The organism is Streptomyces sp. NPDC088762 (genome assembly GCF_044750905.1).
Lineage (GTDB): Bacteria > Actinomycetota > Actinomycetes > Streptomycetales > Streptomycetaceae > Streptomyces.
This window is the reverse complement of the sequence record NZ_JBIVKT010000006.1, coordinates 112025-223941: the sequence shown is the minus strand read 5'-3', so window position 1 is coordinate 223941 and position 111917 is coordinate 112025. Positions and strand designations below refer to the sequence as shown.

Below are 111917 nucleotides of genomic sequence, written 5' to 3'. Positions count from 1 at the left end.
CGGCGACGAGAAGGATGCCGCCGAACTCGGCATCCCCCTCGCCCAGCCGCACGCCGATCGGCACCGGGACGTCACCCTCGTCCACCGCGACCTCGACAAGCCTGTCATCGAACGCTGACCTACGCGCCCGCCCGCCAACCGGCGAAAGGACCACCACCTTCTCTGCACCAACGCCCGTACCGGGAACGCCGATCGGTGTGCTGTGGCATTCGCCTTCCCTTTCGGTGGCGACGATGGCCGCTCACCGATCGTCGGGGCTCGGACGGCCCTCAGAACAGCCGGTGGCCCTGGACCAGGGCGGTCCTGGTGCCGTTGTTCCGAACGAGCCGGAGCTTTTTGACGCCGTTGTGGTTCGCGGCGACGAGGAACGATGGGCCGGCGATCACGGCCAGGGCGACCAGTCCGAACAGGATGCCCACGAGGTCGGACGATTGCGTGTCGCCCTCCTCGACGGTCTGGCCGCCGAGGTGGAAGAGTATGGGGACGGTGACGAGGAGCGAGAGGAGCAGCAGCCAGCCCACTGCTCGATTGATCAGCTGTTTGCGCCGCGCCTTGGCCACGCTCTCCACCTGGACAGAGAACTTCCGCGAGCAGCGGGGGCAGGTTATCCCCACGCTCTGTTCACGACTGGTCGGCCGGTCCGCGCCGCCGGTGGGCAGGTGCGAGATGCTCCACTTGACGGTCGTAACAGCCACCCCCTCGATGCTCACCCTGCAGCCGAGGCCCACGACGTACCGTTCACCGATCAAGGATTGCGCCATCCCTGCCACCCCCAGGTGCCGACCCTCGCGCGCATCGCGGGGCGGGCAGATCTTAGCCGGGCTGCCGCGGCGCGAACACCGGCTCGCGGTCCGCAGGGGGCGCGAGCGGGGAGGCCGGAAGCGGCCCATGCCTGGGTGGCCCGCGAAGCATCCGTCTCCGCCAGCCTCGCTTTGGGTGACGCCGTACTTCGGGGCTCCACAGCGTGGTGCAGTAGCGCACCCACGAACCACGGCAACGACGGCGACGTACCCAGCCACACCCCAGCCGGGGATAGCGTGCGGCGGTGCCGCAGGTCCTGCCGCTCGGTGTCGCGGTGTCCGCGCTGCCGGTCGCGGTGGAGGACGGACCGGCCATCCGCCTGAGCGGTTGTCTGCCGGGGCCGAAGGCGCGCGGTGGCGCGGCTCCGGGCGCCGTGGGGGTGGTGTTCAGCGGGTGATGGTCCACTGCTGGCCCTGGGAACCGTCGCAGGTCCACACACCGAGCTTCTTGTAGTCCTCGTGATAGGTCAGGCAGTCCTGGTCACTGATCCTGATCTGGTAGGTGTCGCCCTTCATGGGGATCACCTCCCACTTCTGGGCGGCGCCGCCCTTCCAGGTGGTGATGGACGCGAAGTAGGTGCTCGTGTTCTCGGTGAGGACCGGACCGAGGCTGTTGGCGATCTCGTAGCGGCCGCCGCCCGCCTCCTTGAACGTCCACGTGGAGTTGGTGTCACCCAGCTTCCCCGCGACCACCGTCGAGCCGGAGGCGGCGTTCGTTGCGGCAGCCCCGAGGTTGTTGACGGTCTTCAGGCGCACCGGGACTCCGACGGGCGGGTGGCCTGATCCGGACGGCGTCGTCGCCGCGCTGTCGGCGCGGAAGCCGGGACGGGGGCCGGGCTGGGCGGGTACGCCCGGCGTGATGGGGGTGTCGCCGGGACCGGGCGTCTCGCCCTTGGGGACGCCGGGGGTTGTGGCCGGCACCATCGTGGGACGGAAGTCGACGGTGGAGCCGTTGCGGTCCCACAGGCCGTAGAAGCCCCAGTTGATCCATCCGCCGTCGCCGTGGTTGGTGAAGCTGCCGCCGCCGGAGAAGATCCAGATTCGGTAGGTCTGGTCCTCGCGCGAGGTCGCGTCGTTGTACTCGACGTCGCCCTGGTACGCAACGTCCTTGAGGTTCGCGGTGTAGGGGTGGACGAACCAGGGGTCCCCGAAGGCATTCTTGCCCTTGACGTCGAAAATCATGATGTTGTAATTGCCGCCGGTGTGGTTCGTCAGCATCTCGAGCAGGCCCTTGACGAACCCCTCGCGGGCCAGCTTCTTGGCCTCACCGCTCTGCTTGGACGCCAGGATGCACCACGACAGCGCGCCGGTGCCGAAAGACCCCGGCGACACGGCGGCCGCGGCGTTGCAGTTCTCGACGGGCCCGTTGACCGAGCCGTCCGCGAGTGCGGGCTGTGCCAGACCCCCGACCGCCAGGGCACTCACACAGACAGCGGCCAGAACCGACAGTTTCCTTTTCGAACGCACGGCTTCTCCTCAAGGGGTGGCGAGCACAGCTACGTGCGCCAAGAGCCGTGAAAGGGGCGTCTAGGTACACCCGGTTCCGGACAAGCGTCATCCGGCCACAGCGAGGGGGGGCAGGCGCCCTTGCCGGACGGGGTCGCCGGGGCGCAGATCGGTGCCGCGGACGAGGGTACGTGCTCGCGGAGCACATCAACCGCATCACGGACGACCGCGCGCATACGCCACCCGCGTGATCACCAACGCCCTGTCCAGCGCGGGCCGGTCCTGGCTCGCACATCCCTGCGGGAGCCGACGGGCGGCTGGGCCGCGCCCGGCCACCGTAACGGTCCCGGCCGCGGCGCGCGGGACCGTACGGGGGTGGGTCAGGGCTTCGGGAGGGCGGTGGGGAGCTTGCCCGGCTCGCTCTTCTGGTAGGTCTCGGTGCCGAGTTCCTGCCAGGTGACCTTCAGTTCTGCCGCGCCCGCGGAGACGACCTGGCCCTTCGCATGCAGCGCACCCGCCGGGCACTTGAGGTCGAAGGACTTGCCGTCGGTGGTGCCCTGGCAGGTCAGGCCGGAGTCAGCCTCGATGACCAGGGCGGTCTTGCCCTTGACGGTGAGGACGACGGGCTTCGACGGGTTCGCCATCGAGGTCCAACCACCCTCCACGCTGCCGCCCTTGGCGCCGGCGTCGGCACCAGCGCTGGACGCGGCCGACGGACTGCTCGGCGTCGCCGCTGGCTTCGGGTCCTTCGAGGCGGTGGCCTTGTCGTTGCCGGAGTTGCTGCCGCAGGCCGTCAGGGCCAGGGCGGCAGCGATGCCGGCGGTGGTCATGAGGCCGTGGCGGCGCAGGTTCTGGTGCACGAGAGGTCTCCAGTGAAGCGTGAGTTGATCGAAAGAACGTGCCAAATTACCAGGACGGGGGATAGGGACGGCGGCGCCGGGGCCAACGGTCCGTCAGAGGCGCTGGGCGCAGCCGATCGAGGCAGTTGGTGGACGTCCTTTTCAAGGCCGAGGTCCGCGCCGGGGGTTTCATCCCCGGGGAGGAGACCGGACCGGGCCGTGAGTACCGGGCGGGGGTGGGCCGGGACCGGGGTCCTCGGGCCCACGGGCGATGTGCCGTACGGGGGCCGCTTCCTAGCCTCGTGGCATGCGATCGGATGAGACCGCTGCTGCGGCCACCGGCGGCCGCTCACCGCCTCCAGCCGGTGCGTGACGACGAGTCCGACCGTAGCCACCAGCCCGAGGAGACCCCTTGACCACCCTCAGCCCCGCCGCGTGCCGCGCCACCGCCGTCGGCCTCGCCCTCGCCGCCTGTCTCACCACCTCACCAGCCCTGGCCACCGCCGAGGCTCCCGCCAAGGACGTCGCCGGGGCCGGGGTCGGGGCCGGGCTTGACCGGTACTACCGTCAGCCCCTCGACTGGGGCAGCTGCGACAAGGGCCCCAACGACACGATGGGCCGTGACCTGGACAAGGCCGGCGTGCGGTGCGCGGACGTCACCGTGCCGCTGGACTACGCCGACCCCCAAGGGCGCACGATCACCGTGGCGATATCCCGGCTCAAGGCCACCGACACCCGCCACCGCATCGGCTCGATCCTGCTGAACAACGGCGGCCCGGGCGGAGGCGCGGTCGGATCACCCCCGGAGAGGCGCAAGGCGATGAAGGGCGTAGGCGCCCGCTACGACATCGTCGGCTTCGACCCGCGTTTCGTCGGCCGCAGCACCCCGCTGAACTGCGGCTGGCCCGTCGGAATGACCTGGTTGTCGGCCGGCGCCGGCCGGGCGGGCTTCGAACGCCAGGTCGCCCTGCAAAAGAGCCTGGCCGACAAGTGCCGGGCCACCGACGCCTCGGTGCTCCCGCACATCAGCACCCGCAACACGGCCCGCGACATGGACGTCATCCGGGGCGCGCTGGGCGAGCGGAAGATCTCCTACCTGGGCTACTCGTACGGCACCTACCTCGGAACGGTCTACACGCAGATGTTCCCCGGCCGCTACGACCGGGTGGTGCTCGACGGGGCGCTCGCCCCGGCCGACTACCGCGCCCGGCTGTTGAAGGGCACCGAGCCCGAGAACGAGAAGGCGCTCTCCGACTGGGCCGGCTGGGCGGCGGAGCGCCACGCGACCTACGGCCTCGGCCGCACCCGCGCCGAGGTGCTCGCCACCGTCGACCGTGTCGTCGCCGCGTCCGCACGCGGTCCGCTGACCATCGGCGCCGGCGCCGATGCCTTCCGGATCGACGACAGTCAGGTGCCGCTCCTCCTCTTCTCGGGCATCGCGGACGACACCGACCCGGCGCGGGCCTCCTTCGGCGAGCAGGTGTCCGTACTGGCCAAGGCCGCGGAAGGCACGCCGACCACGCTGCCGCCGGAGTTCGCCGCGGCGCTGCGGTACGCGCTGCGCGGCGAGGGCGAGCCCACTGGCGTGCAGTCCGCGATCATCTGCGGGGACGTGGCCGCCCCGCGCGATCCCGAGCTCTATTGGCGGGACATCGAGCGCGACCGCGCCGCGCACCCGCTGTTCGGCCCGCTGACCGGCAACATCGGCCCGTGCGCCTTCTGGGACCGGCCGCGCGAGGAGCCCACCGGTGTGCGGCGCGACGCCAAGGCGTTGATCGTGGCCGCCACCGGCGACCCGCGCACCACGTACAAGAGCAGCGTCGAGCTGCGCCGCCTGCTGCCGAGCTCCAGGCTGCTCACCCTGGAGGGCGCCAACCGGCACGCCCTCTTCGGGGAGTACGGCAACACGTGCGTGGACGAGCAGGTCAACGCGTACCTGGCGACGGGCAGGCTGCCGGCGAGCGACCGGACCTGCGTCAAGCAGACCGGCTAGGCACGTCCCCCCGACCACCGGCCCGCTCCGGCGCGGCTGTGACGGGGCCGTTCGCTTCGTCGCGGACGGCCAACGCTGGACCGTGGACTTCCGCCGGCTGACGTACTTCCTCGCCATCGTGGACAACGGCGGCTCCAACCGCGCGCGGCCGCGGCACTCCACGTGTCGCAGCCGTCCCTGTCGCAGGCCATCCAGGCCTTGTTCCACCGGATGGGCCGGAGGGCGGTCCCGACCGAGGCCGGTACCGCACTGGTGCCACGGGCACGGGAAGCCCTTCACGCGCTGGGCGCCTGGCGATCGCCGAGATGGCCTCACCCACGAGCGAACCCCTCAGCACCATGGTCCAGCACTTCGCCGAGCGCTATCCGGCGGTGTCGCTCAGCCTGCGCGTGGCCCTCACCCGTGAGGACGTGGTCGAGACGGTGCGTACGGGAGGCGGCGAACTGGCCCTGCTGACCACCTCGTCGGCTGCCGAGCCGGGACGTCGTCCCGCACCACGTCGGAGAGGACAGGCTCGTCAGACCACCCCGATGGGCGGCCCCTTGGGCGCGCGGTGCGAGCGGAGCAGCTCGAAGGACATCGGCTGATCGTCGGGCAGCGGGGGACCAACCAACGACATCTGCACACGAGGCCGTTCGATGCGCCGGCCGCCAAGTCCGTCCTCCGCTCCGCTCGTTTCGACTTCGTCGTCGCGTCCGACCTCTTCGGGGAATCCTCAGCGACCTGGCGGCCGCGGTGGCCGGCGGCATCGGCATCGGCATCGCTCGGTCCGCCAACCTCAACCCGCCGGGCGAGTACCCCTCCATGTTCGAACCGGTCCCCGGATCGGCCCCCGACATCGCCGGACAGGGCATCGCCAATCCGATCGGGGCGATCCGGTCCGCCGCCATGATGCCCGACCACCTCGGCCACCCCGGGGCCGCGGCCGAGACATCACCGACGCCATCGCCCGCGTCCTCGCCACCACCCCGGTGCGCACGCGCGACCTCGGCGGTTTCGCCTCCACCGCCGGATTCACCTCCAGGATCCTTCAGCACCCCGGAGCGGTCGGGCCCTCGGTCCCGTCGACGTGGCTGAAACACCCTCGTCCAGGCCCACTTGGCGAGCGCGGTTGTTTGGCCAACTCCCAACTGAGTAGGCGTGCATCTGTGTGCCCGCCGCGTTCTGTCGTGGTCTAGTGACCCTTGGTTCGTGCGTGGTCACACCGCGTACGCACTGTCCGCCGACGACGCCGTCGCGCCACGCGGCGTCCCCCTCGATCTCAGGAGCACCATGACTCCGATCCTCTTCGTCTATGCCAAGGGCGGCCCTCCTCTGGAGTACGCGGTCCCGCACATGGCCGCCCACGCCCAGGTGCACGTCCTGGCGCTCGCGCCGTTGCCCCGGACCACCGAGTCGGTGTGGTTGCCCGGGTGCGCGTCGGTCACCACGGCCCCGCCGGGCGAGGGCGTGGAACTGGTCGATCTGATCTGTTCCCACGCTCGCCGCGTCGGCGCCGAGGCGGTGCTGACGCTGTCGGAGTACGCGGTGGTGGCCGTCGCCCACGCGAGCCTGCGGCTCGGTCTGCGCGGCGCCGGCGAGCGGGTCGCAGGGGCGCGGGACAAGCGTCTGATGCGCCGGATCTGGCGGGACGCCGGGGTACCCGTACCGGAGTTCGCGGAGGTCCACGCTTCGCAGGACATCACGGCCGCCTTCGAAACGCTCAGGCCGCCGCTCCTCCTGAAGGCAGCCTGGAGCGCGGGTTCCACCGCCCACCTCACCGTGTGGAACGAGCAGCAGGCCGAGGCGGCCTGGAAGACCGGACGTTCCGTCATGGAGGCGTCCTCGGCCCAGGGTTACGCGGAACTGCACGCCGCGGACGAGGGCGTCAGCGATTTCCTGCTGGAGGAGATCGTGACCGGAGAGGCCTGCGACTGGTTCGACGGGGACGGGTGGGGTGACTACGTCAGCGTGGAGGGGATCGTCGCCGACGGCCACTACCACCCGCTGTGCATCACCGGGCGGCTGCCGACCGTCGCGCCCTTCACCGAGCGGGCGAGCCTGGCTCCGGCCGCCCTCCCGAACGCGTTGCAGCGCCGGATCGAGGAGGTGTCGCGGGCCGCCGTCGACGCGCTCGGACTCGACACCTGCGCCACCCACACCGAGATCAAGCTCGGCGCGGACGGTGCCATGTGGCTGATCGAGGCCGCGGCCCGCTTCGGTGGGGTGATGACCACCCGGCAGGTGGAGACCGTCTTCGGGCTCGACATGATCGGCATGCTGGTACGCCAGTTGCTCGGCCGGGAGGTCGCCTACCCGGAGCGGATGCTGACCGAGGGCGAGGGCGCCGCCGGATCCCTGGTCGTCCTCGCCGTCGACCCCGAGGGCCGGCCCTGGACAACGCTCCCGGCCTGGGACTTCGACGCGGTCGACTGGCCCGCCCTGGTCGCGCCGGGATCCCGGGTGGAGCTGGTGCGCGAGAGCAGTATCGCGCCGGGCAGCCCGGTCCCGCCGTACGAGGAGGCGGGAGGGGCCAATTCCATGGCCGCGCTGTGCTTCCTCACCGCCGAGTCCGCTCCGGAGCTGCTGGCCGACTGCGGCCGCATCCTCGCGGCGCTGCCCAGCGCCCTCACCGCCCCGTCCGTCGCCCCGGCGGCCGCATCCGCGGCCGCCCCCACCGCTTCACCCGCCGCCGCCCGCACCGAACCCTCCGCCCTGTCCGCCGACCGCTCGACGCCCGGGAGCACCGCATGACGAACGTCGGAACCACCACGACCGCGCCGTCCCCCCGGGGCGCCGCCGTGGACACCCTGCTCACGCTCCCCCTGTTCGAGCAGCTGGCCGGGGTGCTGGGCGGGCACCCGTACGTGAAGGTCGTCGTCGACCGGGACCGAGGCCTCTGGCACGTCCTCGACAGCGCTGTGCACTCCTTCCACGTCAACTACATAGCCACCGAGATCCAGGGGCTGACCCTCGAGCAGCTCGACGCCGAACTCGACCGCTTCAACCACGACGTCTACCAGGACCCCGCGCGGCGCTTCCTGCTCGGCGTCCTGTCGCTGCACTCCCGGGGCGGTCCGGAGCGGGACGAGCCGTTCATGGTCCTGGAGACCACCGAGGCCGACACCATGGGCGCGGACCTGTTGATCGAGTTCCACGCCTTCGTGCGGGCCCACCTCGATCCCGCGTTGGAGCTACTGGTGAAGCCGGCGAACCACGGGCAGGAGAACGCCCTCGCCGCGGTGCCGGAGACCGTGGTGCCCCGTGCGCGGGGTCACGCGCTCCTGGCCACCGCGCCCTTCGTGCCGTTGACGCCGGCCTCGGCCACCGGCCGGCTCCGCGCCTTCGCCTCGGGCGAGGAGTACCAGGCCGCCCGCGCGGACCTGACGTGGTACGACATCGTCGCCATGCCGGTGGTCCCCGACGACATCCCGCGGCTGGCGGGGCTGGTCAACGCCCTGCCCACCACTCCGCTGTCGCACACCAACATGCTGGCGGCCGGCTGGGGCATCCCCAACGCCATCGTCCGCGGGGTCCTCGACACGATCGCCGACGAGAAGCTGGACGGTGCCTGGGTCCGCTACGAGGTCACCGCCGACGCGTTCGTCCTCGAGCGCGTCGAGGAGCCCTCGGACCTGGCCGAACCGACGTGGCACACGCAGCGGGTCCGCCTCGACGCACCGCACGTGACCGACGTACCGCTCGTGCCGCTGTCCGCGTTACGCGCCCGCGACCGCAACCGCTACGGCACCAAGGCGGCCAACCTCGGGGAACTGCACCACGTGCTGCGCCACGGATCGGTCCGACTGACCGGCTACTACTCCGTGCCTCGCCCGCCCCGTTCCGACCTGCTCGGTCACCTGGCCGCCCGGCTGGGGATGCCCGAGGACGGAGATCTCGCCCAGCGCGCGAGCGAGTTCCTGACCCGGCACGTCCAGGCGCCGGAGGGCATCGCCGTCCCCTTCTCCGTCCAACAGCGCTTCCTGGACTCCTCGCCGGCCGTGCAGCAGAGCATAGGCAAGCTGAAGATGGCCCTGGAGCTGAACTCCATGGACGCCGTGGACACGGTCTGCCTCCAACTGCAGCACTTGGTGCGCACCCTCCCGGTGCCCGAGGACCTGGTGCGCGCCCTGGACACGCAACTGGTCGAGCACCTCGCGGGCACCGGCCGCTTCGCCGTGCGGTCCTCCTCGAACGCCGAGGACCTGCCGGGCTTCTCCGCGGCCGGGATCTACGAGTCCCACACCAAGGTCACCGATCTGCCGGGGCTGCTGGACGCCATCCGCCAGGTGTGGGCCTCGTTGCTCTCCCCGCGCAGCGTGCGGCTGCGCCATCAGGCCGGCATCTCCCTGGACGACACCTACATGGGGGTGATCGTCCAGCGCTACGAGCCGTCCCCGCTCGGAGGCGTCATGGTCACCTGCAATCCGACCAACCGGGCCGACTTCCGCAATGTGTACCTCAACTGCGCGCACGGGTCCCCGGCCGATGTCGTCGACGGCCGGACGTTGCCCCTGCAGTACCTTTACAACACCGTCGAGGGCGGTGGGCGCACCATCTCGCTGGGCGCGGCCACCGAGGACCTGCCCCAGGAGACGCGGGCCCACCTGGGCTGGCTGGCGCTGGCGGGCCGCCTGCTCCAGTCCCATTTCGCCACGGACTACACCTTCGCGGGGCCGCTCGACATCGAATGGCTGCTCGGGCCGGGAGGTGCGCTCCACATCCTCCAGCTGCGCCCGTACAGCGCCTGATGTCGATGTCCCCGCGTACGCGCGTGAAACGCCGCGTCCGTCCGCCCGCCGCGGTGCTCCGGGTGATCCGACTGAACAACGCGTTCCAGCTGTTGTTCAACCTGCTGTGGTGGATGCCGGTCTTCTACCAGTACCAGAAGCAGGCGGGCCTGTCGGACGGTCAGATCTTCGGCATTCAGAGCGTCTACTACGTCGCCTTCTGCCTGCTGGAGATACCCACCGGCTTCATCGCCGACCGGATCGGCCAGCGCCGCTGCATGCAGCTCGGTGCGGCCGCGATGACCGCGGCGAACCTCCTCCCGGTCGCGTCGCCGTCCTTCGCGGGCTTCATGGCGCACTTCCTGGCCATCGCCGCCGCCCGCTCGCTGGTGTCCGGAGCGTCCAGCGCCTATCTGTACGAGTACCTGCGCGCGCACGGTGCGGACGCACATTACGTACAGGCCGAGGGCACCGCACGAGCACTCGGTCTCTGGGCGAAGATCGCCTGCTGGCCCCTGGTCGGCGTCCTGATGCACGTCCGACACGAAGCCCCTTACGTGCTGACCGCGCTCTCCGCGCTCGGTTCGCTGGCCTGCGTCGCGGCCCTCCCGGCGATCGCGGCGCCCCGCGGGGGCGCCCACCCGCCCGCGGAGCGCGTCGGTCTCCTCGACTCGGCCCGCCAGGCCGCGAAGGTGCTCGGAACGTCACGGTCCCTCGGGCCTTTGATGGTGCAGGGCGTGGCCGTGTTCACGCTCGCCCGCATCTGCCAGGTCAACCTCTTCCAACCGCTGCTCCTCGAAAAGGACCTCCCCGTCGCCGACCACGGCGCGGTGCTGTCGGCGATGACGGTGGCGGAGGCCGTCGGTTCCGCCAGAACCGGCTGGTTGCGCAGCAGACTGTCCGACACCACCGTGGTGACCGTTCTCAGCGTGGTCATGGCACTCACGCTCGCGGCCACCACGCTGTCGGGGGCTCCGGGCACGATCCTGTGGCTGTGCCTGTTCGCCGGCGCGGCGGGCCTCGCGTACCCGGTGCAACGCAACCTGATCAACGCGGCCATCCCGCCGACCCCCTACCGGGCGACCCTGCTGTCGGTGGAGTCCATCGTGGACCGCGGCGTGTGCGCCCTGGTGGCACTGGCCGTCGGCGCCTACCTGGCGGCGGACCGCCTCGACGCGCTCCTCGTGCACGCGGCGGCGGCCACCGGTCTGCTCCTGCTCGTCGTGGGCGTCGTCCTCGCGCGGCTGCGGCACCCCCCAGCTTGGTAACAACTGTTACCATTCACCCATGGCCAAAACGCAGCTGGGTGCACGAGTCGATCAGGATGTCGCGGAACTCGCGAAGAAGCGTGCCGCCGACCTCGGTCTGAGCATCGGGGACTACCTCGCCCGCCTCGTCCAGGACGACGCGAGCGGTCTGCGGGCCCGTGCCGTGGACGCGGCCGCCCGGTTCCTTTCAGAGCACCAGAACGTCTTCGACGAGGCCGAGGACGCACGGGAAACAGGCCGGGCAGAGCGCGCCGCCTGATGGAACTGCACATCGACGTCCCCTGGATCCTGCAGGTCGCCCAAGCTGCCGGCGCCAACGATCCCGCCCCCGACGACTACGGCGTCCCCGTCTCGGCAGTCGCCCGCCACCGGGCCGAGCTCTTCGAGCAGCCGGTCTACAACGGCCCGTACGCCAAGGCGGCTGCCCTCGTACACGCCCTGGGACGATGCCGATGGCTGGAGCGCTCCAACCTGGCCGTCGCCGCCGCGACCGGCGTCATGTACCTCGAAGCCGCCGGAATCACGGTCAAGCCCACCCGCGACGACGCCATCGCCCTGAGGGATCTCCTCGTGGACGCCACCTGCACCGCCGCGAAGATCGCCACACTTCTGCGCTCCTGGCCCACTGCAGGCTGATGGGTGGGGTGCGCGTCTAGTTGACTACGGGGGCGGGGTCGGGTCGGTGTCGGTGTATTGGTACCAGGGGTCCATGCCGGGGCCGGTGTCCCCGCCACCGCTGCTTACGCCGTAGCACGCGGGGCTACCGAAACAGCCGTCACCACCGTCCCCGCCGACGTCAGTGTTCGTGCCGATCATCCCGGTAATGCCTGTTTTCTCCCATGCTTCCGATCTTGCTGAAGACGTCCATGGGTTTGCCGCCGGGGTGACCGGCGTCGGTGACGGGGCTGCGGCGGTCCGAGCGAGGCGTCCGGTCGGCAGTACGGGCCCCCGCTCCCCGCTGAGGGCCGGAGCGCTTCCCTATGGTCAATACGGGTGGGGAGGCTGGGCCGGGAACCGTACAGCTCAGGCACATCCCGCCAGGCGACCGCGATCCGGAGTCCGCCCCCGCATGGGCTCGGCCCTGGACGAGCGCATCCCGAACGGGTTCACATCCGCCACCCGCTGCCCAATACTCGTGCTCAAAGCCAGACGGTGTCACGGCATTGCGCAGGCTGTGAACACCAAGCTTCCCGACACCTTCCGCCATCAGCTGCTGACCCTGACCGGTTTCACCGACAACCCGCCGTTCGCCGTCATGCAGGAGACCGTGTACGTCGGCCAGGGCGACGCGGGGCCGACCGGCTGGGCCGCGGCCCGCGCCCTGGCGCGCTTCCCCGAGTTCGCCGAGGACGCCGATCCCCTGCTGCTCACCGGAGAGATGATCCACCCCTGGATGTTCCGGGAGATCGCGTCCCTGCGCCCCTTCGCGGAGGCCGCCCACCTCCTCGCCCACCGCACCGGCCGGCCCTCGCTCTACGATCCCCGCCGCCTCGCCGCCAACCGCGTCCCCTCGCGGCAGCCGTCTACCGCGATGACATGTACGTGGACGCAGGCCTCTCCCTCCGCACGGCGCGCGAGATCGGCGCGACGCGCGTGTGGGTCACCAACGAGTGGGAGCACGACGGCGTCACCGCCTCCGGCGGCCGTGTCCTCTCCCGTCCGATGGATCTGGCCGCGGGCCGCGATAGCCCCTCATCCCCCCTGACGACGGGAGTTCCCATGCCCATCCCGCCCCACCGCCCGCGCCTCGCCGTCGACGCGGCGGCCGCCGCTGTCCTCTCCTGCATGGTGGCCCCGACCACGGCGACCGCGGCCGACGGCCTTGCCCCGGCCTCCGACTGCGCGCTCCCCGGCAGGACCGGCTGGACCGACGAGGGCCACGACACCGACCGCGCCCTGTTCCAGCCGGCCACCGGCACCCGCCGCGTGCTGACGCTCTTCGTGGACTTCCCCGACACCCCGGCCACCGAGTCCACACAACCGTACGCCGACCATCTCGCCCCTGTGGCCGACTGGTTCGGCACGGCCGGCTACGGCCGGATCCGCCTCGACGTGACCCCGCTGCACCGCTGGATGCGCCTGCCGGCGCCCTCCGACTCGTACGGATTCGCCCGCGGCCTGACCTTCGAGGCCCACGAGAAGTACCTACAGGACGCGATCACGGCCGCCGACCCGTACGCCGACCTCTCCCGCTACGACATGGTCTACGTCGTCCCCACCAAGGCCGCGACGGTCATCTCCTTCTCCCCGGCCTACATCCACGACCCCGCCACACCGGGCGTGACCGCCGACGGCACCCGCCTGAAGTGGGCCGTGACCTTCGGCCAGGACATGTGGCACTGGGGCTTCAAGGTCGCCGTCCACGAGACCGGTCACACCTTCGGCCTGCCGGACCTGTACGCCTTCAGCGGTGCGACCCACCGCTACGTCGGAGGCTGGGACGTCATGGGCGACATCGCCGGACACGCCCCGCAGTTCCTCGGCTGGCACTCCTGGAAGCTCGGCTGGACCCGCGACCGGCAGGTCGCCTGCCTCGCGGGAACAGGACGCCGCACGGTCGCGCTGACCCCGGTCGAACGCCCCGGCGGAACGAAGATCGCCGTGGTGCGGACCGGTGAGACGACTGGGTACGTCGCCGAGGCCCGCCAGGGCCAGGGCATCCTCGTCTACCGGGTCGACTCGGCGGTACAGACCGGTGAAGGGCCGGTCCGCGTCATGAACGACCAGAGGGCGTACGCACCCGGCGAAGCCTTCACCGACCCGGACGCGGGGGTCCGCATTGATGTCCTGCCGGGGAGCGCGGTGCGCGTCACACGTACGCGGTGAACCCGGACCGAAGTACAGCCCCGGCTCCACCGTGAGCACCATGCCCGGCTCCAGCACGCCGTCGACGTACTCCTCGTGGCGGGCCTGGGCGCCGTCGTGGACGTCCAGGCCGAGCATGTCGCCGGTGCCGGCCATGGTGAAGCGGCGCTGCAAACCGAGTTCGTTGGTCGATGCGGGGCTGGCGAGCTCCGTCGGGGAGGGCGCGGACGTGGTGGCGCCGGTGCCGCCCGCTGCGGGCCTGGAGATCCTCGCCCGGCACCGGGCGGGGGAGCTGGAGGAGTCGCGTATCACCGTGGGCGGTGCGTTCGAGTCGTTCCGACGCCAGCGGCCCGCGGCGTGCAACGACAACATCGTCGAGGTGGTGACGGGTGACGCCATCGGCCCGCGGTGCGCCACGCGTGGGCCCGTGCCCGCGAGGAGATGGACGATCTGGTGCTGCTTCCGCACTGCGATCCATACCGAAGTGCCTCCGGCGGGGACTGTACGTGCGCGTTCATGACGCCGTACCGGGCTACCGGCAACAGCGCCTACGCCCGGTTCAGCGGCAGACGACAACGCCGCGGACCTCATCGGCGACATCAATGGGCACGGTTACGTGGACGACCTGGGGGAGCACCCGGGGCTGCCCGCACACGCCTTCCGCTGCCCTGGCTCTTCGATCGACCGGTTCCGGTCGGGGCCGGGCCCCCTGCGCAGCGGTGCCGTCTCATGAGCAGCAGGCGGGATGCTCCAGTCAGGCGGGGTGGCCCTTGATGTTGATCCATGCCCCGACCGGGCCTGACACCTGCGCCTGTCAGCCGTGTAAGGGAGGGCGAGCAACTTTCCCGAGCGCTCCACCGCCTGGTCGCGGCGCCTCGATCCAGAGGCCTTTCGGTCAGGGGCAGGACGTCGGGCCGCCGATGACGGCGAATGGCTGAACCGCGCGCTGGCCCGCCCCGATAGCGGCTCCTACGATTCCCCTGTCCGGCCCCGCGGACAGCACACCCACACGCACATCATGGGCATCCCATATCCACCGTTCATCGCCGTCATGGAGACCTCCATGACGGCCCGCCACAGCTTCCGCCGGCTGTTACGCCCCACACCGCGTGACCCAGACCGCGGCTCAGTGCCGCCCGGTTTCCGAAGCAGTGGATTGGAGAATCATGGCCGGAGGTTTTCTGGTGAGCGGCGCGATCGGCCTGCTGCTCACAACGGCCCTGCCCACCCAGCACAGCCCCTCGGCGATCACGGACCCGCCGCCGGACCGGATCGTCATCGACGTCGCGACGGTCAACGGGTCCGGATGCCCGAAGGACACGGCAGCCGTCGCCGTCTCCCAGGACAACACCGCCTTCACGGTGACCTACAGCCAGTACGTCGCCCAGGTCGGCGGCGGCGCACCGGCCACCGCCGCGCGCAGGAACTGCCAGATCAACCTCATCGTGTACGTGCCGCATGGCTTCACCTACGCGATCGCCAGCGCGGACTACCGCGGTTATGCCTCTCTCGCGCCCGGCGCGAGCAGCACGACCAAGGCCTCGTACTACTTCCAGGGCTCACCGCAGACCGCTGCCCGGGAACACGCGTTCAACGGTCCATACGACGACAACTGGCAGGCCACCGACGCGACCGACTGGGCGCAGATGGTGTGGGCACCGTGCGGCGTGCAGCGAAACTTCAATATCAACACCGAACTCCGCGTGCGCAAGGGCACATCGGCACCTGCATCCAGCAGCTACATGACCATGGACTCCACCGACGGTGACATCAGCACCGTTTACCACCTGGCCTGGCGGGAGTGCCCCACGACCTGACCTCCATCGGGCGGGGGCGTGCCGAGCCCCCGCTCGTGGCGTGGCGAGAGGCTGAGGGACGAAGCGTTCACTCGGCTACTGCCCGGCCTCAGTTCGTGGCCGGCCGTCGCGGAGGCTCTGGACACAGGTAGCCGGGAGCGTTCCTCCACCGCATCCCTGTCCTCCCGAGTCCCGGGTCCCGGACCGCGGGCCCTGCTTCCGTTCGATCTGCGTGTGCTGCTGTGAGCGCGTCGTGCCGGCGGGAGGTTTCGGCCGCCAGCGCGGCCAGCCGTCCTCGATCAAGCAGCGGGCCGGCCGCAGACGTCCGGTCTCGGTCAAGGGTGCATTACGGCCACCCGCGAGTGCAAGGAACAGCGGACCAACCGCCGCTGCCGCAGCTGCGCGGACGGCCGAACCACCGGCTTCGACAAGGCGATTGACAAGCACGGCAATGAAGTCGAGCGAACACTGGCCTCCGAGCGTTACCCAATACGGGGCACACCGTGCGCGCGAGGACGTCCTCCGGGCTTCGCATCAGTAGCTTGTGCGTACATGCCCTGATGGGCCGCGTCGGATCCGGAGGAGCGCGCCATGCGCAGGTATTCCATTGTCGCGGGAGCAATTGCAGGAGCCATCGGCCTGGCCCTGGGAAGTACCGCCGTGGCGGCACAGCCGGCGCCACGGCTGGCCGAGCGCTATCTGAATCTCCACCAGTGCGTCTATGTCGGCAGTGGCGGGCATTACACGAACGTGCTGCCCAACACGGCGAACACCGCGTTCAACACGGGTACGAACGTCTCCAACACGCCGGACACGGCGCTCTTGTGCGGCCCAGGAGGCGGCGGCTGGAGGCCTGCTCTCGCGAACTCGGCGGTCAAAGCCTTCGACCTGACCGCGGGCCGGTACCTGAACCTGCACCAGTGCGTGTACTTCTCAGCCGGGCAGCACTACACAGCCGTGCTCCCGAACACGCCGAACGTCAACTTCAACACGGGCACCAACGTTTCGAACACAGCGGATACCACGCTGGCCTGTGGCCCTGGAGGGGGCGGCTGGAAGCTACTGCCGGCCAACTCCGCTCTTGAATCCTTCGATCTGTCAGACAAGCGCTACCTGAACCTGCACCAGTGCGTGTGGACGTCGTCCGGGCAGTACTACATGGGCCTGCTGCCCAATACCCCCAACGCCAACTTCAACGCCGGCACCAATGCGTCCCGCTCGGCCGATACGGCGCTGAAGTGCCGTCCTGGCGGTGGAGGCTGGTCTCTCGATCAGCTCGACTCGGCATACCGGTCCCTGGGCGGTTGAGCCCGGACTGACGCAATGGATGCTCCCGGTGCCGTCATGGCACGGGGAGCATCCGGCTTGAGGCGCATCCGATACGCCTACGGGCAGGCGTGGAGGAGCACATCCTCGACAACCGCCTCCAGGCGCTCACCGTCGACGCATCACCGTCGCGGTGTGGGCGAACACCCCCGAGGACGTGTCGGCCCGGGCCGAGGGCTGGCTCTTGCCCTGGTGGTTGGTGTCGGAGAAGATGACGGCTTCGCTCATCACAGCTCCCGGTTGCTAAACCTGTGCGCTGCGGCACACACCGAACGGCAAGAGGAGCGGACATGATTCCTCTGCCGTCGGGTGACCACTCGGTCCGGCCCTCCGCAGTGGTCGCCCCGCCGGCCGACGCGGTCGAACGCAACGTGCGCCGTTGCCGACAGCCGGAGGGTTGGCCGACCACGACATCGGCCGAGCCGGTGTCGCGCCGGCCTCGGTAGGTACGAGCGGACGCGCCGCCTGGGCGCTACCGACGACGCCGGCGACGCTCAGCTGTACGCCCATCGAGACGGCCACACGACCCGACGGGCTCGTGTTCTGCGCAAGGCCACAGCACTCCTTGCTTTCACCGGGTCCGGCTGGGAGAGGCCGACGCCGATGGGGGCGCAGCCGGCCGGCCCAGGGCCGAACTCGGGGTGCCGCAAGGGGCGCCGGCGATGAGGTCCGAGATCGTGCGGGACCCAGCGGCCGGCTCCGGGCCATCGGCGGGGTGCTCGCCACCGGTCCGGCACCATGGCGGCGTCCGGTCCTTGAACTCCTGTTTGCCGTCAGCCGCCACGGGCGCACCCACGGGGCGGCCCGCCGCGTCCAACGCCTGCACCTGCACCTGCTGGCGGATGCTTCCCGGGACGAGCACGGCGAAGAAACGCGTGTCCGTCGCGGTCGGGGTCGCGACGGTCTCCGCCTCCGGCCCTGAACCGCTGGAGAGCACGACCTTGACCCGTGCCGCATTCGCCGGGGCGACCCCGACGACCGTGAACGGCTCGTCGGTCGTCCGCGCCGTACCCGGCGATGCGGCGGCCCAGTGGACCTTGGCGACCCCCGTGGGGAAGCACGCTCCGACCCCGCCCACCAGTACGTTCCTCGAGACCAGGCACGCCTGCCCCTCCCGGCCGTCGGCCGACCCCACCTGCCACTCGACTCCGGCATGCGTTCCGCGCGCGACCCGGTAGACCGCGCCCGGCACCATCTCGTAGTCCGACAGCACCGCACTCGTTGACTCGGCGGACGAAGCCGCGGCCGGTCCCGCCGACCCCTGCCCCCCGTCACCGGGCAGCACGACCGCGACGCCCACGGACGCCGCGACCACGGCGGCGACGGACGCACCCACCATCGTCCGGTTCCTGCGCCGACGATGCCGCACGGCCGCCGCGACGCGGACGGCCGGATCACCTGTCGGCCGGTACTCGCCGACCACCTCGTCGATGGATTCCTTCAACACCCGCTCCGCACCGCTCATACCGCGGCCTCCCCTCGGTTCACACGGACACCGGACGCGGCCTCCGGGACAGCCCGGAACGCGGCTGTCCCGCGAAGCATGGCGAGCCCCCGCGACGCATGGGACTTGACGCTGCCGACCGAACATCCGAGCAGCTCCGCGACCTGGCGTTCCGACAGGTCCTCGACGTAGCGCAGCACCACGACCATGCGCTGGCGCGCGGGCAACCGCGCCAGGGCACGACGCAGCTCGTCGCGCTGCGCGCTACCGTGGCCGGGATCGGTCTCGGAATGACTCACAACCTCCGGGATCCGCCCGAGGACCCGCTCGCTCCACCACCGCCGCCGCCCGGCCGTCACAGCCAGGTTCACGAGCGTGCGGCGGACGTACGCCTCCGGCTGCTCGATCGCCACCCGCCCGCGCATGCGCCAAAAACGCACCAGCGCCTCCTGCACGAGGTCCTCTGCACGGCCGACGTCCAACGTCAGGCCGTACGCGAAGCGCACAAGGGGCCCCCAGCGGGCCCGCGTAAACTCGGCGAACTCCCCGTCGCCGACAGCATCTGGCATGTCCCCTCCTTGATGATCACTCTCTTGACGACCCGAGCCGGCGAGGAGGTTGAGTGATCTGGAGCACATCGACGGGCGCCGGTCGGAACGGGGAGACGGCGCCACCCTGGTACTCGCATAGTGGATCACGCGGGGTCTCGTTCTCCGAGCGCGGCCGGCACGGGCTGGAAGCGGTCGGTTTCTTCTCGACCTTGGCTGCTCCCGTGTCGCCGCAGTACCGGCAGCGCCACACCTGGTGGCTACGGCCGGAGTACGGCTCCAGTGGCTTCAGGCCGGGCGGTGCGCATGAGGGTCCGGGCCTCGTCGGCCGGCCGGCGACGACGTCCGCCCGGTGCCGGTGGACAGCACAGGGCCTGCCGCAGGCCGATGTGCAGATTGCTCGCAGACCACCGCGGGTGGTCCGGGTCCTGGTCCGCACGGCCGCCGCGACGCGGACGGCGGAGCCCCCGGCCGGGGCGGGCCGGTGGTGCGGGGTTGCCGTATGCCGGGGGATCGCGGCGGTTCCCGGGGTTGCAGACAACCCCTGAGAGACCCCCACACCGCCCACGGCTAACCATCACGCCGACCACCAAGCGGTGCACGGTTCTCATCCGGGCGGTCCGCCTGCGCATGTCGCTGCTTGAGAAGCGGGGGAACCCCGGGGGCGCCTGACATCGCCCCATTGGCCGCCCCCCCGCGAGGCCCCCCACCAACCCCCAGCGCCGACCAGACAGCTGCAGCGTCAGCGGAATCTACCGCTGCGGAAGGCAGCTGCACCTGCCCACGCGCGTCGAACCAGGACGGCGGGTCGTGCGCAACCAGCTTCGGCGCCGTGCTGCTGCTCGGCTTGGCGTCATCGGCTGCCGGACCGCACCCGGCGACCAGACCAGCGGTCAACGAAGGGTGCCACGGCCGCGATCACTGCGTGGCCGTGGCCTCCTTCTTGCTGACCTCGTCGCCCCGCTCCGCTGATGCCAGCCGGGCAGGGTAATCGCACCCTATCTATCGTCAAACCCTGTCAGCGGCGCCGTCGTTAGGCACCCCCACCCCACCCGACACCGCCCCCCGGGCGGGCCGCTCGTCCGTCAGACGGGCTGGGTGGCGAAGACGAAGAGGCCGCCGGCGCTGCGGACAGCGGCGTACCCGTTCGTCGTGAACTGCGGCATCTCCTCGATCCCCGAGGTCAGCAGCTTCTTGTCGCGCGCGTCGAGCGCGGCTCCGGTGCCGTCCAGGTACGCGTAGAGGACACCGTTGCCGGGGAGAGCGCGCGGCGTGATGTTCACCTCGTCCGCGGCCTGGCGCCACAGTTCCTTGCCGGTCTCCGTGTTCCAGGCGACTGCGCCCTTGCCGTACTGCACCACCGCGGTCTTGCCGTCCGGGGAGATGGCGAGGCCGTCGTCATCGACGGTGCCGTTGGTGTCGATGCCCGGTCCCTCGGTGAGCCGGCGGCCGCTCTTGACATCGATCAGCGTCATGACCGCTTCGGAATCGCCGTACGACGACCACTCGAGGAGGGCCTTGTCGCCCTGATACGGCATCAGCCGCGCACTGGTCGCCTTGTCCGAGGTGACCAGCTTGGCGATGGCGGCCGGCGGCGCGAGGTCCTTGGTGTTCCACGCCTTCTTGCCCGTGCGGATGTCCGTTGCGGTCAGCCACTGGGCGGAGGGCTGGAAGGAGATGTCCTTCTGCGAGAAGTAGCCGAGACCGGAGCCGACCGCCCCCTTGAAATCCATGTGCGAGGCGTCGATGGTCAGGGTCTCCCCGTCACCGATCGGGATGAACTTGGTGCCGCTGGAGAGGCTGGTGTCCACGAGGTAGCCGTTCCTGACCGGGGTGGACATGTGGGTGTCCCCGTCGAAGGAGGAGCTCCCCAGTTTCTCGCCGGACGGCGCGTACATGGTCAGCACGGTCTGGGTCGAGGCCTTCTTCAGGCCGTCCGCCGGGGTATCGACGCGGTTGCGGATCAGCAGGGCCGGTGAACCGTCCCGCCACTCGCCCACCTGCACGAGGGCCACCGCCGGGGTGGACCCTCCGCTCTTCTCGGGGAGGGTGAAGTCGAACTTCTTGCGCAGCTTGCCTGTCTTGGCGTCGAGGAGCTGGGCACTGAAGGTGCTCGTGCCCGATTGCCCGTCGCGGTAGCCGGTGACGATGACGGCGTCCCCGACCGTGCACACGTCGCGCTGAGACGAGTCCTTCTCGGACGCCTTGCTCGCGCAGTTCCCCGCCTCATCACCCGTCAGACTCCAGGCCGGCTGCGCTGCCAGCCCGGGCACCGGCTTGCCCTGATAGACCGGGCCCTTCGGCGCCGCGGGCGCGGACTCTGCTGCCTTTCCGGCTTCTCCGCCGCCGGCCTTGGCACCGGCGTCCGCCCCTCCGGAGCACCCGGTTACGAGACCCGCGGACAGCACCAGACCGAGCGCCACCGACGTACGTATACGATTCAACTTCTTTGTCCGTCTTTCCTCTTGAATGATCGCGCCCGACGACCACCCTACTTCGATCATGATCCGCACCTGTCCGGTATGCCTGCGCACCCGATGCCGACCACTACGACCAGCTCGGAAGGTCCACATCTCGCCGTACCCGACCCCCCCCCGGTGCCGACGTGCTGGTGCTCTTCCTGCTAACGATGCCCCCTCCGGCACGCACACCGCAGGCGCGATGCCCGGGGCGGCCGGTCGGGGGGCCGATGCCCGTTGACTGAACCAGGACCCGTATTTCCGCAGGTCAGGATGGGGTCTGCTAGGTTCCCGGCATGCTCAAAGCGGGTGGTGCCGAGGCCCGACGGCACCGCGTGTCCGGGGCGCGCCAGCGGCTCGCACGAATGCTGAAGCACCTGCCCCGGGACGGGGCCCCGGATGGCCGAGTCGGGGCCGGGTTGCCGTGGGGCACATGGCGGGATTCGCGTCGCGTTCGGCGTGAGTCGGGCGCGGCGCGGTGCGCGGGGCCGCGGGCGGGTTGTAGGGATGGCGGTGTCCACCACCATGCCGATCCTCGGGTCGTGGCCGTTTGCCGACCTCGCTCCGCTCGGATCCCCGTAGCAGGGAGTCGCCATGCCGATGCTGCTGATCAAGGGCAAGTACCAGATCCTGGGGGGCCGGTCGGACGGGGACACCGTGCACTTCACCCCCGACACGCCCTCCGAGTGGAACCTCGTGCCGGGACCGCACAAGGTCAAACGCAACGGCGCCGGCCGGGCCAAGCTCCGGCTGGACGCCATCGACGCGCTGGAGACGCACTTCCAGCGCGGCGGCCCCGAGGTCAGCCAGCCGCTGAAGTTCGCGCACGCGGCCCGGGACGAGCTGCTGAAGTGGATCGGGTTCACCAGCGTCGAGCGGGACGACGACGAGAAGGTCATCGCCGCCACGCCGGAGAGCGTGCCCGGCTGGATCCTCACCGGCGGCGCGACCGCGGACAAACGCTGCATCGCACTGGCGGGCAAGGGCACCCCGCCGGGCGCCAGCGGAACCATGATCCGCGTGGACGTGCCACTGCTGCGGACGACTGTCAACCACCACATGATCGCCGCCGGTCTGGTCTACCCCACCTTCTACCGCAACCTGTTTGCCGACCTGCGGGACGAGTTGACCACCGCCTCCCAAGCGGCGCAAGCACCCGTGAAGAAGGGCCTGTGGGCCGAGGACGTCACCACCTCGGGTGCGACCGTTACCGGCATGGACTCCCTCACCCACCCCGAACACGGCGCCGTGATCCTGCCCAAGCTGTTCCGCCGGCTCGTGGAGTACCTCAACCTCGGCACTCCGGACCTGGCCGGCTTCCCTGCCTTCCTCGACGCGGCCGCGGACAAGTACTGGATCTTGTCCACCGGCCAGTCCCCGACTGGCCTCGACACGGTGGTCGACGTCAACGGCACCAAGGTGAAGATGACCCACCCGCCCGAGGACCTCGTCTTCGAAGAGGCGTGAGCAGGAGGAACCCCGACCATGACCGATGCCGACGACTTCCGCGCGCTGTCGGAACTCCTCACCGGCGAACAGGGCCTGGAGCCGACACTGGCCGAGGCCTACCGGACACGGCTTGCGGCCGCGTTCCCCGCCGACCTGCCGCACCTGCTCGACGCCTACCGGGCCGCCGCGACGGCGGCCGTCCCCGCCACCGCGCTGCACGCCACCCTCGACGGCGACCCGGCACTCGCCCGGGCCGCCCGGGAGACCATGGCGATCTGGTTCACGGCCCAGTTCACCCGCCCGAACGGCAGCCAGGACCCGCCCGACACCCCCGCGCACTACCGGGCCGGCCTGGTGTGGCAGGTCATCCGGGCCCACCCCCTCTCGGCCGCTCCCGTCCCGGGCGGCTACGGCTATTGGTCCCAGCACCCCTGACCGAGGCGAGGACACCGCAGATGGACCCCATGGACACGTCGTACGACGTGGTGATCGTCGGTGCCGGTGTGGCCGGGGCGCTGTGCGCCTGCCGGATCAAGTCGGCGAAACCGCAGGCCCGGATCCTGCTGATGGACGTGGGCGACAACGGTCTGGACGAGGGGGTGCGCGCCGCGTTCGTCGACGCCTACCAGGTCTCGGCAGGAAAGAACGTGCCCGCCCCCTACGCCTCACTGGACAACAACCGGCTCGGCTACGGCGCCTCCTCCGACGGCACGGGCGACCCCGTCGCCATGAACCGCTACTACGTGGAGAGTGGCCCCGACCTGTACAAGAGCGGCTACCAGCGCATGGTCGGCGGGAGCACCTGGGCCTGGCGCGGCAACGCCCCCCGCTTCCTGCCCAGCGACTTCCACCTCAAGACGCAGTACGGCGTCGCGGTGGACTGGCCCCTGACCTACGACCAGCTGGAGAACCACTACGCCGCGGCCGAGGTGGAGCTGGGCGTGTCCGGCAACGGCGACGATTGGGCGGGCCTGACCCCACGCTCCACGGAGTTCCCGATGCCCGGGATCGTCGCGAGCTACGGTGACGAGCTCGTACGGGCCGCCCTGACTGACATCGCGCCCATCGACGGCATCCCGGTGACGGTCCTGACCACTCCCCAAGCCCGCAACTCCCAGGATTACCAGGGCCGCAGTGCCTGCCAGGGCAACTCCAGCTGCATCCCCATCTGCCCCTCCGGAGCGAAGTACGACGCCTCCGTGCACGTCCTGCGCGCCCGCGACGAGCTCGGCATCGAGCTGCGCACCGGATGCACCGTCACCCGGCTCGCGCCAGGAGCCGACGGGGCGGCGCCCACGGTGGTCTTCCGTGACTGGACCACCGCGGACAAGGCCGAACAGCAGGTCAAGGGCGGCCACGTGGTGCTGGCGCTGAACGCGGTCGAGACCCCGAAGCTGTGGCTGATGTCGAACCTGGACAACCGCAGCGACCAGGTGGGCCGCAACCTCATGGACCACCTGGCCGAGGAGGTCGTCGGTCTCTTCGGCCGGCCCGTGTTCCCCTTCCGCGGCCCCCAGTCCATCCTCAGCGTCGAGACCTTCCGCGACGGCCCGTTCCGGAGCACCACCGGCGCGTTCCGCCTGACCATCGGCAACGACGGATGGGGCCGTACCGAGACCCCGGGCGCCGCGCTCGACAAGCTGATGTGGGACCCGCAGACCAAGCGGATCAAACTCATCGGCCAGGAGCTCCAGGAGGCGCTCGCCGAGCGGGTGACCCGCATGATGCGGATCGGCTACTCCACCGAACAGCTGCCCGACTCCGCCAACCGCGTCACGCTGTCGGACGAGCGGGATGCCCTGGACGTACCGCGCCCCAAGATCTCCTACCGGATCGACGACTACTCCAAGCGCGCCCTGGCCTACGGACACTCCGTCGCGCGCCGCATCTGGCAACACCTCGAGGACACCGCCGGCGCCCGAGAGGTGGACCCACTGCAGCCGCTGCTGAAGTTCAACGGCGCCGGCCACCCCATGGGCACCATGCGCATGGGGACCGATCGCAGCACCTCGGTGGTCGACGCCAACGGCCTCTCCCACGCCCACCCCAACCTGTGGGTCGTCGGCAGCGCGGTCTTCCCCACGGGCAGCACCGCCAACCCGACGCTCACCTGTGCGGCACTGAGCCTGCGCACCGCCGACGCGCTCGCCGCCGCGCTCTGAGAGCACCGGTGACCGTCACCTCCGCGCTGGTGATCGCCCGGCACGGCGAGGCCCGGTGCAACGTCGAAGGCCGCGTCGGCGGCCCGAAGACCTGCACCGGGCTCACCGACCTCGGGCGCCGCCAAGTCGCTCAGCTCGCCGCCCGACTGGCCGCCGAGCACCGCGCGACGCCGTTCGCCGCCGTGTACGCGGGCCCGCGCCTGCGACTGCGCGAGAGCGGCCAGATCCTGGCGGCGGCCCTCGACCTGCCGCTGGTCGAGGACCCCGGCCTGGACGGGCCCCGGCACGGCGAGGCCGACGGAATGGCCTGGCGGGAGGTGGAGGAGGCCTTCGGCGGCGCCCCGCACACGCACCCCGATCGGCCCTACGCCCCCGGCGCGGACAGCTGGAACGGATATCTCACCCGCGCCACCCGGTACCTCGCCGGCCTCCTCGAGCACGCCGAGGGCAAGCGCGTCCTGCTGGCCGCCCACGGCGAGACCATCCACGCCGCCTGCCACCACCTCCTCGGCATCCCCCTCGCGCAGGCGCCCTACATCGGCTTCGGTACCGACCACGCCTCCCTCACCCGCTTCCAACGCCAGCGGGACGCCTACGGCAACGCACGCTGGGTCCTGGCGGCGCTCAACGACACCACACACCTGCCCCCCTTGGGCCCGGCACCGGGTAGACCACATCGCTGATCGCCGCTGCAGCAGTTCCGAGAAGGTCACTTCTCTGAACTGACTCAACAGCCTGCACGCGACAGCCGCCCGGCACCCCCCTAAGGTGCGGTGCCGGCGGCCGGCGCTGGCTACGGGTGTCGGAGCAACCAGCTGCTGCAGGGGCGTTGGGGTCATCGCTGGTCGTCTTCGCCTGGGGCCGCGCCGCTTGAGGTGCCGCAGGGAACGCCACCGCAGGCCCGCCCCCGCTGCCCGCCCTTCGACGGCGGCCTGGGGCAGAACGCTGTTGTCCTCGGCGTGGCTCAGCCGTCCCCGGCCCCGGCCCCGGCGAGAGCGTGGGCGAGTTCGTCGTGGTTCCTTGGTGAGCGACCAAGCGGCTTCGAGCGCGAGGAATGTAGGAAGGGTGGACGGTGCGGTCCAGGCCGGCTCCCAGAAGCCTCTCGCGCCGGCTCAGGCTCCGGCCGGTCCCGTGTCGTTTCGCCGTGCGACCCCCGTCACGGAGGAGATCAGGCTGGACAGGGCGAAGGTCGCCACGAGGCTCGCCACCATGACCATGACCACGCCGATCAAGAAGAGGCCGCTGGCGTCGTCCGACCAGTCGTAGGCGACGGCGGCGGTCAGACCGGCCGTGGTGCCAAGCACGGCGTGCGCGACGTGGCCCCGGGACGCCGCCCAGTACACCGGCGCCAGCAGGGTCAGTACCAGCCCGATCACCTGCCATGCCTCGTAGGGGCCGCTCACTGAGCCGTCGGGGGCGACGTCGCGATGCTGGTCCCAGCCCAGCCAGGCGGTCCATGCCGCGGCGGCTATGAGAAACAGCAGGTAGGGAGCGAGTTTCAGTGATCTCTGGCGCATGGCCCCACTATCGCGACCGGCCCTGGTGCTGCGGCAGAGCGCACGTACTCACCTTCCTGTGAGTAGCCCGACGTCGGTCGCGGAGCCCGTGTCGGCGTACAACCTCGTCTGTTGCGTACGGAGGAGCGTCCCCGTCTACCGTTAAGAAGTGGCAGAGCGTCGGAGGACAATTCCTCTCTTCGAGCCGCCGTTTGACGACTTCTTCCCGGCACCGCACTCCGAGCTGGTCACGTCTGTACTGGCCCTGCGCGCACAATCTCCAGCTAGCTGGTGGGACGACGCGGCCTTCGCACGAGACTTTCTGGCTCGCTACGACCTTCTGCCCGATGTTCCCACCCGGCCGGCGGTCGGTCCCTTCCTGATTGGGCTGGTTCGACTCTTCGAAGCACCCGGCGGTTTCTTGTCGGCCGATGACGCGCTGGAGTGCCTGTCCAGCTGCTATGAGGCAATCCTGATATCCCAGTTGACCGGCCGAGCCACCCTTGAGGACGAAAAGCAAACCGGAAGTGCCAGCAGGCTATCGCGCTCGACTTCCGTGGGCTGAGTGCCCCACACGCCTCCCGGGCGCCACGGCGAGGGCTACCGGGCAGACTCGTAAACCACGGTTGTCGTCTGGCAGTCCTCGGCCTCGTCTACGGCCAGGTCCCAGCGGAGCTACGTGCCAACCCAGGTCGCGGCGTAGGTGCAGTGGTAGGAGCCGTCCGAGGGCAGCCACTCGGCCGGGTCCTTGTCGGCCTTGGAGTGGTTGGAGGCTGCGGAGACCGCGATCAGGCTGTCCGGGGACGCCTGGTCGTTTGCGTACGCCTCCCGTGCTGTCGATGATGGTCCGCAACCTCCTCGACGACGCTCTGCGCTACAACCCATCGTGGCGGAAACATCACCATCACACTCACCGGCCGGACATCGACGGTCACCAACACCGCCCCCCAAATTGGCGATGCCACCGCACCGTTGCTGTTCGAGCCTTTCCGCCGGGTTGGCCACCGTACCCACGCCCCCGGTGAAGGAGCCGGACTCGGCCCCGCCCTCGTGACCGCCGTCATGCAGGCCCACCACGCGACGGCTACGGCTCATGCCAAACCCGGCGGGGCCTGATTTGTCACCGTCCGCTTCACTGACCCGCCTCGGCGCGACACCTCCGGGTGGCCCATGGCGTGACCGACGCCGTGTCGGCTTCAGTGGTCTCGCAAGAGTGCCCCGGCCCCCTGGACGCGGTCGTTGAATCCGTGTTCGCGGAGGGCGTGCCAAAGGGTGGCCGCATTGATCGCGACGACCGGTTTGCCCAGCTCTGCTTCCAGCGTCTCGGCCTGGGAGACGAAGGAAAGGTTCGTGCCCACCTGGACGATGGCCTCGACGTCAGGACCGTCCAGCGCGGTTACCGTCTCGCGGATCCGAGCGGATCCCACTCGGGCGATGTCCGTGGCGGACGGACAGCGCAGGCCCACGACGGCGGTGACCTCAAAGCCGGCCTCGGTGAAGAAGCGGCCCACCTCGGGCGTCGTTTGATTCGCTGCCCGGGCAGGAGGCGCGGGGGAGGATTCCCCCCGCATGCAGCCAGTAGGGCTTGCCGCTGTGTTCAGTGAGTCGGGTGTGAGGGCTCAGATGGAGATTCGTATCCAGGTGTCGCCGCCGCGGAGCCAGAGGGCCCCGTCGCGGCCCTGGGTGCAGCGCATGCCCATCGGACCGGGCAGGCTCAGTCGCTCTTGTGCGGTGACGACCCAGGCGTCGTCGATGAGTTCGGCGTGGTTCAGTTCGACGCCGGGCCGGTTGCGGAAGCGGTGGGTGAGGATCATTCGGTTGCCCCGGACAGTGATGCCGTCGGTGTCCCTGACGGGGTTGATCCAGTTGCTCTCCTCTCCGGTAGCGGGGTCGACCCGGGTGAGGAAGGCCCCTTCGGGGCTGTACCACGCGTGCCAGGCCAGCGTTCCTTCTGTGGCTGCGGCGTTGCCGCCGAGAGGCAGCACGGGCAGGCGCTGCGGAGTCCACGTGTGGTCGCCGTCGGTGTTCCAGCGGGCGAGGCCGGCGCGGGATGCAGGGTGGTGGCCGTAGATGCCTTGGTCGCCGTGAGCGGTCCAAATGCCGCCGTTGCGGTCGGCGATGACGTAGTCGATGTCTTCGCCGAGACAGATGTGGTTCATCGGGTAGCCGCCAGGGGAGTACAGGACGGCGTTGGCGTCCCAGGATCCGTTCTTGCCCTGGCGGCTACGGCCCGACGTCAGCAGGAACCGGGACCATGTGAGGAAAACCAGATGACTGGTCGATTGGTTTATGCCAGTCACGGTTGTGCGGTGTTCTACCCCGTCTGTGACCACAACCAGCAGGCCGTCACACGGGGCCGATACGCGCCAGCCGATCCAGCCCTTGATGTACGGGGAACGGTGCAGGTTCCGTTCTTGGACCAGGATCACTGCGAGTTCGTTGTCCGGTCCGACACTCCACCACAGTGCTCGCCATCCAGCTAGGGCGTCCTCGTGGGAGAGGCTCCATACGGTGGGCAGTTCGCCGATGGTCATCGGTATTCACCTCAGGGACTCCGGCCCCGACGGCACCCGAAGAGCGCTACGTTACCGGGCGAGTCAGCAGTGCCTGACCGCGGGAGCCCGGCAAGGGAGGAACCGGCCCCAGCCACAGCCCGCCTTCGTCGCGATGTCGCCGCAGCAATGGCCGCAGATCCTGCCCCGTGGCCTTCCTCCGTCGCACAGTTCCCTCGGTTCAGTGGTGCAGCAGGTGTAGATCCGGGCGCATTGCCCAATCCGCCCGGACTCTCATCGCCGACCCGGTACCCCGGTACCGCTGCCACTCCTGCGCCCCGGCCGGTGATGAGCCACGCACCCACCCAAGAACCCGCACACATGCCCCAGCTCCTCGAGGCCTGCACACCGTAGACTGCTGCGGATCCCCCCGCTGGCGGGGCAGGCCGCCCGCCGAAAGCCCACTCCTCCCACAAGCGATCACTGGCCGCCCGCTACCTCGGCTATGTCGGCTACTTTGTCGACCGGGCCAGGCCTCATCAGCGGCGCCGTAGTCCACCACCACCCCCTCGACCCCGACCGCTGCACCCGCATCGCCGCCTACGGCGCACTCGTCCTCCTCGCCGCGACGGCCCTCAACGAGTTCCTCCTCACCCACGAGCGCCCGGGCCTTCCGCTGGCTCCTCGCTGCTGCTCTCGTTCGGCATCGGCATCTCTACACGCTCAATGTGCCGGATCTAACGGCGTTGGCAACCGACCTGCCGGCGGCCGTACTGCGCTGAGCCTGCTCCGGTCAGCTCGAAGGTTCACCGGCTGCGCCACCATTTCCCCGGAGCGCGTCCATGGCATCGGTGTCGCCGGCGTCGGCGGCACGCTGCCACCAGATGCGGGCTCCCTCGGCATCTCCCTGCTGATACAGCCGGACACCGAGGTTGTACATGGCGTCGGTGTCGCCGGTCGCGGCGGCACGCTGCCACCAGGCGTACGCCTCCTCGGTCTCCCCCTGCTCGTCCAGCAGGACGCCGAGGTTGGTCATGGCGTCGATCATGCCCGCGTCGGCGGCACGCTCATGCCACGTACGCGCTCCCTCCAAATCCTCCTGCTCATGCAACAGACGCCCGAGGTTGTACATGCCCCCGGGATCACCGGCGTCGGCGGCCTGCTGCAACCAAGTGCGGGCACCCTCTGCGTCGCCCTGCTCCTTCAGCAGGGCGCCAAGGTTGGACATGGCGCCGACATGGCCGGCTTCGGCGGCACGCTGCAACCACGCGCGGGCTCCCTCAAGATCCCCCTGCACCTTCAGCACGACGCCGAGGTTGGACATGGCGCCGACGTGGCCGGCTTCGGCCGCACGCGCGTACCACGTACGGGCTTCCCCGGTCTCCTGCTCCTCGAGCAGGAGAAAAGCGAGGCTGTCCATGGCGTCGGGGTCGCCGGCTTCGGCCGCACGGGCGTACCACGTACGGGCCTGCCCGGCGTCCCCCTGCTCCCGCAGCAGGACCCCGAGGTAGGACATGGCGACGGTGTGGCCGGCGTCGGCGGCCCGCTGCAGCCAGGTGCGGGCCCCCTCCACATCCTCCTGCTCCCGCAGCAGGACACCGAGGTTGTACATGCCCCCGGGATCACCGGCGTCGGCGGCACGCTGCAGCCAGGTGCGGGCCCCTCGCAGGTCGCCCTGCTCCGACAGCAGTAACCCGAGGCTGTTCATGGCGTCGGTGTCACCGGCTATGGCAAGACGCTCGTACAACGAACGGGCCTGCGCGTCCTGGAGCTGTTCCCGGTCCCTCTTCCGGCGCGCCCTTGGCCATCGCATGCCCTCGATCGTGTCGTGGGCCCGGTCCGATGGCGACAGCTCGGGCGGTGCACTGCTCCATGCGGGTGATACCGACGCCCCCCGTGCGGCCGGTTGCCCAAGGGCCGTGGCAGCGCGTGCCACAGGACTTTGAGCACGCGCACGGCCCGACCGGTCGCGATGTTGACGATGAAGAACTTGCCTTCGGGGATCCCAGACAAGGACCGAGTGTGGTCACTGTAAGCGTTCACGTGAACACGCATCGTACGTTTCACGTGCCATGCCCGCACCACGCTGACCTTCCACCGGGCCCAGTCCACCTCGAGGGCTGCGAGGGCGGCGAGCTGCTCCTGGGTGAGCTTGTCGCGCCGGCTCTTGGTGTCGGAGATCCATACCGCCCAGCTTCGCGACCACCGGCCCCGCCTCGCCCTCTCCTCGGCATGGCGCGGGGTGCCGGCCGGTGGGGCTTTCTCGCTCCGCCCATTGTGAGAGGGCGGTCAGGCCGCGCCAGAACGCTTGCTGGGACTTGCTCGGAACCTTTCTCGTAGGGCTGGCCGGCGGGGTGGGAGGCGGTATCTGGGCGGGCTGTACGCCCAGCCTTGACCGGCCCTGCCCAGCCCAGCCCAGCCCACAGGGCGAGCTGGGCCGGGTTGGGGGTGGTGCGAAACCCCGAGCTCGTCGAGCACCGGGTCGTTCTCCAGCGAACACGCCGCGACCATCAGGGCGCGGTGGCCTACCAGCCGCCACGCCTGGGCGGTCTGCGCGAGCAGGGCCAGGGTCGGGACGGTGACGAGGATCCGGCCGCCCGTGAAGCACTCTGTGAGTTGGTGGTGTGGTTGCGGGGCTTGGGCGTCATCTCGGCGTGACACGAGGAGCCATGCTCGACCACCGCCAGACGACCTTGGTCATCACTCAGCGTGCATACACCCCACACCCTGAGCTAGAGAGCCACCGGCGGACTCGGCTTGATCAACGGCGCCGGGCGCATGGACGTGACCAGCGAGGACGTGACGAGGTTCGGGCCGGGCCAGCCGCGGTTGCCGGGTGATCGGCAGCGCGGGGCCGCCATCCGGGGAGGTGATCGTCGGAGCGAGAGGCTGGCTGCAGGGTGTGATCTCGCCTCGTGGCCTCTCGGCTTCTTCAGGCAACTTCCGCGCCTGTCAAGTCCCGAGCTGTCGTGGCATGACCGGCGCGGCGTGCAGAGGGTTTCCTGGTGATTCAAGTTGTCCCGCTGAAAGGAAGAATTCCCATGACTCGCACCTCTCGGAAGCAGCGTCTTTCTCTGCTTGCCCTGTCGGGCGTCCTGGTCGGGGGCGGCGTACTGCTGCCCACCAGTGCCTTCGCCGCTCCCACGATGCCTCACGCCAAGCAGGCCCCTTCAACATCGGTCAATTATGCCGATCAAGCCAAGGGGAATCATGGCGGTGATCATGACAAGAAGAAGGGCAAGAAGGGGCGTAAGGGGCCTCGGGACGTGGAGAACATGCCGGGCTGCAAGTTCTTCAAGGGGAAGGTCTACTGCGAACACAAGCCGCCAGCCCCGAACCCGAACCCGAACCCGAACCCGAACCCGGCTCCGGTCCCGCCGCCCGGCGGCCCGGCTCCCGTCCCGCCGCCGCCTGGGATCCCCCCGGGTCCGATCAAGCCGCCGCCGGGCTGTGTCCCTCCCGGCCCCTGCCTCCCGGTCTGACGAAGGCACAGGCACTGACAAACAGCAGCGGGCCCGGCCACCCATGGGTGGCCGGGCCCGCTGAGGGAGAGCCTGGTTACCGGTTGTAAATGCCATCCAGAGCCGGTGCCCGCCAGGGGAGACCGTCGGTGTCAGGAGCTGGTCAGAGGACGCGGCGACTGCCGCAGGCCAGGAAGAATGGTGTATGGAGCGCACAGTACGGGATGGGAGCGCTGACACCGCTGCTGGGTGTCTGGAGTGTCAGTGGCTGCTGAGAACATCGAGTCATGACTGACCGCACTGCTTCGATAGCTGCCTACTGGGATGACGCCGCAGCGGCCTTCGACGACGAGCCCGACCACGGGCTGAAGGCTGACGACACACGCGCTGCGTGGGCCCGGCTCCTGCAGTCCTTGATGCCAACCGATCCAGTCGACGTTCTCGACATCGGCTGTGGCACCGGGTCGGTGTCCTTGCTGTTGGCCGAGGCCGGGCACCGGCCGACGGGGGTCGACCTGGCGCCGCGCATGGTTGAGCAGGCGCGCACGAAGTTCGAGACCGCCGGCCTTGCCGGCCGTTTTCTGGTCGGTGACGCCATGATGCCCCCGACCGGGGAACAGCAGTTCGATGTCGTGTTGTCGCGGCATCTGGTGTGGACGCTGCCTGATCCGGAGGCCGCTTTGCGCGAGTGGGTGACACGCTTGCGGCCGGGCGGCCGGCTGGTACTGGTCGAGGGGCGTTGGCGTGAGGCAGGCCAGAGGGGCGTCCCGTATGTGGCTGGCGCTGAATCGCTGCCGTGGAACGGCGGAATCAGCGCCGAAGACCTTGCCGCGGCCGTGCGCCCTCTTGTTGCCGCTGTGCGCATTGAGCCGCTCAGCAGCGACCCTGATTTGTGGGGTGGTCCGGTGGACGATGAACGGTATGCCCTGATCGCCGAGGTGTGATGGGCTGAGGAGGTCAGCCCTCGGCGGCTTCATGTTCGTCGGCGCGGGGCGCGGGGCGCGGGACGCGGGTGGTGGCGAGGCGATAGGAGTTGGTGCCGGTCTCGATGACGTTGCTGCAGCCAGAGAACGACTCGTTCGAGGCAATCGCCATGCTGTTCATTTCCTCCCGCTCGGTCAAAACCTGGAAGAGGAGTTCGGCGCCGCGACGGTCGAGTTCCGTGGAGCCGAGCTCGTTGATGCACAAAAGATCAACGCGCCCGCAGCGCCTGGGCAGGCGGCGGCCCGTCGAGCCGGCCGAGCCCGCGCACCGGCAGCAGGCGGCTGCCGTCCGCGGTCCGTTCCGGACCCGGTAGGTGACGTACGGGCGGAGCCGGACGAACTCGGCCCGGGCCCGCGGCCGGACCGCGCCGACGCCGTACTGGTGGGCGGCCCGCTGGGCGGCCTGCTGCCTGTGTCACGGTGGGTCAGCGTCTTCCAGCCCGGACGGGGCCGACGGGGGCCTGCTCCGGCAGGGCCGTCGGCACGGTCCGACGGCCGTGGTACGGCTCGTCACGCGCCGCCGGGAGCCAGGGAAGCGTTCCAGAAAGCGGCGTAGCGGCCGCCGAGGTGCAGCAGTTCGTCGTGGCTGCCTTCCTCCACGATCTGGCCGCCGTCCAGGAAGACGACGCGATCGGCCCGCTGGACGGTCCGCATCCGGTGCGCGACCATCACCACCGTCCGGCCGGCCATCAGGCGTTCGATGCCCTCGTGGACGGCTGCCTCGTTCACCGGGTCCAGCGCCGAGGTCACCTCGTCCAGCAGCACGACGGGCGCGTCCTTCAGCAGTGCTCGCGCGATCGAGACGCGCTGGCGCTCACCGCCCGAGAGCAGCGCGCCGCCCTCGCCGACATGCGTGGACCATCCACCGGGCAGTCGCTCGATCACCTCGTCCAACCGCGCCGCGGCCGCTGCCGCCCGTACCTCGGCGTCGTTCGCGTCCGGGCGGCCCAGACGCACGTTCTCCTCGATCGTGCCGTCGAAGAGATAAACGTCCTGGAAGACGATGGCGAACTGCGCCATCAACGCCTGTGGGTCGACCGCACGTACGTCCACACCCCCCAAACGCACGGCCCCCGCGTCCACGTCGTAGAACCTCGCGAGCAGTTGCAGGAACGTGCTCTTGCCGGAACCCGAGGGTCCGACCACGGCCAGCCGTTGTCCCTGCGGCAACGACAACGACAGGTCCTCGATCACCGTCCGGTCGCCGCGCCGGAAGGAGACGGACTCGAACTCCACGTCGTGGCGGACCGGCTGGACCGGTTCCGCAGCTTCCGGCAGTGGTTCGGTACGCAACACCGCGTCGAGCCTCGCGAGCTCGTAACGCGCGCCGCGCATCTGGCCGCCGAGGTCCGCCAGGGACAGCAACGGATCCGCGCAGCGGGCGGCCAGCACCAGGATCGACAGGACCTCCGCCGCACCGATGTCCCCGCCGAGCGCGAGGTAGGCGCCCAGGGCCAGCACGACGGTGAACGCCATCTGTACCGTGAGCGTCAACCCCACCACGCCGGGCAGCGCCGACAGCGCGGAGCGCCGGGACGCGCGCTCGACGTCCCGCAGCGAGTCGTCGAGCAGCTTGAAGCGTTCGACGGTCCGGCCTCCGGCGCGCAGTACGGGCTGGGCTTGGAGGTACTCGATGACCCGCCCGGTGGCCTCGTGGTCGCGTGCGTGCCGCTCAGCGTCGGCGGCGGCCATCGAGCGGCCGGTCCGGATCTGGATCACCGCCACGATCGGTACGGCGGCCGCCGCGGCCAGACCGATCTGCCAGTTGAAGGCCAGCATCACCACGACGATCGTCAGGGGAGTCACGCAGGCGGAGATGAACGGGCCCAGCAGGTGCGCGATCGCGCTCATCGCCTGGAGGACGCCGCGGCTGGCCAGGACGGACACCTCTCCGAGGCGGCCCGCGTCGTACCAGCCGAGGGGCAGTCGTGCCAGATGATCGCCGAGACGGTGGTACGTGCCGCGCAACAGCGTGGTCCCGGCATGGAAACCGGACCGGTCGCTGACGTAACGCAGTACCGCGTAGCCCGCGACCGCGGTCCCGAACGCGATCAGCCAGAGCCGGGCGTCTTCGGGCGTGCTTCCGAAAAGGGCCCGCAGCACGGGAACCAGCAGGGCGTAGGACAGGCCCTCGACCACCGCGGTCGCCGTCATCAGGGCCACGGTGCGACGCACCGGCGGGGCGTATTCGCGGCCCAGCACGCGCAGCAGCATTCGGATCATCGGGGCCCGCCTCCTTGAGGTACGTCATCCGGCGTCGCGACCTGGTCGGCCGGCGTCGTCCGCCGCGATTGCCAGAACGCGGCGAACTTTCCGGGGCGCGCCAGCAGTTCGGCCGGTCTGCCTTGTTCGACGATCAGTCCTTCGTCCAGCATCACGACGGTGTCGGCGTCGGCGATCGTCTCCAGGCGATGGGCGATGACCAGGACCGTCCGGTCACCCCCCAGCGTCGCCAGTGCCCGGCGTACCGCCTGTTCGGTCTGCGGGTCCGCGAAGGCGGTCGCCTCGTCGAGCACGAGGACGGGCGCGTCGGCGAGCAGTGCGCGTGCGAGCGCGATCCGCTGTGCCTCGCCACCCGACAGACCGGCGTCCTCACCGACCACCGACCGGTATCCGTGGGGGAGTTCGAGGATCCGGTCGTGGATGTTCGCCAGCCGGGCGGCGCGCACCACGTCGTCGAGGTCGGCGTGCGGTACCGCCAGGGCGATGTTGTCCGCGACCGATGCACGCAGCAGGCGGACGTCCTGGAAGACGAAGGAGACCGTCCGGTAGAGCTCCCGGCTGCCGAGCTCGCGCAGATCCACACCGCCCAGGGTCACCGAGCCGTGGGTCGGGTCGAAGAACCGCGGCAACAGCTGCACCAGCGTGGACTTCCCGCTTCCCGACGGCCCCACGATCGCGGTTCTCGTCCCCGGTTCGAGCACCAGGTCGACGCCGCGCAGGACCTCGCGATCGGCGTCGTAGCCGAACCGGACGCCACGCAGTTCCACCCGGTGACCCCGCGGTGCCACCGGGTGCGCGGGCTCGGGCAGCGGCCGCACCGCGAGCACCTCCCGGATCCGGCCGACGGCGCGGCGGGCGGCCTGCATGTCGTCGAACCCGTGGCCGAGGGCCGCCACCGGAGCGGTCAGTCCCAGTCCGAGGAGCAGGAAGGGCAGCAGGTCGGCCGGAGCCATGCCACCGGTGGTGATCAGAGCCGTACCGCCGATCAGGACGACCGACAGTACGAACGGCGGCGACAGCGCCACCTGCATGCCGGCGGCGACGCCGGCGAGCCCGCGCACCATCCCGAGGAAGCTGCCGACGAAATCGTCCACGGCCGTGCGGAACCGACGGTGGGCGCGCCCCGACGCGCCGAACGCTTTGACCACCGCGATGCCCTGGACGAACTCGACGACGGAACTCGAGATCCGTCCCATGGCCGCGTCGAACTCCTCCTGCTCGCGCAGCCGGGCCGGGGTCATCATCAGGGGGACCAGCGCCACCGCCAGCACGACCGGTATCAGCGTGATCAGTGTGAGCCGCCAGTCGATGGTGAACAGGTAGACCAGCGACGCCAGAGGAACCACGAAGGCGGAAACCAGCTCCCCGGGGGCGTGGGCGATGAACGGGTGCACGGCGCTCACGTCGTCCCCCACCACCTTGGCCAGCTCACCGGTCCGGCGCCGGGAGAACCAGCCGATCGGTACCCGCCCGAGCCGCGCGGCCAGTCGCCGGCGGAGCGTCAGCTGCACCCGGCCGTCCACGACGTGTCCAAGTCCTGACGAGGCGGCCGTGAACAGAAGCCGGAGGAGCAGGCCCCCGGCACCCTCGATCACGACGATCCGGACATGGCCGTCGTCTACCGGGCCGGGTGCCAAGAGGGTGCGCCCCAGCTCGACGACGGCCAGCAGCGGCATCAGACCGGCGAGGGCACCTATGACCTGCAGCGTCACCACGGCGGCGAAACTCGCGTAATGGGGGCGCAGCAGCCCCGTCGTGCTCTCTTCCGCCGCGGGATCGGCAGCGGGCGGTGGTGCGGCCCGCTCCCTGGCCTCGGTGAGGTCGGTGGTGGTCATGCTGCTCCTGTCTTCGTCGATTCCGCCGCGACCGGGCCCGGAACCGGGCCGGCGGTCATGGGGATGCGGGATGCGTGGGGGAGTGGCGGTGGCCACATGCGTGATCAAGGACGCCCGGACGGGCGTCAGGATCGGGTGCCAGTCCGCGTCGCGTCGCTGTCCGACCTGTCTGATTTCGGCCGGCTGGGCCGGAACGGTTCGGCGAGCTGGGCGAGGTAGGAGGCCGGGTAGTCGGGCTTGGCGGCCATGCCTAGGTCTTCGGAGGTGAACCGCCGGTCCGGGTCGTAGGTGTAGGTGCGCATGGCGTGGTCCCAAACGAGGGTGAACAGGCCGAAGTTGACGTCTCCGATGCCGGCCCATTTCAGGTGGTGGAACCGGTGGCCCTGGTTGAGGGCGAGGAGCTTGTTGAGCGGGCCGGTGCGGTAATCGGCGTTGGAGTGCTGGAGCAGTAGCTGGACGGCGACGGCGAAGGCGAGGACGGAGGCGACGTCGAGGGGCATGCCGAGCAGCAGCAGCGGGGTGACGCCCCCGAGGGTCTCGAGGCTCTGATGGAGGGGGTGCTTCATCAGACCGTTGAAGCCGTAGAAGCGCGTGACGCTGTGGTGGACGGCATGCAGCCGCCACAGCCAGCCGACGTGGTGGCTGGCGCGGTGTACGAGGGTGATGCCGAGGTCGGCGACGGCGACGGCGAGCAGCACCTGGCACCACAGCGGCCAGCTGTCCGGCCACACCCCCCGGGCCGGTGCGAGCGCGGCGGCCGCGGGTACGACGGCGAGTCCGGCAAGGGTGAACAGCTCGTTGACGAACGCGTGGACGGTGTCACGGCGGCCGTCCCCGCGCGGGGTGTTCCACGCGGGCAGGTACGGGAGCACGCGTTCGGCGGCGAACGAGCAGCCCACCGCGAACGCCAGGAGCACGAGCAGCCACGGCTTCGGGGCTCCGGCGCCGACCAGCCAGATGGCGGCACCGTTGACGCCGAGCAGCATGAAGGGCACGTACGCGTACCGGACCAGGAATTCAGCGGGGGCGACAGGGGGCGCCGCGGCGGTCTTTGTAGGCATACCGGCAGCCTCGCGGCCGCGGTGCCCGGCGGGCTTGAACGGATCCGCTACCGGCCCCGCCGCGTTTCAGGGCCGCCGGCCGTCGGCGTCCAGTGGGCGGCGGCCAGGGCCTGGGAGGGGGTGATGCCGAACATGGCCTTGCACACGCGGGTCAGGTGGGCGCTGTCCGAGAACCCGGCGGCGTGCGCGGCCTCGGTGGCGTTCGCCCCACCGCGCACCGAGACGATCGCGGCCTGCAGCCGCGCCCACCGCACCGCTGCCGGGAACGACCAGCCCAACTGCTCGGCGAACAGGTGCCCCAACCGGCTCGCCGACACCCCGGCCCGAGCGGCGACCTCGCCCACCCGCACCGGTCCGTCCGCCACCGCGCCCGGCAGCGCCGCCAGCGCCGCTGCGAGGGCCGGGTGCCGGGGCTGCCCGGGGTCAGCGGCGCCGAGCCTGTCCAGCGCCCGCAGCACGCCTGCCGCCGACACGGCGACGGACGGGGACTCGGCCTCGGCGAACACGGACGCCGCGGCGGCCCAGCCGGCCACCCCACCACGGGCCGCGGTGTCGTGCAGGGCGCGTCCGGCTGTGGTGTCCGCGTCGAGGTAGACCATCACCCCCATCGGCGGCGGCCCCGGTGCCGGACGGACGCGATGCGTGTGCCCGGCGGGGATGACGGCGGCTCGTACGGGCAGTTCGTCCCGCCCGTCGCTCAGCAGCACTCTGCCGGACCCGCACGCCAGTACTTGTACGGCGGCGTGCGCGTGCTCCCGGGCCTTGCCGATCACCCCGGCCACGACCAGACGGCCCGGCGCCGCATCGACCTCGACCCGCCACGCGTCGGCACCGCCCCCGGACGACGCCGCGGACCTCAGGATGCCCGCGCTCAAGGCTGCCGCGCCGACGTGCACACCGGCGGCGCCACCCGGCCGGCCGTGACGGGCTTCGGCGCGGTCGCCGGAACCCCGACCGACCGCAGAACCCGGGCGGGTACCCGTGCGCCACCACCTGCGGCGGCGCGCGCACGGCGGGCCGCGGGCTCACGGAGCGCACGCGGGACGCCGTCGCCCCCGCCGATCCGCGGGCGCCGAACGGGGCCCGACGCCCCCGCCGCCCTGACGGACCGATGCGGACCGCCCAGCTCCTCTGCCAAGCCCACGCGCGTGATCCTCTCCACCCGTCCTCGTCCGCCCGCGACCGGCCACCTGCCGAGCCCTGCCGAACAGCGCCGACCGGCTCGCGAGAGCCGACGACGATCACGTACGGACCGGCCCCCGCCGGAACACCGGGAGTATACGGAGGGAAAGAGCGCCTGGCGGCGGGGGTGCTGCCTCCGGGACGCTTACCAGCGAACTCCGCGACGGGAACTCCGACGGGAGCTCATTCTCCGGCGTAGCCATGACCAAGCCGGAGCTCCCGGCGTCGATCCCAATGAGCCGGTTCCTGGTGTCGGCGGTCAGTGGACCTGAACAATCGTCACCGGCCTGACCCTGGGGGGGTGCAGGTTGGCTGAGCGGGTTGGCGGCTGTGCTGGCTCACTGAATCAGTGCAGAGGGGGGCGCGCGCCCCCGGTCTGACCTGCGGAGCATCTCGCTCGGCATGGCGGTCTCCTTAGTCCAGCGCCCCCGCTGGCGGGTTTGAAGTCGTGGTGGGCTGGGTTCTTCGAGGGCGTGCGGGTCCCGTGCCCTCCGCGGCGTCCGCTGCGGTGGAGGACCGTGTGGCGCATGGCCCGGCTGGGAGGCCCCGGTGATCTGACCTCATCCGGTGCCATGACAGCAGCCGGAGGGCTGACGCCCGGCGGCCGGGGGTCCCTGCCCTCGCTGCTGGTTAGTCTGGCCAATAACCCGCGGGCCTCGGTGTCCCTTCACACAGAGGGGCTGTCCAGTCTCAACGAACCCCGGGCCCGCTGCCCGGAGGGTGTCGATCTCTCGGGGTAGGACCAGACACCTGACCGATATCCTGGAGCCGTGAGCGACATTGAGATTGCCAACGGGATCGTGGGGGCCGTCTTCGGCATCATCTTCGCCACGCTGTTCCAACAGCCTTTGCAGGACGGCTGGTACAAGCTCCGTCGTAGATCAGCGACCGCGGTACGGAGTCTTACCTACCGTGAGGACGGCACGGTCTCGATGTGGTCGACTTTCTCCCTGGGTCCCCTGCATACGTCCGCGCTGATCGTGGAAGGAGATGGCGTCCACGCCATTGCTCCGGACGCCGTACGTCTCCAAGTCGGGAACGGGGAGGTGGCTCTGCCGGAGGACATGGCCCCCTGGCGGGCAGAGATCGAAGCCGAGCAGGAGAGCCCGCAGGCGCCAGGGAACCGGGTGCGGATCTGGAACGGCCCCCGCTACGCCGTGGAAGGACTTGAAGTCTCCCGTACCCCCCTCGAGGAACACCCGGACATCCTGCTGCGCCTACGGCCCACCGACTACTTCACCTTCCTCGCCGCGCAGCAACTCGACCGCAGATTCCCCGACGGCACCACTCCGCGCAGCCGCTATCTCGACCCCGGCGACCCGATGCACGCGCCGGCGTTCCTGCAGTGCAGCCTCGGAGTGAACGTCGCCGTCGTCACAGCCGACCACCTGCTGGTCGTGAGTCGGCGGGCCGACCAGGTGCGGTCCGGGCCCGGTCTGTGGGGAGCATCCGTCAACGAAGGTCTCTCCCGCCACATCGACTCGGCCGGACGACACGCGCCGGACCTGCACGAAGTTGCCCGCCGCGGCATGCGCGAGGAGCTGTCTCTCGAACCCCACGAGTACACCATCTCCATGCTTGCTCTCGTCCTGGACGTCGAGCGCCGACAATGGAGCGCCCACTTCGCCGCCCAGCTGACAGAGCTGACCGCCGACGCGCTGAGATCCCGTCTCACACGCGGCGTGATCGACCGTTGGGAGCACCAAAGCCAGGACTACATCGCCTTCCGACCCTCGGATGTGGTCGCCCACCTTCTGCACGCTGACCGTATCCACCATTGGGCACCCGTAGCCCCGGCCCTGTTCCACCTCGCTCTCGTCCACACCCACGGACGCGCAGCCGTCGAACGCGCCGAAGCTCGCGCCGTACGCCGCCTGAACACGCGCTAAGAAGAAGCCCGAACGACTCGTTCGCTGAGAAACGACTCGGTTGAGTGAGAAGGGACAGGCGTAGAGGCCCGGTTCGATGTGCGGCTGATACTGCCAAGTCACAGGGCCTACAGGAGGATTCCTTCCGGGTGGCGCGATCGGCGAGGTCCAGAAGTTGTCGTGTGACCGATCCGGACCGCCCGCGCGCCTTCCTCGCCTCGGATCGCCAAGGGCGAGTCGCTGGTCCTGCTCGCCGACGCCCCGGGCGTCGGGACGGTTGGATTTGCCCAGGTGCACCGGGCGTTCTCCTTGCTCAGCCTGGACACCGCCTGGGTGCTCAACGACCTGTAGGTGGCCCCGGAAGGCCGACGTACCGGCGCTGGCCGGGCGCTGCTGCGCGAGGTGCTGTGCCGGGCGCGGGAGTTCCGGGGCGACCGGGGGTTCAGCTGGAGGCCGCCTACGGCAACAAGTTCGCTCAGGGGCTGTACGAGGCGGAGGACCTCGTACGCGAGGAGTTCCACGTCTGCTTCCACGAACTAGGGTGAAACATTTCCGGACCGTCGTCGCGTCGATGGGGTGAGACGACGCGAGGGGGAGTAGATGCGGCAGGGTCGCAGAGACGGGTTCCGTGAGTTCGCGGAGGGCAGATCGGGGCACCTGTACCGGTCGGCCTGCCTGCTGGCCAGCGGGGACACCCATCTCGCGGAGGATCTGGTGCAGGAGACCCTGGGACGGATGTACCTGCTCTGGGGACGGATCTCCCGCATCGACAATCCGGCGGCGTACGCGCAGACGGTGCTGGTCCGGGCCTTCCTGACCCACCAGCGCCGGCGGTCGGCGGGCGAGCGCCCGGTCGGGGAGTTCCCCGATTCAGGTGCGGTGGCCAACGGTTCCGGCGATCCGGCGCTGCGGCTGACGCTGCTGGATGCGCTGGGGCGGCTCGCGCCCAAGGACCGGGCGGTGCTCGTGCTGCGGTACTGGGAGGACTGCAGCATCGAGGAGACCGCCAATGCGATGAACACCAGCTCGGCGGCGGTCCGCACCCGGACCTCGAGAGCGCTCGGCCGCCTCAGGGAGCAACTGGGCGGCAGCATCGACGAGTTCGCGGGCCTCTGAAAACGGAGATGGTCCGGCAGCCCGCCCGAGGTGGGCGGCGTCGTGCCGGTTCGGTCCTCTGCACACTCCTGAGAACGGAAGGTTTGGTTCCCCATGTCCTTTGAAGACGAGCTCGGTGAAGCCCTCCGGCGTGCGGGGGACGGTTTCACGGCCGACCGGCACGCCCTCGTGGAAGCCGGTGAGCGGCGCGGACGGCGGCTCGTCGCCCGCCGCCGGGCCGCCCTGATCGGCGGATCGGTGCTGTCCCTGGCCCTGATCGGCGCGGCCGGCGCCTACGCGGGGGGCCTGCTGGGCGCAACGGACCGGGTCGAGATCGCGACGCCGCCGACACCGTCGGGTGGGGGCGAGGACGGCACCCCGGAGCCGCCGCCGCAGCCGCCCCGCGGTACCGGCGCGGTCTCCTCCTCACAGATGGTCGAGGTACTCAAGGGGCTGCTGCCGGAAGGGACTCTGTCCGTAGAGCATGCGAACGGTACCGGCGGCAGCGGCGGAGCGGGGGTCAGCGGCGTGTACGACGATGGCAAGGGCGGAGCGGCGATCAGGCTCGTAGTGAGCCGGGTGGACCCGAACGGCAGCATGGCCAACACCACCACCATGTGTACGAAGAAGGCGACGCGGCCGGACGACGACTGCGCGACGGAGCAGCTGGCCGACGGCTCCAGGCTGCTGATCCAGCAGGGCTACGCGGCCCAGAACCCCGACATAGACGTCAAGGAATGGCGGGCCGCTCTCGTGACCCCGCAGGGGTTTCTTGTCGAGTTGTCCGAAATGAATGCTCTGCCGACGGAGACCATGAAGGCCTCTCGCGCCAACCCGCCACTGAGCCCCGACCAGTTGAGGGCCGTGGTCATCTCGGACAAGTGGCACCCGGCGCTGAACGACCTGCCCGCGGCCGCGCAGCAGCCGCGGGGCTGGCAGCCCGCGAATCCGAACGCGCTGCGGGATCTCAAGGCCGTGGAGCAACTCGAGAAAAGAGTGACCCAGATGAAGGCCCAGGTCATCTCCAAGGGCGGGGAATCAGGGTCCGGCTACGTCGTGGTCGACGACGGCAAGGGCAAGTCCCTGGTCCGGCTCGACGTCGTCAAGGAGACCGGCGCTCCGGACTTCGAGGGCAACGTCCCTTCACCGAACGACGGCATCCGCACCAAGGTCACACAGGCGCCTGCGGAGAAGGACAGCAGGGTGGTCCGGTGGACCGTGGACACCCGGTACAGGAACGGGCTGCGGGTGACGGTGACCGCCTACAACGCCGCTGACCAGAGCGGCCCGGCCACCCGTGAGACGCCCGCGCTGACGCTGGAGCTCCTGCAGGACATCGCCACCGACCCCATGTGGCATGAGCTGGACTACTTCACGTCGGCGTAGCACTCCACGACGGCAGTGGAGAAGGGGAACGGACCGGGGGTGTCGCCGAAGGTGATTCGCCCGGCCCGGTCCCCTGCGGCACGGATCGCCTCGGCGACGGCCTCGGCCTCGTCGGCCACCTCGGCCGGACAGTGCACGATCACCTCGTCGTGCTCGAAGAACACCATCTCGGCCCGCATGCCGGCGAGTGACGCCGGAGGGCGGCGAGGAGCAGCAGGGGCCCAGTCCGCGGCGCTGCCCTGCACGACGAAGTTACGGGCGAAACGGCCGCGGGCCCGGAGGTTGGCCGAGGCGCAGTTCGGTCTCCGGCCCCCGTGCTGGCCCTACGGGATGCCCGCCTCCCCGTCCTCGGGGCCGCGGCCAAGGACAGCCTCCGCAATGAGTCACGTTTTCCGGACCTCACGGCCGACTTGTCGGCCGCCCAGCATCGGGGCCAGTGGGTCAGGCTCCTCAGGAGACCGTGGACCGGATCCGGTACAGGCGCCTCATGGTGGTCTCCTTCCCATACACAGCCACGCAGCGGGCGACGGCCGAGACGGCGAATCCGGTGCTCCACTGCGCATTGTCCGGGGCGAAGCGGGGGGCTGCGCCGTCACCGGCGAGAGCCCACACGGCGTCTTGGACGGCCTCCTCCATGGAGGCCTCCAGCCATCCGATCCCGGCCGGTTCCATCACGGCGCGGCGGTGGGGCGAGAGGCCGGGGTCGGCGAGGACCGGTTCGTGCAGCAGCCCCGAGACCTGCCGGCGCATGTAGTCAGCAGTGGCCGGGCATGTGGTCCCGACTGCGGTGGCGGCCGCGATGGCGTTCGGATCGGCGGCGAGGTAGCCACGCATCAGGTCCAGGGCTGCCCTTTCACCGTCGATCTGCTCCGTGCTGGTCGTCATGCCCTGCCAACGACGACGCGGTGTCGTTGGGAGCGGCGGAGGGAGCGGCGGCTCGCTGTGAGGCCGACGGCACCATCGAAGCCGCACTGGCCATCGTGCGTGACGTTGCTCTGTTCCTTACCAGGGAGCGCGGCAAGCGGGACTGGACACTGACCGACGTGCACGATCTCGAAGCCTTCCGGGCCGGCTCGCCCAAGGCCCGAAAGCGTCGGCTGGTGGTGCTCGGACAGTTCTCCCGCTTCGCGCGATCCCGGAAGATCGTCCTCGTCGATCCCGCCCGCGGTCTGACCGCCCGAGGACCGAGCGGCTTCACCGGCACGACGCTGACTTGACCAGCAACGTCTGCTGTTCCGCCGCTGGACAACGGGTCAAACTCCTCCAAGCCGTTGACCTCGACTTTCGTGCCCGTACCGCTCGGCTCGGCGCCCGTCCGCATCCGGCTCCTTTGGATCCGCCGTCCTGGGCGGCCGTGGAACGCTGCCTGGCCGACCGCGAAGACCAGAAGACGGGACAACCCGCATGTGACGGTCACCCGCCAGACGAAGTCCGGCCGGGGGCCGTCGTCCACCGCCTATGTCAGTCACGTCCTCGACGCCTGCGGCTTCCCACCCCGCGTGATCCGCTGCACTCGACTGATCAACCTGGTCAACACCATGAATCCCAAACTCGTCGCCACAGCCTTCGGCGTGGACCCCGAGGCCACCATGATCTATCTGTCCGACCGCATTGATGAGACCCGCTTGGTGGAGTGGGCGGCGGCCAACGACTGACGCTTGGTCAAAGTTCGTACGGGTAGAGAGCGATCTTCTTGCGCTCTATGAAGAGCTCGACCCACGTGCCGGCAACACCCTCGGGCAGCGGCTCAGCAAGGTCCAGCAGAACCTGCGAGCCGCCGAAGTCCAGCACGGCGGCGCCGTCCATGGTGAGGTCCAGCCGTCCGCGCAGGACAACGCAGTGCCCGCCAGGTCGGACTCCCGGTCCGACGCCGACAGCCGGTTTCGCGTTCCGACCCCAGGCGATGTCCTCATCGACCGTCCACTCAACGTGGTACTTGCCCGGCTTCGCGGCCTGGTCACCGCACCAGCGGACCGCTGTCCCGCCGAACGGCGTCTGGACCTGGGCCAGCCAGGGGCTCCGAGGAAACTTCGCGACCTTCACCAGTTCGACCAGCATCGTTCGATCATGCAACATCCGCGTTCCTGCTGGAACCCGTGAAGTTTCGCCGCGTACGACTGGGCGCTGGACTGGACGCCGATCTGGAAGCGGCCCCGGAAGCCGAAGTCCATCAAGGCGAGGAAGGCGAAGATGGCCAAGCGGCGCAAGCGGCTCAAGGCCGCCGGGGTACGCCGCTTCTACGGCGCCCAGGCGCGCCGCCGCCGGTCTCGGCAAAACCGCATCGGCAGTGCCGTCGCGCGCCGCGACGCCCGCGCCCTGTCCCGGATGCGGCACTGGCTCTGGCGACATTTGTGTGGACCCACTGCAGTGGTCTGCGGCCTCCTGAATAAGCATTCGTCGGCGGAGAACGGTGTCTCTACCCTTGGGCGCAGCGGGAGTGCGCGCATTCCCGCAGGTTGCGGTGCCGTGGCAGAGCGGCCCATTGCGATCGACGTGGGCGAGGCCCCTCCCACGGCGACTGACGGAGACGGGGCGGTCCTGCTCCCATCTGTCCGCGGGTTCGAATCCCGTCGGCACCGCAGCCGACCCTGCACAGGGTCCGGCGGCCGGACCTGCCGCATCGCTCCCGGTCCACAGAAGTTGTGCCAGAGCCCGAGAACTGACAGCGCCGGGCCTTCCCTTCCCGCATGGCCGTCAGTGAAGCGTGACGGGCTCCCTGATCTTGATCTTCGCGCGGCGCCCCGTCCATGATCGGCCTATGAGGCAGCACTCAGTAACCTTGGACAAGATCGTTTTCGAGGACTGGCCGGCCGTTCACTCGTGGGCGTGCCTCCCGGAGGCATGCCGCTATCAGCCCTGGGGACCGAACACAGAAGGTCAGACGCAGGACTTCGTGGGCTCCGCGGTCAAAGCCTGGTCGGACACCCCTCAGCGCCGGTTCCCGTACGTCGCCCGCGTTGGGAGGGATGTGGTGGGCATGGGTGAGCTGCATGTCCGCAGCGACAAGCAGCGCCAGGGCGAGATCTCATACATCGTGCATCCCCGGGTGTGGGGGCAGGGTATCGGCACGGCAATAGGTCGGCAGCTGCTTGCGCACGGGTTCGGCGAGCTGGGGCTCCATCGGATCCATGCCACCTGTGACCCGCGGAATCTTGGCTCCTCCCGGGTGCTGTCGAAGATCGGTATGACGTATGAAGGACGCCTGCGCGACACCGCGCTGCTCCACGACGGCTGGCGAGACTCCATGATCTTCAGCAGCCTCGAAGGGGAATGGCACTCCGCTGCGTAGCCGCGCCAGCGGGGTGCTGACGTATCTCGGTGGTCGACAGCGCGGCGTCGTGGAAGAGACGACCCGGGTGCATAGCTCTTACCTGCGGTTTCCTGCGGACGTACCGAGTGGCGGACGTCTGGTGGTTCTGACTGCGAGTACGGCGGTTCTACTGTCCAGAGTCGTCCTGTGCTCGGCGGACGTTCGCTGAGCAACTGCCGGAACTGGCCCGGCAGCGCAGCCGGTGGACGGAGCGGTTGCGGTCGACTCTCGCCGCGGTGGGTCTCGCCCTCGCCGGCCGGGCCGGCGCCCGGATGGCACGGGCCTTCGGGGTGCCCATCAGCCGCACCGCGGTGTTGTGGCTGCTCGATGCGTTGCCCGAACCCGAAAGTCCCGGCCCCGCGCGAGGTTAGTGTTGATGAGTACGCCAGACGCAAAGGACGGGTCTACGGCACGGTGCTCGTCGACGTCGAGACGCGTCGGCCGGTGGATCTGCTGCCTGACCGGGAGGCGTCCAGCCTGGCTGCATGGCTGGCGAAGCGACCCGGGCTCGCGATTGCCCCCGATGACAGCCCCAGGGAACCGCCGCCCGAACTGCCGGCCTCGCGACGTAGGCGTCCTGATCCTGCTGGCCCCCGCTGCCGGACGGGATCCGCAAGGCCGACGTCCCCGCGCCACCACGCACATCACCGCCGCGCCGTTGCCCTCCATGCGGAGGCCGGACAGTTGGACCTGCGCCCGGAAACCGGTGGGTGTCACTAGCCGGCTGCGGCAGCATGGCCCTGTCCGAACGCCGGAATGCCTTCACTCCAACGTCCAGGCACAATCGATGAAACCTGAAGATGTCGCTCTGCCACTGCGCTCCGCGCCGCTGCCGGCCCCCTGCCTCCGCACCTGCCGGTCCCTCGGCTGTAGTAGCGACATGACAGCGAATCCCGGCCGGATGCACCACGTGTGGCCTGCCCCTGAGGACCAGGCCACACGATTGAGTCACCTACCGATCACCGGTGCCAGCGCTGGTAGTTGCCCGAGTTGCAGGCGAGCGTGTAGATGGCCGGGGACGAGTTCATGTCCAGACACTTGTTCCACTTCCGGCTGCGGATCTGGTAGCCGTAGGTGTTCTGAGAGAGCGAGAACTCCTGGTAGGTGCCGTCGTTGCACGGGTTCATGCGCACCTTGCCGTCGACGTTCGCGTCAAGGCACTTCAGAGTGGCACTCTGCTTGAGCCGGTAGTAGCCGTTGGCCTTCTTCTCGAACGCCCACTGCTGGTAGTTGCCGGTGTTGCACCTGCTCGGGTAGATGCTGGTGCCGTTGCCGTCCAGACAATAGCCCGTGGATGTGTTGATGAGCTTGCCGTACGTCAACGCCGACGCCGGCGCTGCGCCCAGCCCCAGAAGTGCCGTGGTCATCGACACGCCTCCGAGGGCCAGTGCGACCTTCCTCTTCATGCTCGACACGCTTTCCCCCTCATACGAGTTGTGCAGGGGCGTGCCCCCCACACCTCGACAGACGCTAATCACTCGAACAACAGCGCGCATAGCGAATAAGCGATCACGCCATGTGGGCTGATTCACCACGGTGCGTATCGAGTCATGATCACGGGTTGGTCCAGGGCGTCGTCGTTCCGCCCCGGCGCTGGAGCTGTGATTGAACCGACGACAGCCTCGGACTCCCATTGCCCGAGATTGCGGACCGATCGGTGCCCGTCCGGCTCGGGAACCTTCCCGGCGACCGGTGCGGCATGGTCTTCGGCGATGCCGCAGGGCTGGACGCGTGGACGGGAATGCACGACGAGCCGGCCGACGTTACCTACTGGGGTCGATAAGAGGACGACCCCTACGCGAAGTTCGGCGGTGAGCGATCGCGCAGTACGGCGGCGACGGCCCGCAGCTCCGTATGTGGCGGCCCCGACGCCTGGGCAACTGCCTGGGCATGATGAGTACGAAGACCTGCCGACCCTGAGTACGCCCGCTCGGGCGAACCGGCGCCGGAGCCGATTGGCTGTACCCATGCACGAGACAACCCCCTCCTTGGCCACCGACCGCGGCGCCGAAACTCCCGCGACGGACGTGGTGTTGCGGTGGATCACGACCTTGGCGGTGGCCCTGATTCCGGTGGCATTTGTCTTCGGGGCCTTGGCCGGGATGGCCGTAGAGGTTCATCCTCAGACCGTGGCGGTCGTCACGGTCTGCTGGTTTGGGTCCTGGACGGCCACTCCACTGCTCGTGGTGGCCTTCTGGCTGTGCCGGCGCCACCCTGCTCTGGCCAGGGTGGGCCGCTGGGCAGGGTGGATCGCGACGGTCCCGCCGACGGTTACGATCCTGCTGGCCCTTGGCCTGTAGACGGCGGCCTTGCAGCCGGCGCGGATTGCCACCCGGGATTCGTCAGCGAAGACCGGCCGTCCTATGGGCGTTGCCCCTTGCTCACATCCGCCAAGTGAGGCGCCGGCGCGCCGGTCGACCTCGCCGCCCTCGCCCGATCCAGCGGGCTTCCCGTCCGCCAAGCCTCAGAAGTCCTGACCTGGCTCCGCGAGCGCCACCTCGCCGTCTCCTGCGCCGAGGACGGGGGCGACAGGCCCGGGCCAGTCCTGGACGCCATCGCCGAAGGCCGTGAACGCTGAAACTCGAAGATGTCTCCTCACCTACGGCCGCGCGCCATTTTTCATCCCGTTCGCCATGGCCACAGCTGTACCTCTGGCGCTGGCCTGGGAGAAATGTCTTCGAGTCGAAGTCAAAATCGACCGGGACCCTCGACACGAACTATCGCCTCCTGCGGTGCGGCGGAACCGCCACCCATCATTAGCAGGTACGTACGCGCGCCGCTGGCATCCTCACCTTCCTCACCGCCGCCGCGCTGCTCGTCGTGGCCGCGTTTTGGAGCGCGTGCCTCAACGGCAACGGGGCACGGTGACCCGCGCAACCACGCCCCGCCGTTCGGTGGTCGGTGGCCGCTGTTCAAAACTGGGCACCTTCATGCCCTGGCCACCCCCGGTGACGCGGTTCTTACCTGCAACCGAGGTCAAAGGCCACCCCCGTTGCTTTTCGGCGAGTACTACTGGGCCCCCATAGGGACGAGGGGCTTGGCGCTGCGGATGCGGTGCTCTGTGGGCAGGTCCACGATGGGATGAGCCGTGACCTCGTCAGGGGATGAGGAGGATTCGGGTGGGCTTTGACCGGCTGCCGCCCAGGTGGCTTTTCTCGAGTACTCGCGATGCCTTTCTGTCCGCGGTGGCGGGGGCCTCGTCCGCTGATGTGCTGGAGCAGGCTCGCGAGTACGGGGTGCTCCGCAACATCCTGGACGGCACCTCTGCAGCGGTGGCCGTCCTGGACAAACGGTTGCGCTACCTGTATGTCAATGCCGCCATGGGCCAGATGGGCGGAGTGCCGGCCGCAGCGTTCCTGGGCCGGACCATGACGGAGGTACTGCCGGACGTCCACCGCTCCGACGAGATCCTGCGCATGGTCCTCGCTGACGGACAGCCCCGGGCGCTGGCGGTCACGGGCCGCACGCGCGCGTCTTCGCCGTTCAGGCGCAGACAGTGGAGCGCGGTCTATCACCGGCTGGAGGACAAAGGTCGGGTGCTCGGCCTGTGTGGCATCGGAGTGGAGGTCAGCGGGCTGCGCCAGTACATAGACGATCTGGAGAAGGCCCACCAGCGGCTGGCGCTGCTGGACACCGCGGCCATGCGGGTCGGCACCACGCTGGGAGTGAACACGACCTGTGCCGAGCTGGCCGACTTCGTCACACCGAGCCTGGCGGACGCGGCTTGCGTCGATGTCATCGAAGACGAACCGTACGGGGCGCCGCCTCCGGCCCCGGGCATTCTGCGCATCCGCATCGCCGCCGTCGCCGGGGACCCGGAGATCCTTCGGCAGATGGAGCGGATCGGAAGAATCGGGGACCACGTCGATGTCCCGCGAGGCTCGCCGCTGCGCCACTGTCTCGATACAGGCCGGCCTTGGATGGGCAACCTCGCCACCGACGAAGTGTTCCGCAAGATGACTGCCCGGCGCGAAGACGTAGCGGTCGTGCGCGCCGCTGGGATCCACTCCGCCCTCGTCATTCCGCTGCCGACGAGGGAGCACCCGGTCGGTGCCCTGTTCCTGGCCAGGGCCGGGGATTCCGGACCGTTCACGGATGACGATGTCGTGGTGGCGCAGGACCTGGCCGCCCGGGCCGCTGTCGCCATCGACAACGCCCGCCAGTACACCCTTGAGCACACCATGGCACTGGAGCTGCAACGTGCCCTGCTGTCCGAGCCCGGCAGCCCCCACCCGGACATCGAGGTGGCCTCCCGGTACCTGCCCGCCGGCCGCAGCGCAGTCGTCGGCGGCGACTGGTTCGACTCGATCCCCCTGCCCGCCTGCCGCACCCTTCAGGTCATGGGCGACGTGATGGGCCACGGCTTCACCGCGGCCGTCGCCATGAGCCACTACCGCTCCCTGCTGCGCAGCCTGGCCCTCTCCACCCCCTCAGTCGAAGGACTCCTCGCCGATGCCGACCACCGTGGCGCCGGCATCGGCCTCGACCGGTTCGCCACCTGCCTGCTGGCCCTCATCGACCCCCAGAAGGGCACAGCCACGCTCTCCAGCGCGGGCCACCTGCCCCCGGCGCTGCTGCTCAGGGAAGGCCGCACCGAGCTGCTGGAGGTGGCGGCCGGTCCGCCGCTGGGCGCCGAACTGGGCGGCTACGAGGCGCTGACCGTGCCCCTCCCTCCCGGAGCGGTCCTGCTGCTGTACACCGACGGCCTGGTCGAGCAGCGCACCTTGGACATCGACGCCTCGCTCCAGCGGCTGACGGACCTGCGCTTGACCGTGGACGGGCCCCTTGAGGACATCCTCGACGCCATCCTCATGCACTTGGTGTCCGGCCCTGCAGAAGACGACGTCGCGCTGCTCGCCACCCGCCTGCACACGCCTGGCTGACGGGTTCCGGAAGTCCTGGACCGGGCCGGACGGGGATCTGGTGGAGCACATAACGGCGGCCCCGTATTGCTGCCGGCCCGGCGGCCGGTCCGCGGGGCAAGTCCTGGGGTGTCTCGTTGGGCCGTGGCCGGCTCCTGGGGGAGAGGAGCCGGCCACGGGCACCCAGCCGGGGCAGTGGCCCGTCTCCGAAGGTCGACTGCCGTCCCGGCGCTTGTGTCCCCTTGGGCCGAGACCAAACCCGCGATGGGGAGCCTTGGAGTCACCCCGTGAAAAAGCGTCCTTGCGGGTTCCCCTGTGTCCAGGGCTCCCCCCCACGCCACGCGCTCGTCCTCGCCGCCGCGGGCGCAAGGATGAGCCTGACCCTGGAGTTCCGTTCGCTGTAGCACGTGGGGCTACCGCCCGACGGGGACGTCACCATCACCGCCGAGCTGCGCAAGGTACCTCCTGCCCGCCTCAGGTCTCACCACGGTCCTCGTTGGCCACCTTCGTGCCGGCCACCGCTTCGATGCTCTCGCGCAGCTTGTCGTCGCGATCCATCGGCGCAGCGCGCGTGGCCCGCAGCTCACCACGGGTCCTGCCGCGCGAATTACAGGAACCGCCGGATGGGGGCGACGGCCGCCTCACGCAGCCGTTGCGTGGTGGAGCGGCGTCTCCAGCGGCCCTTCTCGATACGTTCGCTGACGAGGAGGTCTTCGTCGAAGTGGTGGTCCAGGGTGGCGGTGAAGTTTTCGTCGAGGACGGCGAGCATGACCTCTTCGTCGTGGTCGAGGGAGCGGCGGTTGAAGTTGGTGGAGCCGACGAGGGCGGCGACGTGGTCGACGGTGATGACCTTGGCGTGCATCATCGTCGGCTGGTACTGGTAGATCTTCACTCCGCAGTCGAGCAGGTCCTCGTAGTGGTGCTGGCCGGCCAGCTGGCAGACCCGCTTGTCGGTGTGGGGGCCGGGAAGCAGGATTTCCACCTCGACGCCACGCCGGGCGGTCGCGCACAGCAGTTCGATGAAGTAGGCGTCGGGTGCGAAGTAGGCGGTGGCCAGGCGGAAGCGGCGCTGTGCGGATTCGAGCATGACCCGGATGAGGGTCTGCATGTCCTGCCAGCCGAAGCTGGCCGAACCGCGCACGACCTGCACGACCGCGTCGCCGTGGGGTGTGTGGCCGGTGAAGCGGTCCCGGTCGTCGAAGAGGGTGTCATGACACTCGGCCCAGTTCTGGGCGAAGGCGGCGGCGATCCCGTCCACTGCGGGCCCGCGTACCTGGACATGGGTGTCGCGCCACTCGTTCTCGTTGCGGGCATTGCCGCACCACTCCTCGGCGATGCCCACCCCACCGGTGAATGCCGTCAGCTCATCGACGACCAGCACCTTGCGGTGGCAGCGGTGATTCTGCTTGAGCGGCGAGAGGTGCAAAGGCTTGCGGAACCAGGACACTTCGGCCCCGGCACCCTCCATCAGGTCCAGCAGATCCTGTTCGATGAGCCGGCTGCCGAAGCCATCCAGCAGCAGCCGTACCCGTACCCCGTTACGGGCCCGATCGGCCAGCGCGTGGGCGAACTGCCGGGCTATCTCCCCGCGCCAATACACGAACGTCATCATGTCCACGGTGTGCTCGGCGCCGCGGATGCTGTCCAGCATCGCGGTGAAGATCTCATCCCCGTTGCGCAGCGGCACCAGGGCGTTTCCCTCCGTGGCGGCGATGCCGATCAGCCGCTCCAGACGGCGCCGCATCCGCTGCTTGCGCTCGGACACCGTCAGAGCCGAGAGCCCTGTCGGCTCTTGGGACAGTTCCGGCCCGCTGCTCGTGCTTGTCATGGCGTGTCACCTGCCGGTCGCGAGAAGGGGCTGCCCCGTGCGTCCGGCTGCCGTCGGGGCGAGCCGACTGTACACATCCCCCTCCGGCCCCTGACACCGGGTGCCACGCAAGACACAGCAGATCGACAATCCCTTGTCCTTCAGCCTTGGTCCGCTCGGCTGGGCAGCGCCAAAATCCGGCGGCCTCCGGCGTGGTGCAGCCAGGGGCCGTTCGATTCTCCGTGCTTGTCAGTCCCATGCGTTGAAGAGGACTCCGCCCAATGTGGTGATGCCGTAGTGGCGGATCTGACGCCACTCGCCTGGCCGGAGCACTGAGGTGTCCACGTCGTATAGGGGTGTGGCGAGCTGCTCGCTGCTCAGGACCGCGAAGTCCGAGTCGGTAAAGGCATGAGCCCAGGTCGGCGGCGCAGTGAACTCGTCTCGGTACCACTCTCGATGTGCCTGCGCGAAGGCGACCCAGGGGTGGTGAGCGTGGCACAGGACGATGCTCTCGCCTGCGCGTCCGATGACCGTTGCGGTGTGGAAGGTCCGGGGGTACGTCTGTTCCTCCACCTCACCCACTTGGCCTTCGGCGACGCGGGCAGCAGCATACAGAGCGGCGCGGAATGCCCGTAGGTCAGTCTTTGGGAGTGGGCCCTCCTTCGGCGAGAAGAAGCCTGTCGCCCCCCGCGGCAGCACGAAACTCATGGGCCCGTCGTTAACCATGCCGCTCATTTTGCCTGGTGGGAGGCGCATCGGTTGTAGCTGCAGTGACCTGCGGGTTCACGCTGTGCAGCGGGGCTTGGTGCCCACCCCTTCATGACGGGTGGTGGGGTGGCGGTTCTTCGAGCCCGGTGGCTGGCCTGGACCGGGGCGGCATGGCTTCGGCGCACGGGTTGGTGAAAGCAGACCACCTCGATCCCCGGCCGTTTCGCGAGCCAGGCGGCCAGGCTGGATGCCTCCCGGTCGGGCAGCAGGTCCACCGGCCGCCGGCTTTCGACGTCGACCAGGATGGTCCCGTAGTTGCGACCCTTGCGGGTCGCATACTCATCGACCCCGACCACCCGTGGGGCCGGAAACTGCGGGTCGCGCAATGCCTCGACCAGCCGTGGCACCGTGCTGCGGCTGACGGGCACTCCGAAGACTCTGGCCAACCGGGCACCGGCCCGGCCGACGAGCGCGAGGCCAACCGCGGCCAACGTCGACCGCAGCCGCTCGGTCCGCCTGCCGTAACGACGGGTCAGCCCTGACAGCTGCTTCGCCAGCTCGCGGTCGATCAACGCGCGGCCCGCAGTAGAGGCGTAAGCGAGGAACACCCCGAGCTGACAGTTGTCGATCTTCCCGCTGGTGCCGGTGTACCGGCGTTGCACCCCGGCGGACCGGACGCCCTTCTTGACGAACCCGGTCTCGTCCACGATCAACACGCCGTCGTCCGCCGCGAGATGCTCCAGGACAAACGAGCGGACCTCGTCGCGGACCGCGTCCGCGTCCCAGTCGGCCTGGTTCAACAGCCGCTGCATGCCGTGCGGGCACCGCTCGCCAGCCTGCTGACTGATCACTGTGTTTCGGCTCATGACAGGCTGTCCCCCCGAGCACTGAGGGGGAGCCACGGCAGAGGTCGGGGGATGGATCTGGGAACGCAACCTGCGGTCGTTCCTGGAGTTGCTGTCGCACTACGTGGGATACGGCTTCGATGTCACCGACTGGGAGACGGTGGCACGGGCGATCGAAGCGACCGACGACGAGCGGACCGACGGCTGGTACTCGTATCCCTTGGTCGGTAAGCATCGGCAGGTCGAGGTTCGGCTTGCCCGCGCGGTCGGCGGCGATGAGCTCATGGTGGCCGTGAAGGGATCTCTGACGCCCGAGCTGGAGGTTCGGGCGGACACCCTGCTGGCGGCCTTCGCAGCTGGATGACCAAGGTCAACTTGACGGCTTGACTGCATGAGGTGTCTTCCTCCGCGATAAACCGGCCGGCACGGAGTCCGCATGGGCCTACACGCACGTTCCGCAGACGATCCGCGGCGACGCGGCCGGGGACGGCGCAGACGCCATCGCGGGGCGCTGTGACGAACGTGACAAGGAAGCGATGGCCGCTCGCATGGAGGCGCAGATCGAGTGCTACGCGCCCGGTTTCCGTGCGTCGATCCGCTCGCGCAGGGTCCTCGCGCCGCCCGATCTGGAACGGCTGAACCCCGCCCTGGTGGGGGAGCGGTGAACCAGGGCACGACCAACCTCCACCAGCAGCTCTCCTTCCGGCCGTCCCCGGCACCGGCCGGCCCGGCACCCGAGCCGGGCCTCTATCTCGCCTCGGCGACCGCCCACCCGGGCGGCGGCGTGCACGGCGCCCCGGGCGCGAACGGGCGTCGCGCCTCGTTGGCGGCGGTGCTCCCGCCTGGTCTGCTGGGGATCCCCGTCCGACGGTCGGATCCGCATACGGGCGGTGGGCAGGGGCAGGCGGTGACCGATCTGTGAACAGCACGACGAGGCGATGGGCGGCTGCATGCGAAGCGTGGGCGTGGAGGAAGAACTGCTGCTGGTGGACGCGGAGACCGGGGAGCCGCGAGCCGTGGCGGGAGCCGTGCTCGCCGAGGCCGACCGGGCCGGAGCGGACCCTGACCCGGACCAGGCCGCGGAGGACGGAAAGGAGCCGAGCCACACCTTCGAGGCGGAGCTCCAGGAGCAGCAGGTGGAGTTCGCCACGAAGCCGGTGACGGAGATGGGCGAGCTCCACGAGGAGATCGTCCGGTGGCGCGCGGAGGCCGCCAAGCACGCGGCGACGGCCGGCGCGGTCGTGGCGGCGCTCGGCACCTCCCCGCTGGCCGTCCGGCCGTCCATCTCCCCGGGCCACCGCTACGACTGGGTGGCGCGGCAGTTCGGTATGACCGCGCAGGAGCAGCTGACCTGCGGGTGCCACGTCCACGTGTCGGTGGAGTCGGACGAGGAGGGCGTAGCCGTACTGGACCGCATCCGCCCCTGGCTCGCCCTGCTGACCGCGATGAGCGCGAACTCCCCCTTCTGGCAGGGAGAGGACACCCGGTACGGAAGCTACCGCAGCCGGGTGTGGAACAGGCTGCCCGCCGCCGGCCCCGTCGACGTCTTCGGTTCCGCAGACCGCTACCACGCCGAGGTGCAGGCCATGGTGGACTCGGGCGTTCTGCGCGACAAGGGCATGATCTGGTTCGACGCACGGCTCTCCGCCTCCTACCCCACGGTGGAGGTCAGGGTGGCGGACGTTTGCCTCGACGCGTCGACGCCGGTCCTGCTGGCCGCTCTCGTACGGGGCCTGGTGGAGACCGCGGCGAGGTCCTGGAAGGCCGGCGAGCCCGCGCCGCGGGTGAGTACGGGACTGCTCCGGCTCGCGTCCTGGCAGGCCGGCCGCTCGGGTCTCGACGGCCCGCTGCTGCACCCCGAGACGATGCGGGAGACCGCGCCCGTGGCCGCCGTCGAGGCGCTTTACCGGCACGTCGGCGACGCGCTGGCCGACACCGGTGACGAGGCGTTCGTACGGGCCGGCATTGCGGGCCTCCTGGAGCGCGGCAACGGAGCGCGCGTCCAGCGAGCCCTGCTCGGCTCTGAGGGAGACCTGGCCTCGGTCGTCCGGCACTGTGCACGGCGGACCACGCAGGAGTCCCGGTTCCCGGCCCCGGGCCCCACCGGACGACGCGGGTAGGTCGTCTCTTTCGGGTCTTGCCGCGTGACCCGGTTCAGGAAAGATCCGAAAGCGACGACTTGGCCCTGGGTCTGCCCGGTGCCGTGACCGGCAAGGTTCACCGGGTCGTGACGCCCGGCCCGGCACCTCGCCGCGTTGTCGGACCGCCCACGCACGTCCAGTACGAGCTGCGGCCCTCCGCCTTGCGATGCCCCGCACCGGACGCCGCGACCCGGCAAACCCTTCCGGCCACAGCACCAGGCACGCCGGTCGGGAGCCGCGATGTGTTCAGAGGCTGATGTGCAGGATGCACATGTCGTCGCGGCGGGCGTCCGGGTCGACGAGAAGGTCGAGGATGTCGTGCAGAGGACTGGGGGAGTCACCGCACGCTGCTGCGGAGCGGGCCAGGCGGGCGAGGCCGTCGCCGAGGTCTTCGCCCGGCTTCTCGACCAGTCCGTCCGTGTAGAGCAGCAGCTGGTCGCCGGCCTGGAGGTGGATGGTGGATGCCGCATAGCGCTGATCAGGCACCGCCCCCAGCAGGACGCCTTCCGGTTTGGAAAGGTATTGGGCTTGCCCTTGGCGCAGGAGCAACGGGGGCAGGTGGCCGGCCTGCACCCACGTGAGCAGTGAGGTGGCGGGCTCGTAGCGAGCCATGATCATGGTGGCTGTGCTGGAACGCTCGGTGCTGTGCAACAGGAGAGTATTGAGCCGGTCCAAGATCATGGCCAAGGGCATGCCGGTGATCGCCATGCCCTTGGCGGTGAAGCGCAGCTGGGCCATGGTGGCCACGGCGTTGAGACCGTGACCGGCCACGTCACCGACGACGAGCAGCACGCTGCCGTCGGGCAGCTCGATCGCGCTGTACCAGTCACCCCCGACGCTGAGCCCGTCCTGCAGAGGCTGGTAGGCGAGGTCCACGGTCAGACCGCCCAGCCGCAGGGACTGCTCCGTCAAAGGCAGCAGAGCGTGCTGGAGCCGGGCAGCGACGGCACGCTCTGCCTCCAGCAGGCTCCGCTGCGCCTGGACGGCCCGCTCGTGCTCCAGCAACTGCTGTTCGGCTCGCTTCTCAGCGGTCAGGTCCTGCAGGAAGCCGTGTACCTCCACCGGGGTGCCCTGCACGTCCACCTCGGCTTCCGCGACGATCCGCACGTGCCGTACCTCCCCGGCAGGGCTGCTGATGCGGAAGGTGTGGTCGATCGGATCACCATTGCCGAGGACGCGCTGAACGATCCTGCTCACAGCAGGGACGTCCTCCGTGACGGCAGAAGCGGGCAGCTCCTCCAGAGTCATCGGACCGAGAGACCGATCCCTGCCGAAGACGGCGTACGCCTCCTCCGACCACGTGGTCTTCTGCCGGACAAGATCCCAGTCGGCCCACCCCATGCCACCCAGGCGCTGCATCACCGCAAGACGTCGCTTCTCCCGCTCGCTGCTGTCCAGGCGTACCCAGGAAACGATCAGCCCGCCCTGGCAGGCTGAAGCCTGGACGGCAAAGCGGGACAGGCGTGGAATGCCGGCGACGACTTCCTCGTACTCGAAGGGCTCACCGCGGTAGCAGGCGCCGGTATCCAGAGCCTGGAGGTATCCCTGCCACAATTCTGTGCCGGCCACCGTCGGATAGGTGTCCCGGACACTCAGCCCTATCAGCTCCTTGCCCCTGCGGGCGCCGATGTCCACTGCATCGGGAGCCGCTGCCGCGATCCGGAAATCCGCCACCTCGCCATCCGCTCCACGCAGTGGCATGAGGAAAATCACCGATCCCGGAAGGCCGTCAAGCACCTCCTGGACGGCGGGCACCGGAAAAGTCGGCTGCTGCAGATCTCCGGCCCTCCCCGGTTGGCCGGGCATGTGAGGGCCGGAGGAAAATGCAAAGTCATCGGCCGCACCGCCGAAGCCGCCCTCAGCCGACTTGGTCAATGCCGACTCAACGCGGTCAGTCATACGACGAGCATCGCACGCCGCGCGCCCCGCCCGGGCACGAGGGGACTCGACGGCGTCCAGGCACGCGGGCATCACCGGGGTGGCCGGCTCATTGGGTTTCTCGGGAGACTCCGGTGTGAGTAGCGTCCACACATCCGCTGCGCTTCGTCCGGCTGCGCTTGGACGCCACTGTGCCCGGACGTGCCGCGATCGGGAGGAACGTACGGCCGGCGGCTGACAGGAAGTCGGGCCGAGCAGCAAATGGCTGCGGCTCGCGGTCGGGGGAGAGGGCTCCCTGACCGAGCAGCGGCTGGCGGTGCTGCGCATGATGGCGGAGGGCAGGACCGACGAGTCCATCGCCCACAGCCTATGAGTCTCCACACCGTGCGCTGGACAGCCACCGGCCCCTCCGACGTGAACGTGGGCAGTCGCTTCCAGGCCGGCGTCCACGCTGTCCAGCTCGGCCATCTGCCCTCCGCCCCGGAATGAGCCGCTATCGGCCCGTTCCTACCGGCTCTGTGCGAGCAGTTCCGCCAGGCGGGCGGCGGTGAAGTCGATGAACGGGACGCTGTCCATCAGCTGGCAGGGGGCCAGGCCGATGGTGCGGTGGCGGATCAGGCCCGCTGCGTCGGCTTCGGCGCCCAGCTGCGGGAAGAAGCGGCCGTTGTCGTCGCCGACGTCCGGGGCCTCCACCCAGACCCGCTCGTGCTCTATTTCATAGGGAAAGCGCCGCAGTTTCGTGCGGTGCTCGGGCACGAGCGACTCGGCGTAGTGGAGGAAGGAATTGCGGTTGTGGCCCACGCCCAGCAGCAGGATGCGGGCGCCGATGCCGTACATCCGGTCGAACGGGGAGTCCTTGCCGAGCGCGTAGTTCAGGGGCTGGTTCCCCGTGATCTCCTCGGCGCGGGGACCAATCGCGGCGACCGAGGCCTGCGGGTGCCGGCCGCGCAGCCGCCCGGGCACCGCCAGCAGCGCGTTCGGGATCGCTCCCATCGGGGTGGGAAGGGCGTCGTGGAACAGAGGGACGCCGAGGCGGTCCGCGTCGGCCCCGCTGTCCTCGAAGGGCCGCAGCCCCGGGTGCGGTCGCTGATCTGCGGGGTGAAGGTGGGCACGACGACCGTGCCGGACTTCCCCACGCACCCGCGCAGCGCGTTCACCACCGCCTGCGCACCGCCCTGCACGGACCCGAAGGCGGACAGGGAGGCGTGCACCATGACGACGGCGCCCCTGGGCAGCCCCAGGGCCTCGAACTCCCGCTGGAGGAATCCCTCGTCCACGGGACCTTCATACGGGTTCAGCATGGTGTTCCTCATTTCTGTACCGATGTCCGCTTCTCGATGCCCGGGTAGTCGGGCATGCCGTTCCACTTGAATGTCGCCGACACGCCCTCGCCGCAGCCGCCCGCATGACGGTAGTCCCACTGTTGAAGGAGAAGCCGCCCTCGGCGTCGGCCCCGGTGCGGGGCTCCGGGGCCCGCGCGCCGACTGGCTGGGTCGCCTTTGGGGGTTGAAGTGGGACCCACCGCAGCATGCAGGGTCTGGGGCAATGAGGCAGAGTCCGCAGGCGCAGTCCAGGGCGTCCTCGAGGAGCAGGAGACGGTGCAGGCGGGCAGGGCGGGCTCCATATAGACGGCCCTGCCTCGCGGGTCGGCGCCCGGGTTTGCCCGGCAGCATGGTTCGGCAGCGAGTCGTCGTCTCGCCCATGTAATCCTCAGGAGCACAGGGTGTGCTCGGCAGTGCTGACCAAGGTCGCGGTGACTTGGTCGGATTGCAGCGCCCGGCCGGTGTAGAGCAGGTCGAAGCTGTCGAAGCTGGTCAGCAGCCACAGCACGTCGGCGGCCTGGGCGGTGGTGAGGCCGTCGCGGAGCACGCCTTGCTCGGCCAGTCGGCCGGCGAGGCCGGTCATGCCTTCGGCGCGTCCGCGTTCCAGGCGTTGGACCGCGCCGCCGACCGCTTCTGCGTCGAGTTGGGCCATCGAGAACAACGCGCGCAGCACGTCCCGGTGCGCCGCGTACATCAGCACGTTGCCGCGGATGCCGCCGCGCAGGCCCTCGCGGGCATCGGGGTGGAGCACCGCGCGCACCATGTCGGTGAATCCGCCGCGTTCGAGCAGGTCCATGCCGAGCGCGTCGAACAAACCCGCACGGGAGCCGAAGACGGTGTAGACGGTGGAGCGCGACACCTCCGCGAGCCTGGCGACCTTGTCAACACTGACCGGTTCGGCCGGCGCCTCACGCAGACGCTGGTAGACGGCATCGAGGATGCGGCGCCTTGTCTCCTCTGCGGCCCGGGCGCGCAGGCGCTGCTCGTACTTCCGAGTGGGGGGCATGGCTCAGCACCCTAGCATTCGCTTGACAGTCTGTCTTTTGAAAGACAGGCTGTCCGACGAAAATCGAGGTCTGCCGATGCACCACAGAAAAGGGGTCAGCATGCGCGTGATGATCCGGTACACGGTCAGGCCGGAACGCGTGGAGCAGAGCGTGGCGTTGCTGCGCGCGGTCTACGCGGACCTGGAACGGGCCCGTCCGCGCGGCCTGCGCTACGAGACTTTTCGGCTCGACGGCGGCGGCAGCTTTCTGGCCGTGATCGAGTCCGAGGGCGACCCGGTAGCGGCTCCGCACCACCGGCTCGCCTCATTCCAGCGCTACCGCGCCGCCCTGAGCGAGATCTGCACGGAGCCGCCCGCCGTGACCTACCTGGACCAAGTCGGCTCCTACCGATCCGACTGACAACGGCCACGGCAGCCACGAACACACCCCAACCAAGGAGATAGAGCGCATGATCCGGATTGCCGTCATCATCGGCAGCACCCGTCCCGGACGCCGGGCCGAGGCCGTGGCCCGGAGGGCCCCGCCGTCGCCGCCGGCCAGGCGGCCGTCGAGGTGGTCGACATACCCGCATACGAACGCCCCTGCTGGACGAGCCGGTGCCCGCGGCCTTCGGCCGCTGCGCCAACGCGCACACCCGCTCCGTCCCCGCCGCGCTGAAGAACGCGATCGACTTCCTCTACGCGGAATGGCACCACAAGGCCGCCGGGTTCGTCGGCTACGGCGTGCACGGCGGCATCCGCGCGGTGGAGCAGCTGCGGCAAGTGATGGCAGAGGTCAAGATCGCCGATGTACAGACCCAGGTGGCCCTGGCGATGTTCACCGACTTCACGTTCACCGACCCCACCGATCCCGCCGACCCGGGCACCTGCATACCGAGCACCCGCCAGGAATCGACCCTCGTCACCATGCTCGACGAGATCATCGTCTGGTCCCAGGCGCTCAACTCTGCACTCGTGGTGCGGTCCGGGAGAGAACGCGTTCGAGGGGAGGGCGATGTTGTCTGCGATGGCGACGCGGACGAGGCAGTGAGGGCTGCCGTACATGCGCCGGAACTCGCTCACCCTCGTCACTGCGGTTCCTCAACCAGCCCCTCGACTGACCCGCTTAGGCCACCGCGAGCCGCGCGCGCCGCCCGGCAGCTGCCCGACCGCGACCCGAGTCACGCGGGCGGCGCCCACGCGTCACGTGACGGCGGCCGCAGCCGTCTCCTGCCGGGCCGGTTCCGCGGCATCGATTCCACCCCACCACAAGACGGTGGGCCGATCGCCGTCGCACCCTTGAGGCCCTCACCTGGGCGTACCGCAGCAACTCGCCCTGGCGTGACCTGCCAGCAGGCTGGGTCCGTTTCAGACCGCGCACAAACGGCTGGTCAGGTCTCACCCGGGTTCAGCAGCAGGCTGAGAGGTGCAGGTCAAGGCACGGCTCACGTGCTTGGGCGGGCTGGAAGATAAAAAACAAGCTTAGAGGTCGTTTTCGATGTCGGTACTTGGGGCGCAGGTGCGGTCGGTGCGGCGGATGGCAGCAGCTTGTAGTCGGCCGTAGAAGACAGGCCATCCCGCAGGGCCAGGGCGGCGACTCGATCCGGGTCTCCGGCTCCCCGCCCCGCCGCTTCACCAGCTCTCCGGTGAGGTCCGCAGATCCGCCGGGCGCACGGTTCGGTCAGTCCAGCAGGCCGAGGGCGTTGTCGGGGTTGCAGTAGGGGCAGGCCTCGATGTCGTCGGCGAGCATGCGGCGGGCTTGGTCGCGGTCGATGGGCTTGCCCTTGCCCATGGTGCAGTCGCCGACGTGGATCCTCAGGGGCTTGGCGCCGGCCGCCGTGCGGATCGACTCGGCCTTCCAGTCCGGGGGCGGCGGCAATGGCCGGCGGGACTGCTCGGCGGCGAGCTCCGCCTCCAGGCCGCGGATCCTCTCCTCGACCTGCCGCTGCTGCCACTGGAGCCAGGCCCGCACGGCCCGCCACTGGTCCAGGCGCGCCTGGACCCCGCTCACCTCGACCGCGCCCCTGCGCCGGCCGCGGCGAACCTGTCACGGGCGTGTACCGCCCCGCGCTGCGCTGCCTCGGCTGCCTGACGCAGCTCGACCCGGCCTGCGGTGGACCATCCGGACGCTTCCCAGTAGGGGTGCGCGCTGATCCGGCACGACAGCCCGATCAGCTCCCGCCGAAGCTCCGCTTCCCCGTGCCCCGGCCGGTCGGCGAGGCGCCGGTAGGCGGCGGTCCACTGCTGCTGGAGCTTGATCAGGTCGGCGGGGAACGGGAAGGACTTCATCCACTTATTCAATCACGTGTTCGAATTATTGTGCGAGTCCCCGCTGGGGCGCGTGGCGTCGGGGGACTGTTGGTGGCGGGTCTGCGATCCGGCCGTGACTGATACCTACTCCCTGCCGACTTGATCCACGCACAGAAACGCTCCGATTCGTCCACCACATCCTGGAGTTCCCCGACTACGACGACGAGAACCCCTGGTCAGGGCTGCAGCCCTGAACCACACCGGAGGACCGACCACGCCGGCGGCCCCGTCTGCCCCACGCATGTCACCGCGTCCCGCGGGTATCCGCGCCTGCACAACAGTGGTCGTGGAGAATAGGAGCGCCCGTGCTGCCCTTCGAGGTGACCGAGAGCGGTGTACTGATCATCCATCTGCGTGCCGACCTGGACATCGCCGGGCGGGCCGCCGCCGCGTGGGAGATCGACGGCAGCCTCGCCGCACACCGGTCCGCGCCCGTTGTACTGGAACTGTCCGACGGTCCGGTGAGCGACGCGGCGGTCAGCACGGTCGTACGGGCCCACCGCATGTGTCGGTACGCGGACGTGCCGCTGGGCGTCGTCGCTGCCGACCCCGAAACCCGCCGGAGCCTGGCGGCCGCAGCCGTGGAGGGGGCACTGGACGTCCATGACGGCCGATCGCAGGCCGTCGCGGCACTCTCGACCCCGGTCGCCGTGGCGGCCTGACCCGCCGCTCCTCCTCCCACTCGATGTCCGTGGGGGCCACGGGCGTCGACGCGTCTACCGAGCCGGCTCCTTGCCGGGGCAGTGGTCGTGCCATCGGTACGGGTGCGCACCGGCGCCCGTCCCCCGCGTGCCGGTGGCGGGGCCGGTTCACTTGGCTCCGGAACCCTCTTCGGTCCGCTCGACCAGCCGCGTACGTACGCCGGAACCGTGGGCGGACACACGGTCGCCACGGCGGGTCAGGCGGTGCCACCAGTGGTGGCGGCGCGGGTGGACGGCGCGGCCCATCCGGCGGCCGAGGACGAGGTAGCCGAGAAGCGCACCGGCGACGTTCAGGAGGACGTCGTCCACGTCGAAGGCCCGTCCGGTGACCAGGGAGCCCTGAATGAGTTCCACCAGGGTCATCACCACCGCTGTCACCGCCGCCAGCCGCAGCACCCCGTGTGCTTGCGGGATGAGGACCGGGAGGAGCACCCCGAACGGCACGCCCAGCAGAACGTTGCCGCCGAGCTGTTTGACAGCTTCCCGAACGGACGCCCCGTCGAGGTAGAGGCTGATTGAGGCACCCGGGCGGGTATTGCTGTGCACCACGCCTGCCGAAGCCGCCGAGGGCTCCAGGGTCACGCGCGCCAGGAGCAGGCTGAACAGCACCGTCCCGACGAAGGCGGCCAGCATCGCAAGGGCTCGTACCACCGGACGAGCGGGAGACCGAACCGCGACTACGGTCTCCCGCGTCCGCTCCCCCCGCTGCGCCCGCTGCGCCCGCTTCGCGGCGAGATACTCGCGTACATCCATGTGAACGGCTCCCTCGGTGACGAGCTCTGACGGTGGATGCCCGTGTACCCACTGACGGCGCCGCCGTGCGGATGAGCATCAACTCGGCAAGGTTCGCGTGGGGCGCCACCCGCGCCCGCCAGCAGGTCCGCTTCGCCGACCTCACCGCCGACTCCCACGCCGACGATCTCCTCCAGCAGGCCGATGGCGGTACCGGCGTCTACGGCTTCAACGGCGGCGACTCCGACCCGGCTGGCTGGACCCAACTCGGGGCCTCCCTTGAACGTCCTGCCCGATGACCACGGAAAGGCGCCGAAGGCCGAGCTGTAGCCCGTGTGCTCGACGGCCGCGCTGCGCCCTGGGCGTTATGCCGTGGCGGCTACGCCGATGCCGACGGCGATGAAGAGCCAGCCGGTGGTGAGTTCCCAGCGGTGCCGGAAGGCCGGGCGGGCGAGGAGGCTGCGCAGGCGGGTGGCGAGGGCGACCAGGACGCACGCGACTATTACGTGACCAACCACCTTCCGCTGGTCAAGAATTGGCCCGGTCCGCTTGCATGGCGCTGCAGCTTCACCTACGAGGCCCCAGCGCTGGACTTCTCCGCAGCCGACCCAAAGGTGTCCTGGCCCGGATCGAGGCCGGCACCGACGACGAGACGCGGGCGACCGTCGCAGTGATGGGCGGCGACGACTGGAACCTGTCGGTGCGCGCCCTCGCCGCCCGCCGGCTCCTCGCGGACAAGTTCACCACCGTGGCCCTGACCTACGTCGGATCGGAGGTCACCGCGCCGGTGTACCGGCAGGGCACGATCGGCGCCGCCAAGGAGCACCTGGAGCAGACCGCCCACGACCTGACCAACTCGACCCCTGCTCAAGGAGAAGGACGGCCGCGCGTTCACCGTCGTGGCCGGCGCAGCCGTACCCATGCATCCAGTGCGATCCCCTCCATCACCCTCTACACCGCCTTCCTCCGCACCGTCCTCGGGGAGTACGGATTCCGTACCACGGCCGAGCAGGCCAGGACCTGTGGGACCAGCTGGAGGGCCACACCCGCTGGTTCTCGATGGGGCGGGCAGGATCCGGCTCGATGGCTGGGAACTCGACGATCAGGTCCAAGACCGCGTCCGCCAGCCGTGGGCGGCCCCTGAAATGGCCGTCGATGATCCATTTCAGGCCGCCGTTGGTTCTGATTGACCTCCCACCGCCGGCGCCGTAGTAACTCTGCCCCGTGAACGCCTTGATCGTGGGGTTGTAGTGGAGTTCCTGTCCTCCCGGAAGGTAGACGACGCTCTCGGCAGGACCACTGCGGATGAGCAATCCTCCCTCGGCGTCGTACAGGTAGTTCGTCAAAGGCCGCTTAGGACTGGCCCGGGCGGCAACGCACGCGAACCTGCCCCTGTTGGGGACACCGATGAGCCAGGCTGTGGACCGGCTCCTGGCTGCGCGGATCGGGCAGAACACGTTTAAGGCCCGCCCAGCCACCCGGGCGGGTGTGATGGTGTCTGGACGGCTACCAGGGCGAGACCGAGACCGTGTGCGAGATTGCCGCCGCTTTCGAGGACTCGTGGCGCGACCTGCACCGCACCAACCCCGAGACGGTGCCCGGCAGCCGCGACCTATGGGCGCCGGTCGCTTACGTACAGACGCCCGTGACGGCGAAACCGAAAAGTACCTGCAAGGCGATCCTCGACTCGCGTCGCTACGGATCGCACGGAGGAGCCGGCCCTGGGCCGCTCCCCTAGCCAGAAGCCCGGCTTGTCGATGCCGAGCCAGCTGATGTGCTGGCTGTACCCGTCGTCGATCACGCACTCGACTCTGGGTCTGATCCTTGAAGAGGCTCTCTAGGGTGCTGTGCGTGGCCGCGGCGCACGCGCTTCACCGCGCGCTTCACCGTCACCGCCGCCGGGAGACCCGCCAGGAGGAGGGCCAGCCCCACCGGGAGCACCCCCGCCCACGCCGTTGGCGAGACGTACGCGGTGCCGGACGTACCGTCCACCAGCCACGCACGGAGCGGTTGCGCATTGATGTCGCCCTCGACGGGGACGTCGAACGACGAGCCGCCGTCGTCCGGGGTGAAGGCGCCCGAGCAGGACGTCGACGTTCCTGCATTGGCCACGGTGTTGTCGTACGTCCGGCAGCTGGCGTCGGTCACGGTTCCGGGCTCGCCCCACAGTGCCGCCCGTAGCTCGCCGGTGAAGTTCGTCAACACGACGGAGGCCAGAATCAGCCCGACCAGACAGGCCAACGCCAGCCACGGCGCGGGTCCGACCTGCTCCGGTTGCCCGTCCAGAACGTCCCCACCCTCGCTCATCATCCCCCTCGGATCGCCGACGGACCTCCATGGTGACCGATCCGAAGCACCCTCGGAAGGCTTCCATGGCCTGCTCTGCCGGGCGGTCAGTCCCGTACGACGGTGAACAGCATTGGGGTACGGATGCCGATGTGGGCGGCGGAGTCGGCCACGGTCGCTGCGAGCCAGCCGACCGCGTCACAGGACCATTCCGCCAACTCACCGGAAAGTGTCATTCCATGCAGGGGCGGACCGTTCCAGAAGCGGTCGTCGAAGGGCGGCGCTACCGCTGGGATCAACGGGTCGAGGCCGCCGTCGATGCGGCCCTTCACCGACACCCGCGCCCGTGGGTCACACTCGCCGGACCAGTCCGGTGTCCGCATGGAGGGCACCAGCGCGTACGGCGGGCGGGCCGAGGCGTCGATGCCCTGCACCGGCATGAGGACCTGGACCGCGGTGAGGCGCACGGCGCCGATCCGCTCGGTCGTCTCCTGCGCGCAGCACAAGAACGGCTGCACGGGAAGCGGCCGGTCGTCGGCCAACGCGCTCGCCTCGACATAGAACCACGAGATCAGGTTCGGGCCCGGAGCGGCAAGGGGGTGGCTCCAACCCGCGTCGTTCATGGCCGTTAGCCCCGGCGCGACGTGCGTGCGCCCGCCGGAGGCGTTCCCTTCCTCAGCACCCGCCCTGTCGTCGAGCCAGCCCATCGCGAGCGATCGAAATAGGTGGTGTTCACGAGAACGGGAGTCAGCTGCCGCGCGCCTTCCCCGGGTGCATCCGTCACTGCCCGGACCGGTTGGTGAGGGCCTGCTGAGAGGCGGTCGGTGGTGTGAATAGTGCCTGGACGGTTTCGGCGGCCGTTTCGCGCATCCAGGTGTGGGCGCGGTCGTCGTCGTAGCGCTGGTGCCACAGCAGGTACAGCGGGACATCGGGCAACGGCAGTGGCAGCGGCAGCGTGACCAGGCCGAGTTGGTCCCGTGCCGTGCGGGTGACCGCGTCGGGAAGGGTGACCACCAGGTCAGTACCGAGGGCGAGTTGCAGCGCGAAGGCGGCGGTGGGTCCGGCGGCGATGACGCGTCGTTCGAGGCCGCACGTGGTCAGGGCGTCGTCGATCGGGTCGCGCAGGCTTCCGCGCCGCGAGACGGTGAGGTGTTCGGCGGCCGCGTAGCTCTCGAGGCTCATCGGGGCTTCGGTGAGGGGGTGGCCTGGGCGGACGGCGACGACCAGCCGGTCTCTGCCGACGAGGCGGTGGCGGATGTCCGGGAGCGTCGGTCGGCTGGAGCTTGATTCGAGGTCGATCTCACCCCGGCGCAGCTCGGCGTCGTCCGTCCCGGGTTCGGAGGACAGGCGCAGCCGGACACCGGGGGCCTGGCGGTGGACGGCCGTAGTCAGGGCGGTGCCGCAGGCGGCGGTCAGGGCGTCGTGCCAGCGCACGGTGAACACCCGGTCCAGAGCCGTCAGGTCGAGTTCCTGCTGCGCGGAAAGAAGTTGGTGGGCCTGTTGCACGATGGCGTGGACCTCGGCGCGCATGGCCAGCGCGCGGGTGGTGGGGACCATGCTGCGGCCGGTGCGGACCAAGATCTGATCACCGGTGGCCTTGCGGATGCGCCCCAGGGTGCGGCTCATCGCCGGTGAGGTGACGTGGAGGCGTGCTGCGGCGCCGGCGACACTGCCCTCTTCCAGCAGGGCGTCCAGGGCCGTGAGCAGATTCAAGTCCAGTTGCATGACAGTAACTCTACAAGTGACAGACATGCACTTGTTGTTAATGATCGGGCGGCCTACCTTCGAAGTGCGGGGGCGAGACAACCGCCCCGATCACACCGATCAGACCGATCCGAACCCGGTCCGACCGACCCCAAGGAGCCCACCATGAGCACAGCCACGCCTTTCGCCGCCGGTACGAGGCTCCTCGCCGACGTGACCGCCGCAGTAAAGACCGCCGGCGCCACGCTGCGCGACCGTCACACCCCGCACGCCCGGGGCGTGAGCCTCGACGAGGTCGTCGGCGAGATACACGCCAACGACGACGCGGTGCTGGACGTACTGCAGCAACCGCTGCTGGCGGCCCGGCCCGGGTCTCAGTGGGCCGAGGACGAGCTGGCCGGCGGCGCGCTCCCGGCCGGGGAGTGGTGGGTCGTCGACCCCGCCGAGGGCAACATCAACCACGTACACGGCATGGACGACTGGGCCGTCACCGCCACCCTGGTCCGCGACAACCAGCCGGTACTCACCGTCGTCCACCTGCCGCTGACCGGCGACACCTACACCGCGGTTGCCGGCGGCGGCGCCCACCTCAACGACCGTCCCCTGACGGTGTCCGCCAAGACCGACCTGGACGCCGCGCTCATCGGCACCGGTCAGGCCAAGCCCGGCGAGGACGAGCGCACCTTCCGGCGGATCGGCGACTCCGTCACCGCGATGCTCGTCAACGGCCTGGTCGTACGGGTGTCCGTTCCCGCCACGATGCAGCTCATCCACGTCGCCGCCGGACGCATGGACGCGTTCTGGCAGTTCTCCGACGTCCGCTCCGGCCTGGTCGCCGGTGCCCTGCTGGTCTCCGAGGCCGGAGGCACCGTCACCGACCTGGCCGGCGAACCCTGGAACACCGCCAGCCGCGACTTCCTGGCCTCCGCCCCCGGCATCCACGCCGCTGCCCTCAAGGTCCTCTCGCCGATCGCCTGAGCAGACGTACGTACGTGCGTACCCGCCCACCCCTCCCACTCGATACCGCAAGGAGCATCACCGCATGACCCACATCGGCATCCTGGGCGCCGGCCGCGTCGGCGCCAACCTCGCCGGCAAGCTCTCCGCAGCCGGACACCACGTCACCCTCGGCGGCCGCAACCACGCGGACCCCGCCGCCCGCACCTCCGCGCCCGCCGCCCCGCGGATCGCCTTCGCCGACCAGCGCACCACCGCCCGTACCGCGGACATCGTGATCAACGCGACACCCGGCGACAGCTCCCTGGACCGCCTCACCGACCTGCGCACCGAGCTCGCCGGCAAGATCCTCGTCGACGTCTCTAACGCCACCCGTGACGACGGTGACGGCCTGCCCGGCGACCTGTGCTATCCCGGCAGCAGCCTGGCCGAGAAGCTCCAGGCAGCGCTCCCCGACACCCACGTGGTCAAGACCCTCAACACCATGCTCTTCATGGTCATGACCGCCCCCAACACCCTCGCCACCCCACCGACCGCCTACGTCTCGGGCGATGACGAACACGCGAAGAAGACCGTCACCGGCCTGCTCGGCGACCTCGGCTGGCAGCCCGAACGGATCGAAGACCTCGGCGGCATCACCACGGCCCGCGCCACCGAGGCCATGATCCTGGTCGTGCCCCACATCCTGCGCCGACACGGCTTCAAGCCCTTCGCCGTCTCCCTCACCCGCTGACCCCACCAAGACCGGGTTCAGACCAAAACCAGGTAGCGGGCTCGTGCGAGGCAGCTGGGCGCTGGCACGGACAACGCCCGCTGGGCTGCAAGTGACGCCCGAACTCGGTTCTGGCACAGATCTTGGGGAGCGGTCGCGGTGCGTTACCTCGATGTTCGATTGCGAGGGACTGGCTCATGTGAGACCGCGTACGCCCTGTCCTCCGACAGCCGGAAGTGACGCTCCCTCGGGTGCCTGCCGGTCGATGCTCTGGTCGGCTGTGGACGGTGATGGTGCTGGTCATGCAGACCGAAGCACCGTTCTGGGACTCTCTGGTGTTCGACGGGATCGCCGATGTGGATGTCGAGGCGGTTACGGCTGCGTTCGGCACGGTCGAGGTGGTGGCGAGAGGCCGCGCGGCCGGGGCGCCATGTCCGGACTGCGGCTGTTTCTCGGATCGAGTCCACGACCGTTACCAGCGCAGGCTGAAGGACCTTCCGCTCGCTGAGCAGGGCTTTGGGATCCGGCTGACGGTCCGGCGCTTCATCTGCGAGTCGGCGGACTGCCCCCGCCGGACGTTCGCCGAGCCGTTCTCCCGGCTGGCCGCCCCGCACGCACGGTTCACTACGCGGCTCAACCACGCCCTGGAGCGAGTGGGGCTCGCCCTGGCCGGGCGGGCCGGCGCCCGGCCGGCTGCCCAGCTCGGCTTAGGCGCGGGACGAATGACCTTGTTACGCAGGGTCATGGCATTGCCCGATCCACGGTTCAGCACGCCGCGTGTACTCGGCGTGGACGATTTCGCGATCCGCCGCGGCCAGACCTACTCCACCGTCTTGACCAGCGTCGAAGACCATCGCGTGGTCGATGTGCTCCCGACCCGTGAAGCCGGGCCGCTGGCCGCCTGGCTGATCCGCCACCCTGGCGTGGAGATCATCTGTCGGGACCGGGCCGGCGCCTACGCCGAGGGTGCCCGCCGCGGTGCCCCCGACGCTTTGCAGGTCGCCGACCGGTTCCATCTGTGGCAGGGCCTCGGCCGGGCCGTGGAGACCTGCGTCGCCGCCCACCGCGACTGCCTGCGCAATCCTTCGCCCAGCGGCATGCTGCCCGGCGCCACCCGCCTGGCGTCCGGTCGGCCGCAGAAGGACGCTGAGCCCGTCGGCCGGCGGGCCGAGCGGAAGAAGGCAGCGCATGCCCTGATCCACGAGCTCCTCGCTCAAGGTCACTCGCGCCGGGCGATCGCCCGGCACCTGGGCTGGGGTCTCAACACCGTGCTCCGTTACGCGAACGCCGCACACTGGCAGGACACCTTCCGCGAGAACCGGCCCCGGTCCAGCAGACTGGACCCCTACAAGCACTACCTGGAACGACGCTTCGCCGAGGGATGCACCGGCGTCACTCGACTGCATGGCGAGCTGGTTGCCGAGCACGCCCCGGTCACCTCCGGCATGGTCCGCGCACACATTGCGACCTTGCGCGGGGTTCCCTCCGCGGCGCCGCCCCGGCCGCCGACGGTGCGGCAGGTGACCGGCTGGCTCACCCGTCACCCTACGACCCTGACCGAAGAAGACCGGGCCGGCCTGAAGGAGGTCCTGGCCCGCTGCCCCGAACTGGACAAGGCGGCCGGCCACGTCCGTGACTTCGGCGAGATACTCACCGACCGCCTCGGCTCCACACTCCCCACCGGGATCGACGCAGTCGACGCCAGCCAGCTACCCGGCCTCACAGGCTTCGCACTCCACTTGCCCCGAGACCTCGACGCCGTGACAGCCGGGCTCACTCTCGACTGGAGCTCCGGCAGCATCGAGGGAGCCGTGAACCGCATCAAGAAGATCAAGAGGCAACTCTACGGTCGCGCCGGATTCGAACTGCTCCGCAAGATGATCCAGCTTCAGTAGCTTCCTCGGCCACTGCCCAGGATCTGCGTCAGAACCCTTGACGGCACTGGGCTATTCGCCGGGAGAAGCATCGGGGTGCTCCTCGTGAAGGGCCCCAGGTCAGCCGGTCACCGTGCTGCGAGCCGTGGCCATCCATGGCGCTACCTACTCCGAATGACCGCACCCAACGAGGTGGCAGGGAATGGTGACCGGGCGTGGCCGCTGCCCTCCAACTTGTTTACCGGGCATTCTTCTGGGCTCAAGGAGGCTTGCATGACCGAACATCCCAACATCGCTGTGTTCAGACGCGCCATGGACGCCTTCTCGACGGGCGACATGGACGCTCTGGCGGAGGTGTTTCACCCCGACGTGCGGTGGCACATCTCCGGCCAATCCCCGCTCGCGGGCGACTTCCAGGGCCGTGACGCCACCTTCGCCGCATTCGAGCTCGACTTCCGGCTGTCGGGCGGCACTTACCGCCCGCAACTCCACGATGTGCTCGCCAATGACGCGCACACCGTCGCCCTGCTGCACGCCACGGCGTCCCGCGACGGTAGGGAGCTCGATATGAACTACGCCATCGTGTTCCACATCAGCGACGGAAGGATCACCGAGGGCTGGGAGCTGTGGGCTGACCAGAGGGCGTTCGACGCCTTCTGGTCGTAGCGTCCCGTTCTGTGGTGTGAACCACCCTCACCCAGTGGGCCCCGACACGTATCCATACCGCGCTGGCGCGGGTGGGCGGGGGTGTCCTCCGCGACGACACTCAGTGCTGTCAAAAGTCTACGGTCAAGCGGCAAGGCGTACGCGGGCTCACGTGAACCACCCCCTCACAATCGAACACCGGGGTGACACTCCGCGACGACTCCCCAAGATCTGTGCCAGAACCCCGAAATCATCGACATTGATCATGCTTGCTACACGTTCCCGTGTGCAGAGCCACCCGTGTGGGGGGTGAAGGACGAAGAAGCCTGAGCGTCAGGGCTAGCCTTAGGAGACCCTGGGCAAGCCCTTCACGAAGGGCTTGCCCAGGCTCCACTCACGGGCCGCCCCATCCTGGGCGCAGGACGTAGGCGTAGATCCGAATGGGAGTCGCTTGTCGACGACTTCGGGAGTCGCCTCGCCCCAGCGCTCTTCCATCGCGGCCATGAAGGCCCGGACGGTGTCCTCGTCCCCGCCGATGATGTCCAGGACCACCAGGCTGGGCTCCGCGATGTGCTGCTCGTCGATCGGCTTCATGAGCTCTGCGACAGTGCTGGAACCGGACCGGTTCGCCGCCGGCCCCGGGTCCACCGCACGAGGGACCTGGCTCAACCCGCGGGCGTCGCACAGTTGGCAAGCTCTGTCGGGGTGCGGCCCCCGTCGCAGCCCTGGTGGCCAGGGCCGCGCCCCGTACGTCCGAACGTACTCAGGGGCCGAGGTCACCGGTGTGGCTTTTCGCTGGCGGCCGTGATCTGCTGCCTCACCCGTTCGCGCGCGGCCAGGTGCCAGTGGGGAGCGACGGGAACAGGCTGGGCGCATGTCCGCGAAGCTGATCGTTTATCCGCCCGACGAGCAGGGCTGGCGTCGGGTGCGCTACGACGGCGTCGCCATCGGGGTCGCGCACAGGCCGGCCGACATCCGGGTCTTCCTCGCGGCCGCCGGGCTGGAGAACGCCGAGGACGTGGACTTCACCGACCTCGACTTCGTGGAGTGGCGCGGCGTCGGCCCTGAAGGTTGGGAGCCCTCCCGCTGAGTCTCGCGAGAGGTTGCACCGGGGGGCGGCTGGAGGGTTGTCTGCACGGTTGCACTGGGCGGGGGACGGCAGGTGTGACCGGGGGTGGGATCCCCCGAATCTAGTGATCTTGCATTCGTGCAGGTCAGATGCCATGGGCAAGCCCCCTTCGGAAAACGACACCTCTAATTCGTTAGTAATTAGAGGTTCTGGATCTCTGAGGGGCCTGGGGCGGCCTTGTCCAGCCGAGGGCAGGACGTGTGTGGTCCGGTCGGTGCCGTGGTGACCCCTACGACACCTCCGACCGTGCGAGGTCTTTACAAAGACTGGTGGCGCTGGGCGCCGGCCGGTCCTCGCACGTTCTGCCCCCACGGGCCCCTCGGGTTCGGGATCCTCGATGGATGAGCTGCCGCATGGTGACGCGTTCTTCCTCACGAGCCTTGAGCTCTGGACACGGCGTGCGCCCGTGCGGCCTTGCGGTGCCGCGCACGGCTGATGAGGTGGCGGACCTTGGAGTCCTGGAATTAGTGCGCCGTGCGGCCCCGTGTGCTCGCGTTCGAGAACAGCACCGGCGAAGGGGCGGGATCCATGGACGTGTTCTGCGGGGTCGACTGGGCGGAGGGACACCACGACGTAGCGCATATCGACGGCACCGGCAAGCTGCTGGCCAAGTGCCGCATCGGCGACGACCTGGACGGCTACCGCTTGCTGCTGGACCTCCTGGCCGAGCACGGGGACACCGCCGAGGCGCCGATCCCGGTGGCGATCGAGACCAGCCGCGGCCTGCTGGTCGCCACGCTGAGGCAGGGGCCTCGGCAGATCTTCGCGGTCAACCCGATGGCGGCTTCCCGCTACCGCGACCGCCACGGCGTCAGCCGCAAGAAGTCCGACCCCGGCGACGCGCTCGTGCTCGCCAACATCATCCGCACGGACATGCCGATGCACCGGCCGCTGGCCGCCGACACCGATTTGGCCCAGGCCGTGGCCGTCCTGGCCCGAGCTCAGCAGGACGAGGTCTGGAGCCGGCAACAGCTCTGCAACCAGCTCCGTTCCCTGCTGCGGGAGTACTTCCCGGCGTTCCTGGAGGCGTTCAAGGACAAGCAGGGTGGTCTGGCCCGCCCGGACGCCCGCCGGGTCCTGGCGGTGGCACCGACGCCCGCGCTGGCTGCCAAGCTGCCGCTCTGGCGCCTGACGGCCATGATGAAACGGGCCGGCCGCCGCAGGAACATCGAGGCCGATGCCGAGCGACTGCAGCAGCTCTTCCGCCGCGAAGCCCCGCACCACGTCCCGCTGGTCGAAGACGCGATGGGCAAGCAGGCCGCGGCCTTGCTGCTGCCGCTGGACGCCGCCTGCGAAGCAGTCGCCGATCTCGGCGAAGCCACGGAGGAAGCCTTCCGAGCCCATCCCGACGCCACGATCATGCTGAGCTTCCCCGGCATCGGCCCCCAGATCGGCGCACGGATCCTCGCTGAGATCGGCGACGACCGCACCCGGTTCGCCACCGCCGGAGGGCTCAAGGCATACGCGGGCGCTGCCCCCATCACCCGCGCTTCTGGCAAGCGCCACTACGTCGGACGCCGGTTCGTCAAGAACAACCGGCTCAACCACGTCGGCCACCTCTGGGCCTTCGCCTCCCTCAGCGGCTCGGCCGGCGCCGACGCCCACTACCGGCGACGACGGACCGGCGGGGACTGGCACATGCAGGCACTACGGCACCTGTTCAACCGGATGCTCGGCCAACTCCATCACTGCCTCTGGCAGGGGTTCCGTTCGATGAAGCGATCGCCTTCCCTGCAGAGCCCCAGCCAGCAGGAACAGCCACTGCGTAAAGCAGAACGGGGCAGCTTGTCCACGGGCGGCAGGGGAGACGATCATTCGGCCATGAGACCCGAAGTGCAGGCTTTCGTTGCTGATGGACCGCTTCCCGACTGGGACGCGAGCGAGGAAGAGATCGACCGGCGTGAACGCCAGCTGAAGACGATCTCCCGTCCTGTCACGTCCGAAGAGGCGACTGCCCTGGCCACCTGCTTCGGTCCCGACGACTGCTACGGCGCCGCCTGGACGCTCGTTCACCTGATCGAGACGGCTCCCAACCCGGTACCACAGTGGGAAGATCCGGGTCCGGAAGCTGGCGACTGGGCCGAGGTTCTACGGAGGCGGTGGGGCGGCGGCTTGACGGCTTAACTACATGAGGTGTCTTTGTCCGTGATAGCCGGAAGGAAGAGGTCTGGTTCGGGTTCGGGGTCGGCGGGGCCGCAGGGGGTACATGTACCGGCATGGCTCGTGGACGGATCCGGTGGCCGCTTGTCGTGGATCGCGCTCGGGAGATCGCGGACGGGTACGCGCCGCTGAAGTTCACGCTGCGGCAGGTGATGTACCGTCTCGCCGCCGAGGGCGTGCTGCCGCACACGCCGCCGATGTACGGGCGGCTGTCCGCCCAGCTGGCCCGGGCCCGCCGCGGTGGCCGTTTCCCCGACCTGATCGACACCGTCCGCGAAGTCCACGTCCCACCGCACGGTGACGCGTTTGTCGCCGAGATGCCCGCCTGGTTCCGTCTGGACCGCACTGCCGGCAAGACGCGGGCTTTGTACGTCGCAGGGAAGTGCGGGGGAGCCGAGCGGGTGCCTGGCGCCTCTCGCGGGACGCAGGAGCCCCGCGCCCGTGTGCCGCTGGCCTGTCAGTCGGGTCGTGCAGACTGGGTGGTGACTGCTGGACCGGGGGTGCGGGGTGGGGGCCATGGGCGGCAACGGCACAGACAACGGTAGTGACGATGGGGTGGCGGACGGCCGGCGGGAGGGTGCTTGGCCGGCGGGCGGCCCCCGTGAGGCGGCTTTGCTCCGTACCCTGCTGGGGTCCTTCCAACGAGGTGCGGTCGCGATCTCTCCGGACGGGCGGCACGGCCTGTGCGGAGGGGGAAACGAGCCGGTACGGCTGTGGGAGCTCGCCACCGGGACGCTCCTGCGGACCCTCGGGGCTCGTGGCGCGGGGCGGAGCGGAGTCGCCGTCCCAGGGAACTGGGTGCTGGCGTGTGGCGGCGGTGGGAAGTTCATGCGGGCTACGGTCAACGGCGCGGTGGCCTGGCTCGACACCCGCAAGCCACCTGGCCGGCAGACCCGGTTGGCGGGCCCGTACCCCGGCAGCCAGGGCGCGACGGGCGGCCGGGGAACGGTCGCTTTCAGCGGTACCGGCCGCTTCGCTCTGGCCGTCTGCCGAGACTTCGCCCTGCGGATATGGGACCTTGCGGACGGAACATGCACACGGACGCTCACCGGCCACACGGTCTTGCCGACCACGGTGTGGCTCAGCCCGGACGCGCGCCGGGCAGTGTCGGCCGACCTCGACGGGGAGATCCGGATCTGGGATGTGGACGGTGGTGAGGGCGCCGTGTTCCCGAACCCGGGCTCGTGGTTTGTCTCCTCCGTGAGCCTGAGCCCCGACGGCCGCCTCGTACTTGCGGTCGGGGACCACCGGGGTTCCGCCTCCAAGAACCGTACGCTCTGGGGCCGCAGACGCCAGGACCGGACGCTCTGGCTCCTGGACGCCGCCACCGGTGACGTCGTACGCACCTTCGAGGACGTACGGGGCCGGCGCACCCGACCGCCAGGGCATCCCGACGACCGGTCCGACGAGGTGTTGACGGCCCGGTTCACTTCCGATGGCCGCTTCGTCGTCTCGGGCGAGGACGACGGCCGGATACGCATCTGGGACACGGCGACCGGACGCTGCGTGCGGACGCTGGAAGGCCACACCGAGGATGTCTACGGCATTGCCCTCACCCCCGACGACCGCTTCCTCCTCTCAGGCAGCACCGACGGCACCCTGTGCCTGTGGGAACTCCACCGGTAGCCGACACCATCCACCGAAATCCGGAGCCCAGCCACGGACGTCCCGGCCGCCGAGGAACTCCGTGAGCTGAGGGACGGAGATGACTGTCATTAAGCCGATGCTCCCCGGGGCCGGTGATGAGCAAGCCACTCGAAGCGGTGACGCGGCACCGGCGACTGCAACGCACCCGATCGGACGTGCAACACCGGCTCTGCAACGCGTGAGCACGTTGCACATCTGACCTGGGAGAACACCGGCCAAAGGCCGGTCTGATGTCCGCGTTGCAGCTCCGTGTTGCACCGCCGTCCGGGTGCCAAGAGGCACGACGAAGGCCCCGGGGGTCACGACGCCCAAGGCCTCCACTTCGCTGACCTCCCCGCTCGACGACGAGCCGGGCAACCTGTCACGCCCAGTCCACCCCCAACGGCCTGTCCGCCTCGGCGACCGGCCTCGCCATGACGGCCGGCATCGTCACCGGCCTGCTGTGCATGCCCGCCGTCGGGTGCTGGCTGGACCGCGGCGCCCGCAGCACGGTGGTCGCAGCGTCGCTGCTGGTACGGGTGCTGGGGGTGGCCGTTCTGTTGGGGGCCCCGGCGGGTCATGTCTGGCCGTTCGCCATGGCAGCCCTTCTCCTCGGGATCGGCAACCAGGCCTGGCCGGCCGCCCATGCAGCCCTCGTCGCCACCATCGCTCAGGGACGGGAGCGGGATACCGCCTTCGCGGCGGGACGAGCCCTGCGCAACGCGGGACTCGGGGTCGGGGCGCTCCTCGCCATGGCCTGTCTGGCTGGCGGGACCTCGGCCCTCCAGGCGCTGGCGGGCGTCACGGGAGCGGCGTACCTGGTGGCCGCCGTCCTGGCGTGGTCGGTCCGCGTACGGGCGGGCAATCCGGGGGAAGCCGCGGACCGGTCCCCCGCGGGGGCGGGGCAGAAGGAGCCCGCGCCCCGTATGCGCGCCCTGCTGGCCGCCAACGTGGTGTACGTCTTCTGCCTCAACGTCCCTGAAATCGCGCTTCCGTTGGTCCTGCTGACACAACTGCACGCCTCACCGGTGTGGTCGGCGGCCATCTTCGTGGCCAACACGGTGCTGGTGGTCGCGCTCCAGGTCCCGCTGACCGTCCTGATGGCCCGCTTCGCCCGGCGCACCGCGTTGACCGTCGCCGGGGTCGTCCTCGCCGTCTCGTACGTCGGTTTCCTCGTCGTGACGTCCCTCGGTGACGGGGGCGGGCGCGGCTGGGCCGCCGTCGGAGTCGCGGCCGTCTCCGTCGTCTGCACCCTCGGCGAAATCGTCTACACCGGCAGCGCCACCGCCCTGGTGGCGGCGCTCGCCCCGTCCCGGGCCCTGGGGCGCGCCCTCGCCCGCTTCGAACTCTCCTCCGGCTTCGGCCTGGCCGTCTCCCCGGCCGCCATCACCGCCCTCGCCCCGCACGGCCCGACCGTCCTCTGGGGCACCCTGGCCGCGGCGACCCTCCTGTCCGCCTCGGCCGTGGCGACCGAAGCGGATTCCGCGGCGCCGGGCAGATGACGGCGCCGGCCGGCTCGCGGCCGTACCCTGCCGCGCGGCGGCCGTCGGGGCCCACGCGGTCCAGGGCCGGCGATCACGCGCGTCCCCCGAGTGCCCGGCCCTCGGCCTCTCACCGTTGAGTGCGGGCAGGCGCTGCCGGGGCAGCCGGAAGGCTGAAGCCGTCGAAGAGGTTGTCCATGGCACGTCGCGCGGCGCGGGCCGGGGTGGCGCGGACGGCGAAGTCGCGGGCGGCGATCGCGACGGGGTGGGTCAGGGCGGCGACACGGCCTGCACGACGTGCGCGGATGCTGATGGCGTCGGTGCGCGCGTGGCGGGCTTGGCTGTACGCCGCCAAGGCGGCCGGTATGTCGTCCCCGTCCAGCAGGTACGCGAGCACGACGGCGTCCTCGAGCCTTCACCCCCCTCACCACGACGCCCGCCCGCCCGGGGGCAAGCATGAAGCCCTGTTCCGCCGGGCGGTCACCGCCCTCCTGGCCCAGCCCGGCGCCGGAGCGGCGGCCGGGGTTCCGCCGCCCGGCCGACCCCGACCATCCATGGACGGGTGCGACGGTCTCCTCGGTCTGGGGCACCCGCGACTTACGGTCGAGGGTTCATCCTCAGCTGGACAAGGAAGCCCGCGACAACTTCCGCCGGGCCCGCACGTCAGTCTGTCACCGCGCCAATGCCAGCTGACGCTCCGCCTTCTCAAGCCACGTCAGATACCAGCGTGCGAACGTCATCGGAGCACCCTGGTCATCCAGGAGCGGCTTCAGGTCCTCGTCATCCACTCTGTTGTCGGACCACACTCGCCCACGCTCCGGACCGCTGATGATCAGCCACTCGCGGGCCGCACACCCCAGCGTTGAGATCACGACCGCGCCGACAGTTCGGTCCTCCGACCACATCACGGGCTCCCAGCGCTCTTCCCATGCCTCAATGGCGTCATCAAAGTCCTCGATGTCCTCGAAGTCCTCCTCTTCAGGCCGCTCGGACAGCAGCAACTGGACAGCTTCCGGATCGGCACCCTCGCGCGGAAACGGCTCGGCCAGACGGGACAGATCGGCCATATCGGCTCCATCTCCCTCCCACCGCCAGAGCCCCTGAACGAGTCGTACCGGATACACCCCATACGAGGGCCCGGCGCCTCCGGCGCCCACCCGGAGGAGGGTCTTCAAGGAAGAACTTGTGCCCGATCGCGTCAAAAACACGGTCACCGGCCGGCGCGGCATTGAGTGACATCACCCGCCCCCGCACCCCCACCCATATCGAGGCAGGCGTCCATGGAGCGAGCCTATGCAGTACGCCGAGGCGGGGCCGAGCAGGGTGGGCGACGAGGAGAGACAGGTCAACCTTCGGCTGCCAGATGTCAGAAGGCGCGGACGCCGCGGTCGTCGGGCGGGGTCACCGGTAGAGCTGGGCTCAGGGTGACAGCCAAGCGATCCGCGCCGACGCCCCCGCCTTCCTCCGCCACTTTCGGACCGCCACTGACACGAGCAGCCATCCGGGTGCCGCTCACATCGATCCGAAGCCGCTGCCCGATGGTGCCAGCGGCTCGAACGTGCCTTCTCCGGCGCGGTGGTGGGCCTGGTGCGCCCGTTCATGGAGCGGGCGGGCCCTGGTGGCCGAGCCGGAAGGCCCCGAGCCCGTCCGAGTGTCGGACGCAGGGATGTCAGTGAGGCGCGGGGGTTGAACGTGGCGATGCAGGTACGGGCCGTCGATCACGGCGCTGACCGGTCACCTGCTCAAAGCCGTGGCCCGGCAGCTGCGGCAGGTGAGGCCGCTCGACTGACCGTAACGGTGAATCGGCTCCGCGCAGAGCATGCACGGTCCGATTTCCCACGCGGGACAGCCAAGTTCCCGCGCGATGACTGCACGCTCGCGGGTGGACAGACGGCGCATCTGGACCGGACGGCTGGGGGCCCGGTAGGGGCGAGCGGGGGCGATGTCGAAGGTGTGGAGCCCCGAGGCTGAGGTCATGTCCCGCCGGGGCCGTGGGTCACTGAAGTACTGGCGGTCCCGGTTGCCGTAGTGGCAGGAGCTGTCGAGTTCCTCTTCGGCGTAGGTGACCGGCTCGTCATCTGCCTCTGCCGGCAGGTTTTCCGGCTCGCCTTCACCGTCGCCGGTGAGGTCGCGCCACCGCTCCACGTCTTTGGCAAGCGCCCAGAGGTAGGAGGCGCGCCGGGGGTCTTCGACGTTGCGGACCCGCACGGCCACGTGTTCTCCGTCTGCACTGGTCACGACGAGTTCATCCAGAGCGGTAGCGCGTTCCTGCGGGATGCACAGGACGGGCAGGAACCAGCCACTGTGGAACTTGCCGCAGTGGGAACCCGTTTCAGGACAGGACCGCTCGCTGCTCGCGGTGCACTTCCAGATCTGAAGGTGCCGCACACCACCACGGACGATCATCGCCAGGGGCGAGACGATGCGCTGCCAGGGCACGTCGTCGACCCTGGTCCAGGGTGCGCGATCGATGATCTCCGAAGACGCGTCGCCGGTCACCCACAGGGGCGCTATGCCGTTCTCCCGGGCTCGCCCCGAGCGTCGCCGTACTCGGCTGGCACTGATCGGGGAGTACTGTGCCTCCCATCCCACCCGGCCTCCGGCACCTGACACCAAGACGTCGGTGACGATCCTGCCGTCCGACGACCGGGCCTCCACCTGGACGTCAAGTCCGTGACGGGAGGCGGAGCGGGCTATGCGCTCCTTCATGGCCTTGTGCTTGTCACTTTCCTCGGGTGTCGCGGCGTGCGTCAGCGGAAGGTGCGCGGCCACCCACACGACACGGCCTGCACGGCGCTGCCGACGTACGAACATCCATGGCGTCTTGTCGGCCAACGCGCACTGGCACTCCCCGCCCTGCTGGTCGGTCAAGCACTGCAGAAGAGCGCGGTCCCGCTCCCCGACGGGCTGGGTGATTTCCTCCAGCAGTCCGGGGCGGTCCGGGTGGCCCAAGTCCTCGAAGGTCAGATTGATCGTGATGCCGTACTTGGTGTGGTACACCCCGTTCGCCATGGAAAAGACGATAAGCACTCACGCGAAGTGCGGGAAGGGTGCCCGCAGTCCGAGGACGCTGCAGTCCTGATGGTCGGCGTCACGCAGTGGAGCCCACTGTTCTGGCGGAAAGGCCAAGGGCGTCTCTTCCTGAAGCTTCGGGCCGTGGCCACGCTGATCGGCCGGAAGTTCCACTGCCGCTGACCACACCACGCCCCTAGACTGCGACCGCTCCAAGACCTGGGGATCTTCGGGAGGGTGTGTGAGATGAACCGAGCACTGATCAGCGCATTCGCGGCGGTGGCGTTAGTCGTGTCCGGGGGGAGTGTCGCCACCGCTTCCGACGGAGCTCCGCCGCGCACCACCCACGGCCCTTGCCAGTACACCCAGACCCCGGACGAGCCGCCGGCGCGCCCTGTTCCGCTGCCGCCCGACCCGCGGCGCACCCCCAGTCGTGGCACGGTTGATGTGGCTGTTCCGACCAGCCAGGGCCCGCTCCCGCTGCACTTGGACCGGGCCAAGGCACCGTGCACGGTCCAGAGTTTCCTGCACCTGGCACGGCACGGGTTCTACGACCGTACGGTGTGCCACCGTCTGACGGCGTACCCGACACTGAAGGTCCTGCAGTGCGGCGACCCGACCGGTACCGGTGAGGGCGGACCCGGGTACAAGTACAAGGACGAGCTCCCGGTGGACCTGCCACCGGCACCAACCGATCCGACCGGCGCGCGCCGTCTCTACGGCCGCGGACTGCTGGCGATGGCCAACGCCGGCCCGGACACGAACGGTTCCCAGTTCTTCGTTGTCTACGGCGACTCCGCGCTGCGACCGAACTACACGGTGTTCGGCACGGTCGACTCCGACGGCCTGTCGACCCTCGACACAGTCGCCGCCCGAGGCATCGAGCCGACGGCGGAGAACCCGGCACCGGTCGACGGCACCCCCGTGCTGCGGACCGAGCTGCTCCGCGTCCGGCCGTCCTGCCGGCATTGACTGTTGCAGAGGGGGAGGGCAATTCGGCATCAATGGCTAAGTGAGCTGTGGTGTTGAAAGGGTGAGCTCAGAACGGGGTGTGCCGGGTCGGGGTGGATGTGCACTGGGCATCGCCATCCGAGCCGGCGCCGCCGCTGGCCAGGCACTCCTGCCACCGTCGCGGTCCCCATCGGGGCCCGGGGCGAGAGCGGTCCGCAGGACGGGCTGGAGCCGGATGCCGACCTTCGTGTCCCCTGCGGCGAGGGAAGGCCGTCAGCGGTGACCCAGCACGTTGACCACCCGTCCGCTGGGGTCACGGACGAAGAACCGCCGCACTCCCCACTCCTCGTCCTGCAAGGGGTGAATGATCTCCGCCCCGCTTGCCTGCATGACTGCATAAGCCGCATCCACGTCGTCCACCTCGACACTCATGTCGGGGGCGACGGGCGCGGTCTTGTCGTTCGTCATGACGCTGATCTGCGCTGCCGGGCTGGACGGGGACGCGAGCGTCATGATCCAACCATGGTTCATGACCTCTTCGAAGCCCAGCAGACCATAGAACTCTCGGCTCTCCTGCGCGGCCTCCGACTGGATGTTGGGCACGACACGGCGAACGGTCATCGACGACTCCAAACGAGATTCAAGTGTCTCCGTCCCTCCCAGGAGTACTACGCCCCGGCCGCCACCGCACGCACTTTCGACACGCGCCCTCGTCCAGGACGAAGCCGTCGCCATGGGCGCATCGGCACGACCGCGTCTCTCCCCGCCGATCGCCGGGCCCCTGTCCCCGTTACGGCTTCCGCGCGGAGGTCCAGCCCTGGCGACGGAGGTTCTCGAAGCCGTCCAGAAGGAGGTCCAGGGCGAATTCGAACTCGAACTGGTCGTCGCAGCCGCCGCCGACCGTGGAGCCCCCGTCATGTGCGGCCGTCGCGGCCAGCTCCGCGATGTGGGGGTAGCGCGCCGCCAGCGTGGGGTCCGGCGGGCCGGAGGGGCCCGACGTGTCGAACAGCTCCTGGCTGAAGCCGAGTAGGCGACTGCCCATCGCGTGCATGACGTGGTGCGTGAGGTCGGCGGAGAGGCCGCCGTCCCGGAAGCTCCCGGCCATCGAGTCCAGGTACGCCAGCACGGCCGGGGTGGGGCCGGTTCGCGACTCGATGACCCGCGCCGCCCAGGGGTGGCGCAGCAGGACCCGCCGGGCCGAGAGGATCCGTCCACGGACCACGCGCTTCCAGTCAGCGTCCACCGCCGGCGGGTCGATCTCCCTGACGACGGCGTCGGCCATGCCGTCAAGCAGCTCGTCCTTGTTGGCCACGTGCTTGTAGAGGGCCATCGGTACGACACCCAACTCCTGCGCGAGCCTGCGCATGCTGAGCGCTTCGATGCCGGTGGCATCGGCGAGCGCGACGGCGGCGCGCAGGACGCGGTCCCTGCTCAGGGGGATCCGTTGCGCGTGCGTGGCTTCCTGCCGGGTCATTCCGGTTCGGTTCCTTCCCTCATCGACCGCTTTCCCTCCTTGACGAGTGTACGCCGTACACCTATGGTTCCGTCAGGTGTACGGCGTACACCATCATCGAGCGAGGGGTGCCGAGAAGATGAGTCCGGACCGGAGAACCGCAGTGGCCACCGGGTCACTGTTCCTGCTGACCGAGGCCGCCGCGATAGCCGGGGCGGTTCTGTACCGCCCCCTGCTGGGCGCGACGGACGGCCGGCTCGTGCAGGGCGCGGACACGAGGGCCCTGCTCGGGGTGCTCTGCGAGGTGGTGCTCGTGGTGGCGGTGGCCGGCACCGGGGCGGCGCTGTTCCCCGTCTTGCGGCGCCACAGCGAGGGGCTCGCCCTCGGGTACGCCTTCGGGCGGCTGATGGAGGCGGCCGTCATCGCCCTCGGAATCGTCGCCGTCCTGGCGCTCGTCACCTTGCGGCGGGACGCGGGGGCGACGGACGGCGCCGACGTCGCGCTGGCGGCCGTGCACGACTGGACGTTCCTGCTCGGGCCCAACATAGCCCTCGGTTTGAACACCGTCCTGCTTGCGTATCTGGCGTACCGCGCCCGGCTGGTGCCGCGCTTCATCGCCGTGCTCGGGCTCATTGGCGGGCCGCTGATCTGCGCCTCGGCCGTCGCCGTGATGTTCGGGGCGTACGCGCAGCTCTCCGTGGCGGGGTCGGCTGCCGCGCTCCCGGTGTTCGCCTGGGAGCTGGGGCTGGCCGGTTGGCTGATCGTCAGGGGCTTCGGGCCCGGCTCAGGCGCCGCGTCCCGGGCAGCAACCCATCCCAGGCCCTAGACGACGCTCGACATCACCACCAACGAGCCTGAGCTGAAGGGGTGACGGGACGGACGCTCAGGGCTTCGAGATCATCCCGTGTCCCTTTGGCGCGTACCTCGGTCACGTCCCCGAAGTCCCGAGCGTTCGCGAAAACTGCAGGGTTCTCGGCGGGAATCCGAGGGTATGTCATCGTGCCTTGCAAGGTCGGAAGTGCAGCAGTACAGACCGAGCGGCGCGGTGCGCTCGACCGCGCGGCTGGCGCGACTGCCGGGCCAAGGGCTCCAACGATGGCCCCGAGAACGGCGGCGAGTCCTGCATCCATCGCGCCACTGTGACGGTCGGTGCATGGATGGCGCGAGATGCTGATCGGCCATGCGGAATCGGGACAGCCCGTGGGATCACCTCCGCCTGCCGGCTGTCCGTCCGGTGCGGCACCCGCCGCACCGGACCGGACCCCTACCGTGCCGGCACGGCGACAGTGCGGGCCCGCAGGGCCGCGGGCGGCCCCACCGCAGTCCAGCAGAGGAGCCCCGAGCGTTGTCCGGGGTTCTGCAGTGGCTGCCGTCTCGGAAGGCGTTTCGGATCGGTGCGGCGCAGTCAGTCCGCCTCGACGTACGCGATCAGGACCAGGGTGCCCAGGGCGGTTGGCACGTACAGGATCCGTACGCCGTCCTGCCGGTGCTCACGGATCGCACCGTGCTTCGAGAGGACACCGATCTCCGGATTCTTGGAAATGGCCACCAGCGCGGGGTCCAGCCGGAGGCGCTCGGCCTCCGTCATCTTCTCGATCTGCTCCTGCGCCACGTCGTAGAAGACGATGCGGGCGCGCTTCGGCCCGTGACGCTCCGCCATCAGGCGACGTTCGAGGAGGGAGCGGAGTCGTCGAGCGGCGGCTGCCCGAGGTTCTCGCGCAGATCCTCCCAGGTGGTGACGCGGTCCAGGTCGACACCCTCACCGGCCAGCCGCTCCAGCACGTAGGCGAGCTTCGGGTCGCTGTCCACGAGGTCCCGCGCGTCGGCACGCAGGGCGTCCTGCTCGGCCGGGTCGAAGACGATCCGCATCACGGCCTCCAAGTCATAGATGCTGCATCGAGGCTAGCGCAGGAGCGCTCCGGGGGAGCCCGGAAGACGAAGAGGACGCCGAGGTCGCCCGGGGTGCGGTCCGCCGTGCGGCCCGGTCGAAACGAGAGCGGCTGGCGCCCACTTCCGTCGAGGCGGGTGGCAAGGGCGCCGGCCAACCGAAAACACACTCCGCGGGAGACCCGAGAGATGTGTCTCGCTCCCGAGTGCATCCGTACGACGCGCCGTTGCGGGGACCGCGCCACTCGCCAAACGTGATGTAGGTTAGGTAATGTTTTCTTGTCGGCGGGTTGTGGCGGCCCGCCAGCACCGAACACATCGACCACCCTGGAGGCTCCATACCCTTCTCCCTCACCCGCCCCGCCGGCACCCTGGCCCCGGGCGGTACTCGATTCCCGACCTCACCTACGGCCGGGCGACACCACCGGCATCCGGGTCCGCACCACCCGCCGCTCCCCGCACCCCCCGTACGTCATCGCCGCTGGCCAACTCGCCCCGGACGCCGGCGCGGAGAGTGGCTTCGCCGCCCTCCGCCCGCTCGTCGAGGCGGCCGCCCGGCACTGCGACGCATGCGGCGCGGAAGCCGGCGAGGCCTGCAAGACGCTCTGCCTGTCCGACCCCTCGAATGACTGACACACCCGCCGGCGGGGCGCCCCAAGCGCCCCGCCACCGTGATGGAGGAAGAAGATGATCCGAGCGGGACGCCTGAAGCACGTCCAGACCATGTCCGACCTGGCCGGCGCCCTCGGCAAGAAGCTCGTCACCGTCCGAAACCAGAAGCCGTACGCGGCCGAGGGCCACCCGGCGCCGATCAGCTCGCCCACTGCCCGCAATCAGCTCTGGGACGCCGAGCAGACCAAGGCCTACTACGCCGGCGAGCCGATCCCCGAGCTGCCCCAGGCTGACGACGACGAGGACCTCCTCGACCGCCACGAGGCCGCCGAGCTGCTCGGCATCACTCCCGTGACCTGGAACGGCTACAAGAGCGACCCGGACCTGGCCGCGGGCATGGTCCGCGTGCCCGAAGGCCCAAAAGGCACCGAGCACTGGCCCCGCCGCCTGGTCCTCGCGTACAAGAACAGCCGGCCCGGCCGCGGCGCCGGCGGGGGCCGCCGCCAGGGCAGCGGCGACATGATCCCCCGCGACGAGATCCTCCCGCGGATCGCCGAGCTCCTGGACGCCAACCCCGCCGTCACCGTCGAAGCCGTCTCCGACACCCTCGGCATCACCAAGTTCCCCACTGCGCAGTCCGGCCTGGCCGCCCTGCGCGGCCGGCGCATGGCCGACCTCGTCGAGAAGCAGCCCGGGCTGGACCTGAAGGACGCCGCCATCCGGCTCGGCTACCCCCCCATCACCCACCGCGGCGCCATCGTTGTCGCCGAGCGCGAACTGGGCGCCCGCAGCGCCAAGCCGTACCTGCAGCGCACCGCCGACTTCCTGGCCGCGGCCGGCGTCGCGCAGTGGGCCCAGGTCGAGATGCGCCAGCCCGACGGAGAGCACCTCGCCGCCGCCGTACCGCTCGAGACCGACCAGCCGGCCGCGGCCCTGGTGTGGGACTCCCGCTACGGATGGCGGACGGCGACCAGCCGCCGGCACCCCATCGGCAAGGCCACCGAGGCCGCACCTGAAGGTGAGGGGATCCGCTACCTGGGCAGTGGTCTGCAGCCCGAACCCGAAGAGCTCCTCGCTGCCCTGCGCGACGGGCGGAAGGGCACCAAGCGCCCCCACACCGCTCCTTGATCCCTTCAGCGCAGGCCGCAGGGACACCTCGTGACGCCCCTCAGCGGTCGATCGGGGGAATGCCGTCCAGGCCGCTCTCGGAGAGGATGTGTTGGACCGCGTCGTCGAGGGTGCTGGCCGCGTCGATGACGGTCTCCAGGCCGTTGGGGAGCAGGTCCTTCTCCCGGTACCAGTCGCGCAGGTGTCCCTCGTTGACGTGCGCAAGGTACTCGGCGTCTGGCTTCGTAGCGTGCCGGAGCACCGTCTCCTCGAAGGGCACCTGGAGGTAGTAGCACCGTGTGACGCCTTGGTGGGCGCGCACCAGGTCCTGGAGCATCGTGCCGTAGCGGTCGGCGTACAAGATGCCTTCGACGACAACGTGGAAGCCGTTGTCCAGTGCGTAGCGGGCGGTGAGGTCGATCAGGCCGATGTTCGCGCCGCCGGGCCGGTCGCGTTCGCGTAGCACGATCCTGCGCAGGTTGTCCTGAGCGACGATCGCGAGGTTGCGGCCGAACTTCTCGCGCAGGCCGGCCGCGATGGACGACTTGCCCGAGGCGCTGTTGCCGCGGAGCACGATCAGGCGGGTGTCCGGCGTTCCCGCCATGCCCGGCGCGCTCTGGGTCACGCGTCGTCGCCCTTGATGCTCAGCTGCATCCGGTTCTCGTGGAAGTGCTCCCAGTTCATGATCAGGCGGAAGCGCTGGTGTGCCTCCAGGCGTTCGGCGTCCGCCGGCTCCTGGCCGCGCCGCACCTGGGCGTCCCCGGCCTCTACGAGCTCTGCGAGAGCGAGACGGACGTCGTCGGTGTCCTGGCTGGTGGCGGCCGCCAGCCGGTCCAGGGAGGTAAGGACGTCGTGCGGTTCGCCCAGATCGTCTACCAGGTGATTGACAAGCCCGCTCACGAGCGGGCCCGTGCGCATGGTCCAGCGGATCCAGTCGAGCCGCTTGCCGAGGCCGGCATCCAGGGGCAGCAGGTCGCCAGGCAGCGGAAGCGCGGCGGGCATCGACCACCGGGCGCCGTCCGGCGTCTCCTCGCGGCTGGCCAGGCCCCACGTCAGGTAGAGCTCGGACAGGTCCCGCACGGACCGGGGCACGGGGTAGCCGGCGGCCGTGAGCATGGCGCCGAACTTCTCCCAGCGGGTCGCCTCGTTCGCTGCGCGCCCCTCCGGCGCGTCCTCGTAGTCCCACTCCTCATCGGGCCAGGAGAAGGTGAGCGCACCGTCTAGGTCGCCGCCGATCATGTCCCAGCGGCCGTCGAAGATCTCTTGCAGAAGGTCGTCCAGGGAGCCGGTGAAGCCGGGCTGGCTGGCGGTCCCGATCAGCATGGTCAGCGGGAAGCCCTGGCGGGGCAGGACGTGGTCCCAGCCCGAAGCCCACCAGTCGTTGTGCATCGCCATGTCCCGGCGCGGTCCGGGCACGGGCGGGTTGTCAGTCATCCGGTGAACTCTTCCTCGAAAGGCAGTCCAAACGCATGCAGCGTACGCACTGCGCGTGCGCTGGTTCGGATGCCGCCGGTCTTCAGGGGGTACAACTCGTAGGGGACAGTGCCGGTTTCGGTGTCCCGGTCGGCTGTGCCGATGGGGGTGAACCCGGCTTTGGGCCAAGACGCGGCCGGAGGTGGGTATGTCGGGGTGGTGCATGGCCTCCGGCCGGTTGAGGCCGGTTCGCGTAGTTGCAGGCCTGCACGGCAGTACGCCACCATCCGGGCGGCTCGGAGTACGGCGGTCGCTCACCTGAGGACCGCGCCGGATCACTCCGGGGTGATTCCGGTGAGAACGGCGAGAACCGCGAGACGGATGCGATTGTCCCGGCCCGTCTTCGCCATGAGGCTGGCCACGTGCGTCTTGACCGTGGTGACCCCGAGATGCAGCCGGTCGGCGATCTCCTTGTTGGACAGGCCCTCGCCAAGCAGTCCGAGTACCTCCCGTTCGCGCGGGGTGATGGCCGATACCGGGGCATCCATCGGTGTGGGCGCCGGGGTGTCCGTGGACGAGCGGGTGTGGAGTGCCTGGGCCACGAGGCGGTCGAGCACGTCCCGGCTGAAGGGGGCCTGTCCGTCGGCGGCCCGGCGCACGGCCTCCAGGAGTTCGGCCGGTGGGGTGTCCTTGACGAGGAATCCGCAGGCTCCGGCCGCGAGCGCCGGGTACAGATGGTCGTCATCGTCAAACGTGGTGAGGGCGACGACCCGAGTGGCGGGACGCGCGGTCAGGATGCGGCGGGTGGCCGTGATGCCGTCCATTCCGGGCATCCTCAGGTCCATGAGAACGACCTCGGGAGCGAGGCGTTCGGCCAGTCGTACTGCCTCCGCGCCGCCGTCCGCCTCGCCCAGGATCTTGATGTCCTGCGCTTGCTCGAAAAGCATGCGCAGTCCCATTCGGACCAGCTGCTGGTCGTCGACGACGAGAACATCGATCACAGCTGGGGCTCCATGTGGCTTCCGAGGGAGGGCAGTTCCGCCGAGAGGCGCCAGCCCTGGGCTGCGGGGCCGACGTCCAGCCGGCCGCCGAGCAGGTCCACGCGTTCGCGCATGCCGATCAAGCCGTGTCCGGAAGGGCCGGGGGCCGGTGTTCGGGTCTTTCCGGCCCCATCGTCGTGGACCGTCACGTGGACGACGTCCTCGACCACCCGAACGGCCAGCTCGGCCCGTGCGCCGGGCCCGCCGTGCTTGGCCGCGTTGGCCAGACCCTCCTGGGCCAGGCGGAGGACGGCGAGGCCACGTACCGCGTCCAGCCGCGCAACAAGGGGATCCACGCAAGCGGTCACCGTCAGGCCGGTCTGGCGGCTGTGTTCCACCACCGACCCCAGTGCCGCCAGCAGCGCTCCGGGCGCGACCAGGGAACCGATGTCGGGGTTGGTGCGGTCCGGGGCGCGCAGCACGGTCACCAGGCGCCGCAGATCCGTCAGGGCCGCGCCTGCGCTGGCGTGCAGGTCGTCGAGGACTTCGGTGATCCGCGGGTCCGTGGTGGCGGTGGTGCCGGCCGTGGCGGTGACGTGCCGGGCGACACCGACGCGCAGCACCATGGAGGAGACGTGGTGGGCGACAAGGTCGTGCAACTCGCGCGCGATGGTGGTGCGCTCCGCCGCGCGGGCGGCCAGGAGCCTTTGTTCGGCACGGAGTTCCTGCTGATTCGCGTACTCCCGCGCCTGCAGTGCGGCGTCGCGGGTCACGCGTACGTACGAGCCCATGAGCAGCGGCGCGCCTGCGACGATGCACATCTTGTAGAGGACCGGGAGGGAACCGCCGGGCAGTTCTTCGAAACGGTTCACGGCGATGGTGAGCGCCAGTACGGTCGCCCCGGCCGCGAGGCGGCGCCCGGACTGCTGGACCGCCAGCTCGAAGAGGGTGACGGCGGCCAGGACCTTCAACGAGGAAACGGTGTCAGAGCCCAGCGCGTGTGCGACGACGAGCAGGCCTGACTGTGCCAGCAGCGCGCCGAACACCCACCTGCCCGCGACCAGGCACAGCACCAGGCCGGCTGCGGCCAGGCCCCAGTCCCTTGCCCCGGACGGCCGTTGAAGCAGCAGGGAGTAGCCGACCAGTACGCCGGCGAGCGCCAGAATCCGTAAGGTGGCGAATCTTCTGTCGAACGCAAGCTCGACGCGGGGTCGGTTCACCTCTCTCACGATAAGTGTTCGCCGACGCCCTCGGGGTCCTGCCGTGGGAGGAGGCCACCTCCTCCCACCGGCCGCGATGTCCGGCCCGTGGAGGGAGTCGCGAACCCCGTACGGCCTGCGAGCGTGATCGCCATGGATACGGAAATGAACCCGAACGCGCATACCCACACGAGTGCCGACGCCGACGCGCAGCCCGCGCCCCTCGGGCGGCGGTCCCTCCTCGGGGGAGCGGCGGCTCTGGGGCTGGGTGGCGCTGCTTTCGGCACCACCGCCCACGCAGCCGGCGCCCCGTCGAGGTCCCACGCCAAGGCGGGCCGCTTCCAGGGGAAGTCGGTGCTCGTCACCGGTGCCACCTCCGGCATCGGCAGGGCGGCGGCGAAGGCGTTCGCCGCGGAGGGCGCCCATGTCGGATTCTGCGGCCGACGAGCCGAGCTGGGGCGCCAGGTGGAACGGGAAATCCGGGACGCGGGCGGCGAAGCGACCTACATCCAAGCCGATGTGCGTGTGGACGCCCAGGTGCGCGCCTTCGTGGACCGGGTCGCGAGCCGCTACGGCGGCATCGACGTGGCCTTCAACAACGCCGGGATCGGCGGCGGCAAACTGCCCCACGAGATGAGCGTCGAGGAGTGGGACGACGTCCAGGCAACCAACGCGCGGGGCGTGTTCCTCGCAGTCAAGTACGAGATTCCCCACATGCTCAGGGCTCAGCACGGTGTCATCATCTGCACCTCGTCGTCAGCGGCCGAGCAGGCACGAGCGAACAGCGCCGCGTACACCGCGAGCAAGCGGGCAGTGCAGGGCCTGGTGAAGTCCGCGGCACTCGCGTACGGACCCAAGGGAATCAGGGTCAACGCCCTGTTGCCGGGCACCACCGACACCCCCTTCGTCCGCCCGCCGGGAATCCCGGACGCGGATTGGCTGAAGTACAAGCAGGCATGGGGCCCGCTCAACGTCGACGGTCTCGAACGGATGGCCGATGTCGAGGAGATCGCGAGTGCGGTGCTCGGCCTCGCGTCCGACGACTTCCCCTACATGACGGGTGCCTCGATCGCGGTGGACGGCGGAAGCACCGCGGGCCGCAGAATGATCCAGCCGAGCGGTGCCTGAGGCGCGCCGTCGAGGCAGCGGCACACAGCTCACGCCTTCCGTCACCCGCCGCACCAGACCCACAGAGGTGGTCCGTATGCCCATCCGACTCGTCAAGGGTCTTGCCCTGCTCTCCACCGGCGCGCTCGCGGGCGCGTTCGGCTACGGCGCGGCCAATCTCGTCCCGACGTTCGACGCCGTACCGATCGAGATGAGGCTGTCCTTCCACGCCCGGCTGATGGAGATGAACGGCATCACCATGCAGGGCGCCATGGCACTGTCCGCACTCAGCGCCGCGACGCTCGCCGTGATGAGCCGCGGCACCTCGCGATGGCTGGCCGGCGGGGCGGGGCTGCTGGTAGTGGCCTCCTTCCTGATAACCCGGCTGGGCAACGTCCCCATCAACGGCCGGATCAAGGAGTGGGCGGTCAGCTCGCCGCCCGTCGATCACGCCGAGATCCTCGATCGCTGGGAGATCTTCAACCTCGCCCGCACCGGTACCGCGTTCGCGGCCTTCGCTCTGCTGATCCTGCTGGTCCTACGCCAACCCGGCGCCGAGCACGACGCCAAGTGACCGGCGCAGGGGCCATGCCGAGGCGGCGCGCACGTGGCTGCACCCCGAGGCCGTCGACACCACGCACCTCACACCCGCCCAGGGCGCCCAGCAGATCGCGGGCGCCGTCAAGAGCTGAGAGAACGACCTGCCGGCGCGCATCCTCGAAGGAGGACAGCGGCCCGCATCGAGCCGTTGCTGCCGGACAGGTCGTCAAAGCGGGGTGGTCGGTGGCGGGATCACCGGCTCCGACCGCGGCGCGCGCCATCCTGGCCGGCCAACCGGCCCGGCCGGCACCGGGCGCCGGTCGGGCCAGCGCTCACGTCACCAGGCGCAGCGACGTCTCCGCGATGCCCAGGCGTACGCTCTGGCCCCAGGTCAGCTGCAGGGCATCGGCCTCCATGCCGTCGCCGAAGACCACGATCCGGTCCGACTCCACGGTCAGTCGTAGTCCCTGTCGCTGCTCCAGATGGCCGCAGACCCTCGAGGTTCCGGTCGCGGGCGACGGCCAGGCCTCGCGTACGAACCACAGGAGCCGTCGGTCGCAGGGAGCGGGCAGCTGCGCGGTGCCTCCGCGTTCCAGCCACAGGGAGCGCAGCCAGCCGGTGGCTCCGGTGCCGGTGCCGACCAGTACGCCGGAGGACGCCTGGGCCTCGCCCGGACCCTTCTCGCTGTCGGGGCCCAGGCGGTAGCGGGCCGTCTGGTGGCCGGGCGGACCCAGGTAGATCTCGTTCAGCGCGAGAAGACGCTGTGTGTCGTCGGCGACGGCCTCGACCATGGTCAGGTCGTCCGTCCGTCCCCCGGCGGTCGCGGCACGAAGGAGGGCGCCCGTGTCGGCGCAGCGGTGACGGACCAGGACTCCGGGGTTGCGTCCCGGGTCGGTGTCGATGCCGACCACCGGCTGCCCTGAGAGGTACTTCGCGGTGTTGGCGACCAGGCCGTCCTGCCCGACCACGACCACCACGTCCTCCGGCGCGAACAGGAAGCGGTCCAGGTCCGCCCGTTCCACCTGGGAGCTGAGCCAGGTGAGTGGCACAGCCGCAGCCACCTCGCGCAGTGCCTGGCGGGTCCGGTCGTGGCGGCTGACCACCTCGTCGATCGAGCGTCCCCGGCTGGAGAGGAAGAACGCCGCCTGCCCGTGTGTCCCGTGCCGGCCGATCAGTTCCTCGTACTCGGTCCTGCGGTGCACGAGCACCGCCCGAGGGGCCAGGCTCACGCGTCCGCCCCGGGGTCCGGACGCCCGAGCCTGCCGAGGAGGCCGGTGAGGACGTCCGGGGTGAGCGTGATGCTCTCGATCCGGGGCAGGTTCTCCGCCAGCCGGGTCGCCGCCAGGGCGTACAGCGTGCCCGGGCCGGTCTCGCCGTGCACCTGGAGCCAGGCAGCCTGGGCCTCGGCCCGCGCCGAGCCCGTCTCGCGCGCGGCTTTGGCGTCCGCCCGGGCCAGGCGGACCTTGCGGGCCGCCTCGGCCTCGGTCCGTACGCTGTCGGCCGCCGCCTTCTCCTCGGCCTCGCGACGCGAGTTGATGCCCCGCTGCTCGACCAGCTGCTCCTCGCGCCGGGCCAGTTCGATCTGACTGGCCAGCTCGTTCTCGGCGATCGCACGCTCGCGCTCGACGGCGACGGCCCGCCGTTCGTACGTGGCCCGGTCCGCCTCCTGCTGGATCTGCTCGCGGGCCGGTGTGCGCAGGGCGCGCTCCACCTCGGCTTCGGGTCGGATCGCGACGACGCGCACGGCCACCACGTCGATGCCGGTGGCCGGGAGTCTGGGCTCGGCGGCGAGACCGGCTGCGACGCTCTGCCGTACGGAGGCGACGCCGTCCACCAGGGCGATGGCCAGCGGCGTCCGGGCCAGGACGTCCAGCGTGTGCTGCTGTGCGGTCTCGGTGAGGAGGGTGGAGATCTGCTCCAAGGGCGCGCCGCGCCAGCTGCCGGTGTCCGGGTCCACGGAGAAGTCGAGCCGGTCCGCCGCCTCGGCCGGGTTGCTGATCCGGTAGGTGACGGTGGCCTGCACGGTGACGTCCTGGAAGTCGGCCGTACGGGCGTGGAACGCCATGGCCAGCTCCCGGTCGTCGACGGGCACTTCGGACAACGCCGCAGACAACGACCGGTACCAGAAGCTGAGCCCCCGGCCGTCATGGACGAGCCGGCCGCGCTTGTGGTGGCGGATGTGGGTGGTGGGCGCGGATCGCAGATGACGCCAGCCAAAGCGCCGGGTGATGTCGGCCATGGTGAACCCCCTGATTTCGTCACTATGACGATAATCGTCGACATTCATATCGTCAAGAGGACGAAAAGAAGGGACCGTCCCGAAGTCGGCAAGCCGTGGCAGCTGCTGACAGGCATGGACACGGCCCGGCCCCCAGTCCGGTGACGCTGTCGCCGACCGGTCACAGCGGTCAGCGCGTCTGCGATACCGAGCGCGTCTAGTCACCCGTGCCAGGGCTCGGTCAGAAGCGCGACGCCGAGCGGCGCTGCGGCCGTTCACACCCGGCGCCCGCGGCCGGGGCCGTACAAGGAGACCGCGAGGCTACGGGTGTCGTTCCGGAGCGAGCGATCGGGTGGGGGTTACCTCGGGCCGATCGTGACCTTGTATGTGGTTCCGCCTCGTCCGTGGGTGTTCACGGTGACGGTCTGGCCGTGGCCGTCCCACCTGGCCTGGCCGCCTTGGACCATGACGCGGTAGCCGTTGGGGTAGGTGTCCTCGGGCACGGTGATCTGGGTGGGGCCCCGGCATGGTCGCGGGTGCGGAAGGTGAGGGTGTAGGTGCGTGTGGCGGGGTCGTACGCGAAGCCGAGCGGGTCACCTGCGACGGCCCGCGCGTAAGGCTGGACGAGCAGCCGGGCGTTCGGCTTCGCCGTGCCTGTCTGGTCGAGGAAGCAGTAGTCGCCGCCCCGGCACCACTGCCACTCCGTCCAGCCGCTGGAGAAGCGGTCCAGGGAGGCCGTCATGTCGGTGACGAACTGGCTCGCGTGCGCCACGTAAGGGTTGGGAGGACCGTCTACGGCCCGCCTTCTCGGGACGGCGGCTGGTCGAGGCGGCCCATGAGGAGTGGCGGGCCGCCTGGCCGGCCTGGGGGTCCGGGCCGCGATCGAGGCGTGCCGCGGAGGGCGGGCAGCGGCGCATCGATAACGAGACCCGCCTCAAAGGCGAGGTCCGAGGGGCAAGGACCCACAGGAATGGCCGCAGGAGTAGCAGCCGCTCGGGCGACAGCACCGGCCCGTTCGGCAGCGCCCGCCGGGCCTTGGCCCGGCCCGCCGGTCATGCTGAGCGTGCCAGGCAGGGCGTCATCCCACCGGCCGGTCGCGGCCGAAGTAGCCCCTCGCAGCCCTGTTGGGTCCAACGGGTCCAACAGGGCTGACGTGCTTTCGAGGCGCCCTACGGAACGGCCGGCTGAGTCGGCAGCTGGGCGTTGGCGGCCAGGCGCTCGTCGTGGTCCCGGAGCATCCGCATGACGGTCGGCGGGCTCGGGTGCTGGCCCTTCTTCGCGCCTGTTGTGATGACCGGGTGGGCCGCGATCTCGCGGAGACTCAGCCCCTGCCCCCGCAGGTGCAGCGCCATGCCGAGCATGTCGCTGTCGGTGACGCTCGCGCCGCCGATGGCCTTTCCGCGCTTCCGCGCCGACTCATGACCTTCCAGCGTCCGGTCGCGGATGTACTCCCGCTCAATGCCCGACAGCGCGGCGAGCACGGTGAAGACCACGCCGCCCGGATCGTGGGAGCCCTGCAGTTCGCCGGTGAGGAACTCCAGGCCGACGTCGCTGGCACGCAGTTCCTCAGCGAGCGTGGCGAGGTCGATGCCGCGGCCGAGCCGTTTGTGCTCGTGCACGGCGAGGGTCACGGCGACGCCGGAGGCGCGGATTTCGCGGGCGAGGGTGACCGCCTGGCCGATCGTGCGGGCACAGAACGCCTTCTCCCACTTGCCGCGCGCCGCAACGAGTACCTTCTCGACCCGGGTACGGCCCGGCGGCTCGATCTTCCGGCCCGGCACGCGACCAGCAGGGCCTCGCGCTGCCGGTCCTCCACCAGCTCGACCGGACAGACGTCCACGGCCAGCCACTCGGCCAGCGCCTTCTCGTCCGCGACCGTCGAGGGCCGAAAGCCCAGGGCCTCACAGATCTGCTTGCGGTGGTACTCGGAAGTCTGGCCGACCAGCAGGTACTTCGCGAAGTCGGTGGCCGGGACCTTCACCAGATCGGCGACGTACTCCACCGCGGCCGGCGGGACCTCTTCCAGCACATCGGAAAACCGGCCTTCCAGCTCGAAGAACTTCAGCAAGAGGCTGAAGCCGAGGCGGGTCGTCCCGCTTTTGTTCGCCACCAGGTCCCAGTCGCCGTCTACCAGCGTCCAGTTCGCCAACAGCTCTTCTGGCGACCACTCTTGCCGCACGCCCGCCCCTTTGGCCTCGATCACTCGATCAGACCAACGACGACGCCCAGGACGGGGAAACGGGGCTTGTCCGGCTACCCGTGACCTAGTTTGCGGCTGGTGTCTTAGCTAGGACTCCAAGGCCGTATCCAGAGCACGCTTCCGCCGCCCGCTGACCGGTCCTGGCCAGCGGGCGGGGCCGGGCGATCGACTTCACGGCTGCGGAGAGCAGGTGGCTGAAGTCGGCAACCGTCCGTTAGGGGGTGGGTCGGAACATGAGGGTTCCGTTCGTCCCTCGCCCCGGCTCGGTCAGGGCGAGATTTCCGGTGTTGTAGTCGATGATCAGGCTGCCCATGGACAGGATGCCGTCGGATGCCTTCACTGTGCTGATCTGGGTCCGGGTGCCGTCCTTTGCCGCGTAGGCGTAGACGGGCATGTCCTGGGAGGCCTTTCCTCCCAGGACATACACGGTGTCCTTGTCGGCTCCGAGGAACCGGGGGATGGTGACAGTGTCGACAGGCTTCGTCCATGTGGTGGCGCCGGTCTCAAGGTTGAAGGCGACGATCTGGGGCGCTGTCGTGGCGCTGGACGGGGTGCCCGCGACCAAGTAGGCCGTGGATTCTCCGCTGAACGCGATGTCGAAGCGCTCGGCGCGGCCAAGGCGCCGGCTCGCGTTCAGCTGGACCGGGCCCGCGCTGGAGACGAGCGGAATGCGCCGGGCCACGCTGCCGTCCCGGGTGAAGGTGACGAGCTCGGGCTTGCTGACCTCGTCGAAGGCGCGGGGCCTGACGATCGCGGTCATGGGGGCAGCGCCGACCAGACTGACGTGGCCTCCGGAGGGCACGGGCATGGGGACGGGCTCGGCGGACACCTCCTTGCCTGAGGCATCGAGGGTGGCCACCCAGTACTTCCACAGTTCCGGGCCGCCCTCCATGCCGATCATGACCATGATCCGGTCGTGGTGGGCGCTCATCTCCCAGTTGAGGACGTAGGTGTTGGCCGGGACGCCGGGGTTGCGCCAAGTCCATGCTTCGGTGCCGTCGGGGCGCAGTCCGACGATCGTGTTCGGGGTCATGACGGCAAGGACATCGCCGGTGAGGAAGGCGAGCTGGGTGGTGTCATTGGTGAGCGGCTTCCCGCCCAGGGGCGCGCCGGAGATCTGCTTGGTCCAGACGATCGCGCTGCCGTTGCGGGTGTCGATCAGTGAGACGCGGTCGCAGCTGGCCCCCAGGGCCTCTGTGTTGCCCTTGATCCACGCGATGGCACCCAGGCCTGCGGCGGTGAGCCCCTCTGTCATGCCGCAGGGCTGCATGTCCGGTTCGGGCGGCGCGACGGTTCCCAGCTTCTTACCGGTCGCAGGGTCCAGAATCTCCACCCCGGTCCCTCGGCCTACGTAGTAGGCCGTTTTCGTGTGCCAAGCGGCCATGAACGGCGTACGCAGCGAGCTGCCCTCGACGGGTGGCGACTTCCACGCTTGGGCGAACTGCGCCGGGGCGAACGGTTCCTTCGGCGCGGTACTGCTCTTGGAGGCCGTACTCGCGTCGACGTCACCGCAGGCGGTCGCGCCGGCGAGGAGAAGAGCGGCGGTGGCGGTGGCGGCGAGAATCCGGCGACCGTGCTCCCTCAGGCGTCCGCTGCTTCGCGGTGGAGGTATGGGACCGGAGCCCTCTGCGGGGTACGGCTGCTGATGGTGCGCCATGCGATGGTGCTCTCTTTCGTGTCGCTGGATGGTGTCACTGGGCTCGTGCCGCACGGCCGCCGCAGCGACGGGTCGGCGCCGAAGGGATCGGGAAGACCGGCCATTTGTTCTGTTTGGTCAAAGCCTCGCAGTAGCAGGCCGTTCTCGAATCTCTTGATCAGCACAAGCCCAGACTGCCAGTTGCCGCCGTCCGGTCCCGCACCCGCCGGTGCCCCTTGGGTGAAATTGACGGTGATGGGTCGACGGTTGGCGGGCTTTATGCCCTGCTGTCGGTGCCGGTCGCTCCCGTGATGGCGCACGGGCCCAAGGCCGGACAGGACAAGTTCGGGCGGAGGTTCCTGAACCCCCGGCGGACCCGGGCAGGGGTGAGTCGGCCGGGCTCCATGCGCGACACTCAACCGGCCCGGCCCCGGCCGACCACCTGGCTCGAAGAACCGGCACCCAGCCACCCGTTACGACATGGGCAAAACGGTCAGACGACCCGAGACCATTGCCGAACGGACCAAGTCCGATCCGGCGACACAGGCCCTGGGCGACTGTCAAGGCACGAGATTCCGGGCCATGACCCCGGAGCCAGGCTGGGGCCCAATGGAGACACGGACAACGACGCGGTAACCCCTCTACCGCCATCGGCTCCGCCCCCCACCCCGAAGCCCTCAAGGACACCTCTGCCATATCGATCACGACCCGCCGCCTCGCCCCGCTCCTGATCGCGGCCGCGAACAGGCCTGCAGCTCGGCAAAGAACTCGGACACCGGCTCCACCACCGCGCCCGTGGCATCGAGCAGCACGTACGGCTGGGCCGGGTTCGCCACCTCCACCAGAGCACCGGTCTGGGGTAACACGAAGCTGATCAGATCCAGAGAGGGACCACCTGTCTCAAGCATGACCGGGAAGCTAGCAGAATGCGCCTCTGACCTGCGGTTACTTGAGAAGTGGTTCAGTCAACACCACCATCCCGATCAAGGTGGTCCCGGCGACGGAGTCGCACGACATCAGCTTCCGGCAGATCCACATCGCCGACGGCGGCCGGGTCCGCTACCGCAAGGTGTGCGAGGTGGACGGGCAGGAGTTGCGCCAGGACGAGATCGTCCGCGGGTACGAGACGGCGACCGGCACTCTGATCCCCGTCACCGACCAGGACCTCGACAATCTTCCGCCGCCCACCGCGAAGGCCATCGAGATCGTCTCCTTCGTGCCGGCGGAAGCGCGCGAGTTCCCGAAATCCTGAAGGCCCGGAACAACCAACCTGCATACGGATCCCGACGACGCAGGTCCGGCATGTGGGTTCCCCAGAGCGCGGACGAGTCCCAAGGGCCTCCGGTCGCCTGTCGGTCATCCATCAGTCGGACTCGGAGCGGATGTCCGCTCCCGTCCAGGGATTCGTCGGTCTTCTCGTCGGCGGCGGGCGGGGCGACGGTACGGATGCACCGTCGCCCGTCGACCGTCAGTTGGTGTGGGTCCGCTTGGGTAGCAGAAGCATCAGTGCCCACATCGTGAGGAGTGTGCCGATGACGTACCAGAGGCTGTCGGCGAACGCGGTGTTCACGGCGGGGCCGCGGGTATCGGCGCTGATGTAGGTGAAGAAGACGACGGTGGTCAGGGCCGTGCCCAGCGCGATGCCGAGTTGGGTGGCGGTGTTGAAGAGGCCGGAGGCCGATCCCGCGTGGCGGTGGACGATCTTGCCCAGGGTGAGGTCGGCGAGAGGCGCACCGATCATGCCAAGGCCGAAGCCGACGGCGAGCATCGGTGCCGCGGCCGGCACAGTTCCCATGCCGGCGCCTTGGGCGGTGATGAGGTGGTGGTAGCCGGCCAGGGTGGCGGCGGCGAGGAGGGCGCCTGCCTGTGGCACGGCTCGTCCGGAGCGGGCGACGAGGCTCATGGCGAGCCAAGCGCCGCCTATCTCGCCGAGTGAGCCGGCAACGAAGCCGACGGCGGCGTGGCCCGGGGTGAGGCCGAGGCCGTTCTGCATGAAGAGGACCCAGGACAGGAAGAAGACGCCCGACAGGAGGCCGAAGGCCAGCTGTGTGGTGAGCCCGGCACCGAAGGTGCGGTCGGTGAAGAGGGAGAGAACGACCAGGGGGGAGCGGTCCTTGCGCATCCTGGCCTTTTGTTGGACCAGGAACACCGTCAGGACTAGCAGGCCAGCGACCATCATCGCGAACGTCCAGATGGGCCAATCGTGTTCGCCGCCCATCGTCAGCGGGAGCGTGATCAGCAGCAGGCCAAGCGCGGAAAGCAACATGCCGAGCAGGTCCAGGCGCCGGGCGGTGCGGTCGTGGGACTCGGGAAGGAAGCGCTGGCCGAGGATGACGGCGGCGATGCCGATGGGCAGATTGATCAAGAAGATGGGGCGCCAGCCCAGGCCGAACAGATCGGCTTGGGTCAAGATCCCACCCAGGACAGGGCCGATGACGCTGCCGAGCGACATGACCGTCCCGTACAGGCCGAACGCCTTCGCTCGAGAGCCGTCGTTGAAGGTGACGTGCAGGGTGGCCAGGACCTGCGGGACCATCGCCGCGGCCGCGGCGCCTTGCAGGACGCGGGCGGCGATCAGGAGCTCCGGGTTGGCCGCGATCCCGCACAGCAGGGAAGCGAAGGTGAACACGGCGGTCCCGGTCAGGAAGATCCGCCTGCGGCCGTAGAGGTCGCCGAGCCGGCCGCCGGTGATCAAACCAAGAGCGAAGGTCAGGACGTAGGCGGCGTCGATCCACTGGAGGGCGGCGGTGGTGGCACCGGTGTCGGCGGCTATGGCGGGCAAAGCGGTGTAGACGACGGACCCGTCGAGCGCGTTCATCAGCTCGGCGGTCAGGACGACGGCGAGTGTGACGGCACGGGCCCGGCCCGGGGCTTCGGCGTACGGCGGGCTGGTGGTGGTCTGGTCGGTGTCGTGTGACACGGGAGGAGAGCTCCTGCTTCCGGTGAGAGTCGGGGATACGGGCAGGCCGGGGCCGCGTACGCCGACTGCGCACAGGGAGAAGGAGCGGGCCCAGGCCGGGAGCGTCGTCGGTTCCGGGCACGTTGGTATGGCACCGCGTGGGTGCTGTTGGTGCCGGAACGGAACGGGGACGGCTATCGGGCCTGGGCGATACGTCATCACCTCACATCCACGGAGGGCGGAACACATCCGCCCGAGCGAAAGGGAGCATTGGAAGATACGGGCCGCAGAACGCACTCGGGCCCGGGGTCGGCGGCCCCGCCCCCACTGGGCAGGGCCGCCGACCGTGGTTCAGGCGGCCTTGGCCGGCTTGGGCAGCCGGAACATCAGCGCCCACATCACCGCGAGCGCGGCGACGACGTACCAGACGCTGCCCGCAAACGCCTCGGTCACGGCATGGCCGTGGCTGCCCGCGGGGGCGTGATTGAAGAACACCACGGAGGCCATCGCGATACCGAGTGCGGTGCCGAGCTGCATGGCGGTGTTGAACAGCCCCGCCGCAGAGCCTGCGTCCTCGTGGCCGACCTGGCTGAGGGTGAGACCCGCGAGACCCGCGCCGACCATGCCGAAACCGGCTCCGACGAGGATCATCGGGGCGACGGCGGCCACGAACGGCATCGAGGTCTGCTGGGCGGAGACCAGCAGCTGGTAGCCGACCAGGGTCACGGCGATGAGCACCGCCCCGGCCTGCGGCACGCGCCGCATATGGGCGCCCGCCCACTTGGAGGCGAGCATCGCGCCGGCCATGCCGCCGATGGAGATAGCGACGGACGCCGGAGCGAACTGCCCGGGCGAAAGCCCTAGGCCGGACTGCATGAACAGCACCCACGTCAGCAGGAACACGCCGGAGACCAGGCCGAAGACCAGCTGGGCGGCGAGCCCGCCGGCGAACGCCTTGCTGCTGAACAGCGAGAGCGCCACCAGGGCGGAGCCGTCCTTGCGGGTCTTCGCACGCTGCTGGGCCACGAATGACGCCAGCACCAGGGCTCCCGCGACGAGCATGACGAAGCTCCAGGTCGGCCAGTGCTTCTCGCCGCCCACGGTGAGCGGGTAGGCGAGCAGCAGCAGACCCCCACTGGAGAGCAGCATGCCCAGCGGGTCAAGACGGTGTGCCTGCTGCTCGCGGGACTCGGGGATGAACCGGAGGGCGAAGAGCACGGTGGCCAGGCCGATGGGCAGGTTGATCAGGAAGATCGCCCGCCAGCCGAGACCGGCGATGTCGGCGGAGGTCAGGACGGCGCCCAGGACGGGGCCGAGGACGCCGCCGAGCGACATGATCATGCCGTACATGCCGAACGCCTTGGCCTGGGACTCGCCCTGGAAGGTGACCGCGATGGTGGCCATGACCTGCGGCACCATCGCCGCCGCCCCGGCGCCCTGAAGCGCCCGCGCGGCGACCAGGAACTCCGGTCCGGTCGCGATTCCGCACAGCAGCGAGGCGAGTGTGAACAGCACGGTGCCGGCGATGAAGACCCTCTTGCGCCCGTAGAGGTCGCCCAGGCGCCCGCCCGTGATCAGGGCGAGGGCGAAGGTGAGGGTGTAGGCGGCGGGGATCCACTGCACCGCGGCGCTGGACGCGCCGGTGTCCGCCTGGATGGAGGGCAGGGCGGTGTGGACGATCGAACCGTCGAGCGCGTTCATCAACTCGGCGATCAGCACCACGACCAGGATGATCGTGGCGGCACGGCCGGCGCCTGTGGGGCGTTGAGCGCCGTGGGTATGGGTGTCGGTTGACACGAGGAGGATTCCTGTTCGCGTACAGAAGGAATAGGGGGCAGGGGCAGGCCTGGGCATGCCCCCGCGCGCCTACAGCGCGACAGGGGAAAGCAGGGTGCAACGAGCCCAGGCCATCAGGGAGCACCGCCGTCGAGGCATGCGTCGGAAGCCCGCCATCGCGGACAACCGGAAAGAGCCTCAGAACGAGCGGCTACTTACTTGGCCTGGGAGATACGTCATCACCTCGAAACACAGCGTCGGACCCCGGAACGGGCACCGACGGAACCACACGAGGCTAAAACGTCCGCGGACATCCCCGCAACGCAATAAGTCACACGCTGCCGACGGGCTGGGCGACAGCGGCGTCGATGTACCGCGTCGTCCAGAGCACGGTGGTGTGAGGACCAGGCCGAGCGCCCCGAGCTGGTCCTCCATCCCGTCGCGGTACGCCCGGTGGGTGGTGCCGCGCTTGCCGTGACACGCGCAGTCAGCAGGGCTGAGTTCACGTACGCAGGGCGGTGCTCTCACCTGGGGAGTCGGCTGGTGCGTTCGGGGTGGGCGGCGGTGAGGTAGCGCATCGCGGTGAGGGCGCTGATGCCGAAGAGGCGCATCAGGTGCAGCGGGTCGGTGCTGGTGCGGGCTTCGTCCAGGATCCGGTCCTGGCGTACGGCGGCCAGGCTTGTGCCTTTGGGGAACACGCCGCGGACCGTGGTGACGTCCACGGGGCGGCCGGGTGGCAGTCAGTGCGGTGCGGCTGGTGGCCAGCAGGTGGGGTTGGTCGAGGCGGGCCAGCGCCGGTGACGCTCGGCGAGCCAGTCGGTGGCCAGCTGCCGTGTGAAGGGGTCGAGCAGGACGGTGCGCCGCGCGGGCCCGCGCCGGACGTGGAGCCGGCCGTGGGCGAGGTCGATGTCGGTCAGCAGCAGGGTGCGGATGTCCTGCCCGCCCAGGGCGTGGACCGCAACCAGTGCAACGACCAGGCGTCCGAAGGAGGTAGGTACCGCGTCGAACAGGGTGCGGAGTCCGTCGGAGGGCACCGGCCGGGGCAGAGCGCGGTGGCCGCTCACGCCCAGGGTGCGCGCCGGGTCCCGGAAGAGGAGCCGCTCCTGCTTCAGCGCCCGGAACAGGCTGCGCAGGGCGGTGGCCAGCTGGCGGCCCGGTGCGCCGGTTCGGGTGCGGGCGGCTTCCGCCACGTTGGCCGCGGTGACCTCGCGCAGACTGGTCACCCCCCGGTGTGCCCACCCGGCCACGTGGGGAAGGAGCGCGGCCAGGTAGCGGCGGATGCACTCGTAGGAGCGGGCCGGGTGGCTGCGCCTGCCCCGGCCGCGCAGAACGACCACCCAGGCCCGCATCTCGGCGCGGATCCTGCCGGGCAGGTCGGCGAGGGTAGTTTCGACCCAGGTCTGGTCACGGTCCCGCCGCAGTTCCGGGGCCTCGGTCAGCAGGCGGTGGTCGGCGAGGAACTCGAGGCCGCCCTGGCGTACAGGCCTTTCCCGGCGCGGGCCAGGTCGTAGACGTCGTGCTCCCAGATCGCAGCGTCCGCCCCCAGGACGCGCAGCAGCAGCACCAGGGTCCGCTGTGCCTCACGACCCGAGCCGGGCCGGCGCCGTTCGCGCCGCCGCCGGTCGAAGGCGGCCACCAGGGACTCGGCGCGCTCCGACGGCTCCGGCAGCCCGTGGCCCTCGCGTGCCCTGGTCAGGACCGGCGTCCAGTCGCGTCGCGTCTGGAACAGCACGTGCTGCCCGTACGGCACTATCGACGCCGCTTCCTCCGGTCTGCCGGCCGACTGGTGGCCAGCGCGGGTGGGCTGGGCCCGGCCGCGGGCCGCCGCCCGGATCACGATCGCCAGCTGCCTGCCGTCGGCCCCGCCCGGATACATGTGGCAGGGGCGGCACCGTCCCCCACGCAACGGCGCCTGCCCGCGCCCGCAGCCGGAGCACTGTCCGCGCGGCTCACCCCGCCAGCCCGCGCACGGCCGGCACAGATACTCGGCGATGCCGCTCATCCACCCGTCGCAGTCCCGGCACGACCGCGGCACCGGCCACGACCGCCCCGCGGAAGCCGGAACGTACGCGGCGACCGGCCGGACGCCGCCGCAGCCAACCGCGCGGGCCGCATCACCATGAAGGAGCCCGGCCCGGTCCAGGATCTGCCCCACCGCCGTGCCGATCGCTGTCAGGTCGGGCACCCGGTCGGCGCCCTCGCGGCGTCCCGCACGGCCAGCGCCAGCCGGATCATCGACGCGGCCTTGTACGACCAGCCCCGGGCCAGCCCGTACTCGGCGGCGAACGCTGACGCCTGCTTCCGGGCCCGCTCCTCACCGGCCAGGACCCGACTGCGCAGCGCCGCTGCAGTCGAGGTGCTCAGCGTCCGGCGGCCCCAGAACAGCGCCACCTGCCCCGGCATCACTACAGGCAGCACCCGGTACTACAGGCAGCACCCGGTCTCGGCCGCCGGTATCGGCAGCCTTCAGGCTGCGCTGCCACATGCTGGGGGCTGTGTCCATGCTGCCGGGCCGACGCAGCGGCCGGGCAGCTCCCGACCGCCCCAATCCCAGGCCAAGAACCAGCTGCAGCGGCCGCGGCCGCGCGGCGGCGGCATTCAGCGCCCAGTCGGCATCGTCTTCCCAGCGGATCGAACGCAGGCAGGCCCGGCACAGGCCGTCCGAGTTGAGATGCGCCTCGCGGCAGCACCGCGGACACCCCTCCCGCACCGGATTGGCCTGCCGCCACTTCCAGCAGGCCTCGCACACCCCGCTTGCCTCCAGCACCGCCCAGCTCAGGCACTCCCCGCAACTGGACCACACCGGCCCCGCGCGCACGCCGCCGTGCCCGTCAGCTCGGAGGCAGCGAACGCGGATCCGCCCGGGAGCCGGCGCGGGACCGGCCGCGCCAGATCCGCACCCTCGCCGCTGGCCGCCCGGCTCGCCGGCGCGGGGACCGCTCGCTCGACCGCGACCGGCTCGGCCTGCAGTAGGTCGGCCACCGTGCAGTCCAGCGGGTGCAGATCAGGTCCAGATCGTCCAGCCTCAGCGTGACCGGCGTACCGCCCCACAGTGCCGCGACCTTGCTCAGCGACGGCGTGAATCCCACCGCCCGAAACGCCTCCAGGGATGCTGGTCCCAGCCAAGCCAGGCGGTCCATGCTGCGGCGGCTATGAGAAACAGCAGGTAGGGAGCGAGTTTCAGTGATCTCTGGCTCATGGCCCCAGTCTTGCGACCCGCCCCGGTGCTGCGGGAGAGCGCACGTACTCACCTCGCTCTGAGTAGCCCGGCGTCGGTCGCGGAGCCCGCCGGACCACCCGAGACATTTTCTTGACCCGCCTGTAGGGCGGGGGTCTATCGTCGGCCGCCGGTGGTGAACAGGACGAGGAAGGCGATGCCTTGTGTCAGCGGGAGGAGTGCGACAGGTATCCGGCCGTGGGAACGACCAGTGGAACCGAACAGACTCATCCCCGCCTGAGTACGCCACGGGTTCAGGAACCGGCACGCGAAGACCGGCACGCTCGCCTGGGCACCGAAACCCAGCCGGTCCGGCCCCGGCCGCCCGCCCGGCTCGAAGGACAAGCGGCCCGCCACCCGCTATGACGTCGGACGCGTGCCACCCCAGCCTCATTGCCACCACACCGACGATGTTGGATAGCCGCATCGTGAGATGCAAGAAGGAGAAGCAGAAGCAGCCCGACTGGGGCATCCCGAAGGGGGTCGTGCTGTTGGCGACGCCGGAGGGCTGGCGCCACAGCGTCTCACCATGGAAGGCGGCATGTTATGCGGGCGTCTGGACGTGCCGATCAACACCGACCCGCAAGGCGCGCGGGCCGCGGCGGCCCGGATGGTGACGGAACTCGCGCGACTTCCACGCCACCAACGTCGAGGTGTGCTGGGATCCCCCTCGGGAGCCCCGGTCATGGACCGCTCAGGTCACCCTCGCCGCCGGAGCCGAACCGGCCCGGCCGGAGGCCAGTGTGGCGTAGCCCCACATGCTCGCCCGCGGAGCGCAGGCCGTCGATCCATTTTCCACCACGCCCGGGCCTCGACCAGGCCCGTCCTGGCGTTGGCCCCGGCTGCTATCCGCATGGAGCCTCGCGCTGCTCACGTGGTCGCGTGGCGGCTCGCAGGCCTGGACGTGGTCGTCCTTCTGACGTACCCATCACGGAAGCGCGGTCAGAACCCCGTACTTGGCCAGACCGGCCAAGTACGGCGAGCGGCGAGCCAGGTCGTCGAGTGCGGTCGACGGTGTCACTGCCCGGACGTTCCGAGGGCCAGGTCGGCCGACTCGAAGCGGTGCTCCGTCGGCTTCAGCACTTCGTAGAGATTGCCGAAATACTCCGTTTCCGCCGTTCCGGTGAGCACCGCCAGGAGGAACGCGACGCACCCCATGTCGTGGTGCTCCCACAGCGGGCCGCGTCCCTCGTTATAGAGCACGGTCCACTCGTCGGGATGCTGACCGGGCCGTGCCAGCCAGTACAGGAACGCCCCCGTACCCTCCTCGAACGCCCACGGCAGGACCCGAGCCCCCGCCTCCAGCAGGCCGGCCGGCTTCGCCTCGAACTCCCACAGGCTGGCCAAGATCTCGTCCCGTTCCCTCGCCTGCGCGTGCAGGTCACAGTCGCTGTACGCGGAGTCGGGGACGAGCAGCCAGATCGTGTCGTCGAAGATGCCGTCGCCGTAGGTCTCGACAAGCTGCTTGTAGTCGGCGGGCAGAGCCACCCCCAGGGCGTGCTCGGCCTGCGCCCAGTCCGCCGAAGGCGGCGGTTCGGCGGGGGGCGGGCAGAGGCGGATAAGGGCGTCGAGGATGATCATGGAACGGACGCTACTGGATCCCCAGCCGGTGCCCGTGGGGTGGGTCGGCAGGGCAGGCGAAGATCAGTATCGGCTTCGGCCCGGGTGTCCGCTCACCAGGGGGACGGATGCCGTATCTTGGTGCTCCTACTGCATGCGCCGGGGCTCGGGCGTGCCCGCCATGGAACGCCCCGCACGCACCGGCCACCGGCCGTATCCGCTGTCCTACGAAGCAGGTCCCGCGCCGCCGGCCACGCGGAACCCCAGAGCGCTCGACGCAGCCTCGGATACGGCGATCAGGGTCGGCCGGTCCGCAGCCGGCATCGAGAAGCCGTGCCTGCCGGCATGCTCGACGAATTCCGCCGGGAGTTCGATGTTGTACCACTCGACATAAGAAGCGAGGTCCACCCGCCAGACGAAGCGGCCGTCGGACAGCAACGACGATCCGCCGGGCACGCGGAAAGCGCCCCCGATGACATCAATCGTCCCCTCCATGATGTCGAAGACCGGATGTCCGGAGTCGAGGTACTGCTTCACCTCCGCCTTCGGATAGGACGCCTGGTCCCGCACCTTGTCCCCGATGGGTTCGCGGAACACGGCATCGTTCTCCGGGTCCATCTCCCGGTAGAAGCCGATCATGTCCATCTGGTTCATCCTTCCCGCATGGGGAGGAACACCCTCCAGTAGCCGCCCTTGTCGACCTGTGGCGTTTGGCCGGGGCCGAGCGCCGGGTTGGTGCCGACGCGGTCCGTCGGCGCGCGCACCGTGGTTCCGAGTTCGTTCGCGATGCGCTGGGCGATCCAGGAACCGTCCGAGCCCGAGTGGCACACCATGAGCCGGAGAGGTCCACCATTGTAGTGCGGATTGTTTGTCACGGCGTCCACCAGCTGACCGGCGTTGACGTGGCCGTTGGGGGTCTCCAGCCAGCCGTCCCGGCTGCCGTGCGCCACCACGTCGTGTTCACCGGCGTTCGCCACGTTGTTGAAGTTCCGCACGCTCTGCCCGTCGGCGCCGACCAGCGTTCCCGTCGGCCCGTGGGTCACGGGATCGCCCGCGGGAATCCGGTTGTCCTCCATGTAGTCCATCCCCCCGTGGCAGGGGGACAGCCCCAGAGGGTCGCTCAGGCGGTGGGGATTACCGACGTATGCGACGGGGTGGGGCGCCGGGGTGATGCCGAGCGGGTCGGGGGAGGCGTAGCGTCCCGACTCCGGGTCGTAGTAGCGGAACCGGTTGTAATGCAGCCCTGTCTCGGGGTCGAAGTACTGCCCGGGGAAGCGGAACGGCGTGTAGGCGGTGCTCGACGCCGCCCAGGCGGTGGAGCCCCACACGGTGCTGCGGGTGTGCCAGGCCAGCCGGCCCGCCTCGTCGACGAGTTCCCGGGGGGTGCCGATGAGGTCGGTGACGATCGAGAAGAACCGCTCGTCGACCGCCTACTGAGGGGAGTCCGCCGTGAACCGGCGCTCGGTCTGGGTGAGGGGGCGCGCCCCCTGGTGGTCCCAGGTCAGAGTCACCCGGTCGGATCCCGGCCGCCCGTGGATGGTCTGCTCGCAGAGCGTGTCCCCGTCCCAGGTGAACGTGATGTGCTCCAGGACGGTGCCGTCCTCGCCGAGCCGCTCCTTGGAGACGCGTCGGCCGAGCGCGTCGTAACGGTAGCGCCAGCGGCTTCCGTCCGGGGTGGTGACGGCGGTCAGCCGGCTGTCGGCATCCCACGTGTAGTGCCAGGTGTCCGGCTTGCGCGACAGCCGTGTGCGCTGCCGCAGGGTCGTGCGGCCCAGCGCGTCGTACTCGTAGCGGACCCGTCCCGCCCGCGTGAGGGTCGTGCCGCTGTATGCGCGGCTGCCGGTGGCCT

General features: G+C 69.9%; 102 protein-coding genes, 1 tRNA gene and 21 pseudogenes (1 of these 124 cut by a window edge). 58 read left to right on the top strand and 66 right to left on the bottom strand.

All coding sequences use genetic code 11. The features are described from left to right. Positions 1 to 269: 269 nt before the first annotated feature. On the bottom strand, positions 270 to 695 hold the full coding sequence (locus ACIP5M_RS17245) for a hypothetical protein (protein WP_401197686.1): 426 nt from the start codon (positions 693 to 695) through the stop codon (positions 270 to 272). Positions 696 to 1045: 350 nt separating this feature from the next. On the opposite strand from ACIP5M_RS17245, the gene ACIP5M_RS17240 reads away from it, so the two are divergent. Next, positions 1046 to 1198, top strand: coding sequence for a hypothetical protein (locus ACIP5M_RS17240; RefSeq protein ID WP_401197684.1), 153 nt, complete (start codon positions 1046 to 1048; stop codon positions 1196 to 1198). Here ACIP5M_RS17240 and ACIP5M_RS17235 read toward each other — a convergent pair. Continuing rightward, positions 1188 to 2225: a hypothetical protein gene (locus tag ACIP5M_RS17235; RefSeq protein WP_401197683.1), complete on the bottom strand. Its 1038-nt coding sequence runs from the start codon at positions 2223 to 2225 to the stop codon at positions 1188 to 1190. The genes ACIP5M_RS17240 and ACIP5M_RS17235 overlap by 11 nt on opposite strands. Positions 2226 to 2626: 401 nt before the next feature. Continuing rightward, positions 2627 to 3106 carry a hypothetical protein gene (locus tag ACIP5M_RS17230; protein ID WP_401197681.1) on the bottom strand — a complete coding sequence of 160 codons (480 nt, stop codon included), beginning with the start codon at positions 3104 to 3106 and terminating at the stop codon, positions 2627 to 2629. Positions 3107 to 3497: 391 nt separating this feature from the next. Between ACIP5M_RS17230 and ACIP5M_RS17225 the strand changes: the two genes are divergently transcribed. The 10 genes and pseudogenes from ACIP5M_RS17225 to ACIP5M_RS17180 all read left to right on the top strand — a co-directional run bounded on the left by ACIP5M_RS17225 (position 3498) and on the right by ACIP5M_RS17180 (position 13881). Continuing rightward, a complete protein-coding gene (locus tag ACIP5M_RS17225) occupies positions 3498 to 5078 on the top strand; it encodes an alpha/beta hydrolase (protein WP_401197679.1) in 1581 nt (526 codons plus the stop codon). A gap of 305 nt (positions 5079 to 5383) precedes the next feature. Then, positions 5384 to 5665: a hypothetical protein gene (locus ACIP5M_RS17220; RefSeq protein WP_401197677.1), complete on the top strand. Its 282-nt coding sequence runs from the start codon at positions 5384 to 5386 to the stop codon at positions 5663 to 5665. Positions 5666 to 5715: 50 nt separating this feature from the next. Continuing rightward, positions 5716 to 6112: pseudogene (locus ACIP5M_RS17215) on the top strand (isocitrate/isopropylmalate family dehydrogenase); the annotation flags it as partial. A 157-nt stretch (positions 6113 to 6269) separates the two neighbouring features. Next, positions 6270 to 7811 carry an acetyl-CoA carboxylase biotin carboxylase subunit family protein gene (locus tag ACIP5M_RS17210; protein WP_401197675.1) on the top strand — a complete coding sequence of 514 codons (1542 nt, stop codon included), beginning with the start codon at positions 6270 to 6272 and terminating at the stop codon, positions 7809 to 7811. Continuing rightward, positions 7808 to 9808, top strand: coding sequence for a PEP/pyruvate-binding domain-containing protein (locus ACIP5M_RS17205; protein ID WP_401197673.1), 2001 nt, complete (start codon positions 7808 to 7810; stop codon positions 9806 to 9808). The genes ACIP5M_RS17210 and ACIP5M_RS17205 overlap by 4 nt, the downstream gene beginning before the upstream one ends. Positions 9809 to 9870: 62 nt before the next feature. Next, complete coding sequence (locus ACIP5M_RS17200; RefSeq protein WP_401197671.1) at positions 9871 to 11055, top strand: MFS transporter; 1185 nt, start codon at positions 9871 to 9873, stop codon at positions 11053 to 11055. Between the two features lie 19 nt (positions 11056 to 11074). Continuing rightward, positions 11075 to 11314, top strand: a complete 240-nt coding sequence (locus ACIP5M_RS17195; protein WP_401197668.1) for a hypothetical protein — start codon at positions 11075 to 11077, stop codon at positions 11312 to 11314. Continuing rightward, complete coding sequence (locus tag ACIP5M_RS17190; RefSeq protein ID WP_401197665.1) at positions 11314 to 11691, top strand: fic family toxin-antitoxin system, toxin component; 378 nt, start codon at positions 11314 to 11316, stop codon at positions 11689 to 11691. The genes ACIP5M_RS17195 and ACIP5M_RS17190 overlap by 1 nt, the downstream gene beginning before the upstream one ends. Before the next feature lie 547 nt (positions 11692 to 12238). Then, positions 12239 to 12738: pseudogene (locus ACIP5M_RS17185) on the top strand (proline iminopeptidase); the annotation flags it as partial. A 36-nt stretch (positions 12739 to 12774) separates the two neighbouring features. After that, positions 12775 to 13881, top strand: a complete 1107-nt coding sequence (locus ACIP5M_RS17180) for a peptidase M6 (RefSeq protein WP_401198017.1) — start codon at positions 12775 to 12777, stop codon at positions 13879 to 13881. A gap of 5 nt (positions 13882 to 13886) precedes the next feature. On the opposite strand, the pseudogene ACIP5M_RS17175 reads toward ACIP5M_RS17180, so the two are convergent. Further along, positions 13887 to 14043: pseudogene (locus ACIP5M_RS17175) on the bottom strand (M24 family metallopeptidase); the annotation flags it as partial. Here ACIP5M_RS17175 and ACIP5M_RS17170 point away from each other — a divergent pair. The 3 genes and pseudogenes from ACIP5M_RS17170 to ACIP5M_RS17160 form a co-directional block, all read left to right on the top strand. Then, a pseudogene (locus ACIP5M_RS17170) lies at positions 14042 to 14304 on the top strand (LuxR family transcriptional regulator); the annotation flags it as partial. The pseudogenes ACIP5M_RS17175 and ACIP5M_RS17170 sit on opposite strands and share 2 nt — an antisense overlap. 722 nt (positions 14305 to 15026) lie before the next feature. Next, positions 15027 to 15677 carry a DUF4360 domain-containing protein gene (locus ACIP5M_RS17165; protein WP_401197662.1) on the top strand — a complete coding sequence of 217 codons (651 nt, stop codon included), beginning with the start codon at positions 15027 to 15029 and terminating at the stop codon, positions 15675 to 15677. A 570-nt stretch (positions 15678 to 16247) separates the two neighbouring features. Beyond that, positions 16248 to 16964, top strand: a complete 717-nt coding sequence (locus ACIP5M_RS17160; protein ID WP_401197659.1) for a hypothetical protein — start codon at positions 16248 to 16250, stop codon at positions 16962 to 16964. Between the two features lie 589 nt (positions 16965 to 17553). On the opposite strand, the gene ACIP5M_RS17155 is transcribed toward ACIP5M_RS17160, so the two are convergent. The 3 genes from ACIP5M_RS17155 to ACIP5M_RS17145 form a co-directional block, all read right to left on the bottom strand. Then, complete coding sequence (locus ACIP5M_RS17155) at positions 17554 to 18447, bottom strand: hypothetical protein (protein ID WP_401197657.1); 894 nt, start codon at positions 18445 to 18447, stop codon at positions 17554 to 17556. Then, a complete protein-coding gene (locus tag ACIP5M_RS17150; protein ID WP_401197654.1) occupies positions 18444 to 18995 on the bottom strand; it encodes a SigE family RNA polymerase sigma factor in 552 nt (183 codons plus the stop codon). The genes ACIP5M_RS17155 and ACIP5M_RS17150 overlap by 4 nt, the downstream gene beginning before the upstream one ends. 1064 nt (positions 18996 to 20059) lie before the next feature. Then, entirely contained in the window at positions 20060 to 21418 is a 1359-nt protein-coding gene (locus ACIP5M_RS17145) for a PQQ-binding-like beta-propeller repeat protein (protein ID WP_401197651.1), read from the bottom strand. 609 nt (positions 21419 to 22027) lie between these two features. Between ACIP5M_RS17145 and ACIP5M_RS17140 the strand changes: the two genes are divergently transcribed. From ACIP5M_RS17140 to ACIP5M_RS17125, 4 genes are read left to right on the top strand one after another with little or no spacing between them, the layout of a single operon-like run. Beyond that, positions 22028 to 22900, top strand: coding sequence for a nuclease (locus tag ACIP5M_RS17140; RefSeq protein ID WP_401197648.1), 873 nt, complete (start codon positions 22028 to 22030; stop codon positions 22898 to 22900). 18 nt (positions 22901 to 22918) lie between these two features. Beyond that, entirely contained in the window at positions 22919 to 23317 is a 399-nt protein-coding gene (locus ACIP5M_RS17135) for a sugar dehydrogenase complex small subunit (protein ID WP_401197645.1), read from the top strand. Between the two features lie 20 nt (positions 23318 to 23337). After that, the gene (locus ACIP5M_RS17130) at positions 23338 to 25044 is read left to right on the top strand and encodes a GMC family oxidoreductase (protein ID WP_401197642.1); all 1707 of its coding nucleotides are present in this window, start codon (positions 23338 to 23340) and stop codon (positions 25042 to 25044) included. A gap of 8 nt (positions 25045 to 25052) precedes the next feature. Beyond that, positions 25053 to 25727: a histidine phosphatase family protein gene (locus tag ACIP5M_RS17125; protein WP_401197639.1), complete on the top strand. Its 675-nt coding sequence runs from the start codon at positions 25053 to 25055 to the stop codon at positions 25725 to 25727. A gap of 429 nt (positions 25728 to 26156) precedes the next feature. Here ACIP5M_RS17125 and ACIP5M_RS17120 read toward each other — a convergent pair whose 3' ends face one another. Then, a complete protein-coding gene (locus tag ACIP5M_RS17120) occupies positions 26157 to 26561 on the bottom strand; it encodes a hypothetical protein (protein WP_401197636.1) in 405 nt (134 codons plus the stop codon). Between the two features lie 148 nt (positions 26562 to 26709). On the opposite strand from ACIP5M_RS17120, the gene ACIP5M_RS17115 reads away from it, so the two are divergent. After that, positions 26710 to 27105: a hypothetical protein gene (locus ACIP5M_RS17115; protein WP_401197633.1), complete on the top strand. Its 396-nt coding sequence runs from the start codon at positions 26710 to 26712 to the stop codon at positions 27103 to 27105. A 329-nt stretch (positions 27106 to 27434) separates the two neighbouring features. Further along, positions 27435 to 27656: pseudogene (locus tag ACIP5M_RS17110) on the top strand (ATP-binding protein); the annotation flags it as partial. 80 nt (positions 27657 to 27736) lie between these two features. Here ACIP5M_RS17110 and ACIP5M_RS17105 read toward each other — a convergent pair. From ACIP5M_RS17105 to ACIP5M_RS17090, 4 genes and pseudogenes are all read right to left on the bottom strand, one after another. Continuing rightward, on the bottom strand, positions 27737 to 28051 hold the full coding sequence (locus ACIP5M_RS17105; protein ID WP_401197630.1) for a hypothetical protein: 315 nt from the start codon (positions 28049 to 28051) through the stop codon (positions 27737 to 27739). 108 nt (positions 28052 to 28159) lie between these two features. After that, positions 28160 to 29074 carry a hypothetical protein gene (locus ACIP5M_RS17100; RefSeq protein WP_401197628.1) on the bottom strand — a complete coding sequence of 305 codons (915 nt, stop codon included), beginning with the start codon at positions 29072 to 29074 and terminating at the stop codon, positions 28160 to 28162. Between the two features lie 751 nt (positions 29075 to 29825). Continuing rightward, the gene (locus ACIP5M_RS17095) at positions 29826 to 30845 is read right to left on the bottom strand and encodes a tetratricopeptide repeat protein (RefSeq protein ID WP_401197625.1); all 1020 of its coding nucleotides are present in this window, start codon (positions 30843 to 30845) and stop codon (positions 29826 to 29828) included. Positions 30846 to 31440: 595 nt separating this feature from the next. After that, positions 31441 to 31642 (bottom strand): annotated as a pseudogene (locus tag ACIP5M_RS17090) (hypothetical protein); the annotation flags it as partial. A gap of 1138 nt (positions 31643 to 32780) precedes the next feature. On the opposite strand from ACIP5M_RS17090, the gene ACIP5M_RS17085 reads away from it, so the two are divergent. Continuing rightward, entirely contained in the window at positions 32781 to 33437 is a 657-nt protein-coding gene (locus ACIP5M_RS17085) for a class I SAM-dependent methyltransferase (RefSeq protein WP_401197622.1), read from the top strand. Positions 33438 to 33450: 13 nt separating this feature from the next. Here ACIP5M_RS17085 and ACIP5M_RS17080 read toward each other — a convergent pair. From ACIP5M_RS17080 to ACIP5M_RS17060, 5 genes and pseudogenes are all read right to left on the bottom strand, one after another. Next, positions 33451 to 33729: pseudogene (locus ACIP5M_RS17080) on the bottom strand (ATP-binding protein); the annotation flags it as partial. A gap of 257 nt (positions 33730 to 33986) precedes the next feature. Next, a complete protein-coding gene (locus tag ACIP5M_RS17075; protein ID WP_401197619.1) occupies positions 33987 to 35699 on the bottom strand; it encodes an ABC transporter ATP-binding protein in 1713 nt (570 codons plus the stop codon). Further along, positions 35696 to 37534: an ABC transporter ATP-binding protein gene (locus tag ACIP5M_RS17070; RefSeq protein WP_401197616.1), complete on the bottom strand. Its 1839-nt coding sequence runs from the start codon at positions 37532 to 37534 to the stop codon at positions 35696 to 35698. The genes ACIP5M_RS17075 and ACIP5M_RS17070 overlap by 4 nt, the downstream gene beginning before the upstream one ends. Positions 37535 to 37659: 125 nt before the next feature. Beyond that, complete coding sequence (locus tag ACIP5M_RS17065; RefSeq protein WP_401197613.1) at positions 37660 to 38595, bottom strand: sterol desaturase family protein; 936 nt, start codon at positions 38593 to 38595, stop codon at positions 37660 to 37662. A gap of 47 nt (positions 38596 to 38642) precedes the next feature. Then, positions 38643 to 39470 carry a helix-turn-helix domain-containing protein gene (locus ACIP5M_RS17060; RefSeq protein WP_401197610.1) on the bottom strand — a complete coding sequence of 276 codons (828 nt, stop codon included), beginning with the start codon at positions 39468 to 39470 and terminating at the stop codon, positions 38643 to 38645. Between the two features lie 732 nt (positions 39471 to 40202). Between ACIP5M_RS17060 and ACIP5M_RS17055 the strand changes: the two are divergent. The 5 genes and pseudogenes from ACIP5M_RS17055 to ACIP5M_RS17035 all read left to right on the top strand — a co-directional run. After that, a pseudogene (locus ACIP5M_RS17055) lies at positions 40203 to 40325 on the top strand (glycosyltransferase family 2 protein); the annotation flags it as partial. A gap of 222 nt (positions 40326 to 40547) precedes the next feature. Next, complete coding sequence (locus tag ACIP5M_RS17050) at positions 40548 to 41666, top strand: hypothetical protein (RefSeq protein WP_401197609.1); 1119 nt, start codon at positions 40548 to 40550, stop codon at positions 41664 to 41666. 386 nt (positions 41667 to 42052) lie between these two features. Continuing rightward, complete coding sequence (locus tag ACIP5M_RS17045; RefSeq protein ID WP_401197608.1) at positions 42053 to 42190, top strand: hypothetical protein; 138 nt, start codon at positions 42053 to 42055, stop codon at positions 42188 to 42190. Between the two features lie 55 nt (positions 42191 to 42245). Further along, positions 42246 to 42761, top strand: a complete 516-nt coding sequence (locus ACIP5M_RS17040; protein ID WP_401197605.1) for a SigE family RNA polymerase sigma factor — start codon at positions 42246 to 42248, stop codon at positions 42759 to 42761. A 93-nt stretch (positions 42762 to 42854) separates the two neighbouring features. Then, entirely contained in the window at positions 42855 to 44126 is a 1272-nt protein-coding gene (locus ACIP5M_RS17035) for a hypothetical protein (RefSeq protein WP_401197603.1), read from the top strand. On the opposite strand, the pseudogene ACIP5M_RS17030 reads toward ACIP5M_RS17035, so the two are convergent. Continuing rightward, positions 44108 to 44428, bottom strand: a pseudogene (locus tag ACIP5M_RS17030) (bifunctional 3'-5' exonuclease/DNA polymerase); the annotation flags it as partial. The gene ACIP5M_RS17035 and the pseudogene ACIP5M_RS17030 sit on opposite strands and share 19 nt — an antisense overlap. A 148-nt stretch (positions 44429 to 44576) precedes the next feature. Beyond that, positions 44577 to 45011, bottom strand: coding sequence for a hypothetical protein (locus ACIP5M_RS17025; protein ID WP_401197600.1), 435 nt, complete (start codon positions 45009 to 45011; stop codon positions 44577 to 44579). 20 nt (positions 45012 to 45031) lie between these two features. Here ACIP5M_RS17025 and ACIP5M_RS17020 point away from each other — a divergent pair, with 20 nt between their 5' ends. Further along, a complete protein-coding gene (locus ACIP5M_RS17020; RefSeq protein ID WP_401197598.1) occupies positions 45032 to 45343 on the top strand; it encodes a hypothetical protein in 312 nt (103 codons plus the stop codon). A gap of 189 nt (positions 45344 to 45532) precedes the next feature. Continuing rightward, the gene (locus tag ACIP5M_RS17015; protein WP_401197595.1) at positions 45533 to 45781 is read left to right on the top strand and encodes a hypothetical protein; all 249 of its coding nucleotides are present in this window, start codon (positions 45533 to 45535) and stop codon (positions 45779 to 45781) included. Between the two features lie 7 nt (positions 45782 to 45788). Here ACIP5M_RS17015 and ACIP5M_RS17010 read toward each other — a convergent pair whose 3' ends face one another. Beyond that, positions 45789 to 46184 (bottom strand): hypothetical protein, encoded by a 396-nt coding sequence (locus ACIP5M_RS17010; RefSeq protein ID WP_401197593.1) that lies wholly within the window; start codon positions 46182 to 46184, stop codon positions 45789 to 45791. Further along, complete coding sequence (locus ACIP5M_RS17005; protein ID WP_401197590.1) at positions 46166 to 46342, bottom strand: hypothetical protein; 177 nt, start codon at positions 46340 to 46342, stop codon at positions 46166 to 46168. The genes ACIP5M_RS17010 and ACIP5M_RS17005 overlap by 19 nt, the downstream gene beginning before the upstream one ends. A 244-nt stretch (positions 46343 to 46586) precedes the next feature. On the opposite strand from ACIP5M_RS17005, the gene ACIP5M_RS17000 reads away from it, so the two are divergent. Further along, positions 46587 to 46705 (top strand) — tRNA-Gly (locus ACIP5M_RS17000). Between the two features lie 179 nt (positions 46706 to 46884). Beyond that, positions 46885 to 47415 (top strand): GNAT family N-acetyltransferase, encoded by a 531-nt coding sequence (locus tag ACIP5M_RS16995; protein WP_401197588.1) that lies wholly within the window; start codon positions 46885 to 46887, stop codon positions 47413 to 47415. Between the two features lie 980 nt (positions 47416 to 48395). On the opposite strand, the gene ACIP5M_RS16990 is transcribed toward ACIP5M_RS16995, so the two are convergent. After that, complete coding sequence (locus ACIP5M_RS16990) at positions 48396 to 48842, bottom strand: RICIN domain-containing protein (RefSeq protein WP_401197587.1); 447 nt, start codon at positions 48840 to 48842, stop codon at positions 48396 to 48398. A 561-nt stretch (positions 48843 to 49403) separates the two neighbouring features. On the opposite strand from ACIP5M_RS16990, the gene ACIP5M_RS16985 reads away from it, so the two are divergent. Then, positions 49404 to 49736, top strand: a complete 333-nt coding sequence (locus tag ACIP5M_RS16985) for a hypothetical protein (protein WP_401197585.1) — start codon at positions 49404 to 49406, stop codon at positions 49734 to 49736. A gap of 909 nt (positions 49737 to 50645) precedes the next feature. Then, positions 50646 to 52319, top strand: coding sequence for a SpoIIE family protein phosphatase (locus ACIP5M_RS16980; protein ID WP_401197583.1), 1674 nt, complete (start codon positions 50646 to 50648; stop codon positions 52317 to 52319). Positions 52320 to 52905: 586 nt separating this feature from the next. On the opposite strand, the gene ACIP5M_RS16975 is transcribed toward ACIP5M_RS16980, so the two are convergent. The 4 genes and pseudogenes from ACIP5M_RS16975 to ACIP5M_RS16960 form a co-directional block, all read right to left on the bottom strand. Beyond that, positions 52906 to 54126: a phosphatidylserine/phosphatidylglycerophosphate/cardiolipin synthase family protein gene (locus tag ACIP5M_RS16975; protein ID WP_401197580.1), complete on the bottom strand. Its 1221-nt coding sequence runs from the start codon at positions 54124 to 54126 to the stop codon at positions 52906 to 52908. 228 nt (positions 54127 to 54354) lie between these two features. Then, on the bottom strand, positions 54355 to 54813 hold the full coding sequence (locus ACIP5M_RS16970; protein ID WP_401197578.1) for a hypothetical protein: 459 nt from the start codon (positions 54811 to 54813) through the stop codon (positions 54355 to 54357). A gap of 23 nt (positions 54814 to 54836) precedes the next feature. Further along, positions 54837 to 55169 carry a transposase gene (locus ACIP5M_RS16965; protein WP_401198015.1) on the bottom strand — a complete coding sequence of 111 codons (333 nt, stop codon included), beginning with the start codon at positions 55167 to 55169 and terminating at the stop codon, positions 54837 to 54839. A gap of 168 nt (positions 55170 to 55337) precedes the next feature. Then, positions 55338 to 55661: pseudogene (locus ACIP5M_RS16960) on the bottom strand (transposase); the annotation flags it as partial. A 106-nt stretch (positions 55662 to 55767) separates the two neighbouring features. On the opposite strand from ACIP5M_RS16960, the gene ACIP5M_RS16955 reads away from it, so the two are divergent. The 3 genes and pseudogenes from ACIP5M_RS16955 to ACIP5M_RS16945 all read left to right on the top strand — a co-directional run bounded on the left by ACIP5M_RS16955 (position 55768) and on the right by ACIP5M_RS16945 (position 57778). Continuing rightward, positions 55768 to 56022, top strand: a complete 255-nt coding sequence (locus ACIP5M_RS16955) for a hypothetical protein (RefSeq protein ID WP_401197575.1) — start codon at positions 55768 to 55770, stop codon at positions 56020 to 56022. A gap of 52 nt (positions 56023 to 56074) precedes the next feature. Beyond that, positions 56075 to 56580, top strand: a pseudogene (locus ACIP5M_RS16950) (NAD(P)/FAD-dependent oxidoreductase); the annotation flags it as partial. 28 nt (positions 56581 to 56608) lie between these two features. Next, a complete protein-coding gene (locus tag ACIP5M_RS16945; RefSeq protein WP_401197572.1) occupies positions 56609 to 57778 on the top strand; it encodes a glutamate--cysteine ligase in 1170 nt (389 codons plus the stop codon). A gap of 267 nt (positions 57779 to 58045) precedes the next feature. Here ACIP5M_RS16945 and ACIP5M_RS16940 read toward each other — a convergent pair whose 3' ends face one another. From ACIP5M_RS16940 to ACIP5M_RS16925, 4 genes are all read right to left on the bottom strand, one after another. Then, positions 58046 to 59698 carry a PP2C family protein-serine/threonine phosphatase gene (locus ACIP5M_RS16940; RefSeq protein WP_401197569.1) on the bottom strand — a complete coding sequence of 551 codons (1653 nt, stop codon included), beginning with the start codon at positions 59696 to 59698 and terminating at the stop codon, positions 58046 to 58048. A gap of 486 nt (positions 59699 to 60184) precedes the next feature. Further along, a complete protein-coding gene (locus ACIP5M_RS16935; RefSeq protein WP_401198012.1) occupies positions 60185 to 60661 on the bottom strand; it encodes an AAC(3) family N-acetyltransferase in 477 nt (158 codons plus the stop codon). After that, positions 60550 to 60891 carry an AAC(3) family N-acetyltransferase gene (locus ACIP5M_RS16930; RefSeq protein WP_401198010.1) on the bottom strand — a complete coding sequence of 114 codons (342 nt, stop codon included), beginning with the start codon at positions 60889 to 60891 and terminating at the stop codon, positions 60550 to 60552. The genes ACIP5M_RS16935 and ACIP5M_RS16930 overlap by 112 nt, the downstream gene beginning before the upstream one ends. Positions 60892 to 61387: 496 nt before the next feature. Further along, positions 61388 to 62005, bottom strand: a complete 618-nt coding sequence (locus tag ACIP5M_RS16925) for a TetR/AcrR family transcriptional regulator (protein ID WP_401197567.1) — start codon at positions 62003 to 62005, stop codon at positions 61388 to 61390. Between the two features lie 100 nt (positions 62006 to 62105). Here ACIP5M_RS16925 and ACIP5M_RS16920 point away from each other — a divergent pair, with 100 nt between their 5' ends. The 3 genes and pseudogenes from ACIP5M_RS16920 to ACIP5M_RS16910 form a co-directional block, all read left to right on the top strand. Further along, positions 62106 to 62405 (top strand): hypothetical protein, encoded by a 300-nt coding sequence (locus ACIP5M_RS16920; protein WP_401197565.1) that lies wholly within the window; start codon positions 62106 to 62108, stop codon positions 62403 to 62405. A 197-nt stretch (positions 62406 to 62602) separates the two neighbouring features. Continuing rightward, positions 62603 to 62767 (top strand): annotated as a pseudogene (locus ACIP5M_RS16915) (NADPH-dependent FMN reductase); the annotation flags it as partial. 443 nt (positions 62768 to 63210) lie between these two features. After that, a pseudogene (locus ACIP5M_RS16910) lies at positions 63211 to 63380 on the top strand (transposase); the annotation flags it as partial. 285 nt (positions 63381 to 63665) lie between these two features. On the opposite strand, the gene ACIP5M_RS16905 reads toward ACIP5M_RS16910, so the two are convergent. After that, positions 63666 to 63995, bottom strand: coding sequence for a DUF6233 domain-containing protein (locus ACIP5M_RS16905; RefSeq protein WP_362595131.1), 330 nt, complete (start codon positions 63993 to 63995; stop codon positions 63666 to 63668). After that, on the bottom strand, positions 63992 to 64273 hold the full coding sequence (locus tag ACIP5M_RS16900) for a hypothetical protein (RefSeq protein WP_401197561.1): 282 nt from the start codon (positions 64271 to 64273) through the stop codon (positions 63992 to 63994). The genes ACIP5M_RS16905 and ACIP5M_RS16900 overlap by 4 nt, the downstream gene beginning before the upstream one ends. A 326-nt stretch (positions 64274 to 64599) precedes the next feature. Between ACIP5M_RS16900 and ACIP5M_RS16895 the strand changes: the two genes are divergently transcribed. Next, positions 64600 to 64956, top strand: a complete 357-nt coding sequence (locus tag ACIP5M_RS16895) for an STAS domain-containing protein (protein WP_401197559.1) — start codon at positions 64600 to 64602, stop codon at positions 64954 to 64956. 147 nt (positions 64957 to 65103) lie between these two features. Here the strand turns inward: ACIP5M_RS16895 and ACIP5M_RS16890 are convergent, their stop codons facing one another. Continuing rightward, a complete protein-coding gene (locus tag ACIP5M_RS16890) occupies positions 65104 to 65748 on the bottom strand; it encodes a VanZ family protein (protein ID WP_401197556.1) in 645 nt (214 codons plus the stop codon). Between the two features lie 71 nt (positions 65749 to 65819). Between ACIP5M_RS16890 and ACIP5M_RS16885 the strand changes: the two genes are divergently transcribed. Beyond that, complete coding sequence (locus ACIP5M_RS16885) at positions 65820 to 66026, top strand: hypothetical protein (RefSeq protein WP_401197553.1); 207 nt, start codon at positions 65820 to 65822, stop codon at positions 66024 to 66026. A 66-nt stretch (positions 66027 to 66092) separates the two neighbouring features. Here the strand turns inward: ACIP5M_RS16885 and ACIP5M_RS16880 are convergent, their stop codons facing one another. Further along, complete coding sequence (locus ACIP5M_RS16880; protein WP_401197551.1) at positions 66093 to 66245, bottom strand: hypothetical protein; 153 nt, start codon at positions 66243 to 66245, stop codon at positions 66093 to 66095. Between the two features lie 35 nt (positions 66246 to 66280). Here ACIP5M_RS16880 and ACIP5M_RS16875 point away from each other — a divergent pair. Together ACIP5M_RS16875 and ACIP5M_RS16870 are read left to right on the top strand one after the other, a co-directional pair. After that, positions 66281 to 66715: pseudogene (locus tag ACIP5M_RS16875) on the top strand (hypothetical protein); the annotation flags it as partial. Further along, positions 66648 to 66917 carry a hypothetical protein gene (locus ACIP5M_RS16870; RefSeq protein WP_401198008.1) on the top strand — a complete coding sequence of 90 codons (270 nt, stop codon included), beginning with the start codon at positions 66648 to 66650 and terminating at the stop codon, positions 66915 to 66917. The pseudogene ACIP5M_RS16875 and the gene ACIP5M_RS16870, both read left to right, overlap by 68 nt. 607 nt (positions 66918 to 67524) lie before the next feature. On the opposite strand, the gene ACIP5M_RS16865 is transcribed toward ACIP5M_RS16870, so the two are convergent. The 3 genes from ACIP5M_RS16865 to ACIP5M_RS16855 all read right to left on the bottom strand — a co-directional run bounded on the left by ACIP5M_RS16865 (position 67525) and on the right by ACIP5M_RS16855 (position 69738). Further along, the gene (locus ACIP5M_RS16865) at positions 67525 to 68037 is read right to left on the bottom strand and encodes a hypothetical protein (protein WP_401197549.1); all 513 of its coding nucleotides are present in this window, start codon (positions 68035 to 68037) and stop codon (positions 67525 to 67527) included. An 83-nt stretch (positions 68038 to 68120) separates the two neighbouring features. Further along, on the bottom strand, positions 68121 to 68720 hold the full coding sequence (locus ACIP5M_RS16860) for a hypothetical protein (RefSeq protein ID WP_401197546.1): 600 nt from the start codon (positions 68718 to 68720) through the stop codon (positions 68121 to 68123). A gap of 73 nt (positions 68721 to 68793) precedes the next feature. Further along, entirely contained in the window at positions 68794 to 69738 is a 945-nt protein-coding gene (locus ACIP5M_RS16855) for a LysR family transcriptional regulator (RefSeq protein WP_401197545.1), read from the bottom strand. A 144-nt stretch (positions 69739 to 69882) separates the two neighbouring features. Here ACIP5M_RS16855 and ACIP5M_RS16850 point away from each other — a divergent pair, with 144 nt between their 5' ends. The 4 genes from ACIP5M_RS16850 to ACIP5M_RS16835 all read left to right on the top strand — a co-directional run bounded on the left by ACIP5M_RS16850 (position 69883) and on the right by ACIP5M_RS16835 (position 73926). Then, positions 69883 to 70695 carry an inositol monophosphatase family protein gene (locus ACIP5M_RS16850; RefSeq protein WP_401197543.1) on the top strand — a complete coding sequence of 271 codons (813 nt, stop codon included), beginning with the start codon at positions 69883 to 69885 and terminating at the stop codon, positions 70693 to 70695. A 64-nt stretch (positions 70696 to 70759) separates the two neighbouring features. After that, on the top strand, positions 70760 to 71407 hold the full coding sequence (locus tag ACIP5M_RS16845; RefSeq protein WP_401197541.1) for an NADPH-dependent F420 reductase: 648 nt from the start codon (positions 70760 to 70762) through the stop codon (positions 71405 to 71407). Positions 71408 to 71688: 281 nt separating this feature from the next. Beyond that, positions 71689 to 73281: an ISL3 family transposase gene (locus ACIP5M_RS16840; RefSeq protein ID WP_401197540.1), complete on the top strand. Its 1593-nt coding sequence runs from the start codon at positions 71689 to 71691 to the stop codon at positions 73279 to 73281. Positions 73282 to 73533: 252 nt separating this feature from the next. Then, entirely contained in the window at positions 73534 to 73926 is a 393-nt protein-coding gene (locus ACIP5M_RS16835) for a nuclear transport factor 2 family protein (protein WP_401197537.1), read from the top strand. 324 nt (positions 73927 to 74250) lie between these two features. Here the strand turns inward: ACIP5M_RS16835 and ACIP5M_RS16830 are convergent, their stop codons facing one another. Next, positions 74251 to 74499, bottom strand: a complete 249-nt coding sequence (locus tag ACIP5M_RS16830) for a DUF6207 family protein (RefSeq protein ID WP_401197534.1) — start codon at positions 74497 to 74499, stop codon at positions 74251 to 74253. A gap of 280 nt (positions 74500 to 74779) precedes the next feature. Between ACIP5M_RS16830 and ACIP5M_RS16825 the strand changes: the two genes are divergently transcribed. The 5 genes and pseudogenes from ACIP5M_RS16825 to ACIP5M_RS16805 form a co-directional block, all read left to right on the top strand. Further along, positions 74780 to 74995 (top strand): hypothetical protein, encoded by a 216-nt coding sequence (locus ACIP5M_RS16825; RefSeq protein ID WP_401197531.1) that lies wholly within the window; start codon positions 74780 to 74782, stop codon positions 74993 to 74995. Positions 74996 to 75562: 567 nt separating this feature from the next. After that, a pseudogene (locus tag ACIP5M_RS16820) lies at positions 75563 to 76803 on the top strand (IS110 family transposase). A 52-nt stretch (positions 76804 to 76855) separates the two neighbouring features. Further along, the gene (locus ACIP5M_RS16815; protein WP_401197528.1) at positions 76856 to 77158 is read left to right on the top strand and encodes a hypothetical protein; all 303 of its coding nucleotides are present in this window, start codon (positions 76856 to 76858) and stop codon (positions 77156 to 77158) included. An 864-nt stretch (positions 77159 to 78022) separates the two neighbouring features. After that, positions 78023 to 78820 carry a WD40 repeat domain-containing protein gene (locus tag ACIP5M_RS16810; protein WP_401197525.1) on the top strand — a complete coding sequence of 266 codons (798 nt, stop codon included), beginning with the start codon at positions 78023 to 78025 and terminating at the stop codon, positions 78818 to 78820. Between the two features lie 407 nt (positions 78821 to 79227). Further along, positions 79228 to 80322: pseudogene (locus tag ACIP5M_RS16805) on the top strand (MFS transporter); the annotation flags it as partial. A gap of 109 nt (positions 80323 to 80431) precedes the next feature. Here the strand turns inward: ACIP5M_RS16805 and ACIP5M_RS16800 are convergent. From ACIP5M_RS16800 to ACIP5M_RS16790, 3 genes are all read right to left on the bottom strand, one after another. Continuing rightward, complete coding sequence (locus ACIP5M_RS16800; RefSeq protein ID WP_401197523.1) at positions 80432 to 80698, bottom strand: hypothetical protein; 267 nt, start codon at positions 80696 to 80698, stop codon at positions 80432 to 80434. A 274-nt stretch (positions 80699 to 80972) separates the two neighbouring features. After that, positions 80973 to 81368: a hypothetical protein gene (locus ACIP5M_RS16795; protein WP_401197520.1), complete on the bottom strand. Its 396-nt coding sequence runs from the start codon at positions 81366 to 81368 to the stop codon at positions 80973 to 80975. Between the two features lie 667 nt (positions 81369 to 82035). Next, positions 82036 to 83313 (bottom strand): hypothetical protein, encoded by a 1278-nt coding sequence (locus ACIP5M_RS16790; RefSeq protein ID WP_401197518.1) that lies wholly within the window; start codon positions 83311 to 83313, stop codon positions 82036 to 82038. A gap of 447 nt (positions 83314 to 83760) precedes the next feature. Between ACIP5M_RS16790 and ACIP5M_RS16785 the strand changes: the two genes are divergently transcribed. Continuing rightward, positions 83761 to 84285 (top strand): peptidylprolyl isomerase, encoded by a 525-nt coding sequence (locus tag ACIP5M_RS16785; protein ID WP_401197515.1) that lies wholly within the window; start codon positions 83761 to 83763, stop codon positions 84283 to 84285. A gap of 252 nt (positions 84286 to 84537) precedes the next feature. Here the strand turns inward: ACIP5M_RS16785 and ACIP5M_RS16780 are convergent, their stop codons facing one another. Both ACIP5M_RS16780 and ACIP5M_RS16775 read right to left on the bottom strand, forming a co-directional pair. After that, positions 84538 to 84885, bottom strand: a complete 348-nt coding sequence (locus ACIP5M_RS16780; protein WP_401197512.1) for a VOC family protein — start codon at positions 84883 to 84885, stop codon at positions 84538 to 84540. A gap of 169 nt (positions 84886 to 85054) precedes the next feature. After that, the gene (locus tag ACIP5M_RS16775; RefSeq protein ID WP_401197510.1) at positions 85055 to 85738 is read right to left on the bottom strand and encodes a TetR/AcrR family transcriptional regulator C-terminal domain-containing protein; all 684 of its coding nucleotides are present in this window, start codon (positions 85736 to 85738) and stop codon (positions 85055 to 85057) included. 142 nt (positions 85739 to 85880) lie between these two features. On the opposite strand from ACIP5M_RS16775, the gene ACIP5M_RS16770 reads away from it, so the two are divergent. Then, positions 85881 to 86543, top strand: a complete 663-nt coding sequence (locus tag ACIP5M_RS16770; RefSeq protein ID WP_401197507.1) for a DUF4386 domain-containing protein — start codon at positions 85881 to 85883, stop codon at positions 86541 to 86543. A 579-nt stretch (positions 86544 to 87122) separates the two neighbouring features. Here the strand turns inward: ACIP5M_RS16770 and ACIP5M_RS16765 are convergent. Next, positions 87123 to 87377: a hypothetical protein gene (locus tag ACIP5M_RS16765; RefSeq protein ID WP_401197505.1), complete on the bottom strand. Its 255-nt coding sequence runs from the start codon at positions 87375 to 87377 to the stop codon at positions 87123 to 87125. Beyond that, positions 87377 to 87598 carry a hypothetical protein gene (locus ACIP5M_RS16760; protein WP_401197502.1) on the bottom strand — a complete coding sequence of 74 codons (222 nt, stop codon included), beginning with the start codon at positions 87596 to 87598 and terminating at the stop codon, positions 87377 to 87379. The genes ACIP5M_RS16765 and ACIP5M_RS16760 overlap by 1 nt, the downstream gene beginning before the upstream one ends. Positions 87599 to 88291: 693 nt before the next feature. Between ACIP5M_RS16760 and ACIP5M_RS16755 the strand changes: the two genes are divergently transcribed. Next, complete coding sequence (locus ACIP5M_RS16755; protein ID WP_401197499.1) at positions 88292 to 89344, top strand: DUF6292 family protein; 1053 nt, start codon at positions 88292 to 88294, stop codon at positions 89342 to 89344. Between the two features lie 40 nt (positions 89345 to 89384). Here ACIP5M_RS16755 and ACIP5M_RS16750 read toward each other — a convergent pair whose 3' ends face one another. From ACIP5M_RS16750 to ACIP5M_RS16735, 4 genes are all read right to left on the bottom strand, one after another. Continuing rightward, the gene (locus ACIP5M_RS16750) at positions 89385 to 89927 is read right to left on the bottom strand and encodes an AAA family ATPase (RefSeq protein WP_401198006.1); all 543 of its coding nucleotides are present in this window, start codon (positions 89925 to 89927) and stop codon (positions 89385 to 89387) included. Between the two features lie 17 nt (positions 89928 to 89944). Continuing rightward, positions 89945 to 90757 (bottom strand): DUF6042 family protein, encoded by an 813-nt coding sequence (locus tag ACIP5M_RS16745; protein WP_401197496.1) that lies wholly within the window; start codon positions 90755 to 90757, stop codon positions 89945 to 89947. Between the two features lie 314 nt (positions 90758 to 91071). Further along, on the bottom strand, positions 91072 to 91737 hold the full coding sequence (locus tag ACIP5M_RS16740) for a response regulator (RefSeq protein ID WP_401197493.1): 666 nt from the start codon (positions 91735 to 91737) through the stop codon (positions 91072 to 91074). Continuing rightward, complete coding sequence (locus ACIP5M_RS16735) at positions 91734 to 92936, bottom strand: sensor histidine kinase (RefSeq protein ID WP_401197490.1); 1203 nt, start codon at positions 92934 to 92936, stop codon at positions 91734 to 91736. Before ACIP5M_RS16735 ends, ACIP5M_RS16740 begins: the two co-directional genes overlap by 4 nt. A 144-nt stretch (positions 92937 to 93080) precedes the next feature. Here ACIP5M_RS16735 and ACIP5M_RS16730 point away from each other — a divergent pair, with 144 nt between their 5' ends. The 3 genes and pseudogenes from ACIP5M_RS16730 to ACIP5M_RS16720 all read left to right on the top strand — a co-directional run. Further along, positions 93081 to 94043, top strand: a complete 963-nt coding sequence (locus ACIP5M_RS16730) for an SDR family NAD(P)-dependent oxidoreductase (protein ID WP_401197488.1) — start codon at positions 93081 to 93083, stop codon at positions 94041 to 94043. A 76-nt stretch (positions 94044 to 94119) separates the two neighbouring features. Then, on the top strand, positions 94120 to 94596 hold the full coding sequence (locus ACIP5M_RS16725; RefSeq protein WP_401197485.1) for an anthrone oxygenase family protein: 477 nt from the start codon (positions 94120 to 94122) through the stop codon (positions 94594 to 94596). 13 nt (positions 94597 to 94609) lie between these two features. Further along, positions 94610 to 94714, top strand: a pseudogene (locus tag ACIP5M_RS16720) (ATP-binding protein); the annotation flags it as partial. A 180-nt stretch (positions 94715 to 94894) separates the two neighbouring features. Here ACIP5M_RS16720 and ACIP5M_RS16715 read toward each other — a convergent pair. The 7 genes and pseudogenes from ACIP5M_RS16715 to ACIP5M_RS16685 all read right to left on the bottom strand — a co-directional run bounded on the left by ACIP5M_RS16715 (position 94895) and on the right by ACIP5M_RS16685 (position 101524). After that, the gene (locus ACIP5M_RS16715; protein WP_401197483.1) at positions 94895 to 95791 is read right to left on the bottom strand and encodes a hypothetical protein; all 897 of its coding nucleotides are present in this window, start codon (positions 95789 to 95791) and stop codon (positions 94895 to 94897) included. Continuing rightward, on the bottom strand, positions 95788 to 96801 hold the full coding sequence (locus ACIP5M_RS16710) for an SPFH domain-containing protein (RefSeq protein ID WP_401197481.1): 1014 nt from the start codon (positions 96799 to 96801) through the stop codon (positions 95788 to 95790). The genes ACIP5M_RS16715 and ACIP5M_RS16710 overlap by 4 nt, the downstream gene beginning before the upstream one ends. A gap of 338 nt (positions 96802 to 97139) precedes the next feature. Continuing rightward, positions 97140 to 97522, bottom strand: a pseudogene (locus ACIP5M_RS16705) (hypothetical protein). 427 nt (positions 97523 to 97949) lie between these two features. Further along, positions 97950 to 98411, bottom strand: coding sequence for a recombinase family protein (locus tag ACIP5M_RS16700; RefSeq protein ID WP_401197478.1), 462 nt, complete (start codon positions 98409 to 98411; stop codon positions 97950 to 97952). Beyond that, entirely contained in the window at positions 98408 to 98983 is a 576-nt protein-coding gene (locus tag ACIP5M_RS16695) for a DUF4158 domain-containing protein (RefSeq protein WP_401197476.1), read from the bottom strand. Before ACIP5M_RS16695 ends, ACIP5M_RS16700 begins: the two co-directional genes overlap by 4 nt. A gap of 211 nt (positions 98984 to 99194) precedes the next feature. Further along, positions 99195 to 100637 (bottom strand): hypothetical protein, encoded by a 1443-nt coding sequence (locus tag ACIP5M_RS16690; RefSeq protein WP_401197473.1) that lies wholly within the window; start codon positions 100635 to 100637, stop codon positions 99195 to 99197. Between the two features lie 680 nt (positions 100638 to 101317). Beyond that, positions 101318 to 101524, bottom strand: a complete 207-nt coding sequence (locus ACIP5M_RS16685) for a hypothetical protein (protein ID WP_401197471.1) — start codon at positions 101522 to 101524, stop codon at positions 101318 to 101320. 26 nt (positions 101525 to 101550) lie between these two features. Between ACIP5M_RS16685 and ACIP5M_RS16680 the strand changes: the two are divergent. Next, positions 101551 to 101844: pseudogene (locus ACIP5M_RS16680) on the top strand (Ku protein); the annotation flags it as partial. Positions 101845 to 102084: 240 nt separating this feature from the next. Here ACIP5M_RS16680 and ACIP5M_RS16675 read toward each other — a convergent pair. From ACIP5M_RS16675 to ACIP5M_RS16630, 10 genes and pseudogenes are all read right to left on the bottom strand, one after another. Further along, the gene (locus ACIP5M_RS16675) at positions 102085 to 103536 is read right to left on the bottom strand and encodes an MFS transporter (RefSeq protein ID WP_401197468.1); all 1452 of its coding nucleotides are present in this window, start codon (positions 103534 to 103536) and stop codon (positions 102085 to 102087) included. 330 nt (positions 103537 to 103866) lie between these two features. After that, positions 103867 to 105312: an MFS transporter gene (locus ACIP5M_RS16670; RefSeq protein WP_401197466.1), complete on the bottom strand. Its 1446-nt coding sequence runs from the start codon at positions 105310 to 105312 to the stop codon at positions 103867 to 103869. Between the two features lie 503 nt (positions 105313 to 105815). Continuing rightward, complete coding sequence (locus ACIP5M_RS16665) at positions 105816 to 106013, bottom strand: hypothetical protein (RefSeq protein ID WP_401197463.1); 198 nt, start codon at positions 106011 to 106013, stop codon at positions 105816 to 105818. 18 nt (positions 106014 to 106031) lie between these two features. Continuing rightward, complete coding sequence (locus tag ACIP5M_RS16660) at positions 106032 to 106640, bottom strand: hypothetical protein (protein ID WP_401197461.1); 609 nt, start codon at positions 106638 to 106640, stop codon at positions 106032 to 106034. Between the two features lie 86 nt (positions 106641 to 106726). After that, a complete protein-coding gene (locus ACIP5M_RS16655; protein ID WP_401197459.1) occupies positions 106727 to 107167 on the bottom strand; it encodes a hypothetical protein in 441 nt (146 codons plus the stop codon). A 296-nt stretch (positions 107168 to 107463) separates the two neighbouring features. After that, on the bottom strand, positions 107464 to 107694 hold the full coding sequence (locus tag ACIP5M_RS16650) for a hypothetical protein (RefSeq protein ID WP_401197457.1): 231 nt from the start codon (positions 107692 to 107694) through the stop codon (positions 107464 to 107466). Between the two features lie 428 nt (positions 107695 to 108122). Further along, positions 108123 to 108431: pseudogene (locus ACIP5M_RS16645) on the bottom strand (helix-turn-helix domain-containing protein). A gap of 1094 nt (positions 108432 to 109525) precedes the next feature. Then, positions 109526 to 110089 (bottom strand): SMI1/KNR4 family protein, encoded by a 564-nt coding sequence (locus ACIP5M_RS16640; protein ID WP_401197455.1) that lies wholly within the window; start codon positions 110087 to 110089, stop codon positions 109526 to 109528. 204 nt (positions 110090 to 110293) lie between these two features. Then, positions 110294 to 110713: a hypothetical protein gene (locus ACIP5M_RS16635; protein ID WP_401197453.1), complete on the bottom strand. Its 420-nt coding sequence runs from the start codon at positions 110711 to 110713 to the stop codon at positions 110294 to 110296. A 5-nt stretch (positions 110714 to 110718) separates the two neighbouring features. Beyond that, positions 110719 to 111917: pseudogene (locus ACIP5M_RS16630) on the bottom strand (RHS repeat-associated core domain-containing protein); its annotated part runs 1122 nt beyond the window's last position; the annotation flags it as partial.

Coding starts and splice junctions, on each gene's coding strand:
- ACIP5M_RS17220 (WP_401197677.1), top strand. CDS start 5,384: ATGGCCTCACCCACGAGCGAACCCCTCAGCACCATGGTCCAGCACTTC.
- ACIP5M_RS17205 (WP_401197673.1), top strand. CDS start 7,808: ATGACGAACGTCGGAACCACCACGACCGCGCCGTCCCCCCGGGGCGCC.
- ACIP5M_RS17195 (WP_401197668.1), top strand. CDS start 11,075: ATGGCCAAAACGCAGCTGGGTGCACGAGTCGATCAGGATGTCGCGGAA.
- ACIP5M_RS17190 (WP_401197665.1), top strand. CDS start 11,314: ATGGAACTGCACATCGACGTCCCCTGGATCCTGCAGGTCGCCCAAGCT.
- ACIP5M_RS17180 (WP_401198017.1), top strand. CDS start 12,775: ATGCCCATCCCGCCCCACCGCCCGCGCCTCGCCGTCGACGCGGCGGCC.
- ACIP5M_RS17165 (WP_401197662.1), top strand. CDS start 15,027: ATGGCCGGAGGTTTTCTGGTGAGCGGCGCGATCGGCCTGCTGCTCACA.
- ACIP5M_RS17160 (WP_401197659.1), top strand. CDS start 16,248: ATGCGCAGGTATTCCATTGTCGCGGGAGCAATTGCAGGAGCCATCGGC.
- ACIP5M_RS17155 (WP_401197657.1), bottom strand. CDS start 18,447: ATGAGCGGTGCGGAGCGGGTGTTGAAGGAATCCATCGACGAGGTGGTC.
- ACIP5M_RS17150 (WP_401197654.1), bottom strand. CDS start 18,995: ATGCCAGATGCTGTCGGCGACGGGGAGTTCGCCGAGTTTACGCGGGCC.
- ACIP5M_RS17140 (WP_401197648.1), top strand. CDS start 22,028: ATGCCGATGCTGCTGATCAAGGGCAAGTACCAGATCCTGGGGGGCCGG.
- ACIP5M_RS17135 (WP_401197645.1), top strand. CDS start 22,919: ATGACCGATGCCGACGACTTCCGCGCGCTGTCGGAACTCCTCACCGGC.
- ACIP5M_RS17130 (WP_401197642.1), top strand. CDS start 23,338: ATGGACCCCATGGACACGTCGTACGACGTGGTGATCGTCGGTGCCGGT.
- ACIP5M_RS17120 (WP_401197636.1), bottom strand. CDS start 26,561: ATGCGCCAGAGATCACTGAAACTCGCTCCCTACCTGCTGTTTCTCATA.
- ACIP5M_RS17100 (WP_401197628.1), bottom strand. CDS start 29,074: ATGACCATCGGCGAACTGCCCACCGTATGGAGCCTCTCCCACGAGGAC.
- ACIP5M_RS17095 (WP_401197625.1), bottom strand. CDS start 30,845: ATGCGATGGCCAAGGGCGCGCCGGAAGAGGGACCGGGAACAGCTCCAG.
- ACIP5M_RS17085 (WP_401197622.1), top strand. CDS start 32,781: ATGACTGACCGCACTGCTTCGATAGCTGCCTACTGGGATGACGCCGCA.
- ACIP5M_RS17075 (WP_401197619.1), bottom strand. CDS start 35,699: ATGATCCGAATGCTGCTGCGCGTGCTGGGCCGCGAATACGCCCCGCCG.
- ACIP5M_RS17070 (WP_401197616.1), bottom strand. CDS start 37,534: ATGACCACCACCGACCTCACCGAGGCCAGGGAGCGGGCCGCACCACCG.
- ACIP5M_RS17065 (WP_401197613.1), bottom strand. CDS start 38,595: ATGCCTACAAAGACCGCCGCGGCGCCCCCTGTCGCCCCCGCTGAATTC.
- ACIP5M_RS17040 (WP_401197605.1), top strand. CDS start 42,246: ATGCGGCAGGGTCGCAGAGACGGGTTCCGTGAGTTCGCGGAGGGCAGA.
- ACIP5M_RS17035 (WP_401197603.1), top strand. CDS start 42,855: ATGTCCTTTGAAGACGAGCTCGGTGAAGCCCTCCGGCGTGCGGGGGAC.
- ACIP5M_RS17025 (WP_401197600.1), bottom strand. CDS start 45,011: ATGACGACCAGCACGGAGCAGATCGACGGTGAAAGGGCAGCCCTGGAC.
- ACIP5M_RS17010 (WP_401197593.1), bottom strand. CDS start 46,184: ATGCTGGTCGAACTGGTGAAGGTCGCGAAGTTTCCTCGGAGCCCCTGG.
- ACIP5M_RS16995 (WP_401197588.1), top strand. CDS start 46,885: ATGAGGCAGCACTCAGTAACCTTGGACAAGATCGTTTTCGAGGACTGG.
- ACIP5M_RS16990 (WP_401197587.1), bottom strand. CDS start 48,842: ATGAAGAGGAAGGTCGCACTGGCCCTCGGAGGCGTGTCGATGACCACG.
- ACIP5M_RS16985 (WP_401197585.1), top strand. CDS start 49,404: ATGCACGAGACAACCCCCTCCTTGGCCACCGACCGCGGCGCCGAAACT.
- ACIP5M_RS16975 (WP_401197580.1), bottom strand. CDS start 54,126: ATGACAAGCACGAGCAGCGGGCCGGAACTGTCCCAAGAGCCGACAGGG.
- ACIP5M_RS16970 (WP_401197578.1), bottom strand. CDS start 54,813: ATGAGTTTCGTGCTGCCGCGGGGGGCGACAGGCTTCTTCTCGCCGAAG.
- ACIP5M_RS16945 (WP_401197572.1), top strand. CDS start 56,609: ATGCGAAGCGTGGGCGTGGAGGAAGAACTGCTGCTGGTGGACGCGGAG.
- ACIP5M_RS16940 (WP_401197569.1), bottom strand. CDS start 59,698: ATGACTGACCGCGTTGAGTCGGCATTGACCAAGTCGGCTGAGGGCGGC.
- ACIP5M_RS16930 (WP_401198010.1), bottom strand. CDS start 60,891: ATGGTGCACGCCTCCCTGTCCGCCTTCGGGTCCGTGCAGGGCGGTGCG.
- ACIP5M_RS16925 (WP_401197567.1), bottom strand. CDS start 62,005: ATGCCCCCCACTCGGAAGTACGAGCAGCGCCTGCGCGCCCGGGCCGCA.
- ACIP5M_RS16920 (WP_401197565.1), top strand. CDS start 62,106: ATGCGCGTGATGATCCGGTACACGGTCAGGCCGGAACGCGTGGAGCAG.
- ACIP5M_RS16900 (WP_401197561.1), bottom strand. CDS start 64,273: ATGAAGTCCTTCCCGTTCCCCGCCGACCTGATCAAGCTCCAGCAGCAG.
- ACIP5M_RS16890 (WP_401197556.1), bottom strand. CDS start 65,748: ATGGATGTACGCGAGTATCTCGCCGCGAAGCGGGCGCAGCGGGCGCAG.
- ACIP5M_RS16885 (WP_401197553.1), top strand. CDS start 65,820: ATGAGCATCAACTCGGCAAGGTTCGCGTGGGGCGCCACCCGCGCCCGC.
- ACIP5M_RS16870 (WP_401198008.1), top strand. CDS start 66,648: ATGCATCCAGTGCGATCCCCTCCATCACCCTCTACACCGCCTTCCTCC.
- ACIP5M_RS16865 (WP_401197549.1), bottom strand. CDS start 68,037: ATGATGAGCGAGGGTGGGGACGTTCTGGACGGGCAACCGGAGCAGGTC.
- ACIP5M_RS16860 (WP_401197546.1), bottom strand. CDS start 68,720: ATGGGCTGGCTCGACGACAGGGCGGGTGCTGAGGAAGGGAACGCCTCC.
- ACIP5M_RS16855 (WP_401197545.1), bottom strand. CDS start 69,738: ATGCAACTGGACTTGAATCTGCTCACGGCCCTGGACGCCCTGCTGGAA.
- ACIP5M_RS16850 (WP_401197543.1), top strand. CDS start 69,883: ATGAGCACAGCCACGCCTTTCGCCGCCGGTACGAGGCTCCTCGCCGAC.
- ACIP5M_RS16845 (WP_401197541.1), top strand. CDS start 70,760: ATGACCCACATCGGCATCCTGGGCGCCGGCCGCGTCGGCGCCAACCTC.
- ACIP5M_RS16840 (WP_401197540.1), top strand. CDS start 71,689: ATGCAGACCGAAGCACCGTTCTGGGACTCTCTGGTGTTCGACGGGATC.
- ACIP5M_RS16835 (WP_401197537.1), top strand. CDS start 73,534: ATGACCGAACATCCCAACATCGCTGTGTTCAGACGCGCCATGGACGCC.
- ACIP5M_RS16830 (WP_401197534.1), bottom strand. CDS start 74,499: ATGAAGCCGATCGACGAGCAGCACATCGCGGAGCCCAGCCTGGTGGTC.
- ACIP5M_RS16825 (WP_401197531.1), top strand. CDS start 74,780: ATGTCCGCGAAGCTGATCGTTTATCCGCCCGACGAGCAGGGCTGGCGT.
- ACIP5M_RS16815 (WP_401197528.1), top strand. CDS start 76,856: ATGAGACCCGAAGTGCAGGCTTTCGTTGCTGATGGACCGCTTCCCGAC.
- ACIP5M_RS16810 (WP_401197525.1), top strand. CDS start 78,023: ATGCGGGCTACGGTCAACGGCGCGGTGGCCTGGCTCGACACCCGCAAG.
- ACIP5M_RS16795 (WP_401197520.1), bottom strand. CDS start 81,368: ATGGCCGATCTGTCCCGTCTGGCCGAGCCGTTTCCGCGCGAGGGTGCC.
- ACIP5M_RS16790 (WP_401197518.1), bottom strand. CDS start 83,313: ATGGCGAACGGGGTGTACCACACCAAGTACGGCATCACGATCAATCTG.
- ACIP5M_RS16780 (WP_401197512.1), bottom strand. CDS start 84,885: ATGACCGTTCGCCGTGTCGTGCCCAACATCCAGTCGGAGGCCGCGCAG.
- ACIP5M_RS16775 (WP_401197510.1), bottom strand. CDS start 85,738: ATGACCCGGCAGGAAGCCACGCACGCGCAACGGATCCCCCTGAGCAGG.
- ACIP5M_RS16765 (WP_401197505.1), bottom strand. CDS start 87,377: ATGGCGGAGCGTCACGGGCCGAAGCGCGCCCGCATCGTCTTCTACGAC.
- ACIP5M_RS16755 (WP_401197499.1), top strand. CDS start 88,292: ATGATCCGAGCGGGACGCCTGAAGCACGTCCAGACCATGTCCGACCTG.
- ACIP5M_RS16750 (WP_401198006.1), bottom strand. CDS start 89,927: ATGGCGGGAACGCCGGACACCCGCCTGATCGTGCTCCGCGGCAACAGC.
- ACIP5M_RS16745 (WP_401197496.1), bottom strand. CDS start 90,757: ATGACTGACAACCCGCCCGTGCCCGGACCGCGCCGGGACATGGCGATG.
- ACIP5M_RS16730 (WP_401197488.1), top strand. CDS start 93,081: ATGAACCCGAACGCGCATACCCACACGAGTGCCGACGCCGACGCGCAG.
- ACIP5M_RS16725 (WP_401197485.1), top strand. CDS start 94,120: ATGCCCATCCGACTCGTCAAGGGTCTTGCCCTGCTCTCCACCGGCGCG.
- ACIP5M_RS16710 (WP_401197481.1), bottom strand. CDS start 96,801: ATGGCCGACATCACCCGGCGCTTTGGCTGGCGTCATCTGCGATCCGCG.
- ACIP5M_RS16690 (WP_401197473.1), bottom strand. CDS start 100,637: ATGGCGCACCATCAGCAGCCGTACCCCGCAGAGGGCTCCGGTCCCATA.
- ACIP5M_RS16685 (WP_401197471.1), bottom strand. CDS start 101,524: ATGCTTGAGACAGGTGGTCCCTCTCTGGATCTGATCAGCTTCGTGTTA.
- ACIP5M_RS16660 (WP_401197461.1), bottom strand. CDS start 106,640: ATGCGGGCCTGGGTGGTCGTTCTGCGCGGCCGGGGCAGGCGCAGCCAC.
- ACIP5M_RS16655 (WP_401197459.1), bottom strand. CDS start 107,167: ATGTATCCGGGCGGGGCCGACGGCAGGCAGCTGGCGATCGTGATCCGG.
- ACIP5M_RS16650 (WP_401197457.1), bottom strand. CDS start 107,694: ATGCCGGGGCAGGTGGCGCTGTTCTGGGGCCGCCGGACGCTGAGCACC.
- ACIP5M_RS16640 (WP_401197455.1), bottom strand. CDS start 110,089: ATGATCATCCTCGACGCCCTTATCCGCCTCTGCCCGCCCCCCGCCGAA.
- ACIP5M_RS16635 (WP_401197453.1), bottom strand. CDS start 110,713: ATGGACATGATCGGCTTCTACCGGGAGATGGACCCGGAGAACGATGCC.